115 protein-coding genes, 1 other RNA gene and 1 pseudogene (2 of these 117 running past the window's edge) are annotated in these 115,343 nt (G+C 45.3%); 35 read left to right on the top strand and 82 right to left on the bottom strand.

All coding sequences use genetic code 11. The features are described 5' to 3' along the window. From E5260_RS07745 to E5260_RS07735, 3 genes are all read right to left on the bottom strand, one after another. A protein-coding gene (locus E5260_RS07745) for a GNAT family N-acetyltransferase (protein ID WP_003640524.1) crosses the window boundary here: on the bottom strand, nt 1-117 show its beginning. Its footprint begins 318 nt before the window's first position; only the first 117 of its 435 coding nucleotides appear in the window; it begins with the start codon at nt 115-117; the stop codon falls past the left edge of the window. A gap of 1 nt (nt 118) precedes the next feature. Next, the gene (locus E5260_RS07740; RefSeq protein ID WP_003640523.1) at nt 119-988 is read right to left on the bottom strand and encodes a DegV family protein; all 870 of its coding nucleotides are present in this window, start codon (nt 986-988) and stop codon (nt 119-121) included. An 84-nt stretch (nt 989-1,072) separates the two neighbouring features. Next, nucleotides 1,073-1,495: a MarR family winged helix-turn-helix transcriptional regulator gene (locus tag E5260_RS07735; protein WP_003640522.1), complete on the bottom strand. Its 423-nt coding sequence runs from the start codon at nt 1,493-1,495 to the stop codon at nt 1,073-1,075. A gap of 484 nt (nt 1,496-1,979) precedes the next feature. Here E5260_RS07735 and E5260_RS07730 point away from each other — a divergent pair, with 484 nt between their 5' ends. After that, nucleotides 1,980-3,686, top strand: a complete 1,707-nt coding sequence (locus E5260_RS07730; RefSeq protein ID WP_003640521.1) for an NFACT RNA binding domain-containing protein — start codon at nt 1,980-1,982, stop codon at nt 3,684-3,686. Between the two features lie 117 nt (nt 3,687-3,803). On the opposite strand, the gene E5260_RS15500 is transcribed toward E5260_RS07730, so the two are convergent. Then, nucleotides 3,804-4,469, bottom strand: a complete 666-nt coding sequence (locus E5260_RS15500; RefSeq protein ID WP_003640520.1) for an ATP-binding cassette domain-containing protein — start codon at nt 4,467-4,469, stop codon at nt 3,804-3,806. A gap of 393 nt (nt 4,470-4,862) precedes the next feature. Further along, on the bottom strand, nt 4,863-5,357 hold the full coding sequence (locus E5260_RS07715) for an NUDIX hydrolase (protein ID WP_003640519.1): 495 nt from the start codon (nt 5,355-5,357) through the stop codon (nt 4,863-4,865). Nucleotides 5,358-5,559: 202 nt separating this feature from the next. Here E5260_RS07715 and E5260_RS07710 point away from each other — a divergent pair, with 202 nt between their 5' ends. From E5260_RS07710 to E5260_RS07695, 4 genes are all read left to right on the top strand, one after another. After that, nucleotides 5,560-6,285 (top strand): DUF2087 domain-containing protein, encoded by a 726-nt coding sequence (locus E5260_RS07710; RefSeq protein WP_003640518.1) that lies wholly within the window; start codon nt 5,560-5,562, stop codon nt 6,283-6,285. Between the two features lie 3 nt (nt 6,286-6,288). Beyond that, on the top strand, nt 6,289-6,660 hold the full coding sequence (locus E5260_RS07705) for a GIY-YIG nuclease family protein (RefSeq protein ID WP_003640517.1): 372 nt from the start codon (nt 6,289-6,291) through the stop codon (nt 6,658-6,660). Beyond that, a complete protein-coding gene (locus E5260_RS07700; RefSeq protein WP_003640516.1) occupies nt 6,661-7,329 on the top strand; it encodes a chloramphenicol acetyltransferase in 669 nt (222 codons plus the stop codon). A 579-nt stretch (nt 7,330-7,908) separates the two neighbouring features. Then, complete coding sequence (locus E5260_RS07695; protein ID WP_024002789.1) at nt 7,909-8,304, top strand: iron chaperone; 396 nt, start codon at nt 7,909-7,911, stop codon at nt 8,302-8,304. A 110-nt stretch (nt 8,305-8,414) separates the two neighbouring features. On the opposite strand, the gene E5260_RS07690 is transcribed toward E5260_RS07695, so the two are convergent. The 9 genes from E5260_RS07690 to E5260_RS07650 all read right to left on the bottom strand — a co-directional run bounded on the left by E5260_RS07690 (nt 8,415) and on the right by E5260_RS07650 (nt 19,454). Continuing rightward, complete coding sequence (locus E5260_RS07690; protein ID WP_025015631.1) at nt 8,415-9,014, bottom strand: histidine phosphatase family protein; 600 nt, start codon at nt 9,012-9,014, stop codon at nt 8,415-8,417. 151 nt (nt 9,015-9,165) lie between these two features. Next, entirely contained in the window at nt 9,166-10,911 is a 1,746-nt protein-coding gene (locus E5260_RS07685; RefSeq protein ID WP_003640513.1) for a hypothetical protein, read from the bottom strand. Between the two features lie 324 nt (nt 10,912-11,235). Beyond that, a complete protein-coding gene (locus E5260_RS07680) occupies nt 11,236-13,797 on the bottom strand; it encodes an ATP-binding protein (protein ID WP_003640512.1) in 2,562 nt (853 codons plus the stop codon). Then, on the bottom strand, nt 13,794-14,876 hold the full coding sequence (locus E5260_RS07675; protein ID WP_003640511.1) for a carbamoyl phosphate synthase small subunit: 1,083 nt from the start codon (nt 14,874-14,876) through the stop codon (nt 13,794-13,796). Before E5260_RS07675 ends, E5260_RS07680 begins: the two co-directional genes overlap by 4 nt. A gap of 34 nt (nt 14,877-14,910) precedes the next feature. Beyond that, on the bottom strand, nt 14,911-15,435 hold the full coding sequence (gene pyrR, locus E5260_RS07670; RefSeq protein ID WP_024971771.1) for a bifunctional pyr operon transcriptional regulator/uracil phosphoribosyltransferase PyrR: 525 nt from the start codon (nt 15,433-15,435) through the stop codon (nt 14,911-14,913). 158 nt (nt 15,436-15,593) lie between these two features. Beyond that, complete coding sequence (locus E5260_RS07665; protein WP_003640509.1) at nt 15,594-16,556, bottom strand: RluA family pseudouridine synthase; 963 nt, start codon at nt 16,554-16,556, stop codon at nt 15,594-15,596. After that, a complete protein-coding gene (lspA, locus tag E5260_RS07660; RefSeq protein ID WP_003640508.1) occupies nt 16,537-16,986 on the bottom strand; it encodes a signal peptidase II in 450 nt (149 codons plus the stop codon). Before lspA ends, E5260_RS07665 begins: the two co-directional genes overlap by 20 nt. Before the next feature lie 332 nt (nt 16,987-17,318). Next, complete coding sequence (locus E5260_RS07655) at nt 17,319-18,974, bottom strand: formate--tetrahydrofolate ligase (RefSeq protein ID WP_003640507.1); 1,656 nt, start codon at nt 18,972-18,974, stop codon at nt 17,319-17,321. A 93-nt stretch (nt 18,975-19,067) separates the two neighbouring features. Continuing rightward, a complete protein-coding gene (locus E5260_RS07650; protein WP_003640506.1) occupies nt 19,068-19,454 on the bottom strand; it encodes an EbsA family protein in 387 nt (128 codons plus the stop codon). Nucleotides 19,455-19,488: 34 nt separating this feature from the next. Here E5260_RS07650 and E5260_RS07645 point away from each other — a divergent pair, with 34 nt between their 5' ends. Next, entirely contained in the window at nt 19,489-19,875 is a 387-nt protein-coding gene (locus tag E5260_RS07645) for a ribonuclease HI family protein (RefSeq protein ID WP_003640505.1), read from the top strand. On the opposite strand, the gene E5260_RS07640 is transcribed toward E5260_RS07645, so the two are convergent. Together E5260_RS07640 and E5260_RS07635 are read right to left on the bottom strand one after the other, a co-directional pair. Continuing rightward, nucleotides 19,872-20,978 (bottom strand): NAD(P)/FAD-dependent oxidoreductase, encoded by a 1,107-nt coding sequence (locus E5260_RS07640; RefSeq protein ID WP_003645064.1) that lies wholly within the window; start codon nt 20,976-20,978, stop codon nt 19,872-19,874. The genes E5260_RS07645 and E5260_RS07640 overlap by 4 nt on opposite strands. A 157-nt stretch (nt 20,979-21,135) precedes the next feature. Further along, the gene (locus E5260_RS07635; RefSeq protein ID WP_003640503.1) at nt 21,136-21,930 is read right to left on the bottom strand and encodes an alpha/beta hydrolase; all 795 of its coding nucleotides are present in this window, start codon (nt 21,928-21,930) and stop codon (nt 21,136-21,138) included. A gap of 256 nt (nt 21,931-22,186) precedes the next feature. On the opposite strand from E5260_RS07635, the gene E5260_RS07630 reads away from it, so the two are divergent. Continuing rightward, on the top strand, nt 22,187-23,266 hold the full coding sequence (locus E5260_RS07630) for a hypothetical protein (protein ID WP_003640502.1): 1,080 nt from the start codon (nt 22,187-22,189) through the stop codon (nt 23,264-23,266). A 154-nt stretch (nt 23,267-23,420) separates the two neighbouring features. Here E5260_RS07630 and E5260_RS07625 read toward each other — a convergent pair whose 3' ends face one another. Together E5260_RS07625 and E5260_RS07620 are read right to left on the bottom strand one after the other, a co-directional pair. Continuing rightward, nucleotides 23,421-24,098, bottom strand: a complete 678-nt coding sequence (locus E5260_RS07625; RefSeq protein WP_003640500.1) for an ATP-binding cassette domain-containing protein — start codon at nt 24,096-24,098, stop codon at nt 23,421-23,423. Next, a complete protein-coding gene (locus E5260_RS07620) occupies nt 24,098-24,856 on the bottom strand; it encodes a hypothetical protein (protein ID WP_003640499.1) in 759 nt (252 codons plus the stop codon). The genes E5260_RS07625 and E5260_RS07620 overlap by 1 nt, the downstream gene beginning before the upstream one ends. A gap of 173 nt (nt 24,857-25,029) precedes the next feature. Between E5260_RS07620 and E5260_RS07615 the strand changes: the two genes are divergently transcribed. Continuing rightward, nucleotides 25,030-25,488, top strand: a complete 459-nt coding sequence (locus E5260_RS07615; RefSeq protein ID WP_003640498.1) for a GNAT family N-acetyltransferase — start codon at nt 25,030-25,032, stop codon at nt 25,486-25,488. A 118-nt stretch (nt 25,489-25,606) separates the two neighbouring features. Here E5260_RS07615 and E5260_RS07610 read toward each other — a convergent pair whose 3' ends face one another. The 6 genes and pseudogenes from E5260_RS07610 to E5260_RS07585 form a co-directional block, all read right to left on the bottom strand. Next, complete coding sequence (locus E5260_RS07610; protein ID WP_003640497.1) at nt 25,607-26,575, bottom strand: S66 family peptidase; 969 nt, start codon at nt 26,573-26,575, stop codon at nt 25,607-25,609. Between the two features lie 171 nt (nt 26,576-26,746). Beyond that, the gene (locus E5260_RS07605) at nt 26,747-28,090 is read right to left on the bottom strand and encodes a GH25 family lysozyme (RefSeq protein ID WP_024971773.1); all 1,344 of its coding nucleotides are present in this window, start codon (nt 28,088-28,090) and stop codon (nt 26,747-26,749) included. Between the two features lie 147 nt (nt 28,091-28,237). Then, a pseudogene (locus tag E5260_RS07600) lies at nt 28,238-28,724 on the bottom strand (GNAT family N-acetyltransferase). A gap of 97 nt (nt 28,725-28,821) precedes the next feature. Next, complete coding sequence (locus E5260_RS07595) at nt 28,822-29,901, bottom strand: S66 family peptidase (RefSeq protein ID WP_003640494.1); 1,080 nt, start codon at nt 29,899-29,901, stop codon at nt 28,822-28,824. A gap of 153 nt (nt 29,902-30,054) precedes the next feature. Then, on the bottom strand, nt 30,055-31,287 hold the full coding sequence (locus E5260_RS07590; RefSeq protein WP_024971898.1) for a glycosyltransferase family 2 protein: 1,233 nt from the start codon (nt 31,285-31,287) through the stop codon (nt 30,055-30,057). 168 nt (nt 31,288-31,455) lie between these two features. Further along, nucleotides 31,456-31,863: a nuclear transport factor 2 family protein gene (locus E5260_RS07585; protein ID WP_003640492.1), complete on the bottom strand. Its 408-nt coding sequence runs from the start codon at nt 31,861-31,863 to the stop codon at nt 31,456-31,458. A gap of 195 nt (nt 31,864-32,058) precedes the next feature. On the opposite strand from E5260_RS07585, the gene E5260_RS07580 reads away from it, so the two are divergent. Continuing rightward, the gene (locus tag E5260_RS07580) at nt 32,059-32,811 is read left to right on the top strand and encodes an alpha/beta fold hydrolase (RefSeq protein ID WP_003640491.1); all 753 of its coding nucleotides are present in this window, start codon (nt 32,059-32,061) and stop codon (nt 32,809-32,811) included. 128 nt (nt 32,812-32,939) lie between these two features. On the opposite strand, the gene E5260_RS07575 is transcribed toward E5260_RS07580, so the two are convergent. The 6 genes from E5260_RS07575 to E5260_RS07550 form a co-directional block, all read right to left on the bottom strand. Further along, the gene (locus tag E5260_RS07575) at nt 32,940-34,304 is read right to left on the bottom strand and encodes an MFS transporter (protein ID WP_003640490.1); all 1,365 of its coding nucleotides are present in this window, start codon (nt 34,302-34,304) and stop codon (nt 32,940-32,942) included. Nucleotides 34,305-34,566: 262 nt separating this feature from the next. Beyond that, nucleotides 34,567-34,863, bottom strand: a complete 297-nt coding sequence (locus E5260_RS07570; RefSeq protein ID WP_003640488.1) for an ArsR/SmtB family transcription factor — start codon at nt 34,861-34,863, stop codon at nt 34,567-34,569. Between the two features lie 37 nt (nt 34,864-34,900). Continuing rightward, a complete protein-coding gene (locus tag E5260_RS07565) occupies nt 34,901-36,046 on the bottom strand; it encodes a THUMP domain-containing class I SAM-dependent RNA methyltransferase (protein WP_003644375.1) in 1,146 nt (381 codons plus the stop codon). A 169-nt stretch (nt 36,047-36,215) separates the two neighbouring features. Next, nucleotides 36,216-36,590, bottom strand: an RNA gene (gene rnpB / locus E5260_RS07560) — RNase P RNA component class B. Between the two features lie 15 nt (nt 36,591-36,605). Then, nucleotides 36,606-36,947 (bottom strand): cell division regulator GpsB, encoded by a 342-nt coding sequence (gene gpsB, locus E5260_RS07555; RefSeq protein ID WP_003638751.1) that lies wholly within the window; start codon nt 36,945-36,947, stop codon nt 36,606-36,608. A gap of 74 nt (nt 36,948-37,021) precedes the next feature. Further along, nucleotides 37,022-37,591, bottom strand: coding sequence for a DUF1273 domain-containing protein (locus E5260_RS07550; RefSeq protein WP_003640485.1), 570 nt, complete (start codon nt 37,589-37,591; stop codon nt 37,022-37,024). 114 nt (nt 37,592-37,705) lie between these two features. On the opposite strand from E5260_RS07550, the gene recU reads away from it, so the two are divergent. The 5 genes from recU (at nt 37,706) to E5260_RS07525 (ending at nt 44,463) form a co-directional block, all read left to right on the top strand. After that, nucleotides 37,706-38,329, top strand: a complete 624-nt coding sequence (recU, locus tag E5260_RS07545) for a Holliday junction resolvase RecU (protein WP_003644374.1) — start codon at nt 37,706-37,708, stop codon at nt 38,327-38,329. 11 nt (nt 38,330-38,340) lie between these two features. After that, nucleotides 38,341-40,644 carry a transglycosylase domain-containing protein gene (locus E5260_RS07540; RefSeq protein WP_003640483.1) on the top strand — a complete coding sequence of 768 codons (2,304 nt, stop codon included), beginning with the start codon at nt 38,341-38,343 and terminating at the stop codon, nt 40,642-40,644. Between the two features lie 184 nt (nt 40,645-40,828). Then, nucleotides 40,829-41,782, top strand: a complete 954-nt coding sequence (locus E5260_RS07535) for an ABC transporter ATP-binding protein (RefSeq protein ID WP_003640482.1) — start codon at nt 40,829-40,831, stop codon at nt 41,780-41,782. A 12-nt stretch (nt 41,783-41,794) separates the two neighbouring features. Further along, on the top strand, nt 41,795-42,805 hold the full coding sequence (locus E5260_RS07530) for an extracellular solute-binding protein (RefSeq protein ID WP_003640481.1): 1,011 nt from the start codon (nt 41,795-41,797) through the stop codon (nt 42,803-42,805). Then, nucleotides 42,802-44,463, top strand: coding sequence for an ABC transporter permease (locus E5260_RS07525; RefSeq protein ID WP_003640480.1), 1,662 nt, complete (start codon nt 42,802-42,804; stop codon nt 44,461-44,463). Before E5260_RS07530 ends, E5260_RS07525 begins: the two co-directional genes overlap by 4 nt. Nucleotides 44,464-44,617: 154 nt before the next feature. Here the strand turns inward: E5260_RS07525 and E5260_RS07520 are convergent, their stop codons facing one another. From E5260_RS07520 to E5260_RS07480, 9 genes are all read right to left on the bottom strand, one after another. After that, nucleotides 44,618-45,118: a universal stress protein gene (locus E5260_RS07520; RefSeq protein ID WP_003640479.1), complete on the bottom strand. Its 501-nt coding sequence runs from the start codon at nt 45,116-45,118 to the stop codon at nt 44,618-44,620. A 90-nt stretch (nt 45,119-45,208) separates the two neighbouring features. Continuing rightward, nucleotides 45,209-46,066 (bottom strand): MetQ/NlpA family ABC transporter substrate-binding protein, encoded by an 858-nt coding sequence (locus E5260_RS07515; RefSeq protein ID WP_003640478.1) that lies wholly within the window; start codon nt 46,064-46,066, stop codon nt 45,209-45,211. 18 nt (nt 46,067-46,084) lie between these two features. Next, entirely contained in the window at nt 46,085-46,756 is a 672-nt protein-coding gene (locus E5260_RS07510; protein ID WP_003640477.1) for a methionine ABC transporter permease, read from the bottom strand. Further along, the gene (locus tag E5260_RS07505; protein WP_003640476.1) at nt 46,756-47,823 is read right to left on the bottom strand and encodes a methionine ABC transporter ATP-binding protein; all 1,068 of its coding nucleotides are present in this window, start codon (nt 47,821-47,823) and stop codon (nt 46,756-46,758) included. The genes E5260_RS07510 and E5260_RS07505 overlap by 1 nt, the downstream gene beginning before the upstream one ends. A 635-nt stretch (nt 47,824-48,458) precedes the next feature. Further along, complete coding sequence (locus E5260_RS07500; protein ID WP_003640474.1) at nt 48,459-49,184, bottom strand: DnaD domain-containing protein; 726 nt, start codon at nt 49,182-49,184, stop codon at nt 48,459-48,461. Between the two features lie 77 nt (nt 49,185-49,261). Next, the gene (gene asnS / locus E5260_RS07495) at nt 49,262-50,557 is read right to left on the bottom strand and encodes an asparagine--tRNA ligase (protein WP_015640374.1); all 1,296 of its coding nucleotides are present in this window, start codon (nt 50,555-50,557) and stop codon (nt 49,262-49,264) included. A 20-nt stretch (nt 50,558-50,577) separates the two neighbouring features. Continuing rightward, nucleotides 50,578-51,777, bottom strand: a complete 1,200-nt coding sequence (locus E5260_RS07490) for a pyridoxal phosphate-dependent aminotransferase (RefSeq protein WP_016511714.1) — start codon at nt 51,775-51,777, stop codon at nt 50,578-50,580. A gap of 22 nt (nt 51,778-51,799) precedes the next feature. Next, on the bottom strand, nt 51,800-52,300 hold the full coding sequence (locus E5260_RS07485) for a cell wall elongation regulator TseB-like domain-containing protein (RefSeq protein WP_003644363.1): 501 nt from the start codon (nt 52,298-52,300) through the stop codon (nt 51,800-51,802). Nucleotides 52,301-52,365: 65 nt separating this feature from the next. Next, nucleotides 52,366-55,170 (bottom strand): helicase C-terminal domain-containing protein, encoded by a 2,805-nt coding sequence (locus E5260_RS07480; RefSeq protein ID WP_003645087.1) that lies wholly within the window; start codon nt 55,168-55,170, stop codon nt 52,366-52,368. An 844-nt stretch (nt 55,171-56,014) separates the two neighbouring features. On the opposite strand from E5260_RS07480, the gene mvk reads away from it, so the two are divergent. The 4 genes from mvk (at nt 56,015) to fni (ending at nt 60,216) form a co-directional block, all read left to right on the top strand. Next, nucleotides 56,015-56,953, top strand: a complete 939-nt coding sequence (gene mvk, locus E5260_RS07475) for a mevalonate kinase (RefSeq protein WP_003640469.1) — start codon at nt 56,015-56,017, stop codon at nt 56,951-56,953. Between the two features lie 25 nt (nt 56,954-56,978). After that, nucleotides 56,979-57,956: a diphosphomevalonate decarboxylase gene (gene mvaD, locus E5260_RS07470; RefSeq protein WP_003644361.1), complete on the top strand. Its 978-nt coding sequence runs from the start codon at nt 56,979-56,981 to the stop codon at nt 57,954-57,956. A 50-nt stretch (nt 57,957-58,006) separates the two neighbouring features. Next, nucleotides 58,007-59,098 carry a phosphomevalonate kinase gene (locus E5260_RS07465; RefSeq protein ID WP_003644360.1) on the top strand — a complete coding sequence of 364 codons (1,092 nt, stop codon included), beginning with the start codon at nt 58,007-58,009 and terminating at the stop codon, nt 59,096-59,098. 71 nt (nt 59,099-59,169) lie between these two features. Beyond that, nucleotides 59,170-60,216 (top strand): type 2 isopentenyl-diphosphate Delta-isomerase, encoded by a 1,047-nt coding sequence (gene fni / locus E5260_RS07460; RefSeq protein ID WP_003644359.1) that lies wholly within the window; start codon nt 59,170-59,172, stop codon nt 60,214-60,216. 156 nt (nt 60,217-60,372) lie between these two features. Here fni and E5260_RS07455 read toward each other — a convergent pair whose 3' ends face one another. The 5 genes from E5260_RS07455 to E5260_RS07435 form a co-directional block, all read right to left on the bottom strand. Next, the gene (locus tag E5260_RS07455) at nt 60,373-61,386 is read right to left on the bottom strand and encodes an aldose epimerase family protein (RefSeq protein WP_003640465.1); all 1,014 of its coding nucleotides are present in this window, start codon (nt 61,384-61,386) and stop codon (nt 60,373-60,375) included. A 24-nt stretch (nt 61,387-61,410) separates the two neighbouring features. Then, a complete protein-coding gene (locus E5260_RS07450) occupies nt 61,411-63,657 on the bottom strand; it encodes a glycoside hydrolase family 65 protein (RefSeq protein ID WP_003640464.1) in 2,247 nt (748 codons plus the stop codon). A 13-nt stretch (nt 63,658-63,670) separates the two neighbouring features. Beyond that, nucleotides 63,671-65,017: an SLC45 family MFS transporter gene (locus tag E5260_RS07445; protein ID WP_003644357.1), complete on the bottom strand. Its 1,347-nt coding sequence runs from the start codon at nt 65,015-65,017 to the stop codon at nt 63,671-63,673. 494 nt (nt 65,018-65,511) lie between these two features. Then, the gene (locus tag E5260_RS07440; RefSeq protein ID WP_011101524.1) at nt 65,512-66,384 is read right to left on the bottom strand and encodes a zinc ribbon domain-containing protein; all 873 of its coding nucleotides are present in this window, start codon (nt 66,382-66,384) and stop codon (nt 65,512-65,514) included. Nucleotides 66,385-66,552: 168 nt separating this feature from the next. Then, entirely contained in the window at nt 66,553-67,920 is a 1,368-nt protein-coding gene (locus E5260_RS07435; protein ID WP_003640460.1) for an RsmB/NOP family class I SAM-dependent RNA methyltransferase, read from the bottom strand. A 147-nt stretch (nt 67,921-68,067) separates the two neighbouring features. Between E5260_RS07435 and E5260_RS07430 the strand changes: the two genes are divergently transcribed. Beyond that, nucleotides 68,068-68,877 carry a Cof-type HAD-IIB family hydrolase gene (locus E5260_RS07430; protein ID WP_003640459.1) on the top strand — a complete coding sequence of 270 codons (810 nt, stop codon included), beginning with the start codon at nt 68,068-68,070 and terminating at the stop codon, nt 68,875-68,877. A 179-nt stretch (nt 68,878-69,056) separates the two neighbouring features. Here the strand turns inward: E5260_RS07430 and E5260_RS07425 are convergent, their stop codons facing one another. The 8 genes from E5260_RS07425 to E5260_RS07390 form a co-directional block, all read right to left on the bottom strand. Continuing rightward, nucleotides 69,057-70,556: an APC family permease gene (locus tag E5260_RS07425; protein WP_003640458.1), complete on the bottom strand. Its 1,500-nt coding sequence runs from the start codon at nt 70,554-70,556 to the stop codon at nt 69,057-69,059. A gap of 16 nt (nt 70,557-70,572) precedes the next feature. Then, a complete protein-coding gene (locus E5260_RS07420) occupies nt 70,573-71,922 on the bottom strand; it encodes an aspartate aminotransferase family protein (RefSeq protein ID WP_003640457.1) in 1,350 nt (449 codons plus the stop codon). 427 nt (nt 71,923-72,349) lie between these two features. Next, the gene (locus tag E5260_RS07415) at nt 72,350-72,631 is read right to left on the bottom strand and encodes a hypothetical protein (RefSeq protein WP_003640455.1); all 282 of its coding nucleotides are present in this window, start codon (nt 72,629-72,631) and stop codon (nt 72,350-72,352) included. Nucleotides 72,632-72,770: 139 nt separating this feature from the next. Continuing rightward, nucleotides 72,771-73,070 carry a hypothetical protein gene (locus E5260_RS07410; RefSeq protein WP_003640454.1) on the bottom strand — a complete coding sequence of 100 codons (300 nt, stop codon included), beginning with the start codon at nt 73,068-73,070 and terminating at the stop codon, nt 72,771-72,773. A gap of 92 nt (nt 73,071-73,162) precedes the next feature. Continuing rightward, nucleotides 73,163-73,939: a potassium channel family protein gene (locus E5260_RS07405; protein ID WP_003640453.1), complete on the bottom strand. Its 777-nt coding sequence runs from the start codon at nt 73,937-73,939 to the stop codon at nt 73,163-73,165. Nucleotides 73,940-74,037: 98 nt separating this feature from the next. Then, nucleotides 74,038-74,955: a prenyltransferase gene (locus tag E5260_RS07400; protein WP_003640452.1), complete on the bottom strand. Its 918-nt coding sequence runs from the start codon at nt 74,953-74,955 to the stop codon at nt 74,038-74,040. Between the two features lie 405 nt (nt 74,956-75,360). Then, nucleotides 75,361-76,686, bottom strand: a complete 1,326-nt coding sequence (lysA, locus tag E5260_RS07395; protein WP_003640451.1) for a diaminopimelate decarboxylase — start codon at nt 76,684-76,686, stop codon at nt 75,361-75,363. Between the two features lie 72 nt (nt 76,687-76,758). Then, nucleotides 76,759-76,953 carry a 2-hydroxymuconate tautomerase gene (locus tag E5260_RS07390; RefSeq protein ID WP_003640450.1) on the bottom strand — a complete coding sequence of 65 codons (195 nt, stop codon included), beginning with the start codon at nt 76,951-76,953 and terminating at the stop codon, nt 76,759-76,761. 269 nt (nt 76,954-77,222) lie between these two features. Here E5260_RS07390 and E5260_RS07385 point away from each other — a divergent pair, with 269 nt between their 5' ends. The 3 genes from E5260_RS07385 to E5260_RS07375 all read left to right on the top strand — a co-directional run bounded on the left by E5260_RS07385 (nt 77,223) and on the right by E5260_RS07375 (nt 79,411). Continuing rightward, nucleotides 77,223-78,662: a C69 family dipeptidase gene (locus E5260_RS07385; protein ID WP_003640449.1), complete on the top strand. Its 1,440-nt coding sequence runs from the start codon at nt 77,223-77,225 to the stop codon at nt 78,660-78,662. Nucleotides 78,663-78,845: 183 nt separating this feature from the next. Further along, a complete protein-coding gene (locus E5260_RS07380) occupies nt 78,846-79,112 on the top strand; it encodes a hypothetical protein (protein ID WP_003640448.1) in 267 nt (88 codons plus the stop codon). A 77-nt stretch (nt 79,113-79,189) separates the two neighbouring features. Beyond that, nucleotides 79,190-79,411 (top strand): CsbD family protein, encoded by a 222-nt coding sequence (locus tag E5260_RS07375; protein ID WP_003640447.1) that lies wholly within the window; start codon nt 79,190-79,192, stop codon nt 79,409-79,411. Nucleotides 79,412-79,623: 212 nt separating this feature from the next. On the opposite strand, the gene E5260_RS07370 is transcribed toward E5260_RS07375, so the two are convergent. Next, entirely contained in the window at nt 79,624-79,890 is a 267-nt protein-coding gene (locus tag E5260_RS07370; protein ID WP_003640446.1) for a GlsB/YeaQ/YmgE family stress response membrane protein, read from the bottom strand. A gap of 206 nt (nt 79,891-80,096) precedes the next feature. Then, the gene (locus tag E5260_RS07365; protein WP_003644348.1) at nt 80,097-80,345 is read right to left on the bottom strand and encodes a hypothetical protein; all 249 of its coding nucleotides are present in this window, start codon (nt 80,343-80,345) and stop codon (nt 80,097-80,099) included. A gap of 211 nt (nt 80,346-80,556) precedes the next feature. Between E5260_RS07365 and E5260_RS07360 the strand changes: the two genes are divergently transcribed. The 4 genes from E5260_RS07360 to E5260_RS07345 all read left to right on the top strand — a co-directional run bounded on the left by E5260_RS07360 (nt 80,557) and on the right by E5260_RS07345 (nt 83,094). Continuing rightward, nucleotides 80,557-81,453 (top strand): diacylglycerol/lipid kinase family protein, encoded by an 897-nt coding sequence (locus tag E5260_RS07360; RefSeq protein ID WP_003640443.1) that lies wholly within the window; start codon nt 80,557-80,559, stop codon nt 81,451-81,453. A gap of 146 nt (nt 81,454-81,599) precedes the next feature. After that, entirely contained in the window at nt 81,600-81,965 is a 366-nt protein-coding gene (locus E5260_RS07355) for a DUF805 domain-containing protein (RefSeq protein WP_003640442.1), read from the top strand. A gap of 157 nt (nt 81,966-82,122) precedes the next feature. After that, entirely contained in the window at nt 82,123-82,581 is a 459-nt protein-coding gene (locus E5260_RS07350) for a universal stress protein (protein WP_003640441.1), read from the top strand. 27 nt (nt 82,582-82,608) lie between these two features. After that, on the top strand, nt 82,609-83,094 hold the full coding sequence (locus tag E5260_RS07345; protein ID WP_003640440.1) for a TspO/MBR family protein: 486 nt from the start codon (nt 82,609-82,611) through the stop codon (nt 83,092-83,094). A 144-nt stretch (nt 83,095-83,238) separates the two neighbouring features. Here the strand turns inward: E5260_RS07345 and E5260_RS07340 are convergent, their stop codons facing one another. Further along, entirely contained in the window at nt 83,239-83,487 is a 249-nt protein-coding gene (locus E5260_RS07340) for a hypothetical protein (protein ID WP_003640439.1), read from the bottom strand. A gap of 389 nt (nt 83,488-83,876) precedes the next feature. On the opposite strand from E5260_RS07340, the gene E5260_RS07335 reads away from it, so the two are divergent. Beyond that, nucleotides 83,877-84,158, top strand: coding sequence for a putative quinol monooxygenase (locus tag E5260_RS07335; RefSeq protein WP_003644343.1), 282 nt, complete (start codon nt 83,877-83,879; stop codon nt 84,156-84,158). A 374-nt stretch (nt 84,159-84,532) separates the two neighbouring features. Here the strand turns inward: E5260_RS07335 and E5260_RS07330 are convergent, their stop codons facing one another. Next, entirely contained in the window at nt 84,533-85,138 is a 606-nt protein-coding gene (locus E5260_RS07330; protein ID WP_003640437.1) for a lytic polysaccharide monooxygenase, read from the bottom strand. A gap of 247 nt (nt 85,139-85,385) precedes the next feature. Next, the gene (locus E5260_RS07325) at nt 85,386-86,558 is read right to left on the bottom strand and encodes an SAM-dependent methyltransferase (RefSeq protein ID WP_003640436.1); all 1,173 of its coding nucleotides are present in this window, start codon (nt 86,556-86,558) and stop codon (nt 85,386-85,388) included. Nucleotides 86,559-86,890: 332 nt separating this feature from the next. On the opposite strand from E5260_RS07325, the gene E5260_RS07320 reads away from it, so the two are divergent. The 4 genes from E5260_RS07320 (at nt 86,891) to E5260_RS07305 (ending at nt 88,653) form a co-directional block, all read left to right on the top strand. Next, nucleotides 86,891-87,091 (top strand): hypothetical protein, encoded by a 201-nt coding sequence (locus E5260_RS07320; RefSeq protein WP_022638002.1) that lies wholly within the window; start codon nt 86,891-86,893, stop codon nt 87,089-87,091. 128 nt (nt 87,092-87,219) lie between these two features. Then, nucleotides 87,220-87,558 carry a hypothetical protein gene (locus E5260_RS07315; protein ID WP_003640434.1) on the top strand — a complete coding sequence of 113 codons (339 nt, stop codon included), beginning with the start codon at nt 87,220-87,222 and terminating at the stop codon, nt 87,556-87,558. A gap of 748 nt (nt 87,559-88,306) precedes the next feature. Next, the gene (locus E5260_RS07310; RefSeq protein WP_003640433.1) at nt 88,307-88,444 is read left to right on the top strand and encodes a hypothetical protein; all 138 of its coding nucleotides are present in this window, start codon (nt 88,307-88,309) and stop codon (nt 88,442-88,444) included. Next, nucleotides 88,444-88,653, top strand: a complete 210-nt coding sequence (locus tag E5260_RS07305; RefSeq protein WP_003640432.1) for a hypothetical protein — start codon at nt 88,444-88,446, stop codon at nt 88,651-88,653. The genes E5260_RS07310 and E5260_RS07305 overlap by 1 nt, the downstream gene beginning before the upstream one ends. A gap of 950 nt (nt 88,654-89,603) precedes the next feature. On the opposite strand, the gene E5260_RS07300 is transcribed toward E5260_RS07305, so the two are convergent. Further along, complete coding sequence (locus tag E5260_RS07300) at nt 89,604-89,870, bottom strand: hypothetical protein (RefSeq protein ID WP_003640430.1); 267 nt, start codon at nt 89,868-89,870, stop codon at nt 89,604-89,606. 365 nt (nt 89,871-90,235) lie between these two features. On the opposite strand from E5260_RS07300, the gene E5260_RS07290 reads away from it, so the two are divergent. Together E5260_RS07290 and E5260_RS07285 are read left to right on the top strand one after the other, a co-directional pair. After that, nucleotides 90,236-90,661 (top strand): tyrosine-type recombinase/integrase, encoded by a 426-nt coding sequence (locus tag E5260_RS07290; RefSeq protein ID WP_022638004.1) that lies wholly within the window; start codon nt 90,236-90,238, stop codon nt 90,659-90,661. Nucleotides 90,662-90,709: 48 nt separating this feature from the next. Next, the gene (locus E5260_RS07285) at nt 90,710-91,282 is read left to right on the top strand and encodes a tyrosine-type recombinase/integrase (RefSeq protein ID WP_003640428.1); all 573 of its coding nucleotides are present in this window, start codon (nt 90,710-90,712) and stop codon (nt 91,280-91,282) included. Nucleotides 91,283-91,419: 137 nt separating this feature from the next. Here the strand turns inward: E5260_RS07285 and E5260_RS07280 are convergent, their stop codons facing one another. Both E5260_RS07280 and E5260_RS07275 read right to left on the bottom strand, forming a co-directional pair. Continuing rightward, entirely contained in the window at nt 91,420-92,286 is an 867-nt protein-coding gene (locus E5260_RS07280) for an SPFH domain-containing protein (protein ID WP_003640427.1), read from the bottom strand. Nucleotides 92,287-92,446: 160 nt separating this feature from the next. Beyond that, nucleotides 92,447-94,150: an MFS transporter gene (locus E5260_RS07275; RefSeq protein WP_003640426.1), complete on the bottom strand. Its 1,704-nt coding sequence runs from the start codon at nt 94,148-94,150 to the stop codon at nt 92,447-92,449. A gap of 89 nt (nt 94,151-94,239) precedes the next feature. Here E5260_RS07275 and E5260_RS07270 point away from each other — a divergent pair, with 89 nt between their 5' ends. Then, nucleotides 94,240-94,791, top strand: coding sequence for a TetR/AcrR family transcriptional regulator (locus E5260_RS07270; RefSeq protein WP_003640425.1), 552 nt, complete (start codon nt 94,240-94,242; stop codon nt 94,789-94,791). A 60-nt stretch (nt 94,792-94,851) separates the two neighbouring features. Here the strand turns inward: E5260_RS07270 and rsgA are convergent, their stop codons facing one another. From rsgA to E5260_RS07255, 3 genes are all read right to left on the bottom strand, one after another. Continuing rightward, nucleotides 94,852-95,910: a ribosome small subunit-dependent GTPase A gene (rsgA, locus tag E5260_RS07265; protein WP_003640424.1), complete on the bottom strand. Its 1,059-nt coding sequence runs from the start codon at nt 95,908-95,910 to the stop codon at nt 94,852-94,854. A gap of 264 nt (nt 95,911-96,174) precedes the next feature. Continuing rightward, complete coding sequence (locus tag E5260_RS07260; RefSeq protein WP_003640423.1) at nt 96,175-96,675, bottom strand: acyl-CoA thioesterase; 501 nt, start codon at nt 96,673-96,675, stop codon at nt 96,175-96,177. A 206-nt stretch (nt 96,676-96,881) separates the two neighbouring features. Beyond that, complete coding sequence (locus tag E5260_RS07255) at nt 96,882-97,769, bottom strand: LysR family transcriptional regulator (RefSeq protein ID WP_003644339.1); 888 nt, start codon at nt 97,767-97,769, stop codon at nt 96,882-96,884. Nucleotides 97,770-97,895: 126 nt separating this feature from the next. On the opposite strand from E5260_RS07255, the gene E5260_RS07250 reads away from it, so the two are divergent. Next, nucleotides 97,896-98,621 (top strand): DUF554 domain-containing protein, encoded by a 726-nt coding sequence (locus E5260_RS07250; RefSeq protein WP_003640421.1) that lies wholly within the window; start codon nt 97,896-97,898, stop codon nt 98,619-98,621. Between the two features lie 194 nt (nt 98,622-98,815). On the opposite strand, the gene E5260_RS07245 is transcribed toward E5260_RS07250, so the two are convergent. The 19 genes from E5260_RS07245 to E5260_RS07155 all read right to left on the bottom strand — a co-directional run. Then, nucleotides 98,816-99,367: a 4'-phosphopantetheinyl transferase family protein gene (locus tag E5260_RS07245; protein WP_003640420.1), complete on the bottom strand. Its 552-nt coding sequence runs from the start codon at nt 99,365-99,367 to the stop codon at nt 98,816-98,818. Beyond that, entirely contained in the window at nt 99,367-100,125 is a 759-nt protein-coding gene (fabI, locus tag E5260_RS07240) for an enoyl-ACP reductase FabI (RefSeq protein WP_003644338.1), read from the bottom strand. Before fabI ends, E5260_RS07245 begins: the two co-directional genes overlap by 1 nt. A gap of 20 nt (nt 100,126-100,145) precedes the next feature. Next, on the bottom strand, nt 100,146-100,916 hold the full coding sequence (accA, locus tag E5260_RS07235) for an acetyl-CoA carboxylase carboxyltransferase subunit alpha (protein WP_003640418.1): 771 nt from the start codon (nt 100,914-100,916) through the stop codon (nt 100,146-100,148). Next, nucleotides 100,909-101,751, bottom strand: a complete 843-nt coding sequence (locus E5260_RS07230; protein ID WP_003640417.1) for an acetyl-CoA carboxylase carboxyltransferase subunit beta — start codon at nt 101,749-101,751, stop codon at nt 100,909-100,911. The genes accA and E5260_RS07230 overlap by 8 nt, the downstream gene beginning before the upstream one ends. Beyond that, nucleotides 101,720-103,108, bottom strand: coding sequence for an acetyl-CoA carboxylase biotin carboxylase subunit (locus E5260_RS07225; RefSeq protein WP_003640416.1), 1,389 nt, complete (start codon nt 103,106-103,108; stop codon nt 101,720-101,722). Before E5260_RS07225 ends, E5260_RS07230 begins: the two co-directional genes overlap by 32 nt. A 14-nt stretch (nt 103,109-103,122) precedes the next feature. Further along, complete coding sequence (locus E5260_RS07220) at nt 103,123-103,536, bottom strand: 3-hydroxyacyl-ACP dehydratase FabZ family protein (RefSeq protein ID WP_003640415.1); 414 nt, start codon at nt 103,534-103,536, stop codon at nt 103,123-103,125. Next, nucleotides 103,536-103,997, bottom strand: a complete 462-nt coding sequence (locus E5260_RS07215; protein ID WP_003640414.1) for an acetyl-CoA carboxylase biotin carboxyl carrier protein — start codon at nt 103,995-103,997, stop codon at nt 103,536-103,538. Before E5260_RS07215 ends, E5260_RS07220 begins: the two co-directional genes overlap by 1 nt. After that, the gene (gene fabF / locus E5260_RS07210) at nt 103,994-105,226 is read right to left on the bottom strand and encodes a beta-ketoacyl-ACP synthase II (RefSeq protein WP_024971835.1); all 1,233 of its coding nucleotides are present in this window, start codon (nt 105,224-105,226) and stop codon (nt 103,994-103,996) included. Before fabF ends, E5260_RS07215 begins: the two co-directional genes overlap by 4 nt. An 18-nt stretch (nt 105,227-105,244) precedes the next feature. Further along, complete coding sequence (gene fabG / locus E5260_RS07205) at nt 105,245-105,973, bottom strand: 3-oxoacyl-ACP reductase FabG (RefSeq protein ID WP_003644334.1); 729 nt, start codon at nt 105,971-105,973, stop codon at nt 105,245-105,247. Continuing rightward, entirely contained in the window at nt 105,960-106,892 is a 933-nt protein-coding gene (locus tag E5260_RS07200) for an ACP S-malonyltransferase (RefSeq protein ID WP_003640411.1), read from the bottom strand. The genes fabG and E5260_RS07200 overlap by 14 nt, the downstream gene beginning before the upstream one ends. A gap of 3 nt (nt 106,893-106,895) precedes the next feature. Beyond that, the gene (gene acpP / locus E5260_RS07195) at nt 106,896-107,144 is read right to left on the bottom strand and encodes an acyl carrier protein (RefSeq protein ID WP_003640410.1); all 249 of its coding nucleotides are present in this window, start codon (nt 107,142-107,144) and stop codon (nt 106,896-106,898) included. A 56-nt stretch (nt 107,145-107,200) separates the two neighbouring features. Continuing rightward, a complete protein-coding gene (locus E5260_RS07190) occupies nt 107,201-108,187 on the bottom strand; it encodes a beta-ketoacyl-ACP synthase III (protein WP_003640409.1) in 987 nt (328 codons plus the stop codon). Nucleotides 108,188-108,261: 74 nt separating this feature from the next. After that, the gene (fabZ, locus tag E5260_RS07185; RefSeq protein WP_003640408.1) at nt 108,262-108,705 is read right to left on the bottom strand and encodes a 3-hydroxyacyl-ACP dehydratase FabZ; all 444 of its coding nucleotides are present in this window, start codon (nt 108,703-108,705) and stop codon (nt 108,262-108,264) included. A gap of 461 nt (nt 108,706-109,166) precedes the next feature. Further along, nucleotides 109,167-110,153, bottom strand: coding sequence for a helix-turn-helix domain-containing protein (locus E5260_RS07180; protein WP_003640407.1), 987 nt, complete (start codon nt 110,151-110,153; stop codon nt 109,167-109,169). A 14-nt stretch (nt 110,154-110,167) separates the two neighbouring features. Then, nucleotides 110,168-110,980: an oxidoreductase gene (locus E5260_RS07175; RefSeq protein ID WP_003640406.1), complete on the bottom strand. Its 813-nt coding sequence runs from the start codon at nt 110,978-110,980 to the stop codon at nt 110,168-110,170. 288 nt (nt 110,981-111,268) lie between these two features. Continuing rightward, complete coding sequence (locus E5260_RS07170) at nt 111,269-111,631, bottom strand: DUF1648 domain-containing protein (protein ID WP_003640405.1); 363 nt, start codon at nt 111,629-111,631, stop codon at nt 111,269-111,271. Between the two features lie 306 nt (nt 111,632-111,937). Further along, entirely contained in the window at nt 111,938-112,981 is a 1,044-nt protein-coding gene (locus E5260_RS07165) for a zinc-binding dehydrogenase (protein WP_003644331.1), read from the bottom strand. A 288-nt stretch (nt 112,982-113,269) separates the two neighbouring features. Beyond that, a complete protein-coding gene (locus tag E5260_RS07160; RefSeq protein WP_003640403.1) occupies nt 113,270-114,403 on the bottom strand; it encodes an amidohydrolase in 1,134 nt (377 codons plus the stop codon). 12 nt (nt 114,404-114,415) lie between these two features. Beyond that, nucleotides 114,416-115,343, bottom strand: partial view of a hypothetical protein gene (locus E5260_RS07155; protein ID WP_003644330.1) — the 3' portion only. It continues 311 nt past the right edge of the window; 928 of the gene's 1,239 nt are visible here — the last part of the coding sequence; its start codon lies beyond the right edge, outside the window — the gene reads right to left on this strand; its stop codon occupies nt 114,416-114,418.

Raw genomic sequence — 115,343 nt, 5'->3', positions numbered from 1 at the left:
ATCCTTGACGTCAAATTCAACGTCAGCACTGATTCCACGCTCTTCAACAAATACAGCCTGACGTAACGCGTAGGCCGCTGCCCGATTGGCTGGTGATGCTGAAAAAATAATTTTCATTTTAGTAGGCCTTATCAATGTCCTTCAACCAGGCTAACGCTAATGACTTGTCACCTAAATGGGCCCCAATCACTGGACCAAAGTACGTGATATCGATCGGCATGTCTGGATAAATTTGTTGTAACTTTTGTTTCCAATCTTCAGCGGCAGCCAAATTATTCCCCTGAACGATAATTGCTCGCAGCGGATAGTCGACTTTTGACTGTGCTTCAGCAAAGAGGTGCTCAACTCGCGCTAAAGCTTTCTTAGTTGAGCGAACTTTCTCAAAGGCGACGATTTCATGGTTCTGATCATCAAAAGTCAACAGTGGCTTGATCCGTAACACGCTTCCAATGAAGGCTGACGCATTCGATAACCGACCACCCCGGACCAGATTTTGCAAATCATCCACGATAAAGTATTCGCCCATCGAGGCCCGCAGATCATCTAGGCGTGCCAGGATTTCTTCAACACTGTGACCAGCTTTAGCCATCCGCGCGGCTTCAATTGCCAAATAGCCCATCAGACGGACCGTAATCTGGGAGTCATACGGATAAAGTTTGATATTATCGACCATATCTCGCATGTTCATCAAGCTATTATAAAAACCGGAAATCGTGCTAGCAAGATGAATACTGATGACTGCATCATAACCTTGTTCTCCCAAGCGGTTATAGAATGCCACCATTTCCCCCACGGGTGGTTGGGACGTACTTGGGAACGACTTAAATGATTTCATATTTGCGTAAAAGTCGGCCGTTTTAATGTCGACACCTTCTTGATACACTTTTCCATCTATAATAACCGGAATCGGCACGACATGAATATCGTTGTCCGCGACCTCTTGCGGTGTCAAATAGCTCGTGCTGTCAGTAACAACAGCAATCTTCATGACTTACACCTACTTCTCATTTAAATAATAACAAATATCATAGCATAAAACTAAGTTATACTCTACCTTCGACCGTTTGGAAAGTCATGGCTCGAGAATTCGGCTAACTGACTTGTTTAACCGATTGAGCAGAATCCGGAGAAGGTTTTGTTCATCTTGTGGCCATTTGTCAAAAACTTCTGCTTCAAACTGTTGATAATCCGCATTAATCTTGGTCAATGCCGCTGTTCCTGCCGGCGTGACCGTGTAAACGAGTTGGCGGCGGTCACGACCAATCGCTTCCTTACTCAAACGTTCTTTCTTGACTAGGCTAGCCAGTTGCCGACTTAATGTAGATGTATCAAGCTGCATAGCTGTCGCCAATTTTTCTTGCGTATTGGCCCCCGCCGCCAATTGGATCAGTAGTTGCCATTCCGCAACGGTGATTCCTTGGGCCTTAGTAATTTTTTTCAACATGGCAGTTTGCAACTTAGCGGTTTCCGCTAAGGCCGTTAAACTTGACTTCATGACAGTTCATTCCTCTCAACAATAATTCACATCGGTCCATTGTGACTTGATTTACCCCGCCTGATGATTAAAAACGTCCCAATTTTTAGAAGCAAAAAGACTCAACTGAGCTTCGCTGACGCAAGCACGTTTCAGCGTAAACTGGCTGATCCAGTGTGATTCCATCGTAATTAGCACGCTTTAACCATCACTTATGCGAATAGCAGCACACACAATGAATACATTTGTATTATACAATATAGAGTGTGTAATTACGACTACTTTTTATTTAAAATACCGTTAAAGTAGTTTTTGCATATAACATTTTTAGATTCAAAGCGGTCATCCGCTAATTGCTTGTTTGACAACTAGCAGCGGTGGCAACTAACTTTATGCGTCAGCGCGGGGCGCTAACTTGTTTTTAACCGTTCAAAAACGGTATACTAGTACCCGGTTAACTGTATTTTTACAGTGATAACGAATATCTTAGAAAGCGAGTGATCACATGTCCTTTGATGGTTTATTTACCCATGCCATGGTCACCGAATTACGCCAAACACTAGTTGGCGGTCGTATTTCAAAAATTAATCAGCCATACCAAAACGAGTTGATTCTGACCATTCGTGCCAACCGGAAGAATCACCCAGTTCTACTATCGGCTGACCCGACGTACCCGCGGATTCAGACAACACAAATCCCTTACGTTAATCCGGCCGTGCCGACGAACTTCGCAATGATGATGCGTAAATATTTACAAGGTGCCATCGTGACCGATGTGTCGCAGGTCGCCAACGACCGGGTTGTGCACCTGACCGTGACGACCCGTAACGAACTCGGTGATGCCGAGACATTGACGTTGATTATCGAAATCATGGCGCGACATAGTAACGTGATCCTAGTTGATAATCAGACTGGTAAGATCATTGACGTCATCAAGCATGTCGGTGCGGATCAGAATCGCTACCGATTACTTCTACCAGGCGCGACCTACATCGAGCCCCCCAAGCAAGACAAACAAGACCCATTTACACCGAATACTGATTTTCACACCTTAGTCACGGATTACCCCAACGAAGACGTGTTGGCAAAACAATTGCAGCAGCATTATCAAGGATTCGGCCGTGATAGCGCGCAACAGTTAGCTGCCGACTTGCATCAGCCTGGCGACCTTGATCACCATTATCTGGCCTTTTTGGCACAGTTTGATCAGCCGCAGGCGACGTTGATCACCTTACCAAATCATAAGACCATGTTTGCCGCGGGACCGTTTGACCATTTTGGCAAAGCCACGCGCCAATTCGACTCGTTGAGCAGTCTGCTTGATTTTTATTATGCAGACGCGGCCCAACGGGAACGGGTTCAACAACAAGCTGGTAATCTAATTCGGGTGGTCAAAAATAATCTGAAGAAGAATCGTAATAAGCTCAAAAAGTTAGAAAAGACCTTAGCTAACACCAAGCAGGCCGATGAGCTGCGGTTAAAAGGTGAAATCCTAACGACCTATCTACATGAAGTCAAACGTGGGATGACTGAGATTACTTTACCAGACTATTATCACGATAACGCGCCGTTAAAGATTCAACTATCTAATCAGCTCTCGCCTTCCCGGAACGCGCAGAAGTATTTTTCACGTTATCAGAAGCAAAAAAATGCCGTTGGCTTCGTTGGTGAGCAGATCAGCTTGACCCAAGCTGAAATTGATTATCTGGACAATATCCAGACCCAAATCGAGCTTGCTAGTCCCGCTGACATCACCGAAATTCGTGAAGAATTGACGCAACAAGGCTACTTAAAGCAACACAAGACTAAGAAAAAGCAACGCAGTTCACGTAAACCGAGTCAACCCCAGGAATTTACTGCGAGTGACGGGACGCCGATCTTTGTCGGTAAAAACAACCGGCAAAACGATCAGTTAACATTGAAAACGGCCCGTAAGAGTGACTATTGGCTGCATACACAAAAAATCCCAGGCTCACACGTCATCATTCATTCAGATGATCCTAGTGACCAAACGCTCACAGAAGCCGCGAATCTCGCCGCATACTTCTCAAAAGCCCGCGATTCAGCAACCGTTCCGGTCGATTACGTCCAAGTTCGCCGAATTCGCAAGCCCAATGGCGCCAAACCTGGCTTTGTGATCTATGAAGGTCAGAAAACATTGTACGTTTCTCCCAATGCTGAGCTTGTTGAACAACTGACACCGCACGCGTAAACTGGTTTTAAGAGTACGCAGTGATCAATCATTAACCAACAAAATCGCGCGTCCAAGATAAAATTTCTGGACGCGCGATTTTTAGTACTTACTGGCAGTGCTTCAAACGGTAACGGTTCAAACTTCCCGCCGCCGAAAGAATAGCAGGCCTAACACTAAGAATAAAATAATGTATGCAAGATTGCCCCAAAACAACTGGACATCCGTGAGCTTGGTAATTTTACTCAGCGTCGGTAATCCCAACTGGGCTGAAAAGTTGAACATGTTGAGTGGGTTCCATTTGAGCCACGTATACTTCCGAATGAGTGCGATCATGGGAATATTAACCATTCCCAGAACAAAGTATCCGATGATTCCGACCGCGACTGCCGCACCAGAACTCTTGAAAAGAGCAGCAATTAGCAGCACTAGACTTAGCAGTAACCACGTATTGAGAAATTCACCACCAACCAATTGCGCTTGGGCGTCGGGCCCGTCCGCAAACAAACGCAAGTTGTCCCAACCGCTCATATACGGATAAAGACTCGGATACTCGATTAGTGACCCCACCGTCGCCAAGATGGGATGATGATCGAATTGCATCGATTCACCTGCGATTTGAATCTCACCATCCGTGCTAAGTAGCCCTAAAATTGCTTTCATAATTGTCGTTTTTCCAGCGCCATTCGCGCCCACCAGGCCCACGATCCGTCCCTGGGTGCATTCAAAACTAACGTCACGCAAAACTGGCTGGTGGCCGTAACTTTTATTCAGATGTTTAACGGTTAAAATTGCATCGGCCATTTAAATCCCCTCTCTTTCAAGATGGCAAACGTTCTCATAAGCTGTCGACACGTTGCGTCCCTCCTTAAACGATAAGTAACCCTGCCTAGGAAAGATCACCATTCAGACGTTACTGAATTATAGCTCGCTATTCATTTAAATGTTGGTTTTCTCGGGCGCACACCAGTATTTTGGTACTTTTAACCCCCACCACGCGAAACGACGATTAACTAACCAATCAACGTCGTCATTTTTGTCACATTAGGACTAAGCCACACGCCCGCTTAAACGCATTAGTTGTGCGCATGAATCAAAAATAGGTGACCACTAGATCAGCCACATTGCCAACCTAGTGTTCACCTATTTTTCGCTTTTGAAATGAAATTTTTGGCGCCATTCCGGGATTAGCTCAGGTCAATAAACCGGATGATCCAGCACGGTCCAGTCCGGGTAGGTCTGATCGCTTGGGTCAAACCGCCCGGATAACAACACTGCCTTTGCTTTTAAAACCAACGGTGACGCATTAGCTTCAGTCAACGCATGCAACGGCACCCGTGATGCTCCATGCGAATCTTGACCATCAAAGTTAGCGACATGTTCAGCCAGTTGCCCAGTTGTCCGGGTCACTCGGTAAAAGACCGCCAGATGTTGGTTCATCCGCCACTGCTTGAACTGCCAGGGATACCGAAAACTCGTGATACCCAATTGCGTCAATTCAGTCGGGATTAACCCGGTTTCTTCTTGAATCTCACGGCGAATCGCGGCAAGTAAGGGCTCACCATCGGCCAAACTGCCACCTGGTAAGTCGTAGCGATTCGTATAGGGACCACCAAACTTTTTAGTAACGACCAACGCATGCTCATCGCCAATAATCCCATAAACACCAAATGCACGGTGATAAGTTTCCATTGTCCCACGTCCTTTCACGTTTAAACAGCGTTGTTAAGCGTAAGCGCTAGCTATCTTGGTGTCAAGGCAAACCTAAGCGTTTACTGTAACGGTAAACATATCAGATGATTGTAAGTTTACTATTTTAGTAAACATTAATTCATCGATTGTGTTTACAAATACAGTAAACAGTCTTATAATCAGTAACATTGGAGGTAGCCTCATGGACTTAACTAGTTTAACGATTGATGATTTAAAACGCGGCTGGCATCAAACAGCCACTGCCCGGTATTGTAATTACTGTGATGCTAGTTGGGAAACGACTGCAGCGGCGGCCACGATCGAACAACACTTAACGATCGTCCATGGTGGTATCCAGTCACCACTGATTCACTTAGCGAGTCGCTACAATACTTTAACCACTAAACAGCAAAATTTACTGACTGCTTTTGCGACTGGCATCAAGGATGCCGACTTGGCTAAACAATTTCAATTAGCGGCGGCCACGATTCGACATCAAAAATTTACATTTCGTGAAAAAGCCAAACAAGCTAAATTGTACCTGGCCATCTATCAATCCGTCTTTGAGAGTGGTCAGACGCCTAATGATTTGATTGTCCTGCCAGAACAACCCGGAATTATTGATGACCGCTTTGCGATTACTGAAGACGAAGTTACCCAAACATTGAAGCAGTACTTCAACTTTGATCATGACCCACTACAATTGAAGCGGTGGCCCAAAAAGCAAAAGACGATTGTCACCATTCTAACGCGGATTATTGATGAAATTCCGATGAACCGACCAATCAATGAAGACGAGCTCAACCACTATTTACGACCGATTTATTTTGACTACACCACGCTGCGCCGTTACCTGATCGACTACGGCTTCTTAAAGCGTACCGTCGATGGCCGGCAATACTGGCGCACAACTACTAAGGAGGACTGAACCATGCAACCAGTCGAAAAACATCGCTTACAGCAAAAATACAAACTTGCCCCAACTTATTACGGCGTCATTCAAATTACCAACGAACGCAATCATAAAATTTGGATTGACACAGTGCCCAATTTACACAACCGCTGGGCCTTTTATCAACTAAATCTCAATAAAAACTTTTACCGGTCCAACCCATTACAGGCTGATTGGAATCAACAAACTGCCGCTGACTTTTCATATCAAATTCTGTGGCAAAAGGAAACGACCGATGTCACTAATATGCGTGCCACGCTCAAAGCACTCAAAACCAAATGGCTGCACGATTTACAACCATTCGATGACCATGGCTATAATCAGCGCCCTAAAGATTGGAAGGAAAACTAAATGACCACCACTAAACCAAACATGCACGCCGTTGCTATTAATCCTGCGGCCTGGCCGCGCCAAACTTATTTTTACTATTTCACCAAGATAGCCCCCAGCGGTTTTAGTCTCACGGTAAATATGGATATTACCGCCACCCTAGCTTGGACTAAAGCCCACCACGTTAAATTCAACGCGGTATATCTATACCTAGTGAGTCGCTTGTTGACCACACATCCCGAAATGCGCATCGGCTATTTGAACGATCAACTGGTGACCTTTGACGTGTTACATCCATCTTATACGATCTTACACGCTGACCGGACAATGGCCAATTTATGGACGACTTACGACACCGATTTTGAAACGTTCTATCAACACTATTTAGCAGACCAAGCTGAATTTAGTGCACTTCCAGGGCCCATGTCGAAAACACCACAAACACCTAATCTGGTTAATATCGGCTGTCTTCCAGGAGTCCACTTTAGTAGCTACACGCCCCTCCCATTCAAACCACTAGATAGTTTCTTTCCAATTTTTCAGGCGGGCCAGTTTAAGAAGGACGCTGACAAAACAATCATGCCGCTAAGCATTACGGTCAATCATGCCACCATTGATGGCGATCATCTCAGTCATTTTTTTAATGAACTCCAGTCATGTTGGGAACAACCAACACAATACTTAGCCTAACCATATAGTCGAGGCCCGTTATGCGCATTTGTTATCCAGCTTAAACACCGCTCGTCAGGTCTTTTTTTGAAGCGAATGAGCCACTAGCTTAATCAGTGTTATTTACCGGTGCTTGTTCGCTCATCAGATTATGCCTTTCTTCAAGCAACCACACCGTAACCACTGTCCAAGTAGTGCCGGCCCTCGCCAGTACAATTCTAAGAAATTCTTATGCTAGCCTTATGAAAACGCAGTAGTTGAGTCTGCTTCAAATGGGTAAACTAAAGATATTAATTAAGAAAGGAACTGATGTCTATGCGTCATTCACAAGTCTTAACGATCACAGTGAAACAACCGCGGCCTCGGAGTGCTGATCCAGCTGTCATTTATAGAGTCGATCGCCATCCTTACTGGCATTGGAACCTAATGAACTAATAAAAACGAACCGTGCACTGAATCGTAGTGGGCTCAAATGCGCGGTATTAAAAATAATCCCGTTCGATCAGCCGTGTGGGCCACCTGATTGAACGGGATTATTTTTGGTTGCAAGCTCTGCGGGTATCCGGTACACTGAAGCCATCAATGAATGGAGGAATGCCAATGGCTGAGTACCTTGACGCTGACCTAGCTGTTTTGACACCATATCTGGAAAAGCTGGGTGCAACACCCCATCGCGCCCAACTGATTACCTTGCTCAACTGGGTACACACGACTTTTCCACAACTCAAGGCACGGGTCGCCTGGAATCAACCGATGTTTACTGACCACAACACATTTATCATTGGGTTCAGTACCGCCAAGGATCATCTGAACATTGCACTTGAATCACATACTTTGGATAGCTATCGGAACGCGATCACGGCTGCTGGTGATAAAACAACCAAGATGTTATGGCAAGTTGCTTTCGATGCGCCAATCAATCACAAGCTACTTGCAGAAATCATTCAATATAATATGACTACTAAACAAACCATGACGACCTTTTGGCGCCCTTGATGCGTCAGCGTTCACGACCTCGCTTTCATGCCTGAATCCGAGTCGTGAGCGCTTTTTAATGCTTAAACTCAGACTGATTGTCAACGCACTTAAATCTAGTTGACATAATTTTAATTTTTATCAGTTGCAGCCAAATTAATGATTTTTTCAAATGTGAAGCGGCCCGCGTCATACTGGTACTTGATGACTGCACAGTTATGTAACACGATGCCTTGCCACTCAATTTCGTCCATTGAAAGCCATTGCCGCAAAAACATGAAGCTAGCCCCACCGTGACTGACCGCCAACACCTGATGATGATCCGGACGTGCCATCACCGCCGTCAACGTTTTGACAACGCGGTCTTGTACCTGCAAATCACTTTCGCCACCGTACTGACAGAAAAAGTCACCATGACTGCGGCGCACGGGGTCCGGTTTTGGATTTAACACTTCCGACTCACCTTCGAAAACGCCAAAATTCCACTCTTTGATACCCTTTAAACGCTCATAAGGTTGCTTGGTCACTAATTCTAACGTGTCACTAGCTCGTTCCTGCGTTGAGCTGTACGCATGATCAAACGTAATCCCTTGCGCCTGAAAATACGCACCCACGCGTTGGGCATCCGCAATTCCTTTGGGGGTTAGCGGCGAGTCACACGCCCCCTGAATCTTCTTCAGCCGATTAAAAAGTGTTTCACCATGCCGCATCATATATAGTGTCTTTGCCAATTTAACTAACCTGCCTTTAATTTGTCTTTAGATAAGCATACCATAAATGAAAGCGCTATTTAAAGCCGAGCAACTAGGTTTCGTTACGATCTCAACAGCCAAAAAACACGGCCAGATTGGTATCCGGCCGTGCTTTAAACAAATATATTGATTAAGCCACTAAAAATCGACGTGCACGTTTGACAAGCAGTGGCCCAGCCACTAATACACCAACCCATGCGATCAAAGCAAGCTTCGTTCCTAATGTTGTGACGCGACTAGCTTCATATCTTACCGTTAGCACATTCTTACCACGTCGCTGTTTTAGACTCAAGTTACCTATCCAATGATGCTTAATTTGTTCAGAGGTAACCCGGTGACCGTTCAAAGTTAGCACCGTACGTCGATAAGCAACTACAGGCAAGGCACGCATTTTAGTGTGCTTCGCATTCCAAGTCAACTGAATGCCATTATGAATGACTTGATGTTTGAACTTGGACTGTTGCACTGAAAAGTTACGCCGGTATGCACGATAGACATTGCTATGGGTTTCAATTTTCTGCGTCACCGGAATGTAATCCGGCGTCGTGCGATCAACTTGCTCAATTAGCTGATTAATATGTCGTGTATGAAAGGCCGGTTGTAATTGCTTAATATACTTCAAATTAGAATGGACATTATCGTCTGCCGTCTGCAATCCTGCTGCTAACGGAGTTGTATCAATAATCGTATAATGAACATTCTGAGCAACCTTTTGCGTACATAAAAGTAACGACAAAAGGCTTAAAAAAGTTCCAGCAATCACAATTCCCTTATGCAGGGCTGCGCTTTTTTGACTAGCTGCAACATCCTGATAAATCATAACCGTTGCTAGCATCATGAATGGTGTCCCAACCAAAGAAATTCGTCGTGGCATTTGTAAAAACGATTGCAAGTAAGGCATCGACTTTTGAATCGAGTCCCACGGAAATAGCCCGGTTCCAATAAGAATATAAACTAGCGCGACACAAGAAAATAATTTGGTGAACGCACCTAACCGGGTCCAGAAAACAATCAATCCTGTGAGCATCGCATAAGCAATCATTGTTAAGACAATATCACTATTAGAAGCCACCCCATTGTAGATTGGCTGCAAAATCAAACTGGCATTCGGTACTAAATCCATCGCAACTGGTGAAATTAGCGTGTTGCCACGATAGACTTCCAGTAATGGCAACAGCGTATTAAGACTGAGCAACAAGGCTAATAAGACACCGGCAAAAAAGTTTAACAGCCCATTCAAATTAAACTTGGAATGCCATAAACCACGTATAAAAAATGGCACCAATAACGGTAATACTAACGCGACCGTTAAAATCTGAAATTGGGCCAGCAAACCAATGAATACACCCAATTTCAACATAGATAATAGTTGCCAATCACCGGCATATAAATCAAGAATTGGCCCCACCAATAAAGGTAGTAATCCAAAAGCAATTGAGCGCCATGTAACACCAAAAATGAATCCATAAACAACGTTAGAGCTCAAAAAGATGACGCCTAACGCGATTGACACCCGTTTTGAAAAACCTAACCGGCGACCAGCTGCATACATCACATAGCCACTGACAAAATAGACGATAAAAAGAGTTAAGATTTGAAATCTAAACCAGTTGCCGACCAGTAACAACAGCCCACCAGCTACATAGGTAATTAATGGACTATATAAACTATTCACAACTCGACCGGCCTGCTGGAATGAATAAAGATTAATAAAACTAAAATTATGATTTTTCAGTTGCAGGGCAGCTTCATAAATTCGGTTATATTGAAAGTACCCATCTACTCCCAGTAACGCATGATTATTTAATAACAATGGACTACACATTAACAACACGGCAAGTGCAATCACGATAATTGCCGCTTTGTTCTTACGCATAAACGCTTCCTCCCCAATGTCCCTTTTTCATCTCCGAGCAACTCTTATCAAGCGCTCTAAAATAACATTATATCCGTTTTGAAACACTGATACTAGTGACTATCAGTGTTAAAAGCTACTTTCACTTCACCAAGCCACTTGCTTATCAGCTTTAAATACCATATGCAATGGGCCACGTGACTAATAATTTAGCTTGACGACAAAATAAAAACTGGTTTTTCTTGAAATACTATCTCACACCAATCTCAAGAAAAAGCCAGCATCTTTATTATTAATGTTACTCATTATGATTCAACAAACATCAGAGTACGTACTGAATCACGCCTAAAAATCCGTATCTTCATTTCCCTGATTCAACGCTGTCAACGCCGCCTTTAACGTGTCGCCATGTGCAATCACCGTGCCGGTAGCGTGGCCCGGTTCACCGGTGGCTTCCACTTCATCATAAATTTGTAAATGATTGTAGGGAAATGTATTCGCCTGAACATAGACTGGCTTTAGCCGGTTAACATCCGGATAGTCGTACATCACCTTAGTCAGTGCTTCGCCTAATTTCACGTGAAGTAATAGTCGGGTCACGCTCGACCCACTGGCCTTACTGATTAACGCCATCGTAGCAATGCTCATCGGTTCAATCGTAGCAAGTTGCAAAGCTGTATCAGCAATCGCTAACCGAACTGTATAGAGCCCGGGCGCACCCATGGCGAGCACTCGTTGCTTGATTTCAGCGTGTAAAGCTGTAATTGCCTGATTTTCCGCCTTATCACGAATCGGAAATACTTGGACCGCACCACGGACATTGCCACGCAAATTATTTCCCGCAATAATTTCACTTACCCCGAAAATTGTCACATCGGTGCCGTCCGTAATCACCTCGACGGCGGGCGAATCGTTGGTCTTGATCTGCTCGCGCGGCAAGCTATTGTTGATTTGGATCACTTGGTAGCCATCCTGTACTAACTTCTGGCCCAGCCGGTAATCATGATAGGTGGTAAAAACAATCAACGGCTTTTCAATCGCTAAGACGTTTAAAATATCCGAATACTGTTTAGGTTCAACGTAACGTTTTTTGGCCAATCGTGGAGTCATCGCCACACTATTAGGGTTAGCGTTGATCAAAACAGGCTCATAATCAGCCTTTTTCAAGTAGAACAACAGTTGTGAGACCAAATAGTCGTTCCCATGGTTGGTTCCAATCCGGTTAGCACCCGTGCCAATGACAACGACTCGCCGACCAGTAGACGGTTGACTTTCGTTATCAAATTCGTACGTGGAGTAATAAGTACTCGTCTGCTCAGTAAATTCCCCGGCAGTCGGTTCGACCTCCTTAAAAGTCGGTTGAATTTCATTTTCCAACGCAAAGTTGCGAACCTTAGCCACATCCGTTTGCCAGGCAGCGGCCGCATCTTCATCGGTAAAGCCAAAATATTTGGCTCGGCCCAGCGCGTGGACGTCAAACGGCCGTTCACGCAAGGCTCGTTCAATTTCTAAAATATGACTCAGTTTATAAAAGTAAAAAGCATCAATCTTGGTTAGCTCGGCTAATTCATCGATTTGATAACCACGATTCAGGGCTTCAAGTAAAATCAGCATGCGCCCAGCTTGCGGATGAATCAACCGTTGGATCAGTTCACCCTCCGAATAGTTCTGGGGTCGATTAGCAATCACGTGATAGCGAGATTCGTCCGTAGACCGCAACCCCTTCAACAAGGCTTCTTCCGTTGAACGACCAATACCGATCACTGAGCCTGTCGATTCCGTCACGGTGTCTAGTTGATGACTAACTTTCTTCAACACATTAAACGGCCAAACTGGTATCCGGCAAACAATATGATCTAAAACGGGTTCAATTAAAGCTGTTTGTTTACGGTAGGCTCCGGGCAGTTTGACCTCTGCCAAACTTATCCCGACCATTAGATTACCAACAACTTGTGCTAACGGATACTCGGTTGCCCGCGCGGCTAACGCCATCGTCCGATCAAAGTACGGTGTCACTTTAATCACGTAATAGTTTTGCGTGGTCGGATCAAGTGCAAATTGAACGTGACAAGAGCCGGTCAAGTGTAACTTGCGCATGATCTTGAGTGTCGCTGAGCGAAACTGTTGGTATTCTTGATCCGTAATCGTTTGCGTTGGGGCAAAAACGATTGAATCAGCGGAGTGAATCCCAACTGGATCAAAATTTTCCATCCCACTGACTAGTAGCGCGGTGTCCTTCTGATCACGGACGGCTACAAATTCGAGTTCTTTATAGCCGACGATACTCTGTTCGACAATACATTGTTTGGTCCCTGAAACTTTGAATCCCATTGCTAGTGCCCGTTGCAGTTCGTCTTCATCTTCACATAGTTGGCGACTCGCTTCGATTCGGGGTGCGACCGACTTGACGATCACTGGAAAACCGACGTGGCGCACCACGGCCATCGCCTCAGTCGTGCTAGCCACAACTTGTGAGGCAATCACGGGTTCACCCATATCTTTCAACCGGTTGCTCATCAGCGCTGGGTTGACAATCATGTCGACCACGTCTTGATCCCACTGTAGCAACTTCACGTGATTATTTTTTAACACATTGTTGCGAATCAACCCTTGAATTAGGGTGACTGTTTGGACGCCACCAAGTGAAGGAATGAGGCCATCAGGCTGTTCAGTTTCAATAATTTTGGATAGTGCGGCGACGGTCAGTGGTTCTAAATAAACCTTGTCAGCAAACCGATTTTCAGCCGCCACGGAGTAAGCATTGTTATCGACGAGGACAACAGCAATGCCCAGACGCCGAATTGCCGCACCGATTTGGGTCACCGCCGCGTCGTGTTGTCCCTCTCGGCCAATGTCATTATGCCCAGCGCCGATAATCAACACTTTTTGTAAGGCTTGATTGTTCACCAGATTGGCCCCCTTGCTTGTTGCATCGACTCAACAAATTCATCAAAAATATCGCGCGTTTCAGTCGGACCAGGAGCGCCATCTGGGAAAAATTGCACTGAAAACGCTGGAAAGTCCCGTAGACGCAGTCCTTGAATCGTCCCATCGATCAAGTCAACAAATGTCGTGATTAACTTATTACGATCAACAGTATCCGCATCTACCGCGAACCCCTGGCCCTGAGCTGCATAAATAATTTGGTTCGTAATCACTTCGCGGATTGGGTGGTTAGCCCCATGATGTTCAGGTGATAATTTCATAATTTGGGCGCCATTGGCCATCGCAAATAGTTCGTGGCCCAGTCCGATGGCAAACAGTGGCACCCGATTTTGAATGTTCTTGATCATCTCAGTCACACTGGCTGGTAAGTCCTGAGGTTTGCCGGGCCCAGTCGATAGAATGACGCCGTCTGGATCTAAGTTTAAAATTTCCTCAGTCGTTGCCGTATAAGGTAAGACCGTGACGTTACAAGCACGCTTACTAAGTTCGCGCAAAATCCCGTGTTTGAGGCCAAAGTCGATGACCACGACATTGAGCCCCGTCCCCGGATTAGGAAATGGTTTCGGTGTTGCGACCGCTGCCACCTGTTGATTAGTCAGCACGGTCGCACCCAATTGATCAAAGGCATGGGCATCTGCAACGTCTACGATACTGGCTTTCATCGGGCCACTTGCTCGGAGTTGCTTCGCTAAGTGCCGTGTATCAATATGGCTGATGCCAGGAATATTTTGTTGCTTTAAATATTGATCCAGTGACCAGCGCCGCTGCCGGTTGGTCGAAATGCTAGCAACATCCCGAACAACGACCCCCTTAACGGTCGGTAAAATTGATTCGTAGCTATCGTGGTTGATCCCATAGCTCCCAATGGTTGGCTGCGTAAAAGCAACGATTTGATTATGATAAATTTGATTAGTAATAATTTCTTGATAGCCCGTCATACTCGTGTTGACGACGATTTCTCCGGTAGAAACCGCTGGCGAGCCAAAGCCTTCACCTAAATAGGCGCTGCCATCTTCAAGAATCAAATAGCGGTCTGCCATTGCGATCCCTTCTCATCTGTTTGACTTTGTCGTACTAGTTAATAATTTCAATACCATCGTGACCGTCGATTTCATTGACCGTCACTTTGATGCGTTCTTGACGCGCGGTGGGAATGTTGCGACCAATAAAATCAGCGCGAATCGGCAATTCGCGGTGACCACGATCGACTAGCACCGCCAAGGCAATGCTCTGGGGCCGACCGCCACCCATTAATGCGTCTAAAGCCGCGCGAATTGTTCGGCCGGTAAATAGAACATCATCGACTAAAATGACCCGCTTATTCGCCACCGAAAACGTTAACTGATAGTCCGTTGAAAGCCGTGCTTGATCCAGCGGCTGATCATCACGAAATGCCGTGATGTCTAACTCGCCAACTGGAATCGCAGTACCTTCAAGCTGTTGTAATTGGGCTGCAATCCGCTGCGCAATATAGACGCCGCGGGTTTTAACGCCCACTAAGACGACATTTTTAATGCCTTTGTTCTGTTCGATAATTTCATAGGTGATCCGGGTCAATGCCCGTTTCATCGCCATTGAATCAACAACTTCTTTTTGCATAATTGCCTCCCAATTTGTGGTTATCGCTTTTTTGAGCAACCCGTATGACAAAGAAAGACGGCCGGACAAGGTGTCACGGCCGTCGACGAAAAGTTATTGTTAACAGTTTGCCTTTCAGTCTCGCAGGGCCGGATTAAAGGACGCTCATTACTGTTAGATTAATGATTCCCATCGGTTTTGTCAAGCTTAGCCAAGGTTGTTGTAAAGATCGGTGGTAGTGGTGCCTCAAAGGTCAACAAGTCTCCCGTTACGGGGTGCTTGAATCCCAATAACTTGGCGTGTAAAAATTGACCGTGCCCCTTAATCGTCTTTTTGGGGCCGTACAGGGGATCGCCCACCAGCGGATGTCCAATAGATTGTAAATGAACGCGGATTTGATGCGTACGGCCAGTCTCCAGCCGGCAACTAATCAAAGTATAGTGCTGATAACGTTTCAGTACTTTAAAATGGGTGACTGCTGGTCGCCCGGTCTTAATGATGGCTTGCTTTTTGCGATCCTTCGGTGACCGACCAAGTGGCGCATTAATTGTCCCCGTATCCTCTTTAATCACTCCGTGAACGAGTGCGACGTATTCTCGCAAGTTAGTTTTCGCCTTCAGCTGGGCCGCCAACGATTGGTGAGCCCGGTCATTTTTTGCGACCATCAATAATCCGGATGTATCTTTATCGATGCGATGAACGATCCCTGGCCGAAATTCACCGTTGATCGTCGACAACGGACTATGATACAGCAAGGCATTCACCAAGGTATGGTTAGGGTGCCCAGGGGCTGGATGCACGACCATCCCCTGAGGTTTATTGACAACCAAGACGTCATCGTCTTCATAAACAATGTCTAATGGAATGTTTTCTGGCTCAATCGTTGTTTGTTGAACCGTCTGTGCGGCAACGACAATTTCGTCACCTGGTTTGACGTGATACTTGCTCGCCTCGAGCTGACCATTGACCGTCACCTGATCCGTTTTGATCAGCTTATCAACTTGCGACCGCGTCCAGACCGACTGTAGTGCCGCTAACACTTTATCCAAGCGCCCTGTTTGGTCAGTAATCATGAATTGTTGTTCCGTGGTCGCTCCTGCCACGTTATCAGCTCCCTGTAACTTATTTTTCAAAACTATCATCCCGCAGCACGCCGATCAAGATAAAAATGACGCCCACGGTTAAACATGAATCCGCAAAGTTAAAAATTGGAAAATTAATAAAATCAAGTTGGAACATATCGACGACGTACCCAATACGTAACCGGTCAATGAAATTCCCCAAAGTTCCCGCAATCATCAGTGAAATACCAACCTCATATAGCCATTTGCCACGTAAGCGCCACAGCAAGTAGCCCATCACGATCAAGGCAATCACTGAAATCAAGTAGAAGAACCACATCTTGCCTTCTAAGATACTCCAAGCAGCCCCGTTATTATGTAAATTTGTGAGTGATAATAACCCGGTAACAATACTCGTACTGGCACCCAACGCAATATGACTCACAATCGCTGCTTTGATAACTTGGTCAATAATGACCAGCGCTACCATTAAAATTAAATAGATCCACATATTCTGTCCTCACATTTCGCTAAGCTGTGTTTAATTATACCAAAAGACGTCGTCCTTGTACGAAACTCCGGCAGGAAAAGCGCGGTTTTTATTGCAGACTTAATAACTAAGCACCTTTCGAGTATCCTCCCAAAAGCATCGGCACCTGGTTAACCATCCCCCAGTTGAAGCAACGAGCCTGATGATTGGTTGCACCGCTCAACTGCTAAGCGAGTTAGTCATCATCGGTAGCTCACAAATTAAACGTGTGTGATTGATTCGCTGTCGCAGTCTTCCAAAAACAGCGCAAATAAAAAGCCGACCCCCACTGGCATCGACTTATCGGTCAAGCTTTAGAACAAACCTGAGATTTTTCCATCATCACTAATGTCCATATCGAGTGCGGCCGGATGTTTTGGCAGTCCTGGCATCGTCAACACGTTCCCGGTCAAAGCGACAATGAAACCCGCACCTAACTTCGGCACAAATTCACGAACATTAATTGTAAATCCGGTTGGTGCTCCGAGACGTTTGGGATCATCGCTCAATGAGTATTGCGTCTTCGCCATGCAGACTGGCAAATGATCCCACCCTTGCTTAGCAAACGTTCTCAATTGGCGCTGAGCTTTCGCTGAATATTCGACATTGGCTCCACCATACGTCTTAGTGACAATATCGTTGATTTTCGTCTTAAGATCCGCATCCGCTGGTGATAACGGTTGAAAATGACTTGGCTGAGCACATAAATCAACCACTGCGGCAGCTAAGTCGGTTGCCCCGTCACCCCCACGACCCCAGACATCAGCCAAGACTGCATCGACTCCAAGATCGGCACAATAGTCTTTGACGGCATGGATTTCGGCGTCAGTATCGGCCGTAAATTCGTTGATGGCCACCACGACTGGCACCCCATAACGTTGCATGGCATGGATATGATGTCCTAAATTAGCCGCACCGGCTTTCAAGGCCGCCACATTTTCGGTTGCCAAATCTTGCAAAGCCACGCCACCATGTAACTTTAAAGCCCGAATCGTCGCCACGATTACCACGGCATTGGGCGCTTGTCCGACCGCTGGCACATTAATATCCATGAATTTCTGACCACCCAAATCAGCACCGAAGCCCGCCTCGGTTACCGTATAGTCGGCTAGATTCAATCCAGCTTGCGTGGCAAGTACACTGTTACAACCATGCGCGATATTGGCGAACGGACCACCATGAACGAGTGCTGGGGTATGCGCCAGGGTTTGAACTAAATTTGGACGTAACGCGTCTTTCAAAAGTAACGTGATCGCGCCACCGACGTTCAAATCAGCAACTGTCACTGGTTGACGGTCATGTGTGTAGCCAATTACAATTCGATTAACACGTTGTTTCAAGTCCGCAATATTTTCTGAAAGACAGAGAATGGCCATCAGTTCACTCGCGACGGTAATGTCAAACCCATCTTCACGAGGTACACCCGACGTTGCACCACCAAGGCCAATCACCGTATGCCGGAGCGCCCGATCATTAATATCCAACGCGCGCTTCCATTGAATTCGACGCTGATCGATACCCAACTGGTTACCTTGTTGAATATGGTTGTCAATTAAGGCCGCGAGCGTGTTGTTCGCAGCCGTCAGGGCATGCATGTCGCCGGTGAAGTGCAAATTGATATCTTCCATTGGAATCACTTGTGAGTACCCGCCACCAGTGGCGCCACCCTTCATCCCCATAACTGGTCCTAATGAAGGTTCCCGCAATGCAATCATCGTTGACTTACCAATCTTAGTCAACGCGTCACCTAACCCAATAGTCACGGTTGACTTTCCCTCACCAGCAGGCGTCGGGTTAATCGACGTTACTAAAATAAGGTTGCGTTGAGTTTTCTTAACCGGTAACGGTAATTTAAGTTTAGCCTTCGTGCTCCCATATTGGTCGATCTGGTCAACCGTCAAGCCCGCTTTAGCCGCAATCGCCGTAATCGGTTCTGGTATCACTTGCTGTGCAATTTCAATATCCTTCATCAATTCTCCGCCCTTCTGTTTTTACTTACTCCATTATAACAATCTTCCTGAAATTATGAACATTATTTGTATATTCATTGTTTTTATTCGTATCTATCGACTAGTTGCTAGGCCAATCAACTGATTGCGCGCCTTTTTCAACATCAAAAACCGATATTGATTACCATCGATTTGAACTTTCAACCCACCGCGTATCGGGACGATCAATTCGAGTTGATCACGGGGAATCACAAGCCAAGAATGGTTCAAGACCGTGCTAAAAATAATGAGGTTATGATTGATTGTTACGCGCCGCAAGCTGATTTGAATCGCGACCAAGGCAATAAAGAGCGCCGCAATGACGAGTAACCACCACTTAAACTTCAAGATTTCTAGCCACAAAATAATCCCCGCCATCAATACTAGTGCCGTCCACGACCAGACGATAACACTTGACGCTAGCATTGGTTGGTATTTAAAGGTATGCTTATCGTTATTCACAGTACAAAATTCCTTTCACATTGGAGTGAGTTTGATGCAATTATATACGGATGCCGCGACCACACCCGATAATCAGCGCAGTGCCGCGGGAATCTTAATTATTGATCAGGGCCAACAACACCAATTCAAACAGGTCTTGCCAGACAGTGATAATCATACCGCAGAATTTCTTGCCGCCATTGCTGGCTTTAAAACTTTATTAGATTCTTATGGTCCGCAAGTCAGCGTCTTTTTCTATACGGATAGTCAAATCGTCGCCGAAAGTGTCGCCAAGGGTTACAGCAAAACTTTCAGTGTCGAGCTGGCGACTTTGCTGCACCTGCAAGACCAGTGCCAATTAGTAATCACCCAGTGGATTGCCGAAAGTGATAACCATGGCGCCCATCAATTAGCACAACAAGGCTTACATCTTAGTGACTAATCAGCCGGGGCCAAATAAGTTTCAATTGATCGTTGATACTGGTCCCAGTCATGAGCACCAGTTTGAACATAATCGGCTAACAGCTTACCAATCATGGGTCCTGTTGTTAAACCAGATGAACCTAACCCGCTAGCTACCAAAATATGTGGGTTATCCGGAATTGGACCGAAGAACGGCGCAAAGTCACGCGTGTAGGCACGCGTACCCACTTTTACCTGCGTAATTTGATCCTTAGTCAGGTTGGCATCAAGTTTGAGCCCGCTAGCAAAGAGATCATCTTCAACCAGACTTGAAACCTGCAAATCGTAGCCCTGATCATTTTCGTGCGTCGCCCCAACGACCAATTTGCTGCGCGTAAAGGGAATAAAGTCTCGTTCACCTTCAGGCATGAGCACTGGAACATCGTCAGCCCAAGTCTCAGGTAGCTGCATTTCAATCAACTGCCCTTTTTGTGGCCGAACATCCGCAACAATCTTCATTGGCAACAATAACGGCTTTAGCCACGCCCCGACTGCTAAAATCAACGTGTCATAGCTTTGCTGACCATTAACCGTCAATAGTTGGCCCTGGTCACCTAAACGTACCTTACCTTTATGACGGACCAGGTTCCGCTTTTCAGCGTATTTCAGTAAATTATGTGCAAACTTATCGCCATCGACCCGCGCACCACCACTCACAAACACACCGGGTTGGGGCGCCGTTAGCAGTGGGATCCGTTCTTGGACTTCTTCAGCAGTTAATTTCTCAATCGTTCCCATCTGGGGTGCCGCTTGCCGGCGCTTTAGAGCTAAATCGTATAGCGCCTGCAGATCATCTGGATCGGCACGAGTCACAATCGTTCCTGCTTGTTGATAAACAGAATAGCCCATTTGCGTGTCCGCAACAATTTCCGGATACAAAGCAGCCCCGGCCTTAGCGAGTTGATACCAACGCTGATTACGACGTTTGGATAACCAAGGTGAAATAATCCCTGCTGAATTCTTAGTCGCTTGACCAATACCTTCATCATAAATCGTGACGTTCAGGTCAGGGTTCTGGCTTAAATAGTACGCCGTGACCGCCCCAACAATGCCACTACCAATAATCGTTACTTGTTTTTGCATTTTCCAACGCCTCCACAACCAATCTGCTTTCATTTTAGCATACTCGAATTTGTTGCGGGTGGCTGATTCAGTTGGATTAAAGTCAGACCATTGGTAGATGTTGCTAGTACTAGCTTTGCAGCGATTAATTTAATACCGTGGACTGGCTCTTTGCCCCCTATGACTGGGACAGAGCAATCAATAGTTGTTGCCGGACAAAATTTTCGTTCGTCCAGTGTAAATAATGCTGACCTGGTGCATGAACTAGGTGACCAAGCTGGCACCACGGTGATTGTTGGTACGCCGTCAAGCGTTGGTCAGTGACTAAAACTTGGATTGGCAGCGTCAGTACCCGCTTTTCAGCGGTTCGAAGCGTCGTTACTAATTGTGGTAAGCATTGCGCTTCAGTCAGAATACTCGGGTTCGCGTAAGCTGCTAAATCAATACGGGCATTGGCGACACGTTCTGCCAGTAGGTTTAAAGGATTAACTTCTGCTAAGAGTTGCTGAAGTGTCAAAGTTTGTCGCTGTTGTACTAGTTGCGGATAGTTTTCAATAAAAGATTGGACGTTTGCAAGAAGTTGTGGTGCCATCGCGGCATAGGGTGGTTCAAGCAAAACTAAGCCACAAACATTATCTAAGTGCTGCTGGGCATATAAGAATGCGTAACTAGCGCCTAAACTGTGGCCCACCAATAATAAGTTGCTCACGTGTTCATGGTGAACCACATCCTCAAGATTGGCTAAAATATGCGGGACAGTGCGCACCATTTGACTATGAATGCTACGGCCCACGCCAATCGTGTCGATGGCAAGTAATCCCACCTGACTTGGCAATCGTGCCATTAAATGCTTAAAATTATAATCAGTGGCGTCCCAGCCAAACGCCGGTAAGCACATCAACGTCGGCTGTTGTGGTCCCGCCGGTCGGTACTGATAGTACACTTGTCCCAATTCCGTCATTAATTGATTCATGATTACTTGCCTCCCACAATGACAGACATCGTAAGTAGTTCCAAATGCTTTTTTATTACAGATAAAACACAGCTTTACAATCAGTCATGCATAGTCTAGTCCACAACTGATCAGTAGAAAATGGTTTTTAACCGCTTCGTTAAATCAACTGACCATTAAAAAAGTTACAAGATTTAAATAATCGTCACATTTTGACCATATTTTCGTTTTACACTTATTAATATGCACGACTATATTGTTTTAAAGGACTTTTGCCATGTTAGTTATTGTTTGGATTCTTTTAGTTTTATTGTTAGGACTCATGGGTTGGTTGGAATACCACAATCTTCAGCATCCGGTCATCCAGCCAGCTAAAACCCTGGCGCCGCGCGCACAGCTCCAATTGCAACATCAAGTGCGGCAACACGTGACCGATCAAGCACCACGATTGAAATGGTTATATTATGGAATGGCAGCTTGCTGGTGGCTCGGTGTTATCAGTTTACTAGTCAGTTGCTACTTGGTCAGCGCAAAATTAACCCTGTTGATTTTTCCGATTCGGAGTGTTGTCACAAGCATCGCCTTAATGATCGTTGGCATTATCTTGCTAATGATTCCCGCCTTAGTGTGGCCGACGCAAAGTTATGATTACTTGATTGGTCACTCAACTCAAGACCATCATTGGCAGCTAGCCGATACCGCCACGTTTGAACACTATCGTCGCTTTCAGATTTGGTTGGTTTTGGCATTAGACGTCTTCATCCTGATTGGTTGGATTAGTTGGGCCTACCGGGTCAGCACCGTTCCCATGGTCACTATTGAGTACCTACTAATGGTGGTGGCAATCGCCGTACCAGTTGTGGCATTGATCACGCTGTTAGCACAACTGCCATACTTACATCAAAACCGATACTTGATTCCGGTCAGCGGGCGCTTTGGCACCCAGCATTATCATGCGAATCAGGCACTCATGCAACAACAACCGGACTTAAAGTCACGGCTAATTATCGTTAATGTTGTTCGGATTATTGGTTACGCGTTGGGGTTGTATGCTTTATGGTTGTTATATGCCAACATTCTTGCACCGGCCTTTACGGTCGATACCAGTATCGTTTACCCCGCAGCGGCGTTTGCCATCATCGGATTGTTAATCGTGTTAACAGCGGGCGGTGTGTGGCTTCCCCGTTTCTATGATTACTTGCAATTATTAGATAACAAGACCTTGACGTTCAAATTGGCCGGTAGCGACCGCTTCCGTCGTTTTCGTTTTCATTTGTATTACTTCAAGTTGGCATTCAGTATTTTATGGATCGTTATCTGGGCATTGATCATCGGTTATATTTATTACTTTGGCTAGGTACGCTCACCAATAATACGCAAAACGGTACTCAAACTAATCTGAGTACCGTTTTTTAGTGTCATTTTATGAGACTTGCCAGCGAGGCCAACTTGAGCGCCAAAGGACTCAAAATAAGTGTCGCCATTGCGGCGCAAGAGCCATTACTGTTATATTACTGCGTTTTGAAGAGCGCAACAAAGTCAGCTTGCGCGCTCGCAGCTTCAAACGTTCGCTTGGACAGTGTCGTCACCTGCCGATCATTGAGCCACAGCACTTGGTAATCTGTAAAAGCATGAAGGTCGCGAACGTCATGTGTAATCATCAAGTAGGTTCGCTCAGGATGGGCTTGCATGACCTGAAACAACAACTGCACGTTTTCCCGATCGACCGCTGCTGTTGGTTCATCCAAAACAATCAATTCGCGATCAACTTGTAAGAACAGCAATAACTGAACTAATTTGCGTTGGCCCCCAGAAAGCTGACCATAATGCTGATCCCACAACGGGGCCAAGAATTGATAAGCTTGGGTATCAATAAGTTGTTGGAGCTGTTCAGTTGTCAATCGTAGTCGTCCGTGCTCGATGCCCAAAACCAGTTGGGCAACGTCCCGCACACGAATTGAAGACAGTAACGGGAGTTGTTGGTTCAAATAAATGGCTGCTTTAGGTAGGTCTAATTCACCTTGTGCCGGCCGCAAACCAGTGATGATATCAGCCAGCGTCGTTTTTCCAGCGCCATTTTGACCAATCAAAAAATTGACACCGGGACTTTTTAATTGAAAACTCACGTCCTTGAAGAACGGTTGCCCATTTCTTGAAAAGTAATATGCTAAGTGCTCAACACGCATCATTATAAGCCCTCCGTTGGCAGAATCTTAATGTGCCGATAGCTAAATCCGCCGATAACCAATAATACAATCAGACTCAGAAGATAAGTCGTCATAAAGTGGCTGACGGGGCCCACGCTGATCATCGCAAAAACATTGGTAACTAAGTAAATGGGACTAACCAGGTTGAGTAATGGGTTATTGGCAGACACTGTCAGCATGTTACTTAACATAAAGGTACCCACGACGATAATCATCGCCAGTGCATTTCCAATCATATCGACAGTTTTACGTCGGAGTGCCAAGGCAATCAAGGGTAAGCCAAAACAAGTGACTGGTAGATACGTAAGCAACACGGTCAACCATAAGCGACCTAGCAACGATAAAAAGGCCAACTTGAAAGTAATCGCGCTCAACAGGGCCACCAACAATAAAGTCATCAAAATTATACCCAAGCTGACCAGCGCTTGACTGACAAGAAAAACTGCGGGGCTAACCACCAAGGTTCGATATTGTTTGAGATAACCCTGCTCGCGAAGAATGGCTACATTACTGGCAGTCGTTAGACAATTTGAAAAAATCATCCAACCAATGTAGGGCATGACTTGAGCCGTATAAGTTGTCAGCGATAAAGGTTTAAAGAAAGCGCTACTGACATTCATGATTAAAAAGACAAGTGGCAAACAGATCGTGTAAATTAACACCCCGGGAGTATCCCGAATGACCTTAAAAAAATACTGCGTGTAGCCCCCCACTTGAATGCTATATTTGTGCATCACCATCACACTCCTTTTGTTAATCTAATTGTTTTATTATATGTTTATCATTTATCAAAAAGCAAGTATTCTTATATCAGGCATGTAAGTATGGCCGGTTTACAAAGTTTTCTGCGACTACCATTCTGAATAAGATAAGCGTACAATGAGAATAATTTTCACGAAAGAAGGTTTCATTTATGATTCGAGCTGTTCAAATTACTGATGCCCCTACGATTCAGAAATTAAACGCTGACCAACTAAACTATGACTATCCCTTAATAAATACGACTCAAAACTTAGCTCGCTTACTGTCACAACCAGAGCGGCATATCTTGCTAGCAGCGACCAGCGCCAATGATCAACAAGTTCTTGGCTATGTCCATGCTGAAGTTTATTTAGAAACATATGGTCCAGCACTATTCAATATATTGGCACTCGCCGTTAGCACTACCGTACAACATCGAGGCGTTGGTTGTTCCTTAATGACCGCATTGGCACAACAAGCGCGCCTTTATCACGTCGCTGGTATTCGATTGAATTCCGGTATCGAACGCCAAGGCGCGCACCAATTTTATCAGCAAATTGGTTACACCGCGACTAAGCTTCAAAAACGTTTTTTCTTGGACCTCGAGTCTGACCAATCACCGACTGAATGAGCTTACTCCCAACTCATTATGTTTTGATGCTCACCAACAACCTGGCAACATCAACTACAACCCCGTTGACTACCTGTTGTGGTTCGCGGTTTTGGACTAATTTATAACGATTATTAGTCTAAAAATGACTAAACGTCACCGTTCGAGCCTGCGCATCAATCCGGACATCCGCCCCCAATGGCGTACTGAGCATGGGGACTGTATGGCAGCTATCGTAGTCGTAAATAATTGGTAATTGGCGATCCCCCAGCACCTCCTGTAAGATATCGATTGGCAACCGCCCGCTGCCTTGATCATCGTACAACGCGTGTTTTCCCAAAATAATGCCAGAGATTTGATCAAAAACACCAGCCAACGCTAACATTACGAAATTTTTTTCCAGCGTTGCTGCAGTTTTCTCGGCATCTTCAATAAATAAAAGCTCGTTACCAGTTAATTTTGGAAAATAAGGTGAGTTAAAGAACCCGTACATGGTGTTCAAGTTCCCACCGATCAAACGGCCAGTCAAAATGGGGGTCGCCGTATAATGCCAAGTATTTGCGTGCATGTGTTTCGGATGTTCAAAGGTCTCCCAATTGACCGCTTCATCCGTCCACTGTGCCGGTGCCTGTTCGGTTACGGCCTGCCCCGGTGCTGCGCGGTAGACTGTCAGAAAATTCTGCCAAGTGGTTGTCACGATCTCTGACTCTAAGGCGCCAAGTGAGGCTACTAAGGCCGGTCCGTAAATCACACGACAATTAGGCGCGTGCGTTTGCACCGCCAATAACACGGCCGTCGCATCGGAGTAACCGACAATTGTTTTGGGATGCTGATTGAGATACTCGTAATCGAGCATTGCTAGCACCGAATTTGCGTTCGTCCCACCAATCGTTGCCATCAAGATGTCCAGCGAATCATCATGAATTAACGCGTTGATTTCGGCCGCCCGTTCTTTGATGGAACCAGCACGGTAACTATCCCGTCGTCCCGTCAAATTACCGGCAACTAAGGTCACTCCTTGGGTTGCCAAGAACCGTCGTGCGCGAGCATAACGGTTTGGCGATAATGCCGTAATCGGCGTTGATGCAGAAAATGTCCCAATTTTCATTGTATTCCCACCCCCACAAGATTAAAATATAATTAAAATAAGTGTAGCACTTTTTAATCTTAACGTACTTCCAATCGACGTATTTCCTCAAAAAACGACTTTCAGCTAATAACTTGCTGAAAGTCGTTTAGTAATCAACTGGCTATGCTCGTTTTGAGCGACTTAATTGACTTATTGTGTGACCACGTTTGAGCGGTTGGCTGAAACGTAATTCCCTTTATTCGTTAAATAATAGCGTGAGCCACCCGACCGTGGGTAAACCTTCGTTACTTTAATTCGATCACCAGCGGCGTGGTAAGCGTGTCGATTAGACTTAACAAAGTTTGAAGATTTATAGGTGTAGAGTCCCACTTTAGTCTTGATCCAGCCACTGGAAGGTACTGATTCATAGTACCAATGATCAGATTTGGAGACCTTCGCCGTGATATAACCACCACTCACCTTAATTCGATAGAAATTCCCACTTTTAACCAATTTACCACTGTAGATGCCACCCTTTTTCAAGGTTTTACCCGTCGAGGTTGTCAAATTAACATCTTTGAACAAAGTGCTCTTTTCACGAAGTTGATATAATCCGTGTTGGCCGACCCAATAGCCGGTGACGTCCTGTGATAAGACCCATTTATTTAGACCACTTAAGTAAACCAGCTGCTTGGAACGACTCTTAGTGACTGACTTGGTTGCTGTGACCTTGTAGTATTTTTTCTTAGCGCTACTGGGCACTTTTGTGCCGTCATAATAGCTCGACGCCCCATTATTGAGGTACACATGTTGCCCTTTCGTATAACTGCTGTAGGCATACGTCGTGCTAGTTGAACTGGTCGACGATGATGCCGAAGTCCCGGAAGTCCACCAGCTTAACGGGTGGTATGTCGTCACGGAAGCACTGTCATACAAACTGTTATCAACATATTGTCCTAGCGAAGATAAATAATAGCTACTGGAATATTGCCACAATGAGAACGAAATCGTCGGCTTCGAGGAGTAATTTGCAATCCACTGGGCATCAAAACTTTGCCGTGCCGTGTTGGCGTATGTGGTTGCAAATGACTGGTACGAATAAAAAATCAACTTCTTGCTCGTTAACGACCGCATCTCAGTATACCAAGCCTTGACAGCCGCGTTGGCCGCCGTGCTACTCATGGAAGTCGTTTCAAAATCCAAGACGTAGAACTTCGTGTTCTTATTTGCGCGTTGATAGAACTTATCTGCCTCGGCTTTGGCAGTCGCGGTACTCGTAAAGGTCGCATAGTCATAGGACCCGAACGGAACACCATATTTCACATAGAGACTCTCATTAGAGGTGTGGTAGAGATCCTCATAACTGCTCCCATATTGCACCCGGTTGATGACAAAATCAGCCTGACTCTTCAAACTTTGAACCTCGGTACTCGTTAACTGACCTTGCCACTCTGAGATATCCGGCACCGCCGCGTGTGCCTGAACGACTCCGATACCACCTAAAAAACAACCCACGAGCAGCAGTATCAACCGCCACTTTTTCTGCATGACCAAATTACTCGCCTTCCCATCATTAGTTTGATATGTACGTTTACTGCACACCTTATCCTACCGATAAAATGTGCAGATAAGTTCTCAAACTGATTGCAGTCACTTTACAATTTGTTTACATTATAAACCAATGCAGGAAAGTGTGATTTACTAGTGAAATGATTCATGTGGAAACTTTTCTAATCGATACAGGCCTTCATCATCCGGGTAGATTCCTCCAGGCTTAGGTCGATACCCGAAGTGTTGGTAAAATAAGTGCGCAGTCACGGACGCTGGAATTTCTACACGGTGGGCATGACTGAAATAGACATCCTGTTCAAGGGTATGCAGAATTTGACGCCCCCCCCATGCCTTGAACCTCCGGATCAACAAAAATCGTGAACAGACTGTACTCACCTGGGCGCCCCCAGTATGACCCAATCGCCCCGGTCGCAACGAGTTGCTGCTGAAAATAACCGACATAAAAGTGCGTCGCAGCAGCTTTTTGGCATAGCCAAGCCGGTGTCATCTGGGTAATGAGCCGATCCAAGTATGCTTTGGGATAGTCACCCTGATTACTCGTCAGTAATGTGCGCGCAATCAGTGCCGCCGCTGCTGGCGCATCCGTAGTTTTAAAACGTCGAATTTGTAATTTCATATGACAACTCCTCTCGTATTGCACTATTCTTTGCTCGTTGCAATGAACAAAGAATATCTTTTTGATCGTCTGCCGATACCAATTTAACAATGACTACTTAAGCTTCCACAAACCAAGGTTCTAAAATTTTTAACGTGGCTTGCTCAAAATCGATACACACTTGCGCCCCATATGGAAGTGCCGTTCGCGGAAAAGCGTGACCAAAATTAATATTGTACAGAATTGGCAATTTCAAATCGGCTGTCTCATCGATCAAAATTTGGCGGTATTCCTGATAATAATGCTCATTCTGCGGCTTACCTACAATCACGGCGGCTACGTTTGTCAAAATCTCAGCTTGTCGCATTCGCTGCAGCATCCGCTTGAACAAATCTGGCTGCGGCTGCGCGTCACTCGTTTCGATAAACAGAATTTTTCCGCGCCATTCGGCTGCACATGGAATCAGTCTGAACTGTTCCGCAACTTGCCGTTCGTCTGGATAACGGGTCGTGGTCAATAAATCATAAAAGCTGTCCAGGCAACCACCAAGTAGCGTCCCACTGATTGTCCCGTGACCACGTAACACTTCGTAATGGTGCATTTCGGTGTGGGTCATGCGCCGTGTTCCCTGCGCCGATTCACTGAAATTTGTTCGTTCGTCATACCACACGGGACTGCTAATAATGCTTGTCTGCTGAGGATTTTCAAAGTAACGCTGCCAAGTCTTCGTGGTATACGGCAACATCGTCGGCCCTAATTCGGCCAAGTCGCTTAAAAAATTGGGGCCATAAAAAGTTTGCAGTCCAAGCTGATAAAACATCAAATGATTGATCGTCGTATCTGAAAAGCCTGTAAACAGTTTAGGCGACCGCCGAACCGCCGTCTTAAACTGCTCATCAGCCATCAAAAATGGCACGGTTCGATACGTATCATCACCGCCAATTGCCGCCACAACTCCACGGATACTTGGGTCTAAGAAAGCCGCCTTCAAATCGGCGGCTCTTAATTCAGGGCGTTGCTGTAAAATCAGTCGCCCTTTCAAAGCATTCGGCATCATGACTGGGACGAGCCCTAATTGGCGCATCCGTTTTAGCCCCCGATTCAATTGATGCTGCTGCGTGAGTTCTCCGAGCGTGCCGCTCGAAAGACTGACGACGGCCACGTGGTCACCAACGTGCAATGGTGCTGGTTTTAACATATTTTCACCCTTTCTTAATTTAATCTAAAATTAATTTTATCATCATTATATAATATTTTAAATTGCTATTTAGTTTTTATTCATTTTCAATGTAACCAATGACTAAATAGGTCACTGAGTCCGCTGCTCTGCATGACTCAGTGACCCGTCGCCCTATTGTAGCCAATCTTTTATGTCAACCAAGCGAATCTTATGCGTACCCGCTGACCATCGTTCTGGCTGTGCCTTAACCATTGTCAGCAACTCTGTTAGTGACTCGGAACCAACAATCAACTGTTGCAGTAATTCAGAAATCAGTGGAGAACGTGGTTGCGCACCAACTAATAAACAATGTTCACCTTCAAAGGCTAACACGTCACCTCCCGCCCGTAAACGCCCAAACGGTCGGTGCAACTTGACGGTACCCAAAATCAGCAAGCCACCTTGTTCAAATAACGTTTTCAACAACCAATAATCGAGTTTAAAGTGGTTAGACCGTTGTCGTAAATCGGCCGGCAATGCTTTAGCTACCGGTATAATCGTTTTGAAATTCCGACTATACTGATGCCACGATTGAGCCCAGTCCTCACGCTCACAGATAAATCGCCGGGGTAATGTCAATTGACCTACATAATCACAAATTTTTTTAATAGCCGGATCACTCATTATTGACGGACTGGCTTCAAAAGTAGGACGCAATTGTCGTATCAGTTCAATAAACTCCGCTAGATAATCGGCAAAGCCTGGCGTTGCTAAATTAATCAAAATTCGCTTAGCGACGCAATAAGTCACCGCATCCTGATACGTCACCTTGGCGTGCTCAATGGCATCTTGATAGGCTGTCATAATATCAAACAGTCGTGGGTTGGTATAATCTAAAGTTGTCGAACCAGCATGTTTATAATAATTATAAAATGGTTGTTGCACATATGCGACTCGCTCACAGCAACTCAACATGTCCAGCAAAATATCTAAATCCTCGTAGACCATCCGCTGGTAACGATATTTCTGCCAACACGAACGTGCATATAATTTATTTCCGGAATAAGCATTATTTAGACCGTATTTAAGATAAGCCGCAATTGCCACGTGATCAGTCGCATCTGGCAAGCTCAGCAGACTAGTTGTGCGGTGAGTCGCCGCGTAGATTTTACGAACATCACAAACGACGATTTGGGCATGACTACGCTCAGCCGTTGCTACTAAGGTCGCATACATCGTCGGTTCGACCCAATCATCAGCATCGACAAAACCTAAATAGCGACCATGCGCGGCGGTAATCCCCGCATTACGTGCAGGTCCCTGTCCTTGGTTACGTTGATGGATAACCCGAAATAGGTGCGGCCAGCGCTCACAATATTGGTCACAAATTGCAGCCGTGCCGTCCGTACTACCATCATCAACAATAATGACTTCTAAGGCCGCTAATGTCTGTTTTTTTTATGAGGTCAAACAACGCCTTAACCAGTGCTCCTCATTACATGCAGCCACAATAACAGAAACTTGAACTTGCATACTGATTCCCCCAACGCTCAAAATGATTTCGCTTACATTATGACACACATGCTTCGCATATCACAGCACGGATCCATGATAAGGATAATCATGCGCAGTCGTGGTCTGATACTCTCGTAAATCGTCGATACGTCCTGCTAAATTAAAATGAACTGCCGAAAGCCCATCAAACTGAGTCATCCGGTCAGTAACAGCGGTGAAGGACCACTGGGCAAAGATCATGTTGTCAGTTACTGACCACAACCGCTGAATCGACCACGCCGTTACCCGTTGAACTCTTAATTGATGTTCAATCCAGGCTTGAACTTCCGCTAATGATAGATATGCTGGTCCATAGCATTCTTGATAATAACAATCGACCGCAAATATTCTTGGTAACGCTTCAAAATCACGAGTGACCCACATCGCAAAATATTGCTGGACTTTTGCTTTTCGGTCCCGAAGTAGTGCCGTTTCGATTTCGGTCATTTATAACACCTTCCGTTTTAAGATTACTTTTTAGAGGCCGTAATTCTAGTTAATAAACAGGCGATTACCATTATTTTAACATCACTAACAATTAACAAGACCAAATATTGACTAAACAAGTCTATCAGTTGTATTCAGCAGTCATTTCTGGCACAGTTAACTTAATCATAATATTAATAAAGTGAGCCGATAAATATGATCAAAGTTACTAACCGACACTTTCAAGATGTGCCTGCGCTGGAAGTTGTTACTACAACCCATTTAGACCAACCGCTGCCACTAGTGATTTTTTACCACGGTTGGCAGTCCAATAAAGAACTCGTCTTGACCCAAGCACGTAAACTGGCTCGCAAGAATTTACGAGTCGTCTTGCCCGATGCCATGAATCACGGTGAACGACACCAAATCGTTAGCCAGATTCCTTCATTTACTTTTTGGAACAGTATCCAAGGTAATCTTGGCGAATTCGAGCTAATTGTGAATTACTACCGGGAGCGTAAACTCATTTTGAATGAGCAGATTGGTGTCGGCGGTTATTCAATGGGTGGCATGACGACCGGGGCTTTATTGACCCATCATCCTGAAATTAAAGCAGCCACAATCATTATGGGGACCCCTAACCTGAACGCGTACGCCCAATTAGTCCGCAAACATACGCAGGCCCATGCTTATTACATTCCCAGTGATTTAGCCCTATTGACGAGTTGGCTAGATCACTATGATCTTAACCTGCAACCGGAAACCATCAATCATCGGCCACTTTTATTTTGGCATGGTACTGAGGATGAACGGATTCCTTATTCACAGTCTCGTAATTTCTTTGACCGCGTGCATACCGCCCCGTATGCTGAACAAGTGGCATTTATCACGGGTTATCAAGCCAAACATCTGGTCAAAGTGCCTCTGATGAACAAAGTTGCTAATTTCTTCGATTATTATTTAAATTAATTATCAAAGGCTCAACCATGGTTAACGTTAGCCTTAAAAGAGCGTGCTTAGTCGGTCACCCGATTAAACACGCTCTTTTAAGGCTACTCAAACTATCTGTCACACATTGTAATGATCGTTATTGTCAGCTACAAGTTCTTTGAATTTCTTATTTGCCAAGCACAACCGGCGCCTATAGCTGAAATCAATGCTGTACTAAACATGACTGTTTGAAAGCCAATTGCATTCATCGCAGGTACCCGACTACTCACTGTAAACACCACCACAGCAATTGCCGTGCCAGCCGCACCTCCAAGTAACCGAAAAACGTTGTAAATTCCGGCTGCCTTACCGATAACTGCCGGTGACACTCCCCCCAAAACTGCATGCTGTAACGCGGGGCCCGCCATTGACAATCCCATCCCAGCAATTGCCAGCGGAGCAATCATCATAACATAAGCAACATGGTTGGCAACTAGGTAACCAAGCATGAAATACCCAAATGTTTGAGATAATAGCCCGATAACTGCCACAATCGCTTCCCCGTAGAGGTCCACAGCTTTGCCAGCAAATGGCGCAACTAATACTAGTGTCCCAGTCCAAGGTAATAAGGACAATCCTGCCTCCCACGCATTATCATGCTGAACAACTTGTAAGAATTGGGGTAAAAAGAAAACGACTCCGTACATCGCGGCATATAATAAAAAAGTCGCCACATTTCCCATCGTAAAAATACGCTTTTTAAAAAGCGTTAACGGCATTAACGGTGCAACGACATGTTGCTGTCGCTTGATAAACCAAGTGCCTGCAACTAAGCCAATTATCAGGCCAACGAACGGACCAAGTCCATTAATACTAGTCGAACTGGCAGCTAAGGCCCAAATGATTGCGGTCATCGCTAACATTGAAAGACCTGCGTCCGTTAAATTAATTGGTGTTGCTACCCCGGTACTTTCTGGTAAATAGAACCGGGATAATCCTATGACAATCAGGCCAAGTGGCACATTGATCCAAAAAATCCACTGCCAGGTTAATTTAGCTACAATTAGACCACCCAGAGCCGGCCCGACAATCAGTGCCAGTCCACCGATACCGCTCCAGATTCCTAAAGCTTTCCCACGCTTCGCAACTGGAACTGCAGCCGTTAAAATAGCCATTGACATCGGTGTCATGACGGAGGCCCCAATACCTGCAATGACACGTGCCACTATCAATAATGGCATTCGATTGGCTAATGCACAAAACACTGAACCCAGCGTAAAAACTAAAATGCCGAGATTATAAACCCGGCGGCGTCCAAAGCGATCACCTAATGCAACGCCCACAAGTAACGTTGCTGCAATCGCGACATTGTAAGCGTTGAGGGCCCACTGTAAACTGGCCTCCGAGATGTCGAAATCAATTTTAATTGCTGTTGACGCCGTTGTCACAATCATTGAGTCCATCATTGCCATAAAAAAGCCTAATGAAGTTAACGCTAATAACCAGCCAAACTGTCGCTGTCGATTTTCCATGTTTTCCGCCCCATTATCATTTATTCAGACTTACCAATGCTGAATAAGCCTACTCACAAAGTTTAAATCTACTATGTCAATCTTTTTCTTAGATTTAGTTGGGTGGCCACCCACAATAGTTCAAATATTTTTGAACTATTACAGCGTACCATCCCACTAACGATTCGGCAACAAAAAAATACCAGTTCAAAAGACCAATCGGCACTTAAGAACTGGTATTAGTCAGAATCACAGTTGAAGACCGCCCAAAATACTCAGCAATTTAAAGGCTTTGATAAAAATGGGTAACATAGTGATCAAAAGTTTTGGGGTTCAACATGACGTATTTTTCACGTGCAACTTTTTTGACGGTTATTAATCCTGCTTTTTCCAGCAATTTAAAATGATATGAACCAGCGGTTTTACTAATCCCCATTGCTTGTCCGACTTGCCCACAAGTAACGGCCTGATCCTGCAGCTTCAAATACTTAACAATGTTCAGTCTAACCACGTCAGCCAGCACTTTAAATACTAATAGCTGCTGGGAATCAACTTCAGACCGCGGTATTTCATTTGCCAATATTTTTCACCTACTTTTACCAACAAAGGTCGCTTGCTTATTCCGTCCGTGCTGGCCGAATTCGTTTACCCCAATATTGGAAATAATCTGTCCGTAACGCACCGTTATAGAGTTTCCGGCGTTTCGTGGCTTTTTGTCCATAGAAGTCTTCAAATTCTAAGTCACTGGTCAAGATATACTTGCTCCAACTTGGCAATTTACTGTAAACTTGGCCCATTTGCCGATAGAGAATCCGGACACTATCCCGATCGCTTAGCCGCTCCCCATATGGTGGGTTCGCAATTAGGACCCCGTTGATCTTGTCAGTCGTAAAGTCTTTGACGGCCAGTTGTTTGAAATGAATGTCATGCAACAACCCGGCTTCCCGCGCATTCAGCTTGGCGATATCAATCATTTTACCGTCAATATCGTACCCACTAATATCCAGCTCAGTGTCGTAATCGGCTAAACTATCAGCTTCGTCTCTCAATTGTTGACTCAGGCCAGCGGGAACCCAGTCCCACTTTTCGCACGCAAATGCGCGGTTGAACCCCGGGGCAATGTTGCGCGCCAGTAAAGCGGCTTCGATTGGAATCGTCCCCGAACCACAAACTGGATCAACAAATGGATTATCCGGATACCACTTAGCTAACATCACTAAGGCAGCGGCCATGTTTTCTTTTAAGGGTGCGCCCCCCTTTTCGACTCGGTAACCCCGTTTGAATAAACTAGAGCCAGTTGTATCCAGCGTTAACAACACGTGATCCTTATTAATAGCCACTTCTAATGGGAACAAAGCGCCTGTCTCCGGAAGGTGCCCGCTCCGATGATAAGTATCGGCTAACTGATTAACGATCGCCTTTTTGACGATAGACTGCACGTCGGGAACACTGTGGAGTTTAGAGTTGCGCGATTTACCTTCAACTGGAAATTCAGCGTCCATCGGCAATAACTGGTCCCATGGCAATGCGAGAGTCTTTTCAAACAACTCATCGAACGTATAAGCATCAAATTCACCAACGATGATCTTGATTCGATCAGCCGTTCGTAACCACAAGTTGGTCCGCAAAATATCTTTGATCGTTCCGTTAAATCGAACCCGGCCATTTTCAGTTTGAACTTGATACCCTAAATCTCGTAATTCACGCCCCACTAATGCTTCAATTCCGCTAGCGGCGGTGGCAATTAATCTAAATTCTTGCATAGTTTCCTCCTGCGACGCCTGTTCTGTAGGCGCATCTTGTTGAGTAAATATTTCCACTAAATTGGTTTCCTCACCTAGTTTAGCATAAGTTGCTAGTTTGCTAACTGATCGAATAAAAAAACTGGGACAAAAGCGAACTTTTGTCCCAGTCTCCTGTCTAAATGTAAATTCCTGTAGGCCATGTTTTGTACCTAGTTAAAGTACAGGGTCTGTTAACTAGGCGGTAATCATCTATCTCGAGATTACTAATCTCCCCCCACATTTAGTTCAGTTCCTTATGTGAAGCGCCCCTACCGTAGTTTGGGTTGCCCGCTCGTGGGGTTTACCGCGTTCCAACTCAACCGTTTCCAATTGAGTATCGTCACTGTGGCACTTTTCAGGAATACTCGGGCATAGCCGAAGCCTTAGCCGTTTTTTCCGCCGTTACCGATAAATCGGTACCCCGGCTTATTTTTTCACCGAGCACGAACACTACAAGCATCGCAGCTTGTGCGAGCATGGACCTTCCTCAGCCGACATAAGCCGACCGCGATTACCCAGAATTTACATCGAATCACAATTATAGACGGTGTGATTCATTTTGATTATTATCTAATTGGGCACCAAAGACATGACGTTCCAAGTTAGACAAACGTTTCAGAATATCCATATTCGTCACCGTACTAGTCGGTTGAGAAGATGGACTGGTTGCACCGACAGCGACTTGCTTGGTAAGCTCGTCAACCTTGGCCCGTAACCGTTCATTTTCATCTGAAAGTTGTTGGTTATCTTTAGTAAATGACTCATAGTCCTTAATGACATTATCTAAGAAGCCGTCCACGTCGGCAGGATCATAACCCCGCATCTTTGGCTTAAACTCTTTTTGAAGGATGTCTTTGGGAGTAAAATTACGTTTAGCCATATTTAAAAACACCTCATTGTTATTCGCGCGATACCCATTCGGCATCCGCATTACTTAAAACATTGTAGCAGACTTTATTCAAAATTAAAACCATTATTCTGTTTTTCTGCATATTCATTGGCACTTTCCTGTAACCAGTCGAAGTCGATCAGGGTCAATGGGTACGGATGAGTGTCACTAAAGTTCCGAATCAAATCATAGTCATACGTGGGTTTCCCGGGGTTATCTGGATCATATACCAGAGTGGCCGCATCCGTATGGGTAACCATAAATTCTTGGTAATTTTTTAATTGTTGCGGATTTTCATACGGTTGTTTACTGACTGGTGCATGAAAATCGACTTGGGCCAGCAAAGTCTGTAATTTAGCTTGGTTATTTTCATTCCAGCGCCCACCAAATTCACCATATGGTAACATCATTGCCACTTTCAATTCTGGATATGTCTTTTTGAGCGTTAACCCTACTTCCGCTGTCCACTGTTCAATACCGAGCTGACCACCCGTTATCAGCCAATCCATACCATCCTCGATCTGCGTCGTTAAGTAATTAGTTAACGCAAACTTAATAACTTTTAGTTTATCATCCTGATCACCAAAGACATTCAACTCGTAACTCCGGTAACCACTAAGCCACAACCGGCTCATAAAAAAGTCTCCTTTCTGTCACTAAATCGGTCTAAATCAGTTAAAAACTCACAGATATTTCACATTCCCTATTAGTTAATGGTAAAATGTAACATTATTAGGAGGTTGATTAATGTGACGATTCGCTATCCAAACGGTCAAGTTTATCGCCAACCCGGCCCAACTAAATCGAAATCTTCCAAATTTGCCAACGTCAATTTTGGCGATCGTGGAATGAGCTTGGAACAAGAAATCAATGATAGTAACGCCTATTATCTTGAAAATAATATCGCAGTTATTCATAAAAAGCCAACGCCCATTCAAATCGTTAAAGTCGATTATCCCAAACGCAGCGCCGCTGTAATCCGCGAAGCTTATTTTAAACAAGCTTCTACTACTGATTATAACGGTGTCTATCGGGGGAAGTATTTAGATTTTGAGGCCAAGGAGACCAAGAACAAAACGGCTTTTCCGCTAAAAAACTTTCATGAGCATCAAATTAAGCACATGCGCCAGTGCTTAGCTCAAAGCGGAATCTGTTTTGTTATCATTCGGTTTGCGAGTTTGGGGCGCCTATTTTTGTTAACAGCCAGCGACTTATTTACTTATTGGGATCATCAAGGAGATGGTGGTCGCAAGTCAATTCCACTGACGGATATTGAACATTTAGCCGCGGAGCTACATTATCAAATCAATCCACGCATTCCCTATTTGGATGCGCTTGATCATATTATTGATGAGACCTCATCAATTCATTAAAGGAGAACATCATGGCAGGTAACAATGAACAGAACTCACGGGTTGCTCGCAGAAAAAGCCAACCTAAACCACCTAAGAAACACTGGTTTCGGCGGATTATTTTATCCTTAGCTGCACTGTTTGTCATCGGGGTACTCGCTGGTCTAGCACTTTTCTTCTACTATGCGCAGACGGCACCAACAGTCAAACAGAGTGACCTTGTCAATACGGGGACCGCTAAGATTTATGACCAGAACGACAAGTATTTGACCTCTTTGGGAACTAACGACCACGAATACGTTAAGTCTAGTAATATCCCATCCACACTTAAGAATGCCGTCGTCTCAATCGAAGATCGCCGTTTTTACAAGCATAAGGGGGTCGATTATTACCGGATTCTTGGGGCTGCAGTCGGCAACTTAAAAGGTAGCTCACTCGGGATGCAAGGTGGGAGTACCTTGACCATGCAACTCGTTAAACTTGCGGTCTTTTCCACCAGTACTTCGGATCGAAATTTGAAAGTCAAAGCGCAGGAAGCCTGGATTGCGCTTAATCTTGAAAAACATTACAGTAAATCTCAGATTCTGGAATTTTACATCAATAAGGTCTATATGGGTAACGGGATTTATGGTATGGGGACTGCCGCCAAGTATTATTACGGTAAGTCATTAAAAGATCTGAGCCTTAGTCAACTCGCACTGCTCGCAGGTATGCCGCAATCACCAACCTACTACGACCCGACGACTTATCCATCATACGCAACTAGCCGCCGTAATCTGGTGCTGGAAGCGATGTACGATAACAAGGTCATCTCCAAGAGTCAGGAAACTGCTGCTGAAAAAGTCAGTGTCAAGACGGGCTTAACTAGTTCGGGACGTTCAAGCCTAGCGAAGCATGAAAAGACAAATAAAATCTTGGATGCTTACCTGAACGAAGTCCGTCAAGACCTCCTCAAAAAAGGTTATAATTTAACCGATGGCGAGAAAGTTTATACGAACATTGACATGGATGCCCAGAAACGGCTTTATGACATTGCCAACACGTCTCAATACGTCAACTATCCTAATAATGGAAAACAGACTTTCCAATTAGGGGTATCGGTTGTTGACTCATACACTGGCAAGGTCTCAGCTATGATTGGTGGTCGGAAAACCGGTAATGTCACGTACGGAACCAACCGAGCTGTCTGGACATCACGCTCAAACGCTTCGACGATGAAACCGATTCTCGATTATGGACCAGCCATTGAATATTTGAATTGGCCAACTTACAAGTCGTTGTCTGATACGAAATACAAATATCCCGGGACTAACATTTCCGTGCATGACTTTGACAATAATTACTTGGGCAATATGACGATGCGTGAAGCACTGGTTCAATCACGGAACATCCCAGCAATTCGGGCCTTACAAGCCGTTGGTAAAAGCCGAGCCAAAACCTTTGCCAATAACCTTGGGATGAACCTCAAAACCGTTAACTATGCCAACGGGATCGGTGCTGGTGTTTCCACCTTACAAGTTGCCGGTGCCTACGCTGCGTTCGCCAACGGTGGTGTTTATCATAAGCCATACTACATCCGTAAAGTGACTACTTCTGATGGCGTTACGACATCGTATACTAGCACTGGTAAGCGCGCCATGAAGAAATCAACGGCATACATGATTACTGATATGCTGAAAGGGGTCATCAATAGTTCTACTGGGACGGCGACAACCGCTAAGATCAGCGGCGTTTACCAAGCTGGTAAGACTGGTACTGACAACTATGCTTCTCAGTATAAAAACAAAGTACCATCCGATGCCGTCGTTGACTCATGGATGGCCGGTTACACGAAGAATTATTCGGTCGCCGTTTGGACTGGCTATGATAAGTCCACCGAAGCTGGTGGTTATCTAGATACCTCAAACGAAAAGATTTCACAACAAATTTATCGCGCCATGATGAATTACCTTCAACAGTATTCACCAAACTCTGATTGGACCAAACCAAGCTCAGTTGGCACGACTAAGAAGAACGGTATCGAAGAACTTTACGTTGTTGGTCACCTCTTCTCCAGTAGTGAAGCCTCGTCAGGAACCGCTAGTTCAGCTAGCTCTAGTTCAACAACAACGGGTAGTTCAAGCACCAGCACAGAAGCAAGTAGTCGTAGTTCGGAAAGTAGCAGTAGTAGTTCCGAAGCTGCTTCTTCCTCAAGTAGCGCCGAAAGTTCATCTTCTGAATCTAGTTCAGAAAGTAGCAGCAGTTCGGAAGCAAGTTCAAGCTCCGAAGCAAGTTCCGAAGCGACTTCATCGGAAACACCGACCGCTGATACCAATAACACGACTGAAGGACAATAAGAATCACCCAAGACCACTGAATTCGATTCAGTGGTCTTTTTTTATGTGCACTGTTTTACCGAAATAACACACAAAGTTTACATAAACTAAACTCAAAATCAACGTTAACACGGCGAATTACCACTACAATACAAAGTAACTTAATAAACTGAGCAAACCAATTAAGACAAAGGAGTTGCATATCGTGGTTGCCATTAAGCTACACGAATTATCCAAAAGTTTTCAAGGTCCGGTAATCAATCAACTCAGTCTGACGATTCCTGATCAACAAATCACGGCATTAATTGGCCCGTCCGGTTCCGGCAAATCAACGCTCTTAAACATGATTGCGGGTCTCACGACACCTGACAGTGGTCAAATTTCATTTGATAATCAGCCCATTTTTGACGCCGCGACTCATTGGAATCAGCCCCCTGCCCAGCGGCACTTGGCGATGGTTTTTCAAGACTTTGCCCTGTGGCCGCACATGACGGTCCAAGAAAATGTCGCTTTCGCTTTAGAAAAGCATCTGACCAAGCCGGAATTGACTGCTCAAGTCAACTGGGCCCTCGAACAAGTTAGTCTGATTGACTTCCGACATCGTTATCCACGTGAACTTTCGGGCGGGCAACAGCAACGGGTCGCCCTTGCACGGGCACTAGCGACCCAACCGGATTTGATTTTATTCGACGAAGCTTTAAGTGCGCTTGACCCCGAACTGCGCACACGGCTTCAATTAGAAATTCGCGCCCTGATTCACGACCAGCATCTGACGGCCATCTTTGTAACTCACGACCGTCCAGAAGCCTTGCAAGTTGCCGACCACCTCGTATTACTGCAAGGGGGCAACGTGGTGCAAACGGGCACACCAGCACAGCTGTACCAACAGCCAAAATCTCAATTTGTCGCCAATTTTATGGGCACCCTTAATCAGATCAACGCGCACCAGGCCATTCGCCCGGAATATGTCGCAGTCAGTCAAACGGGTACTCAGCAGCCCACTTACCAAGGCTTGGTGCAGCGTTCAACCTTTATGGGCGATCATTTTGATACTTGCGTTCAAGTCGGCGCCTATGATTGGCACGTCAAGACCCAGCTACCCTATACCACTGCACCGATCACATTAAGCATCGATCCACATCAAATACTAACTTTTTAGGAGTTGACTCACATGTCTAAAGCAGCAATTATCACATTATCCACGCTCGGCGTGCTCGCAATTGGCACGTCGCTTTATGTTAATCAACATCAGAAAAAAACGTTAACCGCCAACGCGCAAACCAGTCAACAAGTCTTAACAGTATACGCTGCTGGACCTAAACCCCTTTCTGATCAAATCATCCACGGTTTTGAAGCCAAAACTGGCATTAAAGTCAAAAGTTTTGACGGCACGACCGGGAAAATTTTAAGTAAGGTCAAGGCCGAGCAAGGCAATCCCCAAGCTGATGTGCTGATTTTAGCTTCAATGGCCGCTGGCGTCGATTTACAAAAGAATGGCCAGCTATTAACCTATCAGCCTTCTCAAGCTAAACACCTGAATAAACAATTTAAAGATACTAGCCACCAGTTGATCAATTACAGTGCTTCGGCAGTCGGCATCACCTACAATACGCGGCACATCAAATCGGCACCGACAGACTGGTCTGACTTGACAACCACTCCGTATCGCAATCAAGTGACCATTCCGGACCCCCAAACCTCTGGTTCTAGCTTGGACTTCATTAACGCTTATCAAATGAAACACGGTACGCAACTACTTAAAGCCCTTCAAGAAAACGGTGCCGATATCGGGGGTGCTAACAAGGAAGTACTCGATGCAGTCATCACTGGCCAAAAAATCGCCGTCTTTGGTGGGGTCGATTACATGAGTCTAACAGCTATTAAAAAAGGCGAAAAAATTGGTTTCGTTTATCCTAAGAGTGGGACTTTGGTCAATCCACGACCGGCGATGATTTTGAAGGCTAGTCGTCATCAAGCCGCCGCCAAACAATTTATTGACTATCTCTTATCAGCTAAAGTTCAAAGACAGATTCAAAAAAGTAACTTAATTCCAGGTACCACGAGCACTTTGACCGATCCACGCAATGGCGAAGCCATCAAAGCCTACACGGTCAATTGGACCAGTGCCAACGCGGCCCTGACCAAAAACGTTGTCGCATTCAATCAGGTCTTTAGCCAATGAGTAATCATCAAATCCGCTTGTCCTTATCAATCATCACCAGTTGCTTGTTGGCAACTCTGATTATCGGCCCGTTAGTCGCCCTGATTGGTCAAACACTAGTCGGGCAATCGCCAAGCCAGCTATGGTCACAACTGACGCAGCCAACCAACCGTGTGAGCATTCAACACAGTCTGTTCCTCAGTGGGGGCACGGTCGTCGGGACAACCCTGCTAGCCACCCCTTTGGCATGGATCATGACGCACACCCGTTTAACAAAGCTCGCCTGGTTGCATTGGCTCTTGTTAGTGCCATTCATGACACCACCATATATTAACGCGATGGGCTGGTTATATTTCTTTCAACCACACGGATTACTGGCTCAGCTTAATCCGAGTTGGCACCACCAATTTCAGTGGCTATTTTCACCGTTCGGGATGGTCATTATCATGAGTCTGCATTTGTATCCCGTGGCATACTTAGGCTTACGCGCAGCCCTCATGCAATTCAACCAGCGCTGGCTTCAAGCGGCCGAAGTTCATGGGGTCAACACCTGGCAACGACTAGTGCGAATCACATTACCAATCATGTTAGTCCCATACTTAGCTGTATGGATTTTAGTCTTTACCAAAACCTTGGCTGAATTTGGAACGCCAGCCACCTTTGGTCGGAGCATCCACTTCGAAGTTCTGACGACTACGATTCAAAGGGACCTCAGTCAGTGGCCCTTAGATTTCCAAAACGGGGTACTCACCGGCACCCTCCTACTGACCATTGCCCTGATTGCCTGGGGTATCCAGCAATGGTTGTTACGCCGGCCAGCTGTTAAGTTCACCGGACAACGGTCAGCGTCACAATATCGGCAGCTTGGAGTGACAACATTAGCAGGCACTTTCGTCACCCTAGTCATCAGTATTGCTATTGTCCTGCCATTCAGTGCCATCGTGCTCCAATCGCTACTCAAACAACGCAGTCTTGGTTGGAGTCCGTCTAATTTGACACTTGTACACTATATAGACCTCTTACGCTTTGATAGTCCTGCCTGGCAGGCCATTGTTACGACCGTCGGATTGGCATTACTGATTAGCAGTCTCAATGTGATCGTTGGTTTATTCTTGAGCGTTGGGAGTTTAACAAAACGTTTTCCCAAGTGGCTGCGACAGTTATGTCATACCTTGGGCGCATTGCCACTCGCAATTCCAAACGTCGTCTTAGCATTGAGCTTAATGATGCTCTTTTCACAGGTGCTGGCGTTCACCAAATTATACGGCACCCTAACCATCCTCCTGATCGCGGATGTCACCTTATTTCTACCAACAACGGTGCAATACTTGACGACCGCCCTCAAGGCCTTTGACTCGGAATTGCTGGCTAGCGCGCGCATCTTCGAACCTAGTTTCGGCCGCATTATCCTAAAAATTGCACTTCCGATTCTATGGCCCGCGCTACTCAACAGCTTTGTGATGGCTTTCATTGCCACGAGTCGTGAATTAGTCGTTGCCCTATTGTTACTGCCTTCCGGTATGACGACCGTTTCAACATTTATCTATCAATCGTTCGAACAAGGTGAAGCGGCCGCCGGTATGGCCCTAGCGGTATTGACGGTAGCATTGACATTCATTGGACTGATTGCAGCTAATCACCTGCAATCAGCTACCAAGCCAGTACGCCAACCAAACTAGCGCCCAAACGGCATCAGTTGGCACTCAAATCGGTAATCGTCAGTAGCGAAAGACGACTTTGTTTTTTCGTCATCGCCTGTCCCAAACTAAAAAGGCTGGCCGCACGAGCATCAATGTTGACGTCGTGTGACCAGCTTTAATCATCTCTGACAAGTTATTTAGAATCGTCGGCCGAAACATCACCGGTTTGTTCAACCTCTTCAGCTTCATCGCTCGGCATGTTAACAACGGTGACGTTAGCCTCCGTATTACGAACAACATACGCTGTCGTTGAACCTAAGAACAGGCGAGAAATCGCATTAGTTCCAGAGCGACCAATCACGATCAAATCAATATTTTGGGCCTTGGGAACATCGACCGCAATTGTCACTTTGGGTACCCCAGTTTGCCGAATTGTTTCGGCGTGCAACTGGTGGGCTGCAACTTGATCCTGGGCCCGCTCCAACAGTTTCTTACTCTGGGCTTGATCAAAACTCATCATATCTGGCGCCGCACTCGTAAAAACATCTGGACTGTAGACGCCAAATCGATTAACATCGATGACATTCAATAAAAATAACTGGGAGTCAAAAACCTTCGCTAAGGCAATCGCATGTTCAAGTGCATAATAAGCATTATCGGAACCATCTAATGGGACTAGGATTCGTTTATACATGGTTGAGACCTCCTGATAAGTTCAATGAGTTACAACATTTATTATCATAATCATAACTTATCTATAATCATCCAGCACCCAATATGCTTATTAATTGTCAAAATAAGATAGCGGTTTATTGATGTTAATCTTAGTACCGTAATATTTTTGCTTGATATACTTTTGAATATCCGCCCGATGGTAAAGTTTAACTAGTTTAAGATAACTAGCACGATGCTCGTTCTTAGCGGCCGTTGCTAAGATATTAACATTATCCCTAGTACTCTTATTCAGACTTTCGTGGAAAATCGAATCCCGTAAAACGTGTAAATGTCCTTCCAAAGCAACCGTATTCGAAATCAAAACTGCATCGACACTTTTAATGATCCGGGGACCAGTAGTATCATCGATCTGTTTGAATTTCAGATGACGGGGATTGCTTGTAATATCCTTCACTGAACCTAAGACACCAAAATTAGCTGCCAGTTTGATCAGGCCCGCTTTTTGGAGCAGTAACAAGCCTCGCGAAGCTTGTGAGGGATTGTCAGCAATTGCAATCGTAGCGCCATCCGGAATTTCATCAACGCTTTGATATTTTTTGGAGTAGATTCCCATTGGTTCCAAATAAGTCGTTCCTAACGCCGCCAACTTGGCCTTGGGATTCTGCTGATTATAAGTTTGGTAATATGACCAGGACTGAAAGGCGTTCACATCAACGTTACCGTCCGCCGTGGCCTTGTTCAGCTGAACACCATCCGTGATTTGTTTAACCTTAATCGTTAAGCCCATCTTTTTGGCATCTTGGCTTTTAGCAATGTGCTGCCAGACTTCATAGTCCGATCCCATTGATCCGACCGTAATCGTGGCACTCTGTTGTGTACGGGCCGAATAACTCGTTATTTCATGTAATCCCACACAAATACCAACAATTGCAGCAATACCAATCAACCACCATGCTAATCGTTTCATCGGCTAATTCCCCCTTTATTAATGATGTGTGACGCTCTTAACGAGCCAATCACCAAACAGCTGTACAGCAAAGACTAAGATCAAAATGATGATCATTGCGACAAACGTCACGTCGTTTTCAAAGCGAGCGTAACCAATACTGATTGCAATATCACCCAAGCCGCCCGCGCCGATCGCACCAGCCATCGTCGTCAGACCAATCAGGCTAATCACCGTCACGATTGAGACGCGAATCAAATCAGGTAGTCCCTCTTTCAAATAAACCCGAAAAATAATTGCAATGGGACTAGATCCCATGGACTGAGCAGCCTCAACGATTCCTTGGTCAACATCGAGTAACGCATTTTGCACTTGCCGGGCATAAAAAGGAAAAATACCAAAAACTAGTGGGACTAACGATGCCGTGGTCCCCACCGTTGTTCCGATTAAATAGCTGGTCAACGGCGAAATTACGGCTAACAGAATAATAAATGGCACCGAACGGAGTAAGTTGGTTAGCTTGTCTAACACTTGATACGAGGGGCCATCAGCTAAAATGCCATGGGGCTGTGTCACCACTAACAGTACCCCCAAACCCAACCCCAGTATTCCTGCAACCAGCGCGGAAACTGCGGTCATATAGAGGGTCTCTAACGTTGCTTGAATAAATTCAGCTTTCATTTGTAAGACATTCGGAATTAATGCTGTCATTAGTCCACCATTCCCTTCACAACTTCTTCATTGATAATGCGAGTGTGGACACCTTGAGCCGACATATTAGTGACCGCCGCATTGAAGGCCGTTAAATCCCCCGTAATAATCGCAATCATGTCACCAACATTTTGACCATCGATCTGGTCGATATTGGCAAACAAAATGTTAACGTCGACCCCCAGCGTCTGCGATAACTGCGAGACAATTCCCTGCTTTGTTGATTGACCAACGAATTTGAACGCAATCAGCTCTTGGTCCGCTGCTAATTCACTCAATTTAATCGTTTTCGTGATTCGCTGAATGGCGGCCCGAACATTGGTAGATGTTTCCACAAAATCAACGGTCAGAGGTGCTTTGGGGGCTGTAAAAACCTCAGCAACGGGGCCCCGCTCAATAATCCGCCCATCAGCCATAACGGCGACATGATGACAAATACTCTTGATGACTTGCATTTCATGCGTAATGAGGACAATGGTAATCCCTAGCTCGCGATTGACCCGTTGTAGCAACTCAAGAATTGCCGCCGTGGTCTTTGGATCAAGCGCACTAGTTGCTTCATCAGAAATCAAGATTTGCGGGTCAGTGACTAGTGCCCGTGCGATTGCCACCCGTTGTTTCTGCCCACCAGATAATTTATCTGGGTAGGTCTGCGCATAGTCCGTTAACCCAACGAGCTTCAGTAGCCGTAATGCTTTGGCGCGTCGGTCCTGTTTACTAATTTTTTGACCCAATAATGGATAAATAACGTTTCCCAACACGGTCCGTGATTGCATCAAGTTGAAGTGTTGAAAAATCATCCCAACGTGTTTCCTGGCTTGACGTAATGCAGCTGGCGATAGCGTTTGTAAGGCCTGGCCATTGACGACTACCTGGCCCGTTGTCGGTGACTGTAATAAATTGATCACCCGTACCAAGGTACTTTTGCCAGCGCCGGAATATCCAATAATGCCATAAATATCACCCGTCTGGATCTGTAGATTGACATCTTGAACCGCGTGAACGACTTGGTGCCCGTCGTCAAAAGTCACTGCGATGTCTTTTAAATCAATGATTGCCTCTGTCATAGTCTGCTTCCTCCCATTAAAAAACGCCCATCGTCTCTAATCTGATTATCAGATTAAGGACGAATGGACGTTTTTCCGTGTTACCACCTTACTTCAAATGACCCTCACAGGCCACCGCACTTCAAGTACCGCCACTGAAAATTCTTAGCGAGACTCTAACCGCATAACGGGCGTAGCCGTCAACGCTTAACCCCGTCAGCTCAGCGTTGAAACTTGCATTATAAGACCATCTTCAACGTTGCGAAATGGCTACCTCGCACCAACCGGCAGTTCTCTAAGGCATTCCAACAACGGCTACTCATCTTAGACGTATTTATTAATATATTTACTTGGTTGTTTACAGTATTGCGCTATTTTAATGAGAAGTCAACATTTAATTATAACCATTTTTTAATTTATAGTGGTGCCCACTGATTTTGGTCCAATGATGTGCATCCCACCGGCTTACCAGGACAGGAAATCCTGGTGGTCCTGTTTTAACCTCAGTACGCTGCGCCAATGACGTGGGCAAACGCCATTGATATGAAACAACGACTAACCCATCCCGAAAAAAAGTGGTAACGACGCCTCGCACAGGCAATCGCCACCACTTTATTTAAAATCAGTTTTCCCCGATAAGCTTTTCAGCACAGTGTTTAAGACTGGTCTTCACCTAATTTGAATAACGGAATCTTCGGACCAGCATTTGTGCCCGTCTGGCGTTGTGGTTGCGGAGCGGAATTCAAGCGTTGCTCAATACTGCGTTGGCGCTCTGCTTCCACCTGGGCAGCCGTTTTTAAGTTACGCTTCTGCCAGTTCAACAGAATTCGGTCCATATACGTCAAGTTATAGACTTGACGCAGAACTGCTTCCCGCAATGCCAATTCGATAACTTCCGGTTCATAATGGTCTTCGTCGAACCACTTACTAATACTTTCCATTTCGATCGGTGATAAGTCACGGCCAAATTCCGTCTGAATTGCCCGAAAAACCTTTTGCCGACTGTTTTCACTCGTGGCTTGTTCCGAAGCTTGAGTGCTAACGGGCTGCTTTTTGAGCGCAACTGCTAACTTATCATACAGGCCGTCAAAATTATAACGGTCATGAATTTTTTGGTCATCAGCCGTGATCGATTCAATCGTCAGCAATTTTTTGGCTAACATTTCATGTAGCCGCTGAAAAACAGCATTTGTCGATTCACCTAAACTCTTGGCAATTACCGCAGCATCTGGGAATTGATTACCCTGATCAATTAACCGTTTGAACTGCAAATAAACCAATAATTCATCGTTTGTGACCCCAATTTCACGATAGTGGGCCAATAATGCGTTCGCAATGGTCGTTTGACCATCATTCACTAACGCGGCAGCTAAGGACTCCATCTCGTTATCATCCTTTCACTATTAAGAGCGTGAGACTAGGTCCCACGCTCTTAATAAAACTAACCTTCAATTAAAGTTTACGGGTAAATCCGGTTCAACAACCGTGGGAACGGAATTGTCTCCCGCACGTGATCTTCGGCCGTAATCCAAGTCAAGAATCGCTCGAGTCCCAAACCAAAACCAGCATGAGGAACACTACCATACTTACGTAAATCTAAGTACCAAGCATAGTCGTCTGGATTTAAGCCGGCTTGTTTGATCTGGTCAAGTAAGTAATTGTAATCAGTTGCTCGTTCTGACCCGCCAATAATCTCACCATAGCCTTCTGGGGCTAATAAATCCGCACAAATCACCACGTCGTCCCGGGTTGGATGCGGCTTCATATAAAATGGCTTGATGGCTTTCGGGTAATTCAAAACGAAGACGGGTTGATCGAAGTGATCAGCCAAGAAGGTTTCTTCTGGTGAACCAAAATCAACACCCCAATCCACGTCAAAGTCATTTTCTTTTAACAATTCAATGGCTTCATCGTAACTGATTCGTGGATAAGGTAACTTGGTGTACTTCTTCAACGTTTCAACATCACGACCTAAAATGTCGAGTGCGTATTGACAATGATCAATCACACCTTGAACAAGAAAGGCAATATAACGTTCTTGAACTTCCAAACTTTGTTCTTGATGCATGAAGGCCATTTCTGGTTCAATCATCCAGAACTCAATTAAATGCCGCCGAGTCTTGGACTTTTCAGCCCGGAATGTTGGGCCAAAAGTAAAGACCTTTCCGTAGGCCAAAGCTCCGGCTTCGGCGTATAACTGACCACTCTGTGATAAGTAGGCATCCCGATCAAAATATTCAGTATGGAACAATTCAGTTGTCCCTTCAGGTGCACTCCCAGTCAAAATTGGTGAGTCCATCTTAATGAAACCTTCTTGATTAAAAAATTCATACGTTCCGCGAATGACTTCATTACGAATGTTCATGATTGCCCATGGCCGCTTAGAACGTAACCATAGATGCCGGTGATCTAGTAAGAAGTCCACCCCATGTTCCTTAGGCGTAATTGGGTATTCTTCACTTTCACCAACGACTACAATGTCTTCAACTTCGATTTCATAACCGAACTTTGAACGACTGTCTTCATGAATCACACCCGTAATCCACATACTGGCTTCTTGCTTAACTTCCTTAGCGAGTTCAAAAACTTCTTCGCTAACTTGGCTCTTAACAACGACACCTTGGAAAAAGGCGGAGCCATCACGTAATTGTAGGAAGGCAATCTTACCACTTGAACGTTTATTAGTGAGCCAAGCCCCAATCTTTACTTTTTCGTCGACATGGTCCTTAGCATCGATAATGTTGATCTGTTGCACCATTTACTTACATCCTCCAATTACTTTGCTTGTTCAGCAATTTTTTCTGTCATAAATTTTTGTAACCGTCGATGGGCCTCTCGCAAGGAATCGATATCAGTTGCATAGCTTAACCGTAAACAACCGGGCATGCCAAACGCCTCTCCAGGCACTAAACCGACATGGGCTTCTAATAACACTGCCGTCACAAAGGCCGGTGCATCTGCATAGCCTGTTAAACGCAATGCTTCCGTAATATCTGGGAACAAGTAAAAGGCTCCCGCTGGTTTGCCAGCAGGCATCTTAAACCCAGGTAAACGCTCGATCAGTGGGTATAGTTCGTTTAACCGCGCTTCAAAGCCCTGACGCATCGTTTCAACAGATGATTGGTCACCACTAAAAGCTTCAATCGCAGCATATTGTGATACGGCGGCTGGGTTGCTAGCAGCGTGACCTAACACGACCCCCATCTTAGCCATGATGGTTTGTGGCCCGGCAGCATATCCGATACGCCAACCAGTCATGGAATAGGCTTTTGAAACCCCATTGATCAAAACCACGTGATCCATATTAGCATCATCTAATTCTAACACGGATGTAAATTCATTACCGTTATATAATAACTTTTCATAAATTTCATCCGCAATTACCAAAACGTCGTGTTCAACGGCCCAATTCACGATCGCCGTCAATTCTGCACGGCTGAAAACCAGACCGGATGGATTCTGTGGCGAATTCAAGACTAAGGCCTTCGTCTTAGGCGTCCGCTGCGCTTCCAAATCAGCAGTGGTAAACCGCAACTGTTCATCGGTGCTAACTTCGACTGGCACACCACCAGCTAATTTAACTTGCTCCGAATAGCTGACCCAGTATGGGACTGGTAATAACACTTCATCGTCGGGATTCAGAATAACTTGGAATAACGTAAACAACGCCATTTTTGCGCCATCCGTTACGACGATCTGATTAGGATCAAAATGGTAGTGATGGTCAGCCTCAATTCGCTGACTGATGGCTTGTTTTAAAGCTGGTAATCCAGTTGCCGGTGTGTAGAAACTCGCTTGACCATTTTGAATACTATCAATGGCTGCTTGCTTAATGTTATCCGGGGTCTGAAAATCCGGTTCACCGATTCCTAAATTGATAACGTCAACGCCGTCCGCCATCATTTGCTTGGCAGTCGCACTGATCTTCAATGTCGCTGACGGTTGAACCTGCATTACTTTACGCGATAATTCCATGTACATCCGCACTCCTTTAACCTTAAATGTTAATAATTGATTTCAGCTGGTTTCCATTAGAATACTGCAAAATTTCATAACATAAATTCTTTTTCTGGTTCAAGTACGTAATTTCCCACACGACCGTCCCATCATACTTCCCAAGCGTCGCTTTGATAACCTTGCTAGGATTGCGTTTAGACCAGACCTTTTTCAAGGCTTTCGTACGTGAAATCCCAGCGGACTGTTTGATAACGGTCGTTTTATGATGTTTATTCGCGTTAATTAACGCGTATACCGGAACATTTTTACTCGACGTTCCCGTAACGACGTAATAACTACTGGTGCCATTGTACTGTGAAAAGGCCGTCGTGGTCTTTAGCTTGCCCTTGCTGACGGCCAGACTATACGCCGTCTTCTGGGCTTGGTGCATTGGCCGTTGTGCGGCCCATAACGTGCCATAGACCGCCACGATAATAGCTAAAATGACGACCAGAATAATCATAATGAGTCGCTCAGGGCGCCTTCTACGTTGAACTCGCATATGCTCTTCCTTTCAAAAACAGATAAATTAATTATAGCAAATTTAACTGATTGCGGAATGGTTTCTTACTTAGTTTTGAAAAAACTTTGAAGTTCCTGCGTAATCATCGTCAATGAACCGGTTGCGGGCGGCAACGTTTTCGGTAAAGCTTTAAGAATCGTCTGCCCGTATCGTTTCGTCATCAAACGGTCATCGAGAATCACCGCTGCCCCTCGGTCTTCATCCGTCCGAATCAACCGGCCGATTCCCTGACGTAACTTCAATGCCGCTTTCGGTAACGCTTCGTTATAGAACGGATTGAGTTGTGCTTGCCTTAGTTGTTGATAACGGGCCTTGGTTGTCGTCTGGTCGGGCGATTCAAACGGTAATTGCGTGACGATCAACAATTCCAACTGTTCTTGTGGCAAGTCGATCCCCTCCCAGAAACTACCGGCACCCAGGAGAATGGCATCGTCCCCCTGCATAAAGCGCCGAAGCAGCTTTTCACGACTACCATTGACGCCTTGAGCCAAAATTTCGCGATCACCAGGTAGATCCGTTTGATGCAAACTGTAAAAGACTGCTTCAATCATATTCAGTGAATTGAACAAGACCAACGTTTGCTTAGGCGCTGCCATCACGATGTCGTGAATCGCATGCGTCAAGTATGCCACGCGCTGCTTGCCACTGGGTGCTTCCGCCGCAGTAGCATCCGTAGCGACGAATAGCCGTGCCTGGTGTTCTAAATCAAACGGTGTTGATAATCGGTGATGCTTAGCCGTTGCTTGGTCAATATCCAATTGCGAATAAACGTACTGAGATTTCCCAGTGGCAAATAGCGTGGCACCAGTTAATAGTGGCGCACTGAAGTAAGGATATAGTTGCGTCTTAAAATACCCTTGCGTATCGATCAAGCTACCCGCGAGCGTGAGACTGCCGCGATCATGCCATTGATTAAGGCTCACCCAGAAGACCCGTTGTTCCCGCGAAGCTGGCACTAACCACGTTTGTAATAACTCATAGCCCTGACGAAGATGTTGAAGACGATTGTCAAAGTCGTCGAGGACGTGTTGTTCACTAGGCAAGATTTGCGATTGATCATGTTGATACTGCTCATTTAATTGTTGAAACTGTAAAAAACAGTTTTCAATGGCCGTTTGTAATTGTTTGATCAGCGGATTGTGGGCCGCAAAGAAATCAGTCAACTGATCCGTGGTGATTCCTAATTCAGCAGGCTGATTGCCGCCCTTTTGTGCTGGTACAAACGTTCTGGCTAGCGCCGCCTGCAGTTGTTGCAGGTGTAGGTCAGTATCATTCAATGAATTATCTAATAATTTCAGACGATAATCGGCCTGTGGTTGTTCCGCGAACAGTGCCCGTAAATTTAGACTATGTTCCGTGTCAATGCGACTGATCAAGCTGTGGCAGGTCGCCATGTAGCCATTGAAATCAAACGTCTGCCGTGAGTCACGAACGACGCCATCTGCCAGATGCTGGGCCTCATCAAGAACCAGCAGTGGCCGCTCTTGACGGCTACCCAGTTGGGCCACGTGGCGCATCAGGTAGGCATGATTGGTAATGATAAAAGTCGCTTGCGCGGTCAATTGATCCCGAAAGCGTAAGAAATCTTCTTTAAAAAACGGGTCATCAGCTTTCAACGAGGCCACGCCATGATGGGCGATTTCGCTAAAGTATGGCGCTTGATACGTGCTCAAGTGCAATTCATCCAGATCACCAGTCGTTGTCATCGTCAACCACACTAGCACGCGCAACTTCAATAATTGCGTTTGCTTCGAATGTTCATGCAACGCCAAGCCACGGGCAAACCGGTTTAAATCAACGTAATGCTGATTACCCTTAATCACAACCGCCGTCACAGGATTAGGCAACAACTGATTCAACAACGCCACGCCCTGATCACGTAACTGCGTCTGTAAGACCGTCGTCGCCGTGCTAACGACCACCTGTTGACCATCCTGTGCCAAGTAGGCAAGTGGCAGCAAATACCCGAGTGTTTTACCCGTTCCGGTCGGTGCTTCAATCAACAATGGTACTTGTTCAGCAGACTGTTTTGAGTAGTGCCGATAAATCTGGTTCATCATCCGGGCCTGTTGTGGCCGATAAGTCAAGCGATCACCAAAGATATGCTGCTTTTGTGCTTTTGTCAACGGATAGCGTGCCGCTTTACGACCCGCGGCTTGCTGTGGCAATCGCTGTTTACGCAGAGCGAGCCCGTTTTTGATCACTAAGTCAGTTGGTAACTGCTGTGGATGTTGTTTGCCCTGTTGAAAGGCGTATGCAAACAAGTCAGCCGTTTCACGTGGTAACTCCGGTGCTAATTGCACCATTTGTTGTAACGTGATCAATGGTAAGTGTGCGAGCCGCTGTTGTAACGTGATAAACAAGTGGGCCGTAGCAATTGCATCACTATCCGCAGAATGCGGATGATTATGGTCAATCGCAAGCAAGTGACTCAAGTCCCGCAACCGAAAACTCGAAGCAGTCGGTAACAGAATTTGGCTAAGAGACACAGTGTCAACGGCCTGAATTGGTAGTTCTGGATAACCGACACGCTGCAATTCTGAATTGATAAATGGCAGGTCAAAGTTCACGTTGTGGGCGACAAAAACAGTCCCTTGTAATAAGCTGTATACCGTACCAGCCAGATCATCAAAGGGTGGTGCTTTGCGCACCCGTGCATTGCTGATCCCCGTTAAATTCTCGATAACGGCCGGAACCGTTGTTAACGGATTAACGTCCGTGGCAAATGTATTAATTATTTTATTATTCTTAACAAACGCGCAACCGATTTGAATAATCCGGTCGCCGTCCTTCACACTAGTTCCAGTAGTTTCAATATCAACTACCGCATAAGTTGTGTTTGGTTTCATGGTCATTTCCCCAAGTTATGGATTGTAAAGATGTTCATTAGATTGGTTACCGCTTGAATCCGTCATCAACACTAACGCTGATGTTCGACCAACTAATCGATCTTTATGGCATATCACGTGCGATGTGTTTGTAATCAGACTGAAGGCTGGTCCAAGTAGCGCTACACTTGGTCTCGACCACTAACTTTAACGGTTCGTCGGTCAGCCCAACTTAGCTGAGTTCAACCTACTAAACTGTGCCAGTGACACAAGTCGTCCTGATGACGCAAGCCGCTTGGCTCATCCTCCACACCGATCGTCACACATACGTCACGTCGATCATTGTAAATTATAGCATATTCGGCGTAGGGAACTCAGCCCGACCAACTCTTAAGCCAAATTCGTCAGTCTGAGGACAACGGGCAGAGACTGGTCAAGAGTATGATTGAGCAACGATAAAGTTCATGAAAGTGTCTCGGCGTACATCTGCCATAACACAGTCAGCTGAGTACGCGCGCTTGAATAGCCGGCACTGCTACCCAAAATTTACTTTCCTAATTAGTGAATTCTGGGCCACGTAGTCCGTCACAAGCAGCTCAACTTCTTTTTCATCATTATCGGACTGATTTCTAATCATTTACTAATTTTAACATAGTAATCGATCTTCGTCTGCCGTTGATAACCAGTCTGTCCATACGCCCCTCACGTGAATGATTTAATTTAATTAAATTGTTACTTTCCAAACCAGTTTAACTTACATTTCAACTGAATTCAGCGCGTTCGCCGGGGTTAGCATGGCAAAAGAAGTGCTAATAAGGTATTATGAAGCTATTATTAATCTACTTACAGAAAGGCAGCGACACGATTGAAAGATCTAGCTACCGGTACTAGTCATGCCAAAATTATTTTAATTGGCGAGCATGGTGTGGTTTACGGACAACCCGCCATTGCCTTACCGATTTCGACCATCCAAATGCAGGCCATTATTCACCGCCGTGATGCAGCGCAGACGGTCAAAAGCCGTTACTTCAACGGCGACTTTAAGATGATGTCTGCCAACTTAGGCGGTATTCAGACGCTCATTAGAACCTTGCTTGCACGTTTTGATGCCCCCGAGCAGGGCTTCGATATTCACATCACGAGCGATATTCCCTCTGAACGCGGAATGGGGTCCTCAGCCGCAGCGGCCGTGGCCGTAACGCGGGCTTTTTATGATTTCTTCGACCGACCACTCTCCCACCAAGAATTATTGGCCACTGCCAATGTGGCGGAAAGTTACACGCATGGTCAACCCAGCGGCCTAGACGTTGCGACGGCCAGTGCCAAAAGTCCCGTCTGGTTTGTCAAGGGTCGTGAGAACTTTCCGATTCCGGTAAAGCTTCCCGGCTATTTAGTCATCGCGGACACGGGTATTAAAAGTCAGACCAAAGTTGCAGTGGCGACCGTTCGCAACTTACTAATGGTTGAGGGCGCGACGATTCAAGCACGCATTGATGACTTGGGCCGATTGACTCGTCAGACCCGAACCGCGCTTGAAGATGGTGACATGGGGGCCCTGGCAACAGCCCTGAATGGTGCGCAAGATGACTTACGTTCCATGGGTGTCAGTCATCCTGCCCTTGAACAACTACTCGCAGTGGCTCGCCAAAATGGTGCACTCGCTGCCAAATTAACCGGTAGTGGTCAGGGCGGTTGCTTGATCGCGCTCGCTCCGGAAGCCAGCATCGCCAACCAATTATCACAAAAATTGGCCGCAGCCGGTGCGACTGCGACTTGGGTCGAACCACTTTTGTGCGATGACTAATTTTAATTTTGGAGGAAAAGACATAGTGAAAACCGTTACGGCAAAGGCCCATACTAACATTGCGTTAGTTAAATATTGGGGAAAAAAAGATGCGGCGCTGATGCTACCACAAAATGGGAGTATTTCGCTGACCCTTGATCACTTCTATACCCAGACCAGTGTGACCTTCGATGAGCATCTCGATACTGACCAAATTTACTTTAACCATCAACACTTACCCACGGGCAAATCAGCACGAATCAGCCAGTTCCTCGACCTTATTCGCCAGCGCAGTGGTCAAACCAACTATGCAACGGTCAAAACTGAAAATCATGTGCCGACCTCAGCTGGCTTAGCCTCTTCCGCCTCCGGATTCGCGGCCTTAGCAGGGGCTGCTAGTCGTGCGGCTGGCTTACAACTAGATGCGGCTGATCTATCACGACTAGCACGCCGTGGCTCAGGTTCTGCGACCCGCTCAATTTTTGGCGGTTTTGTCGAATGGCATGCCGGCCATGATGATCAGAGTTCTTACGCGGAAGTCTTACAAGACCCGGTCGATTGGGACATTCAAATGATCGCCGTTGTTTTGAAGGCCACCAAAAAGCCAATCAGCTCAACGGACGGCATGGCACGGGTCGTCGCGACATCCCCCTACTATCCAGCTTGGATCACCACGGCTGAGACGGACTTGAAGCGAATGCGCCAAGCCATTGCCGATCGTGATCTCACTACTGTTGGCCAAATTGCTGAAACGAACGCAATGCGAATGCACGCGCTTAATTTGAGCGCTGAACCCGCCTTTAACTACTTCACCGCGGATACACTGACGGCTATTCAAGCAGTCAACGACTTGCGTTCACACGGGATAAACTGTTATTATACTTTGGACGCTGGCCCAAACGTCAAAATCATTTGTGCGGGTCAAGATACCGACACCATTATGACCGGGTTACAACAACATTTTGACGCTGATCAATTAATCGTCGCTAAACCAGGTCCAGGTATCACGATAACGGAAAAATAATTCAGTTTAATTTAAAATGATCAGCGATGGTCATGAAAGGATATGATGGCATGATAACGGTGAAAGCCCCTGGAAAACTCTACATTGCCGGTGAATACGCCGTAGTGGAAAGTGGTTATCCAGCAATTATTGTTGCACTAGATCAATTTGTAACGGCAACGATTTCACCTAGCGAAACGATTGGGAGCATCGTTTCTGAGCAGTATCAAGAAAACTCAATCGTCTGGCGACGTCAGGGAGACGCGATGGTTTTTGATAATCGTGACAATCCCTTCCATTATATTTTAGCAGCGATCAATCTCACTGAAAGTTATGCCCATGAATTAGGGCGTGAACTTGGTGTTTATCATCTCGGTATCAATAGCGAACTCGATAGTGCTGATGGTAAAAAATACGGTCTCGGCTCTTCAGCAGCAGTGACCGTGGCAACCGTCAAAGCACTATGTCAGTTTTACCATTTACCGATGGATAAAAATAAACTGTTCAAATTAGCCGCGATTGCCCATCTATCCGTGCAAGGCAATGGTTCGCTTGGTGACATTGCTGCCAGCGTCTATGGTGGCTGGATCGCCTACCATTCATTCGATCGGCAATGGTTACACCTACAACAAGCTCAGTCAAGCTTAAGTGATTTGTTGACAATGCCGTGGCCCGACCTAAAAATCGAGTTACTGACCCCTCCAGCAGCCTTACGTTTGATGATTGGTTGGACGGGTTCACCGGCCTCCACATCACACTTAGTCGATAAAGTGGCTTTAGTCAAGGCGAAGCAACGCAGCGAATACCAGACCTTTCTAAAAGCCAGCAAAGCTTGTCTAAAACGTATGATCACTGGTTTTCATCACAGTGACTTGCACGTGATTCAAACCGAGTTGCGAACGAATCGTCAACTACTTCAGAAATTGGGCGATTTCAGTCACGTGACGATTGAAACACCCCTGCTGCAGCGTATGATTCAACTCGCCGAAAGTGCTGGCGCGGCCGCAAAGACTTCGGGCGCTGGTGGTGGTGACTGTGGGATCGTTTTGATTGATCAAACCATCGACCCACGACCATTATTAACTGCGTGGGCTCACGATGGTATCGAACAACTTAACTTAAACGTGCATACGGTTCAGGATACCGTTTTACCAAATTCTTAAGCAGTTTATTGACGAGCCTGGCAGCCTTGCCGGACTCGTTTTCAGATTCTAAATTAATTGGAGGTGGCACCGTGCCACAAAGTCAACAATCTCATCGGAAAGATGAACATGTTTCGTTAGCTGAAAAGTATTTTCATGGCGAACAAGCCAATGCCTTTGACCAGGTCCGGATTCGCCACGACGCGTTGCCGGAAACTGCCGTGGCCGACGTCGATTTAGCCACCACCGTTGGCCAGTGGCATTGGGACAGCCCCCTCTACATTGAAGCGATGACTGGGGGCTCACAGCGAACGGGCGAAATCAACGCTCGTTTAGGCCGCATCGCTGCAGCTTGTGGCTTACCGATTGCGACCGGCTCTCAAAGTGTCGCCATCAAAGATCCCCAAGTAGCCCCCACTTTTGCCACGATGCGTGACCACAATCCGAACGGGCTGATCTTTGGCAATCTTGGTGCCGGCCACCCGTTATCTGCGGCCCAAACAGCGATTGCAATGCTCCAGGCCGATGCGCTCGAGCTCCATCTCAATGTCGTTCAAGAAATCGTCATGCCAGAAGGCGATCGTGACTTTCATTGGCTAACTAACATTTCGGACTTAGTCCAAGCCTTAACGGTACCAGTGATCGTCAAAGAAGTGGGCTTTGGTATTTCCCGCCCCACGATGCAACAGCTCTACGCTGCCGGCGTACGCTACCTAGATTTAGGCGGTCACGGTGGGACTAACTTTGTCGACATTGAGAATCGCCGACGTGCTAACCGCGATATGGCCTACCTTCACGACTTTGGCCTCACCACGGTTGAGTCCTTGCTAGGCGTTCAGAACCGACCGGATGATCTCACGGTCTTAGCTGCTGGTGGCGTTCGACAGCCACTCGACATCTTAAAAGCGTTGATGTTAGGCGCTGACGCGGTCGGCATGGCTGGCACCGTGCTACACGCTTTACTCCATCATACGGACGACGAAGTCATTGCGATGCTGACGGATTGGCAGTCGCAATTAAAACGCCTATTTGCACTCGTCGGCGTAACGCGTGTTGATCAATTCAAAAGTAGCCGTATTCAGGACAAGATTCTGTTATCACCTGAACTTGTTAACTACAAGCAATCGATTAAAGATTAAAACAAAGCGTGTCATCACAAACTACGGAATGTCATTCTATACTTGTGATGACGCGTTTTTGTTATAACCAAGTACACCAAAAAAGCAGTGTGCCCCTATGGCAAGCACTGCTTTTTGATCGTGGTAAAGAAAATAATTTCCATCATCTATTGATTGCTATTTTGACACGTATTGGTAGCGGTTCACGTACGTCCGTGGCTGACCAGCCCGTAGAACAACATCGCCAAAGCCATGATGATTAATAGCATCCGGCAAGGTTTGCAATTCCACGGCCAGCGCATGGTAGTCCCCTAAACGATACGACTGCGTTCGTTCGGGATTAGCGGTAAAGACAACTAAACCATTGCGATCCGTGTTGATGAGCAGTCGCCCGTGAGTCGTTGCCAACACGCCAGCGGGTTCATCCTGGTGGTCAAGCACATAGCAATCATCGTATTCCGTCCTGCCAGTTTCTTGGATCAATCGATCGAGCTGCGATTGAATCGTTGGCTGCTCACGAAAGTCATACGCTGGTGACAGGACGTAGAAGACGCCGGTCGGAACCTTCTCGTGATTCGTATGAACTAGCTTGGTCGAGTTGATACGTAATTGCTGGGGATTAATCAGTGCGGCCTGACCATCAAGATTAAAGTAAACGTGACAGGTCGGATTGAATAACGTATCAGCAGTGGTCACCCCGTGATAGCTGATTTGAACCTCATCATCGGCCGTTAACGTATAGCTTACAGTTACCGTCAAGTCGCCTGGAAAACCATCGTCAGCGCTCGCTAGCGTTGTCGTCAATGTGACAGTGTCGCCATCAGGATCAAAACGAGCTCGAAAATTATGCGTTTGTAAGCCATGATTGCCACCGTGTAGCAAATGCCGGCCGTTATTTGGTTGTAAGTGATACGTCTGCCCATTCAAGGAAAACGTCGCGTTACCGATTCGGCCAGCAACTCGACCCACTGTTTTGCCGACTTGATAAGGCGTCTCGATATAATCCGCCAAGTTATCAAAGTGAAGCACTAATGAGTGTGGCTGGCGGTCGACCTGCACTTCGAAGTCATACCACGTTGCCGCATAACTCAACACTTTTAGTTTGCTATGATGGATATTTTCAATCGTGTATAAATAGACTGACTCGCCTTGATACACACCAAATGGTACTGCAGAAATCGTACGCCTCATTCCCTTCGATCAGTGCGGATTGAACTAGTTCTGTGTCAATGTTTGCGTGGTACCATCCACTTGAACATCAATCGGTTCCCCAGCAATCAACTTCAAAGTCGTCCCATCGTGATCAACCGTGACTTCAATAATCCGATCACGGAAGACCTGACGGAAAGAATACTTCGTCCATTGTTTTGGTAAGAACGGCCGGTAACTCAGTTGTCCATCATGAACACGCATGCCAGCAAATCCTTGGACCATCGCAATCCAACCACCAGTCATTGAGGTGATGTGAAGACCGTCGACCGTATCATTATTGTAATTGTCAAGATCAAGCCGTGCCGTCCGGTTATAGAAAGCCACAGCCTTGTCTTCATAGTGTAAGTCAGCAGCTAACACGGCATGGATGGCTGGTGACAAGCTTGATTCGTGAACCGTCATCGGTTCGTAGAAATCAAAATTGTGTTTCAATTGTGTCTTTGAGAAATCATCAATAAAGTCATACATCACTTGTAACACATCACCTTGCTTGATATAAGGTGACCGTAAGATGTGGTCCCATGACCAATGCTGATTAATTGGTAACTGGTCAGCTGGAATTGCGGAAACGGGCGCTAAATCCTTATCCAGATAACCATCATGTTGAACAAAGATATCCAGATCCTTGTCATATGGTAAATACATCCGATCAACGATATCTTGCCAGTGGGCACGTTCTTCAGCAGTCACGTTTAAGGCCGCTGCTTGGTCGTCACTAACCTGATCTAAAATTTCAAGCGTGTACTTCAACGTCCATTGCGCCAAATAATTGGTATTAAAGTTATTATCAACGTTGTTTTCATATTCATCTGGGCCAGTGACCCCATGAATCATGTACTGCTGATTACGTTTGCTGAAGTGCACCCGGTCTGCCCAGAAACGAGAAATCTCCGTCAACACTTTACTGCCTTCATGTAAGACGTATGATGTATCACCGGTATAACGCGTGTAGTTATAAATAGCAAAGGCAATGTCGCCGTTACGATGGATTTCCTCGAAAGTGATTTCCCACTCGTTGTGGCATTCAATCCCATTGAAGGTCACCATTGGGAACAATGCCCCATCAAGCCCTTGTTGACGAGCATTATGATAGGCACCATCCAACTGCTTATAACGATACATCAGTAAGTTGCGGGTAACTTCTGGTTTGGTAATCCCCAGGTAAACTGGAACGGCAAATGCTTCCGTATCCCAATAAGTCGCACCACCATACTTTTCACCAGTAAAGCCCTTTGGTCCAATATTCAACCGTGGATCATCACCATAATAAGTACTAAAGAGTTCAAACAAATTGAAACGCATGCCTTGTTGGGCCTCGGTATCGCCTTCAATTTGAATATCTGATTGTTGCCACCGATCGGCCCAGCCCGCTTCATGGGCCGCCAATAAATCATCGAAAGATTGGGCGCTGACCGTATCTGTCAGACGTTGAAGTGCAGTCATAATGGCATCATCAGTCGGATAATCCCGCGACGTAACCACGACGACCCGCTTTTCAAAACTAACGCTGGCCCCAGCTTCTAACGTACCGAAGTAGCGATCAACCGTGGCTGTATCAGTCACTTCGGCCGCTTTATGGGTTAAACTCGTTACATAACTAACTTGCATCCCAGAGGTAAACTGTGGGGTCCCAAAATCATTTGGTACCGTCTGAGCAATTAACCGATCATCCGTAACTTCGTGGACGTTCCAGAAATGTTCATCGTAGTTCGCATCTTCGTTCTTAACGTCAGCATCCAGTGCGGAAGCAACTTTTAATTCCACCGCTTGATCGCTCAAGTTTTCAAACGTCACCTTCTGAACAGAAAGTTCTTTTTGCGCAACACTCAAGAAACGCTCAAAGGTCACGCGAACCCGTTGACCATCTTGATCAACGATAAATGATCGTGTCAAAGTCCCGTGTTGCATATCCAAATCAAGTTTAAAATCGCTGAAGTTGGCAGTTGCCAAGTCGATCTTAGTCCCATTGAGTTTGAAATTGATTTTGATGAAATTGACGGCGTTGATAACCTTGCCAAAGTATTCTGGATAGCCATTCTTCCACCAGCCAACCCGGGTCTTGTCTGGATACCAGACACCGCCAAGATAAATACCGGGAAGCGTATCCCCAGTATAATCTTCTTCAAAGAAGCCGCGCATGCCCATGTAACCATTTCCTAGACTAGTCATTGATTCTTGCAGCCGTTTGTTTTCTGGTTTGAAATCAGTCGTCAAGACATGCCATGGATTAACATCAAAAATTCGTTTCATAAGTTAATTCCTCCTAGTTTTTGTACGTTTCTTTGATCAAACCAACTGTGCCCGCACCTACTGCAAGGACGATCCCAGCAAAGATGAACATGTTGGCTTGTGAATTGCCAAATAATGGATATAATGCAAAGCTCAATAAGGACGCAACAATTTGTGGCAGGCAGATTGAGCCGTTAAAGAGACCCAAGTAAGTCCCCATGTGTTCGCCAGATAAGGCGTTGGTTACCATCGTCAATGGATACGTATTCATTGCGGCCCAGGCCATCCCAACCAGAATAAATGAGACGACAAGTGCTGATTGACTGTGAATGAAGAAAATTGAGAAGAAGCCAATTGCACCAAGTAATAAACTCAAAGCATAACCAAGTTTATGCCGATTATTCGGAACCTTGGCTAAAACATATGACCAAACAACCGCGGCAACGGACTGAACAGCAGATAAGATCCCGTACCAGTTACCAGCGGCTTGGTAGCCTGCAGAACTGGCATTAGTGGTGTGCCAAACGTTGGCAGCCATTGCACCGGTTGAGTATGTCCATAAGTATTGAAATGCCATCCAGCAGAAGAATTGAACTAAGGCTACTAACCAGAAAACCTTTGGTGCTTTCTTCAAGAGTGCCAACCAGTTACCACCAGATTTATTAGCGCTTTCATCAATGCCGTGATACTTCGCGTAAGTTACGGGATCATATTCCCGCACCCGGGCAATCGTGATAATCGTTGAAACCACTAAGATTGCTGCTCCAATATAAAATGACCAGATCACTGAATTGGGAATAACACCTTTACTAGCCGTATTGGCGACCCCGAACAAGGTCAACAGGAATGGGAAGATTGCCGCAATGACGGCACCAGTATTCAACAAGAAGCTTTGAATCCCATAGGCGTAACTCTTTTGGTCATCGTTGACCATATCCCCGACCATCATCTTGAATGGTTGCATTGCGACGTTAGACGATAAATCAAGAAATGCCACGGTAATCGCACCAAAAACTAAGGCCGCCATGGAAGCGTAACCAAATCCAAACGAGCCAGAATTGGGTAGTAGTAACATCACGATTGCCGCAACGACTGTTCCCAGAATCAAGTAAGGTAACCGTCGCCCGCCTAAACGTGGGGCCCATGTTCGGTCGGATAAACTCCCAATGATCGGTTGAACGATCAAACCAGCAAGGGGTGGCAAGATGAAAAACCAGCCAAGGTTATTTGGATCCGCGCCTAAAGTTTGGAAGATCCGGCTCATCTGTGAGCTCTGAAGTGTAAATGCCATTTGAACACCGAGAAAACCTAGACTCATCATCCAAATCTTATTGGATGACAGTTTCGGTAATCCGGCCGTTGTTTTAGATGTTTCTTTCACAATAAAGCCTCCCAAAAATAATATCAATCGCTTGAGTACAAGTTAGATTATAAAACCGCTTTCAAAATTATGCAAGCGTTTGCGTGAAATTGCATGAAGGCGTTTTACTTATTGACATCCGTTCCTATTTGGCATGAAATCGGCTAACATCAAGGGCTCAGATAGTATTAGCGGATACATTGATTCATATAAAGTTCACATATAATTCATAAAAAAGTCATTATATTGCATGCTGTTGCATAAACAAATAGATGCAGTCGCTGAAACGTTGCGTGCCGTTGCACTAATAAACCGCTTCAGCCGACGGATATCATTTTGTAAATAAATAATAATTTTCAATAATCGATTGTAAATCAGTATCGCTTTCCATTACCCGACACTAATTATTCAGTTTTAAAGCGCCAATACGCCATTTTCTGGTCGAATATTGGCGCAAAAAAATCGTGTGTTCAGGCCGACTTAGCATAAACACACGATTTCGAATAATTCAGTTATTAATCCGCATTGGCAATCTTTGCAAAGCCATCTTGTAAATCCGTATTTTGTGAACTAGTGAAGTTAAACGTTGTGGCAGTGGCACTGTCTTGCGAGACCAGAACGTCTGGCGAACCATTATGGAAAACATACAGATACGTAATCACGCCACTAGACGCGTTCGGATCAGTGGCCGCGGCAACGACCTGGTACTTCGCATCGGTATCAGCAGCCGTCGTCCACTTGAGCTTGACTGTGTCACCATTGACCGTAATCTTATCTTGGTACTGATTGTTTTTGATGTCTGAAGGTAAATTCAACTCACCAATAGTTACCGACTGACCATCATAAGTCCCCTCGTACGATTGGTTCATGGTATCTTGCCATGACGACATAAACGAGGCTAACTCGCTCGACTTGGTTGTCGACCACAATGCCGTCTGAGTTGCCGTACTAGCAGATGCCTTGGACGATGATGACGACTCGGCTTTTTCCGATGTAGCAGTGCGCGACGAAGATTTGGCCGTCGTTGTTGCCGTCGAATTACTCTGACGCTGATGTTCCAGCCAGTAATAGCCACCACCAAGTGCCACGGCTAATACCACGATCAAAATAACCCAAGACAGTTTTGACGTTGAACGTGGTTGCGCATTTTGACGCGCATGTTGCGCTGAACGGGTGCCAGGTTCAGGTGCAGTCGGTGCAGCCGAAATCGATGTACTGGCGCTCGGTGCTTCTGAAGCAGCCGTTGACGACGTGGATTGAGCAGCAGAACTTACAGCTGACGCCGGTGTTGGTTGCGCTGAACTGGCTGGGATAATCAGCCGCGCACCACAATTTTCACAAAATAACGCGTCAATATCATTCTTTTTCCCACAATTTGGGCAATACATAAACTCTTCCTCCAATATTACGATTGATTGGGTCCATTTGACCATCAACTTGCGTAGATCGTTCCCCCGATTTTACCACGGATCGAATGATTCATGACGGCCGCTGCTCATCACCTGTTCAGCGTCAATCGCACGCGGACGTTATGACTTAGTCAATATCATGTCAGGTTAGAGCGTCGCGTTTTCAGAGGTCGCCAAGAACCGTAAGCCCTTAGGAAAGAAATTTTTAACCGTCTTGGCGACGATTTTTCCAAACCCAACTGGCAACCCATCACAAGTTAAGACCCGAAAACCAGCTACAGGCGCACTTGTCAATTCAAATGTCTCACCATGGACATACAATGCCCACTGTTCACGCGTTATTTCAGTTTTGGGTAAGGACAAATCATCACTCGCTAAGGCTAACGCGTAACTTGGTTCAAACCGTTTCTTCTTAAACGTTCCCAATAAAATCCCGGGGCGAAAGACCTTGAGCTTTCGCGTAACGGGCATCATCGCTGGCACGCCGTATAACTGATCACCATGTGCCTGTAACACGAGCTGTGGTAAACCGGCCATTGCTTGTTTTTTTAAAAAGTCCGTCCATAGCTGCCGTTGCGTGGCGTTTAACTGTTCGCGAACCACTTTTTTGTCCTTGCCCACCGTCGTGCCATGATAGACCAATTTGGCAATAAAGTGACCCTCACCGCGCATCAAGTGCGGAAATAACCGGGCCGCTTTAGCCAGTTCAGGATTGCCATCCGCCCATTCCGGCTTTGCATCGACCATCCCAGCCGTCTTGGCCAGTGGCTCCAGCTCAAACTCAGGATAAGTTTTTAACAGCCAGGCCATCATCTGTTCGTCCTCTTCCGGTGCAAAGGTACAGGTCGAATAAATCAAATGTCCACCCGGACGCAACATCTTGACCGCTTCCGTCAAAATCTCCCGTTGGCGTTCAGCACACGCCGCTGGATAGTCGGGCGTCCAATACTGAACTGCGTCATGATCCTTACGAAACATCCCTTCACCCGAACACGGCGCATCCACCAAGATCCGGTCAAAAAAGCCTGGCAATTCCTTGGCAAGGGCGGCGGGTGTATCGTTGGTAATCACTGTATTGCGGGCGCCGTAGCGTTCCACATTATCGCCAAGGGCGGTCACCCGTTGCCGATTGATCTCATTTGTCACGAGTAGACCGGTCTGATGCAAGTAGCTTAACAGATGCGTCGTTTTGCCACCCGGTGCCGCACATAAGTCTAACACTCGTTCACCAGGTTCTGGTTTTGCAAACTCGCCAACGGTCATGGCACTTGGTTCTTGACTGTAGACGGCACCAGCCAAGTGTTCCAGCGCATTGCCGTTCACCTTGCCATAATACCCAATTGGGCTATACGGAACGGGTGCTGTCATCTTGGCGCGCATCGTGGCCGTCACAGTCTTGTTCGGATTAATCCGAAACCCTTTTTCAACAGGGCCATCGAAAGCTGCCAAAAAAGCGGGCGCTTGATCGCCTAGTAGTCGTTGATATTTTTGAATAAATTCTGCTGGTAATTGCACCCAAATTTCCTCCTCAATTAAAAAGCATCCTCAATTAGATTACCACATTTTGCCCCGACTGTAAGGTAGCAAAGATTCGCAATTAGGTGAGATTTATGCTAAATTAAATTAATTAACTGCCGGAAATATGGGAGATGTTTGTTGAATATGGAAAGAAAACTAATTGCGTTAGACTTAGACGGAACCACTTTGAATGCTGAATCCAAACTCAATTCAGCGACGATCCAAACGATGCAACGACTACAAGCAGCGGGTCACATTGTTAGCATTATTACTGGTCGCTCATATCAGGGTTCACAAGCGATCTATGACCAGCTGCGTCTCAAAAGCCCAATGATCAACTTTAACGGTTCTCTGGGCCATTTACCTCACCAAACATGGGCCTCAGAATATCAGTTCACGATCAACAAAGCGATTGTCTTAGCACTCGTTAAATATCGCGAACAATTGGGGATCAATGAAATTATTGCAGAAAATAAAAACAGTACCATGACAGCGGGTCAAGATTTGATTGCTGGTCAATTCTTCCCAGAGATTGCTGACAGCCCCCGACTTACACCAGATACGTTGACTCGTAATCCGAATTCCCTCGTCTTGCTAGTCCAGCTTGATCGGCAGGCTGCCATCATTGACTGGATCACTGAACGCTTTGGCGATCAAGTTGACGTTGGTGTTTGGGGCGGCCCGAATGCCATCCTCGAGATTACCTCCAAAGGCGTCCACAAAGCCAAGGGTGTCGCCTACTTAGCGGATTACTTTCAAATTTCACGGCGCAATATCATCGCCTTTGGTGACGAACATAACGACCTCGAGATGTTAGCATACGCGGGTCTCGGTGTGGCAATGGCCAATGGTACTGACAAGATCAAAGCAACGGCTGACGATGTAACGGCCTATAATAATGATCAAAACGGTGTTGCTCGTTACTTGAACGATTATTTTGCAATTGCGGAATAAGTTCGGATGCAAGTAGTCGTCAGTTGTATCTTAAGTTGCTGACTGCGCATCACTATTAATTTTCGGACTTTACACTAGCTCGTAATCACCACTCAAAAATGGCACTTCCAGATAAAATTCAATTCTGGAAGTGCCATTTTAGTTGTTGTTCAACTATCAAGGGCTTGCGTTAGCTAAGTTCAGTCACGCTCTTCAACGGTCGAATCAGCCACCTTCGAAGCTGATTTAGCCGCAGTATCAGTCTTAGACAGACGTTTTTCAGCCAAATATGAGTGACGCATACCATAGCTAAAGTAGATCACTAAGCCGACGATGAACCACACGCCCGCGTATAATTTTGCCTGGATATCTAAGCCCATAAAAACGAACAGTGCGCCTAGAAAGGCAATAGCTGGTAAAACTGGATAGAACGGCATCTTAAAGGCTGGTACCGCAATATCAACACCTTCACGACGCCGCAAAGCATAGATTCCCAGCGAGACAAACATGAAGGCAATCAGGGTTCCCGCTGAAATCAATTGGGCCAGAAAAGCAAACGGGCAAAACGCCCCAATGATAATAGCAACGATTGTTAACACAAGTAGCGCGTTATTAGGTTGATTATGATGTAACTTGCCAAGCCACTTAGGTAACATACCATCACGCCCAAAGGAATAAATTAGCCGTGACCCTGCTAAAGTCATCCCAATCAGCGCAGTAAACATTCCCAGCACGGCAATGGCCTGAATAACACTGGCAACAATCGGATGGCCAGCTTGTCGTAATGCCCAGCCGACTGGTTCGGCGTTATTAGCATATGATGAATATTTGAACATACCGACTAAGACCAAAGCAACAGCCACAAAGAGCACCACCGCAATGACGAGTGAACCAAGAATTCCTCGTGGCATTGTTTTGCCAGGATTCTTAGCTTCTGCTGAATTAGCGGCAATCGAATCAAACCCAATATAAGCTAAGAAAATCATCGATACCCCGGCATAAATTCCTTGCCAGCCCCCAAAAGCACTACCATCAGCGTTTAAATGGTACTTGGGGATAAACGGGACGTAGTTTTGCACGTGGATCGCCGTCGCACCCACGACGATAAACGTGAGTACGGCTAACACTTTCAACACCACTAACACGTTTTCGACCCGGGAGGCCTTACTGATTCCACGTGAGAGCAGTAACGAGACCAGCGCAATCACCAAGACGGCAATCAGGTCGACCACGCCACCATCAGTCCCAAACGTATTTGACAAAGCCTTCGGTAGAGTTAGTCCTAATGGTGACAAGAGCCCCCGCAGATTGGCGGACAGTCCTGAACCGACGAATGCCAACGCAATAAAGTACTCCGCAAGCAACGCCCAACCAGCGATCCAACCAAAGAATTCACCGAACATTACGTTGATCCACGAATAAGCGGAACCGGCAAACGGCATCGCCGCCGCCATTTCAGCATAAGCAAATGCAACCAGGCCGGCAACGATGGCTGCGACGATGAATGAGAAGACTACCGCAGGGCCCGCATGGTTCGCAGCCACCACTCCGGGTAATGTAAAAATTGACGTTGAAACAATCGTCCCCACCCCTAAAGCCAAGAAGTCCTTGACCGTCAATACTCGAGCTAGGTGAGAATCTTTGTCTTCATATATGCTTGGATCTTCCTTTAAAGTTAACCGTTTTAATAACCGTTGCATCAAAATCCTCCTTATTTTACCAACCAATCTTGCCTCGGGGCCGTTTAACCAGACCCTGTTCAGCAGCAGCCATTGCCTCATCTAATACGGTTAACGCAGTATCTAATTGCGTCTTCGTGATGACTAGTGGTGGTTGGAACCGCAAAATATTTCCTTTGAGCGTTATCATGACGACACCCCGTTCAAAAGCGGCATAAATGACGTCACTGGCAAAATCAGGATCAGGTTGCTGACTCTGCCGGTCTGTCACCAATTCAATGCCCCCGTTCAGCCCGTACATCCGTACCTGCCCAATTTTAGGATGGCGTTGTTGAAGCGCTAAAAACTGTTCCTTGGCATAGCGGCCATAATTGGCGGAACGGGCAACCAACTGTTCATCTGCTAGAACGTCGATTGTCGCCAGCGCCGCCGCACAACAAACCGGATTGGCCGCCGTCGTAAAGGTGTGCGCCGGCGCTGCTAGACTCTCCATCACTTCACGGCGACCGATCACTGCACTAAGTGGTAATCCCGAAGCCAGTGATTTGCCAACGGACATTAAGTCCGGTCGGATTCCCGGGAAGTTTTGAATGCTCCACATCTTCCCGGTTCGTCCCATCCCTTGATTGACCTCGTCGACGGCAAATAAGATACCGTGCTGGTGACAAAAGTCATAGACTAATTGGACATACTCTGCTGGTGCCTTGCGGATACCGCCATCACCTTGAATCGGTTCAATAATGACGCACGCGGTTTCCTCCGCTGGTAAGTATGAGTCAAATGGTGCCTTGAACGCTTCAAAATAGCGTAATGCAAGTTCATGTTCCGTCTCATGCGGCAACGTACGATAACAATCAGGATACGGGACGTGCACGATCCCAGGTAGCAACGGTCCCATCTTACGGACCATATTCAGGCTAACTCCTGAGAGTGACATTGAGCCATACGTTGAACCATGATAGGCATCCGTATAGGCGACTATGTATTGTCGGTTAGTATAGGCCCGTGCAAATTTAATAATGGCATCATTGGCATCCGAACCAGAGTTACCAAAAACCACCTCATTATCAGTGCCGGGAGCTGATTTTGCCAGTCGCTCAGCCAATCGTTGTTCCGGTTGATGATGAAAATATGCTGGCGTGTAATGAATCAACTTGGCTGCCTGTTCCTGAATGGCCTTAACAACGCGAGGGTGCGTATGGCCCACGTTAATGGCCGAAGCACTGGCTAACAAATCGATGTATTGGTTGCCATCAACATCGGTAAGCAGGGCCCCGTGAGCATGGTCAATAACTAAATCATAGTAATTGATTCGTGCCGCCGTCGCCATATAATGGTCTTCACGTTCAATAAGTTGCTGATCCAAACGATGGTTTTGACTAATCATTCGCAAGCCTCCATTAATTTAATAAGACTTATTTTAATCATATTTTAATTTCTATGCAAGTCCTTGCGCCCATATTTTTGTTTACAACTACCCGTCTTTACCAGCATAGCCCTAGCTTTAGCGCTAATCAATTTTTTAATTAATAAGATGTAAATTAAAAAAATCACCGGTTCATTCAACCAATTGCTAACAGCGAATCAACAAGCTGGGATCATTTTAAATTGTGAACGCGACCACCAAACTTGCCTTGCTGGTCGCCATCATTTTCCTCAGCTCACCTGCTGCGCGCGAGGTCCGTGGCGTGCTAGTGCACGTTGGGAATGGATACGCGCTCCCACATTGAACGACACCGCTCAGTGCCACATAAGTGGTACGAAAAAAAGATTATCATCCGCCCCCTATCAAGGGTCAGACAACAATCGTTTGTTTACTCAGTCTCACTGGCCTTAGGTTTTAAGTAAGCGGCTAGGCCCCAACAGACTAGCCCTAAGACGGTCGTTGCCACCAGCAAACGCAAGCTTTCTAGATTCAGCCCCCGTACGGACCAAGGATGGTAAGTTTGCATCATAGTCGGCACCGTGGCGGCCTGCGCTAACTCGCACCCGGTCAGCCAACCCGTAAAACTCGCAATGATGATTGCCAACACGCGGCAACGTGTTAACGATCTGATTCCGTCGTACTTGACTTGTAACTGATAGCGTGTTTTCATCGAAAAATCACTTCCTCGTGAATTCGCGACCTCGCGGCAATTTGATTAGCCTGAATATAACACGTGAGCATCGTGCCCCCCAACCGTCAAGTACCATTCACAAAGTATCTTTACAGTAAGTAACTGTCATCACGCCGCTTTACATTGTGAATGTAATCGTCGTCCCCCGGGTCATCACGGGCTGCTCGGGTGCTGGTAACATTCCCGCTTGACCAGCTTTAAGCCGCTGAGCTGCTAAGTGCGTAACGGCCGCATACTGAGTCGTTGTGATTGGCACCGAGCAGATTAGCTTTGTTCGTGACTGCTCAAATTGATACCACTGTGCGGCACGTAATGGCACTGGATGCCGCTGTAAATCCCCCACATGAATTTTAAACGTTGATTGACGGGTCACAATTGGGGCTGGTAGCCAGACCCACCGTGTTATTGCTTGTCCCATCTCACCACCACCGTTTCGAATTTGTTACCGTTATTATAGCATAGCAAAACGGACCGCTGCGCCCCATTAAGGGCATCCAACGGTCCGAAAATTCAATGTTGTTTTTTGTAGCCTGATTTTTCTAAACGTTTAACTTGATTTTGTAAATGATCGACCTTCGTCGTCAACGTGTCAATTTTAATCAGTAGTTGTCGCAGCTCGTCATCATGCTGTGGTTCCTCGATCGTGACATTCTGACTGGCTTGCGTTGTGAAGAAGTCAGTAATCGTACTCGTTAACAAACCAATAAAACCAATCCCACCGAACATCAGCCCGACCGCGATCACTTTGCCAACGGCAGTATGGGGCGTATCGTCACCATAACCCACGGTAGTCGCCGTTGTGATGGCCCACCACAGTGAATCTGACAGGCTTTGATGCTCGAAAACGGAAAAGAGCAACGCACTAAGAACAATAATCGCAATACTAATTGAAAACAGGTAGATAAACCCGGTGCTATAGATAAAGCGGTGAAAATCGTGCGTCCACTTACCATCCAGTCCGAGCTTCCAGAACAAATGGTGATATTGGACCATCCGTGCCAAACGCCCAAGTCGAAAGAGTGCAAACACCGGGTGCATGGGAATAATCCCCATCAAATCGAACGCTGAATGAATGAGAAAAGTCTTCCGATCTCGAGAACGAATTAGGCGCACAAAGTAGTCCACCGCAAACATGACTAATAAGCCGTTACTGATGCGGGTTTCAACGTGCCAATCACCGATATGAAACGATAATAGGATCACGTTAACTGCTGACCAGAGTGTCAAAAGTGTGACAATTAAGTGATACACCGCAATTCTTCGTTGCTGTCGCTGTTCTGTTTCCATCCTGCTTACCCCTATTTTATAAACTGGTAATAATATAGTCCACTTTCATAAAAATAACCACGATAAGTGCGAAAAATTAAGTGAGCTTTACTAATTCGTTACAACCAAGTCCCTAAAACAAATAGCACTGGGTATAGAATGAAGAACAGCGAGGCACTCTTGACCGTCGTAATAAACGTCTTCTTTTTATCTTGCACCTCAAAGAACGGGCGCATACCTTGCCACATAATTGGTAGTAAGAGTACGACCCAAATCGTAACAATGGGTGCTAGTCCCAGTAAGACGTTCACGAGCGGCCAAATGCCACCAATAACTAAAAACGCTTGAATCAGCCGTACCGAACCTGGTTTACCAAGGTAGTAGGCCAAGGTGTAGCGATGATTCAAAATATCTTCATCACGGTCCGCTGTGTTATTAGCCAGTTGTAGGCAAAAGAAAATCAGGGTCAGTGGTAAACATAGTAAGAAAGTCGTTCCAACGATCGACCAAGTCAACGGATGCTGTCCATACGTCGATACGACCACACAGGTCAATTCAATTAAAAATGCAATTGCTAACGCCACGACCGTCTCACACAGCGGGGTCGCGTTGATTGGATAGGGCCCAGCTGTGTAAAAAATACCAATCACATAGCCAACTAATCCAAGGACGAGCACTAACCACCCAGTCCGCATGACAAGCCAGATTCCGGGAATCAATGAAATCAGGTACAATCCCAATGCTAAGCGGCCGACACCCGCTACGGGTAACTGCAAGCGACCAATCGGATTCGTCTTCTGCGCATAGCCTTCCCGATCACGAGCATGCCGATAATCATAATAATTATCAGAAACATTGACGGCTAAATCAAAAATAAATACGCTAACTAAACACAGCGTCACGTTAAGCCAATTCACCGTACCTAAGTGATACTGCGCAATGGCGCTTCCGAGAACAAACCACATGATATTAAGTGGTGCCGTATAAATTTCTGTCAGCTCATAGAATACTGGCCAAGTTAGCCATTTTTTAAACATTTTAACAACTCCCCCACCGGTTATTTAAATCGTTAATTATCTATTGGGACCTTATTGACCATCGTCACCGTCGAAGACTTTAACTATCAAATTTTAACAAACTTCACGCCTAACGCAAGCAAAGCGGATAGATTTAACAAAAAAATTAGGGCCAGTATGCAACCGGTCACTTGGAAATCCCACGCCACATGCTGGCACCCCTGCTAGCCATCTTCAGACCAGCGTAATGACTTCATAGCAGCCATTAACATCCTTCAATGATAAGTATACCGTAACTAATAAATTCATACTGCCCATTTTAGCACTGATCCTAGTCAAACGTTGCCACAAGCCCTTCGACGACAGCAGCAGACCTAAAAAAGCATTTCAAGAGCCTAACTCTTGAAATGCTTTTGGGTGACTAATCTACTTGGTTTTCTCCGGCACTGAGAGTGGGAGGTCCAGCCGTGTTAAGTCAGCATAGCTTTCACGCTGCACAACAAGTTGACTATGTCCCTGTTCACAAAAAACAACGGCAGGTCGTGGATTCCGATTGTAGTTGCTAGCCATCGAATAACCGTATGCACCGGTATCTAGGACCGCTAACACGTCGCCTGGTGCAGTGGCCGGTAATTGCTGATTCCAGATCAACATATCACCTGACTCACAGTATTTACCAGCAATCGAGGCTACCTGTTCAGCTGGTAAGGCCGGATTCTTGGCTAATACCGCTTCATACTTGGCCTGATATAAAGCTGGCCGAATATTATCACCCATACCTCCGTCAACAGACAAATACTTCCGAATGCCCGGAATATCCTTCTCATCGCCAATCGTATACAGGGTCATCCCAGCGGTAGCGACTAACGAGCGTCCAGGCTCGATCCAGATTTCTAACATTGGAACTTGTTGGGCTGCAGTTTGCGCGCGCGTTTCCTTAATAATTGCATCGACAAAATCGGTTGGCTGCAGCGGATGATCTTCGGCAGTGTACTTCACGCCAAACCCCCCCCCCACATTCATGATCTGTGGGTAAAAATCAAGTTCGCGTTGCCAGCGAGCAAACTCACTAACGAGCTTATCAACAATCATCTCAAAACCATTCACTTCAAAAATCTGTGACCCAATGTGACAATGAATCCCAACCAGTTTCAAATATGGTGCGGCTTGCGCGGCTTTGATAGCCTGGTCTGCTTGCCCACTGTCCAAATCAAATCCAAACTTAGAATCGGCCTGACCAGTTGAAATGTAATCATGCGTATGCGCTGAGATCCCTGGGGCAATCCGCAACATAATCGTGGTCGGCTGTTGCCGTTGCGTCGTCAACGTCGTCAGTTGTCGTAGTTCACCGAAATTATCGACCACGATGGTACCAACACCGGCATCTAAGGCCATGGTTAGCTCGGCCAGTGACTTGTTATTACCGTGAAACGAGACGGCGGCCATTGGGAAATCTGCTTGTTGGGCGGTATACAATTCACCACCAGAAACCACATCACAATGAATGTGTTCTTGGGCGATCAATTGATACATCGCGACCGTTGCAAACGCCTTACTAGCATAACTGATTTGATAGTCCACGTGGTTTTCTTCAAAAACTTGCTTGAATGCTGCGATTTCGGCACGAATTGCACCGGTATCATAGACATACAGCGGTGTTTGATATTTTTTTGCAAGGGTCAATGTATCGACGCCCCCGACCATTAAATGGTGCGCCGAATTTAATGCATCCGTCTTAATTTGTTCGTTCACAGTTTAACCTACCTTCTAAACTTTTAAAAAAAGCCGGCCACGTCATATTCGACCGGTCCGGCAATGAACAACCTATTCTGCTTCTTCGTCGCTCTTTAAGACACCACCAACACTATAGCGATTTTTCTGCATCTCACTTAAAATCACGTGAATGTGTTCTGCTGGTGCACCGGTATTCTTGCTGACCACGTCAGTAACATCTTTCACCAAGTTTTTAAGTTGTTCTTGTGAACGACCAGCAATTAGATCAATGTGTACGATTGGCATGAGGCCACGCTCCTATCTTAATTCACTATTTTCGAATGTTTTAATCTTACTTTAATCTTTTCTATTTTGCAAGCCACGACGTTGTTGATTTAACGGTTCTTTTCTAATGCCCAGCACGCTGACCAATTAAGGCTACCTTGCAAAACTAATCAGAAGCACAAACCGAAAACCCCCATTGATGACTAAACATGCTAAAATTAATTTAACAAAAATGATTATGCCACGATACCGCCATTGACTGCTCGTACCGTGGAGAAAGAAGGCCCCATATGTTGACTCATCAGTTTAATCCTTATTCCGCCTGCACTAGTATCCTAGTGGGTAAAAATGCCAGCGCGGATGGTTCGACCATGATTGGCCGTAATGAAGATTCACGCGCCGCTTGGGCGAAAAAAATGATTATCCACGCGCACCGCGAATTCGAAGAACCACAGACCTTCAAGTCTCAGGATCAAACTCATCCCTTTACCATGACCCTGCCAAAGATTCGTGCGAAATACACAGCCACCCCTGAATGGACTGCCGAATATGGCCTGTTCGAGGAGGATGGCATTAACGAGTACGGCGTGGCAATGAGTGCTACTGAAAGTGCTTACTGTAATACACGCGTACTGGCTGCTGACCCGTATGTTAAGGACGGCATCGGTGAAGAAGCAATGGTCACTGTCACCTTACCGTACATTCATTCTGCTCGTGAAGGCGTTGAACGTCTCGGGCATATTATTGAAGAACACGGCACCTACGAAACTAACGGGATTCTCTTTAGTGATGTCAACGAAGTTTGGTACATGGAAACTGGTGCTGGTCATTACTGGGTCGCACAACGAATCCCGGATGATGCCTATGCAGTCGTTGCTAACCAGCTTGCAATCCAAGAAATCGACTTTAGTGACCATGACAATTATCTTTATGCTAAAGACATTCGTAATTTTGTATTAGACAATCAGTTAGCTTCAATGGACAATGGACTGAATTTCCGGGAAGTCTTCGGTACGGCCGACCTTTCTGATCGATATTACAACACGCCTCGCGTTTGGTATGGTCAAAGATGCTTTACACCAAGTGTCACCCAGACGCCTGAGTCGTTTGACTTACCGTTCATTCAACGGGCGGATGGCTTAATTCATATTGACCAAGTCCAAGGCTACTTAGCGTCCCATTATCAAGGCACACCGTTTGATCCCGTCGGCCAGGGCACTGCTACGGAGAAACATCAGTATCGGCCCATCAGTCTCGCCAAGACGCAAGAATCACACGTCTTACAATTGCGACCGGACCTTCCCGTCACGCTGAGTGGGATTCACTGGCTGGCGATGGGTGTAGCCGCTGAAAGTGTCTACGTTCCATTCTATGCCGGTGCTACGACCACTCCAGCAGCTTATCAAGTTGCTACAGAAAAATACGATGCTACCTCAGCATACTGGATTTTCAAGCACGTCGGTATCCTAGTCGACGCCCACTACCATGAACTACACGGGGAATTACAAACAGTACAAAAGGAATTGGCGATTCAACTTGGTCACCACATTATTGTCACGGATCAGCAAGTTGCCGCTTTGACTGGCGACGAACTCGCTATGGCACTGACCAAAGCCAATCAAAAAGCCGCTGACCAGGCCTTGAACACAATGCAAGCTCTCGCCGCTGACCTGATAACTAAAAGCACCGATATGTCACCGTTGAATTACGATACTGATTTAAACCTATAAATCACACCCCCTATCCGTTTTTGAGGGTAACCATTATTAATGTGCCACGGCTTTCGGACTGGTCAAAATGCGCTTAGTTCCGTTACTATCCAAATAAAACTCGGTGCACGCCGTTAGCCTGGCAATGGTGTATTTTTTCTTAGAAACCATCAGCATGATTATTTCTAAGGGAGGTTACCATTGATGACCACGTTAAAGTATCTACGCCATAGTATCTTAATTGCGTGTTTTTTAAACTTGATTTTTGCCCTGACTCATTGGGCCGGCATTGCCAGCGACCATCTGTTGATCGCTACAAATTACGGGCTCAGCGCCCTGATTATTTTAATGGTTTTGTTGAACACGATCGTTTTGACACATCATCCGACAATCATGCTCCCCCAGCGACAACAAATTTGGCTGATCAACTTTGCTGCCCTACTGATTGCCTTTCTGACCGAGTGGTTATGAGCATTGTGCATATTGGTTGCGTTTTGTCATCACTTATCGCAAACTAAGGTTAATTCTTATATTAGGAGGCGCTTTTTATGAGTGATGTTAACAAGAAGTTCGATAGCAAGAAGGACCAGTTGAGCGGCAAGGCCAAAGAAGTCGAAGGTAAAGTAACCGGGGACCGTGCACGTGAAGCCCAGGGCAAAACACAATCCTTAATGGGCAAAGCTAAGGACAAATTAGCTGACGCAGAAGAAACTGTTAAGGGCGTCGTGGATGAAGCTAAGGATAAAATGAAGAAGAAATCTGACGATTAAAATTTGTCGTGGGCACGGCGCAAACGGATGGTGATCAAAATCACCATCCGTTTTTTTATGATTACGCCACTTCAAATGAGAGCCCCCATCGGCGCACACAAAAACAACTTCGAGTAAGCTAGTACCTCGAAGTCACCTGTGGGGCTTGTTTAGGGTGATGTTTAACATTTTTTGATGCCGAGCGTAACAGCCAGGCTGTCAATTGGCACTGTTCAATTGTGTTTTGACCGTCGAACCCGTGCCCACTGAACCACGAACATCATTATCAGAACGACGGCAATTGCACCGATTGCGGCTGGTATCACAGTCATTCCGGCTAACTCAGGCCCCATCGGCCCCAGCACACCTTCACCAATGAGTGCCCCAAGAACGCCAGCAATAATGTGACCGATCCAACCCCGCGATTGACTGGGGCTCATGATAGCACCTGCAAAAGCACCAACCGCCGCGCCAACAATCATTACCCATAACCAATGCATGCTGTCATCCCCTTTTTAGCGGCGGTGTTTGAACTGCCGCACTTCTCGAAACACAGTCAATCCTAATTGCCCAATTGCAATCAATAGTGACAATTTACCCCAAAAACCAGGGGTCTGTCGTTTAATTTTAGCCATTACGGACACCTCCATCTTTTGATAACGCTAACAAGTGCTACTTCAACAAATCCTTTTATGCCTAATCACAATTACTGCGGCTGAAGCGCCTGGGCAGCAACGGTTCCGATCACAATAAGTATCATCGCCCCGCTCACGACTGGCAACAACGTCATTCCAGCAACTGTTGGCCCGAACCATCCAAAAGACAGCTGGCCACCAAGTGCACCGAATAAGCCTGCGATTAAATTAATTGTCGTTTGACGCCGACCATGTGCGCCTACCGCATTTGCAACGATACCTATTGTTAGTCCTAATATCGCAACACCTATCCATCCCATTGTGAACACGCTCCATCCCGATATTGTGTGATTAAAATTATCATAACTATAATATTTATATTGAGCAATCAAAATGCTCATTGACCCGACTAATTCAGTAATGATGCATATCATTTCCAGTCAAACTAGTGTTCAAGCTATACTGAGACTATCAAAAGCTTACTAAATAAGCGATGAATAAACTTAATTTTTTAATCAAGAGGTGATTGTCATGGCAACAACTTACGGCATTTTCTATAACGGACAAGCGGGTAATGGGCAAGCGGCAACCGTCGCCCATCAAACCGCGCAAGCGCTATCGAACCACGGCATTGAGTCTCAATTACTGACAACACCAGGAATCCCCCGGGCAATTGCGTTAATTAAGCAAACGCTTCCTCAACTGTCAGCACTAATTGTTATTGGTGGAGATGGCACACTGAACGTTGCAATGACAGCCCTAATCCAAGCTGAAGCACATATTCGTATCGGCGTTATTCCCATGGGAACGGTTAATAATTTTGCCACCCGCTACCAGTTACCAACTGACCCCCAAGCGGCCATCGAACTAATTTGTACTCAGCCGGCGACCCAAGCAGTCGGCATGCTAGTTTGTAATCAACGCCGGGCAGTCGTGAGTTCACTGACATTCGGTAATTTGGCTGACATTTCCAATGAAGTTCGACAATCTGAGAAGCAGCGATTCGGTAAATTAAGCTATCTTTACCGTGCTATTCGCCATATTGGTCACAATAAGTCACTGCCAATTCGATATCAATTCAAACACGAAGGAAGCCACACCTTAAAAACATGGTTCTGTTTGATTACAACGACCAAATCAGTCGGTGGACACGTCTATAGCGCGTCTGCTCCAGGAAAAATGCATATTAGTCTACTTAACAACATTGGCTGGCGGCAAGTAATTCCATATTTTTGGTTCGCACTAACGGGGAACTTGCAAAACTCCAAGGCCATTACACAGCTAACGGCAACCAGTGCACGAATTACGAGTGCAACTGGTCAAGCCGTGACGACACGTATTGACGGCGACCCAGCGGTTAAACTACCAATTGAATTGACCTATTTGACGGACCGCTTCGAATTGATCGTACCAGCAGTCATCGAATAACGACGTATTTTTTATTAATATAATCAACATATTGATTGCGTACTATTAACTTTTTGATTATAGTTAAACATAGTTATTAATTAATCCCAATTAACACAGGGAAAAAATAATAATGTTCACATCATAACTTTATTGGGGGGATTACGATGGCATCTGCTTATCGCAAATTTTGGGACAATCTTTTAAACTTTTCGGGTACAGCAACACGCTCTGAGTACTGGTGGCCCGTTATCATTAACTACATTCTTGGTGGTATTATCATTGCAATTATTCAGATGATTATGGGACACCCCATCGAGGATATTTACAATTGGAGCGATCTGAGTGTTAATACGATGAGTAAACTCATCGCATTAATCGTTTGGTTAGGAACACTCTCGTTGAAGTTTCGGCGATTGCATGACAGTGATCACACTGCATGGTGGATTTTAATTGACTTAGTTCCAATAATTGGGACCATTTGGTTCTTCATCTTAATGGTGTTGCCGTCACGCTCAAATCGTTGGCAATAATTTAACTAGGCGCAACTTTTATTGGCTAAGCGGCCCATAATGGTTGCGCCTTTTGTGACTGAGCGCTGGCAGTTAATCATATTAATAGACGCACTAATTATGTGAATGTTATCATTAATATAATAAATAACATCATTTCATTTAGGAGGTCCTGAGGATGTATCAAAATATTCTAGTCCCGCTTGATGGCTCTGATAATGCCTACATGGCTTTAAAACACGCGGTCAAACTAGCCCAGACGTTTAAATCTAAATTATTTCTGGTCAATGTTATTGATATTACACGCCTGAATGCGTATAGTCCTGCAGCTTACGGGGGAACGCTATATACAAACCTTCTAAAAGTCGCAAAAGATAATAGTCAGGACATTCTGGATCGTGGTCAGCAAATGGCTTCGGCAGCACAAGTCGAATCCCTACCAATTCAAGTTAATAGTTCACCAAAAGCTAGCATTGCAACTGATATTCCCCAAAAATATGCAATTGATCTAATCGTCATGGGCAAATCCGGCACCAACGCGGTTTCTCGAATTTTGCTAGGCTCAACAACCGCGTACGTCGTACAAAAAGCGGAAGTCAACGTGACAGTCATTAACACAATTGACGACCCTGATTAGACGACTAATAGAAGGAAGGAAAAATCAATGATCAAAGAACGCCCTAAATTCAATTGGCTTCATCTGCTCATTTTCATTGTGGTCGTCGAAGCAATCGGTGGTCTGTCGGCATGGCTCGCGGGAGACATTAAGGCCGTTTACAATGGGCTCAACTTGCCAGTACTATCACCACCAGATGGCCTCTTTGGCATCGTTTGGCCGATCCTATATGCGCTGATTGCGATTGCTGGTTACTTAGTTTTCCAGCAGGCTACGACACACCGTGACCGCCTCATGGATGCCACCCTGTTTGGTATCCAGCTGTTACTAAACTTTATTTGGAGCATCATCTTTTTCAACCAGTCGGCTTATTGGTGGGGCTTAGTCATTATCATTGTACTTGATTTAGTCGTCTTACTTTGCATATTACAGTTCTATCGCAGTAGTCGGCTAGCCGCAATTTTGATGGTCCCCTACTTGGTCTGGATCTGTTTTGCAACTTATTTGACATTAGGCGTCGCATTATTAAATTAAATATAATCGCAAATCAAATAACGGTCCCATCAGTCATTGTTACTGATGGGACCGTTATCTTATTGTATTAAAGTTTTAACGCGGCTTAACTGGTGTTGTCACCGCCAGGGCCCCGTGTATCGGCACTGATTACCAATCAACTATTTAAAGCGTTCTACGTTGCCGTTTTCTTGAACGATACGGCACAGCGTAATCTTGTGGCGCATCTTCCGGACTGGCACTCGTCCAATGGCCACTACCCTTTTTAGCTGGGCGGGCATCATCTTTGAGACACGTAAACCGTGAGCCGTGTTTATCCTGGATAATAAAAATTCGACTAAATTCGTTGATGGTATCGACTACCGTACAATCCGTATGCTTGATGTTGAACACATCCGTATAAACTTTACTCATTATTGTCCACCCCCTAGGAATTAGTATTTAACATTGTTAATATACCGCGTCTTGAATGACAAATCCATAAATATACATCTGCTGGTTATTATTACTAAAAAATGATAATCGTACAGGTCACTGATACCCCGATATACCGCCTAATTCGTTTAAATTTTCGCCCGCATCAATCGGCCTTGATAAATGAGTAATTAATCAGATGCAGTTGCATAATTGATACCTGTTTTCATTGTAAAATCCTGGTCTCGTACGATATAATCAGAATATTCTTTTTGTAAGATTATTACAGTAAGATGGTGACGACTAGTCGCTTCAATGCTTTGGCGGCTTTATCGGCATCACCGAGTAGGTTATCAGTCCGCAAGCACGAACAACAGGGGGAGTATTCAATGAAAGTCATTAATGTCGCACTACACGTCAAGCCTGAGTTAACCACTCAGTATGAAGCCTTTATTCATGAGCTAGTGGTCAATTCATCACAAGAACCCGGCAACGGTTTCTACGGCCACTTCAAACAACTAGGTCATGACCATGACTACGAGATTATTGAGCACTGGCAAGACCAAGCCGCCGTGGATTTCCATAATAAAACACCGCACTTCCAGAACTTTCTCGCTCATATCAACGAGTATCTAATAACTGAGCCTGAAATTACCCGGATGGATCACTAACGACTTGGTACTGTAGTCACATGAGCGCAACTGACAGTCACCTATTGAATCACAAATTTGAGCCACCTTGGTTCAACTAACTTGCATTGAGGGGATGCTCCTGCGCGTACTCCTTAATGCTAAAATGCCAGCTGCCAAGCTGTAATCGCAAATCTGATTCCCGGCATCCGCTTAATTATTACCACTAATTTACAATAGCAACCTGTTCTTCACTAATCAGTAAAGACCGGTCATCGCCATTCGCTTCTATGAATCCTTAAAGCACATTTAAAAAGGTCTTACTAGCCAATAAACGCCAGTAAGACCTTTACGATATCTCAAAGACAACTTTTATAGTCTAAAATCACCTCAAAGTAAATTTAGGCCTCATCTAATTACTGTACGTCAATATCTGAGACTTGATAGAACGCATTACCAGTATCCGCTATATTCCAAACACTGAGTAACACTTGATAGCCTTTTTCATTAGCAGAAATATTGACTTGATGGGTTACAAATTCACTAGGGATGGCACCATTGTCATTATAACTAGCTATCTTCTTGAAATCACTAAACTTAAGTGGTGCGTTTGGATTCCAGCCAGGCTTGGTAATATAGTAATCCCAAGTACTAGTTTTATGACGAGCAGTTAACTGCCAAGTCACACTAAGATTGCCGGCCTTCACAGGTGTCTTATACCACCGTTTGGCATTTTGCTCGTCCAGTGGTGCAAAGTTAGCAATACCGGCACTGGCAATTTTGCCATCAATAAATGTATTTTGGGGCGCTTCAATACTCTGTGGTTCATACATAACCGAACCAATATTGGTATTCAAAGGCCCACCTGGATACCAAGTACTCCCCAGATAAGCTCTGCCACCCGGGTTCGTCACAAAGCCATGTGCTGAAACTTGAATCACGCCACAACCTAAAAACGCGATCATCATACCAACTATAATAAATAAGTACCGTAATACATGATTCTTCTTGGTGCTCAACATAAGATCCCCTCCTCAATTGTCACTATAACGCCCTGACAACATGATAGCCACCAAGATGCACAGAGGCCCGAAATCTTTTCTATGCCTATCGATTCCAGCCTAATACTGAACAAGTCTGGAATGGTTGCCCTTGTCTATCATTCCAGATCCATAATAAAAAATCCCTCATGTTTTTATGAGGGATCAATGAAACTACATGTTTATTGTGGAGCTATATTTCGATACGACTACCGCAGAACCGACAAGATCAATCATAAATATAATGGCGAGTCATCGGAAGGCCAGTTCCACTCGGCGCTTTCACTAATAGATATTGAATAACATCGATATTTCCGGCCTCAAAAGCAGCTGCACATGCCTGTAAATATAATTGCCACATGCGGTCAAATCGTTCCCCATAATTCTTGACGACCTGTTGTTCGACCTGCTGATAATTGTGATACCAGATTTCTAACGTCTTTTGGTAATGGCGCCGCAAGGGTTCAATGTCTGAAAATTGTAACTTAGCAGCCATAATATGTTTGAGATTCTCAGCAACATTTGGGATATAGCCCCCTGGGAAAATATATTGGTTAATAAATGGATCAACGCCGGCACCTTCATGTTGACCTGTAATGCCATGAATTAAAGCTCGACCTCCTGGAACTAAGAACGCTTGAATTTTATTAAAGTACAACCCTAGATTTTCTTTACCAACATGTTCAAACATACCTACCGAGGTGACATAATCAAATTGGCCAGTGACTTCTCGATAGTCCTTTAACTGCACATGCACTTTTTCCTCCAAATGACGTTGCTTGATTTGCGCTTGTGTATAATCATACTGTTCTTGACTTAAAGTAATACCCGTTGCATCTAACCCAAACTCATCCGCGGCCATAAATAATAATGTTCCCCAACCACTCCCAACATCCAATAATCTTTTACCAGGCTGGGTTGCCAGCTTATTTAAAATATGTCTCACTTTATTGAGTTGTGCCTGTTTTAAAGTATCATCGTCATGTTCAAAGTACGCACAAGAGTAGGTCATGGTATCATCTAACCATAGTTTATAAAAATCATTGCCGATATCATAATGACTTTGAATATCTTTTGTACTGCTTTTTTCGGAATGTGATATTTTGGGCAAGTGTTTCAAAAATGAATTATGTGTCAAAAAACTGTCTTTTTGGCGGTAAGCAGAGGCAATTAATTCCTGAATGCTCCCGTCTACTTCAATATCCCCATTCATGTATGCTTCACCTAAAACCAATGTTGGCTGATTAGTTAATAGCTTAATTGGGATTTCTTTATTTAATCGAACTTTAACAGCTGGCATGCCGGTACCATACCGTTCAATTTGCCCATCCCAATAAGTGACTTCAATAGTAATATCGAACGCTTTACTAAATAAGTTTTTATAAATGATTTTGTCTAGCATAACAGTCTCCTATATAATGTTTTGTGTATGAAACATTATATACCTGAATTTGATTTTCTGGAAGATTGATTGTCTTTATTTCACTGAACCTGTATTGAACCGCAAACGGTATTTCTAATAATAGCAATGATTGTCAGTTTTATTTATACTGAAAATTATGCTGTTCATAATATTTATATTGATAATCTTAAACTACTAATGTTAAATTCAGAATGACCTATTTTTTAAATACCAAGAACTAAGGTCTGTTGCCAAACATCGAGATTGTTCAGCATCAATATTTACTGCAGTCATTACATCTAAATTGCTTAAACTAAATGGAGGGATTACAAATGGATTTCATTATCGCAATTGGCGGCCTCGTCACTGGCATTGGCCTCATCATCAATGTCTTTAACACCCGGATCAAGTATGGCTGGTTCACTCACTATCAGAGCAAAAGTCGGCCACTTAATTATGTTAGTTTATTATTAATCATAATAGGGTTAATTATTATTATTGGCAAAGCCTATCTAAACGGACAACTAAATTAACATAAAAACTAAATTGCTGATGCAGTACAGTATTCATTTGTATGTTAGCCTATATAGTAGTAACGTGAAGTCTATATCATTTATAACTAATTCATTTATTCAAACTAAACACTACACTGGGGGATTCAATGATGAAACAGCAACAGAAATTAGCGCGTTTAACAACTGTTAATCAGCTTTTAGAACAGCTAAACACTTCAGTTCCAATTGAAAAAGTTGAAATCAGAAAATTAATTAGCCAAGCCTACGCAACTATCAACCAACCAGATTCAGTTACTAAGCGTTATCAACAAATACCCGACGCAATCAATGAATTAATCGGTCAACTTCAAGTGATGGCTGTCGCTAAAAAATACCATTTCTCAACTGAACAAGATCAGTTAATTGCCAACTTAACAACTTCTACAAATAAAATGTTTGCCCACGGTTGGTATGGCCTAATTGCCATGAGCGGTGTTGGAAAGTAACCCTAGCAATTCATAAAGAGTGTTCCAGCTACGATTTGACCCATTGAAGGCATCCCCAAAAGGAGCATCTTTTTAAAAGATTAGCGGGTCATGATGTCAATTTTTGTTACTGTTTGAACTTAACTGTAGTATAAAAGGCGCTCATTTGCTGAGCGCCTTTTATGTTACTGCTACAACTTTGATTGTTGTTGTATCAACGTTCCTACTTGACTTCCGAAGTATTCACAATTGGCTGAGTACCTGCCCAGAAATAATGGTGACCATCTAGCCTTTTTCTATTACTAGGTTTTACTGCCTTTACAAGGCACCCTAAACAGGCTCTTTTTACAATTTTGGATTGATTGTTTTTCTATTTCAACATGATTTCTTCACCACAAAATAAAAATGAAATACGAGTCAACTTGCATAACTGATAGATGTCGGACCTCACCCGGCAGAAATTTCTCTTTTTTCTTGATTTTCTACTACCCGAGAACTATCCGTCTATGCCCACATCTAAACCGCGTGGATATTTTGAAATTATTCATCGACTTTACACGTCATAACGTGTAAAGTGATTGATGTACTAAAGAGGAGGTGATTAAATTTCCCCGTCATATGAAAAAGAAGCCCATTCATATCAAGTTAGAATTTGCGGTTCACTTGATAATCATAGACTTCAAAATTTCGATTGATTGGTAATTCTTTCACGGAGGGCGCTCGCCCGCCCTCTTTATTACACTTTTATTATAGCAAAGGAGTGAGCAAAATGAAACTCATCAACATCCATCGCAAACATATTAATGTGGAACTTGAACTGAATTTGCGTGACTGGAAAGATGCAATACTTTGGGGATTGTTGGCTGTAATCGTGATTGTTACTATCTATTGGGTGGTGAAATTATAATGGGTGAAAAACTAAGTGAGGCACGCATTAAGGCTAATAAAAAATGGGACGAGAAAAATAAGGAAAGAAAAAAATACATTGTCAAACGTTCTACGGCTAAAGGCTTCATTCGAGACTATGCTACTGATGATGATCTGACAGAATTACTTACGCTTATCTCGGATAGACATAATTTTTTACATAAAAAAATTAAAGATAACAACAAATAGCTACACATTGATTAAATGGAGAAATTAATGGTTCTTGATTAATAGGTTCAAGTGCTGCTATGATCTCATTAATTGTTACCTAGTTAAAGTTGGCCTCTTTGAGAAAACCAACATAACCATCAATTAAAAGAGTCATTAGCAACCTACATACATAAATGGCATGATACCATGTCATTTATACATGTAGGCAGTTATCGTGGCCGAATACAATAAACACCACGTTGGCTTAACTGTTAAGGTTTCAGCGTCTAAAATCAGCGATAGTATATCTCTAACACTCATGATAAGTCACTATCAGAGATGAGATAAGAGTAGCTCTTTAAGGAGGGAGAAATTTGCTATTATTGGGATTGGCAGTGTTAGTTGAGTTTATCTTACTCACATATGTCATTAAGATTCAAAAAAGAATTATGAACTATACCAGATCGGACGAGCTATATTTTTGGGGACTTTTTCTAAGAAAGAACGACTCCCGTCGCAAAATTAGGCAGCTCAAGAAAAAAGTTCTTCAAACGTATCGTAGAAGTTCCCTAAAAAACGAACTACTCTTCTGGTTAGAATTTACAGTTGCTAAATGTTGTTTTTATGGTTCACTTATATGGAGCTTTTACGTAATTGCTTTCGGAAATAGCAGAACCCCATTCTGGCCAGCCATTATAGGCTTTATAATGGCAATTCCACCTGCAATAGCACTTCCCCAACAACTGTATGATTTTTGGAGACAACAACCTATTTGGCATGAGCATCCCATTGAAAAACAAGCTTTTCTACTACCAAACGAACAGGACCACAAAGATTTAGTTAGGTACCATTTGAAATCCTATTCCGCATTGTTCGTAATGGCAATTATAGGATTTCTAGTATAGGAATCTGAGCGTTAAAAAAGACAAGGTGAGAAACTAATTTTGGTTTCTCATCTTGTTCATTTTTCATCTAAATTTTTCTTTAACCTATACTTTATTATTTGTTAAGAAATTTGTAGCAAGCGCTAAAAATGTTGCGGCAACACCCGTAACAGGCGATGAACTAGCAACTACAACTCCGATTGAAATAACTGCGGCCATCACAAACATAGCTCTTACTGTTTTCTCAAGTGATTCTGCAGGATCATAGGTAGGCCAGTTTTCAAAGTCGCTTTTATTGAAAGTAACATTAATTTCAATTGTTATGGTCTCACTTAATGAGCCTTTTTCGACTTGATAGACATAATATTTCAACTTAAAGTTAAACTCACCGTTCTTGATATCACCAATTTCTAACTCAAAATTTTCTTTTTTTCAGTGAAGTTGAAAGCAAAATAAATAGTTTGTCAAAAAAGGCGACAGCATGAAATGTTGAAAACTGAAGAAGCCTCCAAAAATGCGATAGTAATGCCATTCTTTGCCGCTCTAAATTACAATGTCTTTGATCCTATTTAATTCGTTCCTGAATACACAACAGATTTTGGTAGTAAAAAGCGTTGGCAATTTATGGCTTATCAAGGCATGGATACTGGAACCGGTAAGCAAAAACCAGTACACCGGCAAGGATTTAAACCAAGCGAGCAGCCCAAGATGCTGCTAAGCTAATTGAGGCCGAAGCTGTGGCTAACAACCGATTATCGAATAGCAAGGCCAACATGACACTGGGCGAGTATCTGATGTACTGGATCGATAACTTAAAAGTAAATGTAAAGGTGGATACCATTCAAATCCATCGTCGGAATATCAGATTCTACATCAATCCCCGAATTGGTGATTACCAGCTTAAAGATTATTCGTTTAATGTTCATCAGAAATTTATCAATAACCTTTTCATGGAAGAAGGAGCTGGACGTTCTAAACATGGATATGGTTGGAACACAGTCCAGTCCATCAATCAGACGCTCTCAAACGCCCTAGAGAAAGCTGTACGCTTAGATTACATCAAAGTTAACCCTACTCGACATGTAGAATTCAATCGCAAGTATCGTCACGAGGTTAGAAAAATGCGCTATTTCACTAAGGAACAAACCGATAAATTTTTATAGGCCGCTCAGTTGGAACATCTATCATTGTGGTACCCCTTTTTCCTACTCATGTTCGACTGTGGCTTACGAGTTGGAGAAGATCTGGCTCTTAGATGGTCACGAGTAGACTTCAAGCATTGCATAATCAGTATCGACACCATTCGCATTTATAACTCTGAAGTTAAGGTAAATGACATTGGATTAAAAGATATGATGCTAGACACGCCCAAAACGACAAAAAGTATTCGGAAGATTCCTTTAACAGATTGCGCCTATGATGCACTACCGGATCTATTTAAACAAACTCATCCAAATGAAATAATTAAGCTCAATCGGTCTGATATTGACTTGAATGACTTCATCTTTATCAAGCCCACGGGAAAGTTTCACGGTTACCCTCTGGCCATTACTTCTGCACAAGTTGCCATGCCCAGAATCTGTGATCGTGCGGGTATTCCTCGTTTAAACGTTCATGGGTGTCGTCACACTTATGGTGTACGATTACGCGAAACTGGCGTAGATATTAACGACATTCAAGACTTAATGGGACACGTTGATTCAGAGACCACCAAATTGTACGCGGAAATCACGCCAAAAATTAAGGAAGACACAGTAAAAAAACTGAATACATTTTTAAACTAAATTTACTGAAATTCATCGTTTTTAACAAAAAGATTGCCAAAACATTACGGCACTCGTTACGGAAAAAAAGGCAAGCCTTAAAAAATAAGGCTCGCCTTGATTGTTATTATCTTATAGATGTTGTTATATCAACGTTCCTACTTAACTTCCGAAGTATTCACAATCGGCTGCGTACCCCGCTCCGAAATAATGGTGACCATCATGTTATTGATCAGTTGCAGTTTCTTATCGTCTGATAGCTGCATCCCCGTATCTTTCTCTAAACGGGCGATCGTGTCTTCCGTGATTGAAACGGCCCCTTCCACGATGACCTTGCGAGCAGATAGAATTGCCGAAGATTGTTGGCGTTGTAACATCGCACTGGCGATTTCAGTCGCGTATGCGAGATGCGTTAAGCGCGTCTCAACGATCTCGACCCCCGCAACATTTAGCCGTTCTTGAAGTTCTTCCATTAACCGGTCAGAAACTTCGGTTGGATTGCTCCGCAGCGTAATCTTCTTGTCGTCATCAAACGTATCATATGGATATTCAGAGGCCACGTGCCGCACCGCTGATTCACTTTGAATCTCAACAAATTGTTCATAATCATCCACTGCAAAGAGTGCCATACTGGTATCAACAACTTTAAACACGATAACGGCCGCAATTTCCACGGGATTTCCCCGGAGGTCATTAACTTTTAAAATGGCACTGTTAAAGTTGCGGACCCGCAGTGAAATGGAAAACTTACTGGTTAACGGAACGGTCATAAACAGCCCTGAATCACGAATTGTCCCGATATACTTACCAAAAAATGTTAACACGCGCGCCTCGTTGGGGCCCACAATTGTTAGCGAACTAGCCCCAAAGGCCGCAATAATAATTAGCAATGCGCCCAAAAAGATACTCGCAAAATGATCGCCAGTCGCACCGGCCCAAACCAGCCAACCGCCAACTAACACAAATGCGATCGCTAACACTAGACCAATATAGCCATTGATATGAAACACTTGTTTTTCTTTCATCAAGACTACCCCCTTTGGCCCTTATTATAGCATAAGCGCCTCACATGCTCGCAAATCTAAGTTCGATGGCAAGTTCCAAAGTCAGTGGTGGCAATCACCTTCGCGGCCCTCCCGGCTCAGCTATTCAAAAGTGCCTGAAGTCCATCCCCATCAACGTGACTTAACTCGGCTTGCCACTTTTCCGCTCCCGTCCCGCAAAACACCAGGTCGTCATCACTAGCAATAGTGTGAATGGCCAAGCGACTTGGTAGGGGCGCATAAACGCAGCAGTTAACTCAATTTTGGTTTTGGCCTTAATCGCTGATGCAGCAGTCCTTATTCGCTGATTAGTGTGTTTAACTTGACTGTGAACCTTTTGGGCCACCTGCTGATGAATTTGAGCTTTGATACGCACTGGAGCGGACTGCAATGACCGTGCTTTTAACACTTGCATATAATTGGCAGCAACCAACCGGCGGGCCTTAGCCGCCGTGATTGGCTCGTGGACCGTTTGCGCGGTTTGCTCAGTTGCTAATTGGTGGTCAACCACGCGTAACGTATCACGTTTGGCTTGCTTAGGAATTGATAAAGTAGTGACCGTCGTCGTTGCATACGTTCGTATCTGTGTCTTAGCCGTTGTCAAATTAGCGGCTAAAGCTGACACAAAAATGGCTACGGCCAACGATGTGCCAATTTGCCGAAACACGCCAATCACACTTTGTGACGCTGTCAGTAACTCACCGGTAAAATCACCGGCCGCTAATACCGTAATTGGCCCAATAATCGTGCCGTAGCCCGCACCAACCAGTAACGCCGCCAATGCAAACTGCCAGTACTGACTAGGACTCATCAAGCTAAGTACCCCATAACCCGTAGCTATTGCGAGACTACCACTAAAGATCACGCGCCGCGCACCAAGCTTTGCTAACAAGAAACCACTGATTGGTGAAAAAATAAAAATCATCATTGAAGCGGGCGTAATCATAATCGCCGCCATCAATTCCGTCTTACTTTGAACTTTCGTGAAGAAACTCGGCATCAAGACTAATAGTCCCACCATAAAGACCCCTGATAACACGGTCGCTAACGCCGCACCGTTAAACTGTCGGTCTTTAAATAGGGCTAATGGGACCATCGGCGCTGAGACGTGGGCCTCCATCCAGACAAAGGCAATCAATGTTAGCGCACTAGTGACGCCCAGGCTCAGGACTACGCGACTCGTCCATCCCCAGTCATTACCTTTAACCAGGACCAACGTCAATGCCAATAAGGTCGTCATCACTAAGGCACTCCCACCGAGGTCTAGTTTTACTTGACCATGACTAGGGTGCCGCCATGATAGCCAGGCGATGCAACCACACAACGCGACGGCAACTAAAGGCACGTTAATCAGGAAAATTCCCCGCCACCCCCAAAATTGAGTGACCGCACCACCAATGGTTGGTCCTAACGCTGCGGCTAGCCCTTGCATCACGCCCAAGCTTGCAATGACCCCCGTACGCCTGCTGAGTGCAACACTCTGAATACCAATCGTCATACTAGCCGGGAAGACGATGGCCGCACCAATACTTTGAATCGCTCGGCCAGTAATCAGCAGCCCGACACTGAGACTCAATCCAGAAGTTAGTGAACCAATACCAAAGAGCCCGAGTCCAATCAAGTACATCCGCCCACGTCCCCAGACATCCGCTAACCGACCGAGTGGAATCGCCAGACTAGCAAACAGGACGGTGTAAATATTCAGTGCCCACGACAGGTGCGTCAAATCAGTATTTAGTCCCGTCTGAATTGCTGGCAACGCAATATTCATAACCGTCGTATCAAGCATACATAGAAAAATGCCAATCATCATCATTGCAATTACTTTCGTCGATTTTTTCATCATAATCGCCTCCCGTTAAGTTAATGGGAGTATATCTGGTAAAATGGTCATAAATAAATACTTACGTTACAAAAAAGGAGATGTTGTAACCAATGGACCCACAAACACGAAAACGCCAAAATTTAACTGCGGTTTATGCGGCCTTACTACAGCTTATGTCGCAAAAACCACTCAGTCGTATTTCAATCACAGAACTTTGTCAGCACGCTCAGGTTTCTCGCACCTATTTTTACCGTAATTTCGCCAACTTCGATCAGATTATTTTGGCCTATCAAAAACAGACTATCCTTCAATATCTGCGCCAATTACCGCGACAATCAAAGGTTAAATTGCAGGTATTGATGACTCAATATTTCACTCTCATGCAACAAATGGCAGCGACAAATGCGTTATTGATCAAAAACGAAAAAGCCCAGATTTTTATTCAAAGTTTCGAAGCCGTCTTTGCATTACTCATTAAACAAGACCGTATTATCGGTTCAAGCAATACCGCGCTTCGCCAACCGTACTACACGGCTTATTTTTCTGGTGCGGTCATCAATATGCTCGTTCATTGGCAACAGAATGGGATGGTTGAAACACCGGCCTATCTCGCTCAACAGGTCACTCGGTTCACTCTACGCGATAACGAAAGTAGGTCCTAAATAAAACGGGGTGCCGTTGCCGACATCCCGTTTAGTAGCTTCTTTAATTTACTTATCAACTCAGTCGCGATGGTAACGTTGTTTAACACGCTTCATCGCTTGTTTGCCACCGAACATCCGCTGAATTTTAGCCTGCTCCAACTGGCGTGAATTGAGTCCTTGATAGCTCATTTCACGTTGTAATTTTTGATAGCTTTGTAACCGTTCAGACGTTACCGTGCCCACCTCAACTGCTGCCCGTACCGCACAACCAGGCTCGCTAGTATGGGTACAATCATTAAACTTACACTGTGTCGCCAATGCGGCAATTTCCGCGAAAGTTTGATTTAAATCACCCATGAAGATTTGTAACTCACGCATTCCTGGTGTATCAATGACACAGGCGCCCGTTGGTAGCGGTATTAATTGCCGACTCGTCGTTGTGTGCCGCCCTTTGTCATCATCTGTACGAATCGATTTCGTCGCCAAGATATCCTGGCCCAACAATCGGTTAATCAAAGTCGACTTACCGACACCCGAAGAGCCCACGAAGGCCACCGTTTGACCAGTCGTTAGGTATGGTTGCAATTCATCCAAACCCTGACCCGTTTCGACCGAACAAGTGATCGTTGGTACGCCGACACTGACATCCGCCACAGCCCGTAACTTAGTGGCTAGATCCGTGCAGAGATCCGCCTTGGTTAAGACAATGACCGGAAGTGCACCGCTATCCCACGCAATCGTCAGGTAACGTTCTAACCGCCGCACATTAAAATCCGCGTTCAATGACATGCAGATAAAGATGGTATTAATATTTGTCGCAATGATTTGGCCGTCTTGGCGGTTCACGGCACCGCGCGCCAAGACACTCTGCCGTGGCGCGATTGCTTCAATCTGCGCCTGATTATCAGCGGATGAAGATAGGCACACCCAATCCCCAACCGCCGGAAATGCCGCGGGACTGGCCGCTTCATAAGCCAGTTTTCCCGTAACTTGTGCTGAACGTTCCCCAGCCGTCGTGATGACTTGGTACCAATCACGATGTTGGCCGATAATCCGGCCAAGTATTTGACCGTTTTCCTTAGTCAAGTCGGCTTGAACCGCCGTCGTCAATCCATATTTAATTAAATTAATTGTCAATTTTTATAATCCTTTCGCAAAGTGACTTACCCTAACGCTCTGCGAATTAAAAATGCGCACAGTCTTATCCCAACTGTGCGCAAAAACCGTCCGGCATGTCTATCTGCCAGGCCATTCGTCACATTAGGGTACACGAAACTAAGCGGGTCCAACCCACTTTTTTCGCTCAACAACACCCTAACGAATGCCCGACATAAAACACCCCTCCTATATTTGATAATTACAATTTAACAAGTCTCACCAAAATTGTCAATTTAAATCGATTCACCACGGCAATTCAACGCTAATGTGCGCATTAAAGTCTTGCTGGCGCTTTAGTTTGGCTAACCGGGCGGCCTGCCGCTCTTGATAGCCCTGAGCAACAAACGTGTATTCTGGTTTATCAGCGACTAACAGTGGTAATTCAATATTACGGTCCGTCACCACGAACGTTGAAAAGCAAGTCAATCCCAAAAACCGTTCGCCGGTCTTCAAGTGTTCACCAATGATTTTAGTAAATACCTCGATTGAGCGGTGACCAACGCCCGAAACGTAAGATTCCGCACACATTGAGTCTTGTAACCGAAACGGCAATAAAAAATTGACCTGATCGACTGACACGGTCACCGTCTCAATTCGAGCCACTCGCGATGCGGCAATCGATGAATTATCATCGATAGTCGCCAAGATTTTTCCGCCAAAAACCGTGTCGTGCTCATTCAAATCAGCTGAAAACACACGGTGATTGGTAATTGATAAAGTCTGTGAAATATGAATTGGTTCCATGTCTGCACCCCGTCATCTTTAATTATTTTTATTTATATCACTGCAAACGACCTACAATGTGATTAAAACAGACTAACTAGCTCGGTTGTTGTTCGGACACGTCCTTCCTGCTACGACCACCGAAACCGACTGCTTTTATCCTTATGTCATCGTCGGCTTTGATTCCGATTCAAGACACATCGTTAGAATGTGATCAGCCGCCACAATTAATCTGAAAGTGATTGGCTATACTTCGTCGCAAACGCCCAAAATTTAGCAACCACGGCAGCGTGATTATCTGGACGTTTCATGAAAGCCATCTGACTGCGAATAGTAGGCGTCAGTGGAATTGCTTTAATGTTGTCAAAACCAGTGAGATCAAATGACCGCGCCATGACAACCGAGACACCATCACCCTGATTCAGCATTTCTAAAATGAGATCAATTCGTTGACCATCATAGACCATCTGTGGCGTATGCATTTTTTGAAATGCCGAAAACAACGGGTTATCTTCACCGATGGTATCTTTCAATAATAAAATTGATTCATGTGCCAGCATCGACAGACTAATCTCAGCTTGTTGCGCCAACGGATCGTCTTTCGGAACAAGGACCACAAACTGATCGGTCTCATTCAATAAAACGTCATAATTATTGGGTTGATCCCCGAAAATCCGTGTAAATACAATGTCGACATTCGTATGATCCAGTGCATGCGCTAACTGATCGACACTCGCCTCACTAAATTGTAATTTCACTTCCGGATACCGCTTCGTAAATGCCGTGATAATATGAAAAGCCTGGTATTGTGCTAAAGATGGTAGTCCCTGAACAACCAGCGACTGCGCATTATGAGCGGTATTAGCGGCCAGAACTTGTTGTAACTGACGCTCTTCGCGCAGAATTGCTTGGGCCCGTGGCAATAATTGTTGCCCAATCCGTGTTAACGTGACTTGCCGATGCGCACGTTCAAATAATTGGACCTGCCAATCGCGCTCTAAAGCCATAATGTACTTTGAAATGGTCGACTGTGACAAAAACATGCGTTCAGCACTGCGACTATAGTTCTGGGTCGTGGCAAGGTCAACAAACACTGCCAATTTCCGTGTTTCCATAATTAACCCTCTTCTAACTATTCCCATTTAGAATAGTTTACCACATATTCAGAATTGTTCTTATCCGAAACAAGCTCTAAACTAATAGCTGTTGTTTTTATCAATTAAATATTGAGGAGGGCTTGCGTGCCAATTGGAATTATTACTAACGTGTGTGCAATCTTTTTCGGGGGTATTGTCGGCGCATTGACCGGCAAACGAATGTCACAACGTTTAAAAGATGGGCTGAATATGTCCTTTGGGATCTGTTCCATGTGTATGGGGATTTACGCGATTGCACCACTAAAAAATCTAGCGGCGGTCATCTTTGCCGTTATTATCGGAACAGGTATTGGATTACTTTGTCATTTGGGAACTGCAATCAATCACGGCGCTGCCGCGATGCAACGTTTCATTTCACGGTTTGTCAAAGCACCAGCAACTTTTGAGAAACAGGCTTTTGAACAGACAATGGTCACGGTAATCGTACTATTTTGTGCCAGTGGAACTGGTATTTACGGGACTTTAACTGAAGGGATGAACGGCGACGCCACAATTTTGATTTCCAAATCGATTCTGGACTTCTTTGCTGCGGTAATTTTCGGTGCTAACTTAGGGTTAGTTGTTTCCTTAATTGCTGTTCCCCAACTAATCATCCTGACTGCTTTATTCTTAATCGCTCACCTAGTCTTTCCCTTGACCACTCCTGACATGATTCTAGATTTCAAAGCGGTCGGTGGTATTTTAATGGTTGCCAGCGGCTTTCGCATTATTGCCGTCAAGATGTTTCCGACCGCCGATATGATTCCGATGATGGTCGTTATCATGCCGATTTCATGGTTATGGATGAATTTTGTATTGCCATTATTATAGATAAATTATTGAAGGACAAATTAAAAAGCAGTTCTGAGCCCACAATTATGGCTTGCTCAGAACTGCTTTTAGTCAGCACGTAGAAGGCTTGCAATAGCAGGTCAACCCAGTCGGCCGATAATAAAATCCAGTGGCCATTGTTCACTAAACTTAAAAAAGAACGCACTAAAGTTAATACCAACAACACGCTCCAATCAGCCAACCGACAAGGGACGAGCCAAAAATCCCTCGTGAGTCGCAGGCAATTCTAACGGCGTCAACTGGTATAACTGTGTTTGATAGCACGCTAGTCCACGTTCTAAATCAAGAACCTCAACACGGCTGGGCGCATGGGTCAAACCACAGCCCACTAACTTTAATACCGCTTCTTTAGCCGTCCAAAGTTGCCACCCTAACCGATAACGATCTTGCACCGATAAAGCCTGTAATAGCTGCCATTCCGCCGATGTAAAGGCTCGCCGAATGGCAGTCACATCATATGGACGGACCTGTTCAACATCAATCCCCAGAGGTCCCGGACCAACCGCTACCATCACTAACTGGTGCGTGTGACTAACACTAACACCTAATCGAGGATGACTTGGAAAATAGGGCTGGCCCAATCGATGATAAGCTAATGGTACCGATAACACTTGCTGAATTAATTGGCGACTCACGGTTCGCTGAGTGACCCGTCGCATTTTTTTAGAAACATCGACCGGCATCTGAAGCCACTGCCGTTTAAAGACAACTTGAGTGATTGGCATTAACTTAAGTGGACCCCTTTATCCACGTATACCACGTCCCCGGTCATTCCAGTCGAGAGATCGCTTAATAAAAAGGCAGCCACGTTGCCGATCTCACGCGTTTTTACCGGTTCTCCATCAACTGTCATACTGCGAGATAATTTTAATAATTGCTGATGCTCATGAATACCCGTTACCGCCAACGTTTTGACTGCTCCGGCTGAAATTGCATTCACGCGGACTTGTTGTGGTCCAAGGTCACGTGCCAAGTAACGCACATTTGCTTCCAACGCGGCCTTAGCAACCCCCATCATATTGTAATTTGGTACGGCTCGCTCTGATCCAAAATACGTCAACGTTACGAGACTGGCTCCTGGTTTCAGCATTGGCCGAGCTGCTCGGGCAACTGCAATCAGCGAATACGCACTAATATTTTGTGCCAAATCATATCCAGCTTTCGTGGTATTCACAAAATCACCTTCTAACGTTGCTTTATCCGCATAAGCAATCGCATGGATAATCCCATCGATGGCACCATACTGTTGTTTAATGCTTGCAAATGCCCGATCAACATTGTCATCATCAGCAACATCACAGGCAATTAACGGCACATCTGGCGCAACAAACCGCTGTAAACTTTGCTTCAAACGGTCATTTTGGTAAGTCAAGATAACCTGGGCCCCCTGTGCAATTAATGCCTCGGTACACCCCCAGGCAATACTGCGCTGATTGGCCACACCCATGACCACAATAGTCTTACCCGATAAAATTCCATCCATACTTATCATTCCTCACTTATTTAAAATTGCCGATAACGGGCTTGGCGTTGCGTAACCAGTTCCGTCACCGACTTTGCTGTTAAAGCAGTTAATGTCTCGTCAATGGCCGTTTTCAGCGGTTGACAATCTGCTGCGGTTGCTACTTCAGGAATAATCCGATCAATAATTCCATCTGCCAATAATTCTGTCGGCGTCAAGCGCATTTTTTCCGCAGCTTCAGCAGCACGTTGCGATTCTTTCCATAAAATAGTGGCATAGCCTTCAGGCGATAACACCGAGTAAGTACTATTCGCCAACATCCAGACTTGATCACCACATGCTAAGGCTAATGCACCACCACTGCCACCTTCACCAACAATCAAACTCAAAAATGGTACTCGCAATTGTAATCCTGCTAACAAACAGTCAGCAATTGCTCGTCCTTGTCCCTCATATTCCGCATCGACACCCGGATAGGCACCCGGCGTGTTGATTAAGGTCACGACCGGCTGCCGTAATTGTTCTGCTTGCCGCATTAACCGCAATGCTTTTCGATAACCGCTAGGCGTCGCACAGCCAAAATGCCGAGCTTGATTCTCGGCCAAATTTTGACCCTTCTGAATACCAATAATGGTGACGGGCCGTTGAGCAATTGTTGCTAAGCCGGCGATTACAGCTGGATCATCCGCCCGTTGACGATCACCATGACAATCAAAAAAATCCTCTGTCAAGCCATCAATCAACGTTTGAATGCTAATCTTACTAGCATCCCGGGCTGCTTGAACTTGTTCGTAGGCCGTTACTTTAGACATCCTGATGACCTCCCTGAGTGATTGTTAATAATCGTTGTAGTGTTTTCCGTAAGGCTGGTCGGGGCACAATTTGATCTAACCATCCATTGGCCAATAAGGTTTCCGCCCGTTGGAAATCCGCAGGTGGTGTCTGTTGAATGGTTTGTTCAATGACTCGCCGACCCGCGAATCCAATGAGCGCTCGTGGCTCGCTCAACATAATGTCACCCTGCATCGCAAAACTAGCCGTGACACCACCAGTGGTTGGATCAGTTAAAATTGTAATATACAATAGTCCAGCTTTTCGGTGATTTGCAACCGCCGTGGACACCTTAGCCATTTGCATCAATGCACGAGCGCCTTCTTGCATACGCGCCCCGCCAGAAGCAGTAACCATCACAACGGGAAGTTTTTGGGTCGTACAAGTTTCAAATAATCGCGTAATTTTCTCACCGGTTGCCGCCCCCAAACTCCCCATCATAAATTTAGTTTCCATGACACCTAACCCAAATTGATAAGTCGCTAACGTCCCAATACCAGTCAATACGCTCTCATTCAAGTGTGAGGCTGCTTTGGCACGCTGCAACTTTTTTAAATATGCAGGGTCATCAAAACTGACGGGCGCACTTAGGTCCGCATCCCGCTCTTCAAAACTCGCCGTCAATTGTTGAACACGTTGCCAAGCAGGCAAGCGAAACCCATAATCACAATGGGGACATACCTTGAATTCACCGAGATCTTGGGTATAACAATCTTCATGACAAACTGGACAGCGCGTCAATAACGCGTCTGGAATATTATCCCGTCGAACAGCTAACTGCCGTTCAGTGGGTGCTTGAAACTTGCGCTTGGGCATCACTTAACCATCCTTTCAAAAAGTCTTGTTCGATATAAGCTGTGGTATAGGTACCACGGCCAACAGTCGAATCTGCAACTAATCCTGCTAAGAAGATCCGGTTCGTTTGAACCCCATCGATGGTCAATTCCAATAAACAACGATGCATCTTGCGACTGACCATCTTCCGATTAATACCGTGAACAATGATTTTGGCAATCATCGAGTCGTAAAACGGTGCAATCATGCTACCAGTCACCACACCAGCATCAATCCGGACTCCCAGTGTCCCCATTGGGTAGATCAACCGGGTGATTTTTCCAGGTTGCGGTCGAAAATCGTGGTATGGATCCTCCGCATTCAAGCGACACTCCATGGCAACACCATGAATTTTCACATCCGCTTGTTTAATTTTTAAAGGCATACCAGCTGCAATTTGTACTTGCGCTTTAATCAATTCAATACCCGTTACCATTTCAGTAACCGTATGTTCAACTTGCAACCGCGTATTCATTTCCAAAAAATAAAAATGATGCTGCTGATCCATTAAAAACTCATAGGTACCCGTATTTGTATAACCCAACTTTTTGGTTGCGTCAGCCACTAATTGTCCCAATTCGGTCCGTTCAGCAGTCGTGATGACCGCACATGGACTTTCCTCTAACACTTTTTGATGATTCCGTTGTAGCGAACAATCGCGCTCTGGTAGATAAATAACATGCCCCTGTTGATCGGCTAAGACCTGCACTTCGATATGCTTCGCCGGGGCAATGATTTTTTCTAAGTACAACCGATGATCATCGTATGAAGCTTGAGCTTCCTGCTGAGCGGTTCGAAAAGCCTTCGCTAAATCTTGATCATTACTAACCGCGCGAATCCCCTTACCGCCACCCCCAGCAGCGGCTTTGATCATAACTGGGTAACCTAAGGTATGGGCAGCTTGCATAGCCGCCTCAACATCCTTAAGCACCGATGGACTGCCGGGAATCACGGGTACGCCTAATCGTTGCATGGTCTGCCGGGCATTTTCTTTGTCACCCATCTGGTCAATCACCTCAGGACGCGGTCCAATAAACGTTAACTGACAATCCGCACACATTTTGGCAAATTCCGCATTCTCAGATAAAAAGCCGTAGCCTGGATGAATCGCCTGACACCCGGTCAAATTAGCAGCGCTAATAATTGCTTGCATATTCAAATATGACTGGTTGACGGGACTCGCCCCAATACAGACCGCCTCATCAGCCAGATGTACAAATAAGCTCTCCTGATCAGCCACTGAATAGACAGCGACCGCTTTAATCCCCATCTCATGAAGCGCGCGAATAACTTGGACCGCAATTTCACCACGGTTCGCGACTAAGACTTTTTTAAACAATCGCCATACCTCCTTCAGGCTTGCATTACAAAGGTTAAATCAGCACTAACAACCTCACGACCAGCACAGGTAATCACGCCATGGCCTGTTCCGATTTGACGACGCAACTTAGTTAACGTTACCATCGCTTCTAACCGGTCACCTGGGCGCACATCCGTCTTAAAATCAGCCTGCCGAATTCCGCCAAAAAAGACGTTATTACCATGATGTTCTGGCATCGATAGTAAAGCCACAACTCCCGTTTGAGCCAAAATTTCTAATAATACTGGCCGAATCATCGTTCTTCCGGTCAGTGTCTGACTCTGAAAAAACCATTCATTAATCGTGACTAATTTTTCCGCTGTTGCGCTGACACCTGGTTGGACCGCTACGATACGGTCTAATAATTGCAGCGGAAACCGTTGGGGAATTAAATCCGTAACTTCCATTAAACGGTCGTCTCCTCAATTGCAAACAATGGTTCATCAAATTCAACCATAGTTGCATTCTTAATTAAAACTTCTTTAACGATCCCACTAACTGGGCTAGGGACTTCGTTGATCATTTTCATCGCTTCGATTACACACAAGGTTTCCCCTGACTTGACACGATCACCCACCTGAACAAACGGCGCCTGTTTCGGGTCGGCAGCTAAGTAAGCCACCCCAACTAGGGGCGCCGTGACCATCGTTGTTCCCGATTGAGTCGCCACTTCAGTCGTCGGTTTGACCACTGGTACCGCGGAGTCGGTCACTGCCGGCTGTGAACGCGCTGAATTTGTCTCAGCAGTTTCAGCTTGTTTATTCAAATGCAGTTCAAAGGTTGTCGTCTTGACGTCCATGACTTGAGCGCTGGATTGATTAAACTGATTGATCAGGGCGGTCATCGCTTCCGTATCCGTCATACTCATACATTCACCCACTTCTTAAAGGCAACCACGGCATTATGGCCCCCAAAACCAAATGAATTACTCAAAGCATAGGTTGCGGCTTGATGTTGAGTTGCTGGCGTTACTAAATTGACTGGACACTCAGGATCTTGGTCCGTACAACCAATATTCGCAGGTAACTGACCCGCTTGCAGAGCACCAATCGTTGCAACAGCTTCAATTGCACCCGCAGCGCCTAATAAGTGCCCCGTCATTCCTTTAGTACTGCTGACTTGTACATCTTGACCAAACAACGCGCTAATTGCTTGAGCTTCGGCACTATCATTCGCATGTGTGGCTGTTCCATGAGCATTGATGTAATCCACATCACGCGGTTGAATGCCGGCTTCCGCAACGGCTTGTTGCATTGCACGTTTGGCACCAGCACCATCCGGTCGGGGGGCTGTCATATGATAAGCATCGCTAGTCGTTCCGTAACCCACGACTTCACCAAGAATCTGGGCGCCTCGGGCTTGGGCATGGGCCAACGTTTCTAAGACTAACGTCGCACCCCCTTCACCCATCACAAACCCATTGCGTTGACGATCAAACGGTAACGAAGCCAACGTTGGGTCAGTGGCTTTCGACAACGCAGTCAGGGACGCAAACCCTGCAATACCGATTTCGTTGACGGAAGCTTCTGAACCACCCGTGATGATCACATCTGCCTTTCCTTGACGCAAATATTCAAACGCATCGCCGATGGCATTCGTCGCCGACGCACACGCGGTCACAATCGCTTGACTGGTATTCTGTGCGTTAAATTGCATCGCGATATTACCAACAACCATGTTAATGATTGAATTAGGGACGAATAACGGTGAAACTCGTTTGGGACTCTTGTCGTGCATCTTGATCACTTGCGCTTCAATCGTCGTTAAACCACCGATACCCGAACCATAAATAACGCCTAATCGTTCTGGGTCAATATTTTCTTCATTTAGTCCGGCTTGCGCCATCGCTTCACTTGCACTGTATAGACCATAAACGGAAAATAAATCCAATCTTTTCGCTAATTTCTTTTCAATTCGTTCTTCTGGCTGAAAATCCTTAACCTCACCGGCAACTGTAATCCCAGTGGGCGTCGCGTCAAACTTCGTGATGGGCTTAATCCCAACTTGTCCCGCGAATAACCCCGTTAAAAATTCATCAACACTATTACCGAGGGGCGTCACCGCACCCATTCCAGTCACAACTACTCGTTCTGTCATTGGATAACCTCCCATATCTTATATCGTCATGCCACCGTCAACTGTTAGCACTTGTCCCGTTAAGTACGGTTGGTGCAATAAAAAGTCAATTGCTTGGGCAATTTCGTCGGGCGTCCCAAAGCGTTTGAGTGGAATATCACTTAAGGCAGCCGCCGTTACACGGTCATTCAATTGTGCCGTCATGGCCGTCGTAATCATTCCTGGGGCCACCGCATTACACCGCACTTGGCGCCGAGCCGCTTCCTTTGCCGTCGTTTTAGTTAAACCAATAATTCCAGCCTTACTAGCCGCATAGTTCGCCTGGCCGATATTGCCATGTAACCCGACCACACTAGCAACATTAACGATGGCGCCTTGTCGCTGTCGCTGCATGACTTTTAAAGCGTATTTGGTCATATTAAATGTGCCCAATAAATTTGTTTGAATCACACTCATGAAATCTTCCGCGTGTAGCCGCGTTAATAACTGATCATGGGTCACACCAGCGTTATTCACGAGTCCATCTAAGCGACCAAAATTTGTCATCACGGTCTCAATTAAATCAGCCGCCGTTTGATCATCGCTCACATCACCAACTAATTGCGTCAACCGTGGATATTCAGCCGTTAATGCTTGCCAATCGGCCGCTTCAATTTCATGATGAACGTTTAAAATAACGCTGGCCCCCTGAGCTGCCAGCCGTTTGACTGTTGCCAAACCAATACCCTTAGCAGCTCCAGTGACTAAAATCACTTCATCCACGCTCACGTACCTCCTCAGTATCCTGACAATAATTCTGCCAATCTGTCACATCTTCAATTGACCAAACCCTTACCCCCGGCAATGTTTGTTTGGCAAAAGTTGCTAAACTATGCCCCGGTCCAACTTGAATAATCTCATCGACCTCATATGTCGCAATTCGTTGTAAGCAGGCCGCAAAGTGCGTTGGCGATACTAACTGTTTTACCAACGTTTCCTTGACAGTTGCCTGGCTAAAGGGGGTCACGGTCGTATTACTGATGACCGGAATTTGGGGTGCTGCAATATTAACAAATCGTAATCGTTGCGCCAACGCCTCACTCGCTGCTGCCATTAACGGCGTGTGTGAAGCCACCGCAACGTCTAATGGGACCACCCGTTTAACGCCGTGTGTTTTTAAATAGGTTCGCGCAGCTTGAATACCAGCTGCATCGCCACCAATAACAATTTGATCAGCTAGATTGTAATTAGCGGGATACGCAACCCCCACTGCTTGGGCACTTTGACAAGCGGCTGCAACCAGTGCCGGCGTTACCTTCAACGCCGCGACCATCTCCCCGGGATGCTGTAATCCCGCTCGTTGCATATATCTAGCCCGATCGGCAACTAACTTCAAGCCATCAGCAAATGGCAGGACGCCAGCTGCAATCAATGCGGCATACTCGCCAAGGCTCAATCCTGCTAACACGGTCGGACACTCATTAAGCAACGCTGTTAAAGCACGATATAACCCCATATTCATCGCTGTAATTGCAACCGGCATCCGTTGAGCATCATCGATCCAATCAGCAGTTACCCGCAGATCCCAGTCCAACACTTGATTAGCTTCGTCAATCGTGGCTTGGTACGCTGGTAACGTTTGATAAAGATCGGCCCCCATATCGGCAAACTGTTGTCCTTGACCACTGAATAAGATTGCCGTTTTCATAACTTAGTCCTCGCTATTTTCCTGATGAGTCGCCACATAATCAACTAAATCACCAACCGTGGCTAAAGCGTCATCCGTTTCGATTTCGATATCATATTCGTCTTCGATCTTATCGATCACTTCAAAAACGTCCAGACTATCAAGTGCTAAGTCTTCGGTAAAGTTCGTTGTCATCGTAATCTTGTCAGCATCCACGTCTAATTGTTCCACGATCATCTTTTTAATTTGGTCAAAAATTTCAGTTTTAGTCATTGTTGATTCCTCCAGAATTTTTAAATTAATTTTAAATGCTTGATTTCAGTTATCAATTAATACTCAATTACGACACTACCGACGGATAACCCGCCGCCAAAACCGGTAAACACCAGCTTGTCACCACGTTGAACTTGCTTTTGGGCAACCATTTCGGCAAATAGAATCGGTTCACTGGCTGCCGCAGTATTGCCATACTGTGCAATGTTCATCGGTAATTGTTCCGTAGCTAAGTTTAATTTTTGACCAACGCTCTTAACAATACGTGCGTTGGCCTGATGAAGCACAAATGCTTTAATATCACTCGACTCGAGCCGTGCCTGCATCAACGCCTGCTCAATTGAGTGCGGCACTTGCTTAGTGGCAAAGTCATAAACCCGCCGACCATTCATCTGAAAGGCCCAGCGGTTAGAATCTGCACCATCAGTCCGTGTCGACCACGGATTCACCTGAGGTTGCTGTCCCGCCGTTAAATAATGCCCGTCAGCGCCAAACGTCGCGTAATGACCGCCCAGCCAGTGCCCAGTGGTCGTATTAGGCTTAGCAGTAATCAATAGACCACCCGCACCATCACCAAATAAAACGGCAGTGCTACGATCATGCCAGTCTACTAACCGACTCAAGGTCTCGCTACCGATTAACAAAGCGGTCTGGCCCGGTTGTAAGTATTGGTGAACCAACTGCATCCCATAAACAAAGCCCGCACAGGCAACATTGATGTCAAAGGCAATTGCTTTTTCAGCCCCAATTGCTGCCTGTACTTGAGGAGCCGTCGCCGGTGTCAAATAATCCGGTGACATGGTTGCCACGATGATCAAATCAATCGCCGTCGCCGCTAGCCGACTTTGCTGCAACAACTGCTGGGCAACTGAAACAGCTAAACTCGTCGTTGTCTCATCGGTCGCGACGTGGCGAGAACGAATTCCCGTTCGCTGCTTGATCCAATCATCAGAAGTCGCCATCAGTTGCGTTAGTTCTTGATTCGTGACTTTGGTCGTCGGCAGTGCCTTAGCACTCGCTAAAATCGAAAAATTAGTTGTCATGGTTGGTTACAATTCGGCAATGCTTTTAAAAAACTTTCCCAAACGACAATCGCCGAATTGCCATTACCACCTTTCTATTTTGAATCAGTTGCACCAACGATAAAGGTTAAATCAGTTGTGCAGGCTGCCTTGTCACCGACCATCGCCTGACAACTCACCGTTCCCATGTTGGACCGTTGCTTGACCATTTGGACATGCAACTTCAAGACATCACCGGGACGGACAATTTTGCGGAACTTGGCATCCTTAATGGCGCCAAGATAAGCCGTCTTACCAGCAAACTTTTCAGATTTCAAAATCAGAATCGACGCGGCTTGCGCCAAAGCTTCAATAATCAACACGCCCGGCATGACCGGGTTACCGGGAAAGTGCCCTTGGAAAAATGACTCATTAATCGTGACATTTTTCGTCACCACGATCGATTCACCCGGATTTAATTCATCCACCCGGTCCATGAATAAAATTGGGTACCGGTTGGGGATTAATTGCATAATTTCACTTGCTTCTAACACACTCATAGTTAGTCGCTCCTTTCACGGCGTTTGGGAATGGCATTAAGTTAATCGTCCGGCCAAATCTTGTCAATTGATTTCAGCAGATTAATTTACAGTATGTTACATTTTTTAGTAGCCAAATCCCGGTAAGCTGGGCTCTAATCGAGCTTTATTTTTTTGCGAAAATTTCTTGACGAGCCATTTTTTGCGGTCATAATCCGTCAACGAACTGGCACAGTTTAGCAATTTGACTATAAAGTTTATAATCAAATTGCTAACAAGTTTTGACTTCAGCAAGCAATGATACAATCTGTTCAACTGTCACTAGCTTAGATGCACGCAAAAAAAATTGCATCTAAGAACTAGCATTCTTAAACACAATTGTTGTGACGATCTATTAATTTAAAGGATTACTCATCAGTCTAAAGCCATCACATCCATAAGATTTTAACGCCCATAACTTTTAACCTAAACGGCAACGCTTGTTAATTTTTGAACATCCCCAGAGATTGTTGGCGGTAAACGGATGGACTCTGATGAAACCATTTTTTAAAAGCTCTCGAAAAAGACTCTGGGTCTGAATACCCTAACAAATAGCTGATTTCAATCAAGTTTAGCGATTGATCTTTCATCAAGGGTACCACTAGGGTTCGACGCGCAATTTGGACTTCATCATTAAATGTGGTGCTTAAAGTACTAAGATGACGCTGCAAGGTTCGTTTACTGAGATTCAAACTTGTTGCAATCTCGTCAATTGAGAAGGAACCACTAGGAATTTTCTTCAACAATAGTGCTTGAACAGTCGCGAGCAATGATTGGTTGTGTTCAATAGCCAGTTTTTGTTGGTCTAACCCTGGTTGCAAAAATGCCCACATTGAATTATTGGCCGAAATAAACGCCCGCTGTAAGTCCGTGACTTGAAACTGAATGCAATTATCAGCCAATTGTTGAGGTCGAATGCCCATCACGGCATCAATCTGATCACCATACGGATACTTACTACCAACTGAAATTGGCTTGATGAGTTTTCCCGTACCTACTCGTAACAAGCTGATTAACAACAATTGTTCCGTCATAATCGTGAAACGCGGCAACTCGACGCCAAGACTATTTCCCAAAATATGAATATTGACAATATCTGGCTTGGTCACTATCTCTAAATGAACCGGACCTGCCAATGATTTATAGGTTGCCATGCGTGCAATCGCTTGTTCACCATTTTTAGCAGCTAATGCTGCAAAAAAGGACGGCATAAACGTATTAATGTTAGTAATATTCCCTAAACTAAGAATCATTTCATCCGTCAATTGGTTGTCGAATTCGTTCATTAACTGCCAATACTCCACATCAGAAAGCATTAATTGTTCTTGCCAAACCACTTTATTAATACCGGCAGCTTCAAGCAGGCTATTTAAATCAACGCCAAGGCTTGCCATAAAACACTGAAACTGTTCAGAAACCATAATCTTCACACTAATCACTCCTACTAACTGGCATGCATCATGATAAAATCAAAAACACGAGTCGGTAAAATCGCCTTAGCAAGTACCAGCGGTTTAGCCCCAAATCCAATTAAATAACGCACCCGTGGTCGTTTCTGATTGACCGCCTTCGAAATAGCTTTAGAAATAATTTTTGGATCAGACATCATTCGCGACGAGTATTGTCGGCGCATACCCGCGGCAGCATTGGTCGCTTGTGTTTGATATGCACTGTGACGTGCTGAGGCTTCTAAATGATCCGCAGCAATGAATCCCCAGTTGGTTTTAATCCCACCAGGTTCAATAATTGCAACTTTAATGCCAAAGTCTTTAGTCTCCATTCGTAATGCGTCACTAAACGCTTCGACAGCGTACTTGGTTGCGTGATACCATGCGCCCATATAACTCACCAACCGTCCACCCATGGAAGAGGTATTGATAATGCGTCCTTCACGTTGCGCGCGCATATACGGTAAAACTAATTGTGTCAGCCGAGCCATCCCAAATAAATTAACCTCGAACTGTTGCCTGGCTTCATCAATGGAAACATCCTCCACAGCGCCATATGAGCCATACCCCGCATTGTTGATCAAAACATCAATGCGTCCTTCACTGGCAATTAAAGTTGCTACGGCCTGACTAAGCGACTGCTCATTGGTTATATCTAGTGACAAGGGCTTAACGCCGTATGGGGCTAGTGCTTCAAGTTTATTCAACCGCCGCGCCGCACCGTAAACAACGTGACCTTGCTGTGCTAAGTCTTTCGCTGTCTGAAACCCAATACCGCTGCTTGCACCCGTAATTAAAATAACTGCCATCTCAATGACCTCCTATGTTTTTCAATAACAATAGTTTACATAGAAAATCGCAACGGCTTAATGATTTATCACGTCATCATCATAACATAATATGCCATTTTTTGGCGCAGGCCATTAACAGCTGATATTAATCAACTCAAACAACTGCAAAATCACACTCATTACGCCTGGCGCTGTTGATTAAGCCATGATGGTCTAAGTATTTAAAATAGCTACACCACCCAAAATTCGCTTGAAATTAATTTCAGGCGAATTCATAAACATCCTGCTGCCAATTTCTCATCCTAATCACCATCCGCCAATGCCCCCGCTAACTAGCCGGCCCTGCACTTCCGATTGCAATATAACCCACAACAGGACGCTGAAACCCACCATGACACCTAAACACTGCCCTTCAAAGCCTGTTAGCGTCGGCAGTTGCAAGAGTCCGAGCTTGCGCCGTTTTTGACGGGCTAACTTAATCATGACTTCACCCGTGACCACAACTAATAGTGGTAACATCACTAGCCAGCAACGGCTGCCGAATGAATCAGCCAAGCCGGCACTATTAAAATGTGTAACAACTGTTTGCGGTGCCAAACCAATCATAATGACACACATCAAAACGGCACCAGCCACAATTGTTCGCACGATCCAAGTAAAGACTCGCATTACGCTCACCTCATTTTTGACCCAGTATAGCAAGCGGGCGACAGCACGGACAGCAAAATGCGTTCTTTTAAACGGTTAATTATCGAAGCCAACTACAATCGTGCGACCAGCTAGCTTTAATGACACGGTTCAACTGGTTGCATGTCTTTTTTCTAATACCAACGCAAAGACTAGTCTAAATCAACTAAGCTTGATTGATTTTTACCATTAAATTATCGCCATCGAAAAAGTCGTTTCAGCACGATGAATCAGTACTGAAACGACTTTTAATCGATTGCTTTTAAGCGACTAGTTACCTAGTCGAGATTAATCAATGGTAATCATAGCCTTAATTGTCTTTCGATTTTGCATGTCTTGATAAGCCTGATTAATGTCGGCTAATGGATACGTTTGCGTAAATACCCGGCCCGGATTAATATTACCGTCCAAAACTGCTTTGAGTAAGAACTGTTTGTCATAAGTCGTAACGGAGGCGGAACCACCAGCAACCACAATATTTTGAGCAAAGGTTGACCCAAGTGGCCGGTTATTATAATGTGGTACACCCACATAGCCTACGCGACCCCCATTATGCAAAACACCTAAAGCTTGGTCAATGGCCGCTTCGGTGCCGACACATTCCAACGCCGCATCCGCGCCGCCACCAAGGATTTCACGTACCTTCGCAATGCCTTCGTCACCACGTTCAGCGACAACCGCGGTCGCGCCAGATGCCAGTGCCATTTGCTGCCGATCTTCGTGGCGACTCATCAAGACGATTTGCGCGGCACCCCGCAACTTAGCTGCAATCACAGCACATTGCCCAACGGCACCGTCACCAATAACCACGACTTTATCGCCCTTTTGAACGTTTGCACACCGTGCCGCATGATAACCAGTCGGCATCACGTCTGCCAGCGTCAACAATGACTTGAGCATCCCTTCCGTATAGTCACTAGGTTGACCAGGAATCTTAACTAACGCCCAATTACCATAAGTGAAGCGAATGTATTCTGCTTGAAAGCCATTAGACCAATTTGTGTGGCCCAGATGCCGATCACAAGTACCATCGAAACCAGCCAAACAAGCCGCGCACTCACCACAGCCATGGGTAAATGGGGTGATGACAAAGTCGCCTGGCTTGACCGTCGTAATGGCCGAGCCAATTGCCTCAACGATTCCGATAGCTTCATGTCCTTCGTTGATCGAATGGGCAGCCTTGTCATCACCATGCGCATATGACCACAAATCGGAACCACAAACACAAGTCCGCACGATACGCACAATGACATCATCATCAGATTGTAATGTTGGTTTGTCAACTTCCTGAACAGATACTAGTCCAGCTTTTTCGAAAATTGTTGATTTCATCCTAATCACCTTTGGCCGCCTCAACCAAAATTCAATCAGCGGTCGTTCCCTTCATCATTAAAATAATAATATTAAAAATAATACACATATATTATAACAATAATCTGCACGCACCAGTTACTGATTGCACCAAGTCGGGTATCAACAAATACTTTAGTTACTCAGATAATTGTGACCAAACTCGCTTGTTACTTATCATTCAGAAGCTTTCCATAAAAAATGCGCCCGACCATGTTAGTTTCCTAGCAAGGTCGGGCGTCTTCCCTTTGTCGATTGACCACTTTCAATTCAAGCTCGAACCCACTTTAATAGTGCCGTAGCTGCCAATTCATGGAAGCGAGCGCCATAGGTTAGGCCTGCGTCATCACAGCGGTAATTTGATTGATGTAAGGTCCCATTGCCGCCTGAACCTAAGAATCCATAGAATCCTGGAATACATTCTTGATATAACGCAAAATCATCGTCGGCATTGCATAGCTGGGCAGGCACAATATCAAAATCATCTTTCAGAACACGTGATAGTACAGCGGTAAGTGCCGCGTTATTGTTGACACAGCTTGGTCCTCGGTCCCAATCAATTGTAGCGGTTTGCTGATTCATCTTGGCAGTTGCACGCACAATATCGTAAAAACGTACTTTAGCTAGATCCCGGTTAGCCGTGTTGAAGGTCCGAATCGTGCCTCGTAAATTCGCCGTATTTGGAATCACGTTAAAAGTCGTTCCCGCTTGGACGGCAGCAATCGTTAGCACCAGTGCTGCGTCTGGCGCAATATTTCGGCTACGAATGGTCTGTAAATTACTGATCAATTCACCAAGCGTCACGATGGGATCATGACTTGCTTCGGGCATCGCTGCATGGGCGCCCTGGCCCAAAATTGTGACGTCAAAATTATCATTACTAGCCATGAGTGGTCCAGACTTCATCGCTAAAGTGCCGACTGGTAAATTCGGCATATTATGGAATCCCGCAATCGCACGAACACCTGCTAGAACACCATTATCAATCATCATTTTGGCACCGCGGTGTCCTTCCTCCGCAGGCTGAAAGATCAGTCGCACCGTACCATTGAGATCTACCTCATGCACTTTCAATAATCGCGCTCCCCCTAATAAGGCGGCCGTGTGAAAATCATGCCCACAAGCATGCATCCGACCAGGAATCGTTGATCTAAAGGATAACTCATTGTCTTCTTGGATTGGGAGTGCATCAATATCCGCGCGCAACGCGATGATTGGCGCACCATGCCCAATCTCGGCCACCACCCCAGTTTCTCCCGGATAGTCTACCAACCGAATGTTCAACTCAGTCAATGTTTGCTTAATTAAAGCGGTCGTCGCGACTTCCTGCAGTGCTAACTCTGGGTGTGCGTGTAATTGATGGCGCAAGGTTGTCATCCAAGCTGCTAAAGTTGTTGTCATCATCTGAAAAGCCCCCTATAAAATTTTCAAGAAGATCGACGCAATAATCACTGACGCCACTGAGACGGTTGCAAAACCGCCCACTAACATTTTAGGTAACATCTGGTCTAGTAAATATTGCTTTTCCTCCGCAGTCGATCCCATAATTTCGGTCACTTCATGGGTGACGATATAGTCCGCGGGGAAACCAAATAAGGCAGTCAATGCACTTGCAAAAGCCATTTCGCGGCTAAATCCCAACGGTCGCGCCAATAAGCTAGATGCAATCCACATCCCTAAAACACCAAGAACGATCAACGTTACAATCGGGATCAAAATACCACTTAACATGCTGATTTTAACAATGTTTAGATTGGCAAAAATATAAGCTAGCAGACCATACATCAGCCAGTGAAAGACGCCCGCTTTCTCCAACACCGCATCTTCTAAAAAGCCCAACTGATGCGCGATAACACCAAACACTAAACAAATGATGTACTGATTAACCGTGCCATGGGCTAACTGGGCAGTCCATTCAGCCAACCCAGTCACAGCAGCGACTTTAAATAACATAAAAGCTGAAGTATCATAAGCGGCCGGTAGTTGCCAATGCCGTAATTGAGGTTGAACTGATTTCACCTTCGCTGGTACGGTTGGTAGCGGGCACACTGGTAATTGCGCCGTTGTTTGAACTGTCGCACTGGTGGCAGAATCAGCGGTCGCGACCGTGACGTCTACATGTCGGACTTGCAATAGTCGGCGACTCTCCCGTTTTAGCATCCACGCGGTTAGCGGATAACCGAGCATGCTGTGCATGACAAACATTGCCACCGGAAACGCCACAAGTGCGGTAATATGTTGGGCCTTGAGTCCAGCTGTCATCAGAAAGGCAGCCACTAACCCACCCGTCAACGGGGGCACACTGGCAACGATCGTGTGCCAATCAAATAAAAGACGGCCAATT

This window comes from Lactiplantibacillus plantarum (assembly GCF_014131735.1).
GTDB lineage: Bacteria > Bacillota > Bacilli > Lactobacillales > Lactobacillaceae > Lactiplantibacillus > Lactiplantibacillus plantarum.
Note: the sequence above shows the minus strand (reverse complement) of the source record. Positions and strands in the feature narration are given on the sequence as shown.

Bases quoted from the DNA above. Each gene is read 5' to 3' on its own strand.
- E5260_RS07440 (WP_011101524.1), bottom strand. From the start codon at position 66,384: ATGTATTGCCCAAATTGTGGGAAAAAGAATGATATTGACGCGTTATTT.
- E5260_RS07220 (WP_003640415.1), bottom strand. From the start codon at position 103,536: ATGGAAGTTACGGATTTAATTCCCCAACGGTTTCCGCTGCAATTATTA.
- E5260_RS07540 (WP_003640483.1), top strand. From the start codon at position 38,341: ATGGCAGGTAACAATGAACAGAACTCACGGGTTGCTCGCAGAAAAAGC.
- E5260_RS07685 (WP_003640513.1), bottom strand. From the start codon at position 10,911: ATGCGTAAGAACAAAGCGGCAATTATCGTGATTGCACTTGCCGTGTTG.
- accA (WP_003640418.1), bottom strand. From the start codon at position 100,916: ATGTCTAAAGTAACGGCCTACGAACAAGTTCAAGCAGCCCGGGATGCT.
- E5260_RS07515 (WP_003640478.1), bottom strand. From the start codon at position 46,066: ATGAAACGATTAGCATGGTGGTTGATTGGTATTGCTGCAATTGTTGGT.
- E5260_RS07610 (WP_003640497.1), bottom strand. From the start codon at position 26,575: ATGAAAATTGGGACATTTTCTGCATCAACGCCGATTACGGCATTATCG.
- E5260_RS07380 (WP_003640448.1), top strand. From the start codon at position 78,846: ATGACCACGTTAAAGTATCTACGCCATAGTATCTTAATTGCGTGTTTT.
- E5260_RS07520 (WP_003640479.1), bottom strand. From the start codon at position 45,118: ATGTATAAACGAATCCTAGTCCCATTAGATGGTTCCGATAATGCTTAT.
- E5260_RS07280 (WP_003640427.1), bottom strand. From the start codon at position 92,286: ATGAAAGAAAAACAAGTGTTTCATATCAATGGCTATATTGGTCTAGTG.
- E5260_RS07695 (WP_024002789.1), top strand. From the start codon at position 7,909: ATGGCTGAGTACCTTGACGCTGACCTAGCTGTTTTGACACCATATCTG.
- E5260_RS07500 (WP_003640474.1), bottom strand. From the start codon at position 49,184: ATGGAGTCCTTAGCTGCCGCGTTAGTGAATGATGGTCAAACGACCATT.
- E5260_RS07190 (WP_003640409.1), bottom strand. From the start codon at position 108,187: ATGACAACTAATTTTTCGATTTTAGCGAGTGCTAAGGCACTGCCGACG.
- E5260_RS07315 (WP_003640434.1), top strand. From the start codon at position 87,220: ATGATGAAACAGCAACAGAAATTAGCGCGTTTAACAACTGTTAATCAG.
- E5260_RS07270 (WP_003640425.1), top strand. From the start codon at position 94,240: ATGGACCCACAAACACGAAAACGCCAAAATTTAACTGCGGTTTATGCG.
- E5260_RS07640 (WP_003645064.1), bottom strand. From the start codon at position 20,978: ATGCAAAAACAAGTAACGATTATTGGTAGTGGCATTGTTGGGGCGGTC.
- E5260_RS07200 (WP_003640411.1), bottom strand. From the start codon at position 106,892: ATGAAAACGGCAATCTTATTCAGTGGTCAAGGACAACAGTTTGCCGAT.
- E5260_RS15500 (WP_003640520.1), bottom strand. From the start codon at position 4,469: ATGGCCGATGCAATTTTAACCGTTAAACATCTGAATAAAAGTTACGGC.
- E5260_RS07275 (WP_003640426.1), bottom strand. From the start codon at position 94,150: ATGATGAAAAAATCGACGAAAGTAATTGCAATGATGATGATTGGCATT.
- E5260_RS07550 (WP_003640485.1), bottom strand. From the start codon at position 37,591: ATGAGCCGGTTGTGGCTTAGTGGTTACCGGAGTTACGAGTTGAATGTC.
- E5260_RS07310 (WP_003640433.1), top strand. From the start codon at position 88,307: ATGAAACTCATCAACATCCATCGCAAACATATTAATGTGGAACTTGAA.
- pyrR (WP_024971771.1), bottom strand. From the start codon at position 15,435: ATGCAAAAAGAAGTTGTTGATTCAATGGCGATGAAACGGGCATTGACC.
- E5260_RS07325 (WP_003640436.1), bottom strand. From the start codon at position 86,558: ATGCTAGACAAAATCATTTATAAAAACTTATTTAGTAAAGCGTTCGAT.
- E5260_RS07425 (WP_003640458.1), bottom strand. From the start codon at position 70,556: ATGCAACGGTTATTAAAACGGTTAACTTTAAAGGAAGATCCAAGCATA.
- E5260_RS07410 (WP_003640454.1), bottom strand. From the start codon at position 73,070: ATGGGACAAGCAATAACACGGTGGGTCTGGCTACCAGCCCCAATTGTG.
- E5260_RS07170 (WP_003640405.1), bottom strand. From the start codon at position 111,631: ATGCGAGTCTTTACTTGGATCGTGCGAACAATTGTGGCTGGTGCCGTT.
- E5260_RS07465 (WP_003644360.1), top strand. From the start codon at position 58,007: ATGATAACGGTGAAAGCCCCTGGAAAACTCTACATTGCCGGTGAATAC.
- E5260_RS07340 (WP_003640439.1), bottom strand. From the start codon at position 83,487: ATGAGTAAAGTTTATACGGATGTGTTCAACATCAAGCATACGGATTGT.
- E5260_RS07430 (WP_003640459.1), top strand. From the start codon at position 68,068: ATGGAAAGAAAACTAATTGCGTTAGACTTAGACGGAACCACTTTGAAT.
- E5260_RS07230 (WP_003640417.1), bottom strand. From the start codon at position 101,751: ATGCCCAAGCGCAAGTTTCAAGCACCCACTGAACGGCAGTTAGCTGTT.
- E5260_RS07735 (WP_003640522.1), bottom strand. From the start codon at position 1,495: ATGAAGTCAAGTTTAACGGCCTTAGCGGAAACCGCTAAGTTGCAAACT.
- E5260_RS07490 (WP_016511714.1), bottom strand. From the start codon at position 51,777: ATGGAATTATCGCGTAAAGTAATGCAGGTTCAACCGTCAGCGACATTG.
- fabI (WP_003644338.1), bottom strand. From the start codon at position 100,125: ATGGATGGAATTTTATCGGGTAAGACTATTGTGGTCATGGGTGTGGCC.
- E5260_RS07175 (WP_003640406.1), bottom strand. From the start codon at position 110,980: ATGGCAGTTATTTTAATTACGGGTGCAAGCAGCGGTATTGGGTTTCAG.
- E5260_RS07245 (WP_003640420.1), bottom strand. From the start codon at position 99,367: ATGCCAATCACTCAAGTTGTCTTTAAACGGCAGTGGCTTCAGATGCCG.
- E5260_RS07615 (WP_003640498.1), top strand. From the start codon at position 25,030: ATGATTCGAGCTGTTCAAATTACTGATGCCCCTACGATTCAGAAATTA.
- E5260_RS07400 (WP_003640452.1), bottom strand. From the start codon at position 74,955: ATGTTTAAAAAATGGCTAACTTGGCCAGTATTCTATGAGCTGACAGAA.
- acpP (WP_003640410.1), bottom strand. From the start codon at position 107,144: ATGACTAAAACTGAAATTTTTGACCAAATTAAAAAGATGATCGTGGAA.
- E5260_RS07565 (WP_003644375.1), bottom strand. From the start codon at position 36,046: ATGCAAGAATTTAGATTAATTGCCACCGCCGCTAGCGGAATTGAAGCA.
- E5260_RS07740 (WP_003640523.1), bottom strand. From the start codon at position 988: ATGAAGATTGCTGTTGTTACTGACAGCACGAGCTATTTGACACCGCAA.
- E5260_RS07635 (WP_003640503.1), bottom strand. From the start codon at position 21,930: ATGAATCAATTAATGACGGAATTGGGACAAGTGTACTATCAGTACCGA.
- E5260_RS07625 (WP_003640500.1), bottom strand. From the start codon at position 24,098: ATGATGCGTGTTGAGCACTTAGCATATTACTTTTCAAGAAATGGGCAA.
- E5260_RS07675 (WP_003640511.1), bottom strand. From the start codon at position 14,876: ATGGCAGACCGCTATTTGATTCTTGAAGATGGCAGCGCCTATTTAGGT.
- E5260_RS07630 (WP_003640502.1), top strand. From the start codon at position 22,187: ATGTTAGTTATTGTTTGGATTCTTTTAGTTTTATTGTTAGGACTCATG.
- E5260_RS07255 (WP_003644339.1), bottom strand. From the start codon at position 97,769: ATGGAAACACGGAAATTGGCAGTGTTTGTTGACCTTGCCACGACCCAG.
- E5260_RS07575 (WP_003640490.1), bottom strand. From the start codon at position 34,304: ATGGAAAATCGACAGCGACAGTTTGGCTGGTTATTAGCGTTAACTTCA.
- E5260_RS07530 (WP_003640481.1), top strand. From the start codon at position 41,795: ATGTCTAAAGCAGCAATTATCACATTATCCACGCTCGGCGTGCTCGCA.
- E5260_RS07215 (WP_003640414.1), bottom strand. From the start codon at position 103,997: ATGAGTATGACGGATACGGAAGCGATGACCGCCCTGATCAATCAGTTT.
- E5260_RS07350 (WP_003640441.1), top strand. From the start codon at position 82,123: ATGTATCAAAATATTCTAGTCCCGCTTGATGGCTCTGATAATGCCTAC.
- E5260_RS07355 (WP_003640442.1), top strand. From the start codon at position 81,600: ATGGCATCTGCTTATCGCAAATTTTGGGACAATCTTTTAAACTTTTCG.
- E5260_RS07595 (WP_003640494.1), bottom strand. From the start codon at position 29,901: ATGTTAAAACCAGCACCATTGCACGTTGGTGACCACGTGGCCGTCGTC.
- E5260_RS07510 (WP_003640477.1), bottom strand. From the start codon at position 46,756: ATGACAGCATTAATTCCGAATGTCTTACAAATGAAAGCTGAATTTATT.
- E5260_RS07390 (WP_003640450.1), bottom strand. From the start codon at position 76,953: ATGCCAATCGTACACATTGATCTAATTGCTGGTCGTTCACAAGAACAA.
- E5260_RS07480 (WP_003645087.1), bottom strand. From the start codon at position 55,170: ATGAAACCAAACACAACTTATGCGGTAGTTGATATTGAAACTACTGGA.
- E5260_RS07335 (WP_003644343.1), top strand. From the start codon at position 83,877: ATGAAAGTCATTAATGTCGCACTACACGTCAAGCCTGAGTTAACCACT.
- E5260_RS07450 (WP_003640464.1), bottom strand. From the start codon at position 63,657: ATGAAACGAATTTTTGATGTTAATCCATGGCATGTCTTGACGACTGAT.
- E5260_RS07580 (WP_003640491.1), top strand. From the start codon at position 32,059: ATGATCAAAGTTACTAACCGACACTTTCAAGATGTGCCTGCGCTGGAA.
- fabF (WP_024971835.1), bottom strand. From the start codon at position 105,226: ATGACAGAACGAGTAGTTGTGACTGGAATGGGTGCGGTGACGCCCCTC.
- E5260_RS07420 (WP_003640457.1), bottom strand. From the start codon at position 71,922: ATGATTAGTCAAAACCATCGTTTGGATCAGCAACTTATTGAACGTGAA.
- E5260_RS07525 (WP_003640480.1), top strand. From the start codon at position 42,802: ATGAGTAATCATCAAATCCGCTTGTCCTTATCAATCATCACCAGTTGC.
- E5260_RS07165 (WP_003644331.1), bottom strand. From the start codon at position 112,981: ATGAAATCAACAATTTTCGAAAAAGCTGGACTAGTATCTGTTCAGGAA.
- fabZ (WP_003640408.1), bottom strand. From the start codon at position 108,705: ATGAGTGTGTTAGAAGCAAGTGAAATTATGCAATTAATCCCCAACCGG.
- E5260_RS07645 (WP_003640505.1), top strand. From the start codon at position 19,489: ATGCAATTATATACGGATGCCGCGACCACACCCGATAATCAGCGCAGT.
- gpsB (WP_003638751.1), bottom strand. From the start codon at position 36,947: ATGGCTAAACGTAATTTTACTCCCAAAGACATCCTTCAAAAAGAGTTT.
- E5260_RS07320 (WP_022638002.1), top strand. From the start codon at position 86,891: ATGGATTTCATTATCGCAATTGGCGGCCTCGTCACTGGCATTGGCCTC.
- E5260_RS07710 (WP_003640518.1), top strand. From the start codon at position 5,560: ATGGACTTAACTAGTTTAACGATTGATGATTTAAAACGCGGCTGGCAT.
- lspA (WP_003640508.1), bottom strand. From the start codon at position 16,986: ATGTGGATCTATTTAATTTTAATGGTAGCGCTGGTCATTATTGACCAA.
- E5260_RS07285 (WP_003640428.1), top strand. From the start codon at position 90,710: ATGTTCGACTGTGGCTTACGAGTTGGAGAAGATCTGGCTCTTAGATGG.
- E5260_RS07160 (WP_003640403.1), bottom strand. From the start codon at position 114,403: ATGATGACAACAACTTTAGCAGCTTGGATGACAACCTTGCGCCATCAA.
- E5260_RS07330 (WP_003640437.1), bottom strand. From the start codon at position 85,138: ATGTTGAGCACCAAGAAGAATCATGTATTACGGTACTTATTTATTATA.
- E5260_RS07260 (WP_003640423.1), bottom strand. From the start codon at position 96,675: ATGGAACCAATTCATATTTCACAGACTTTATCAATTACCAATCACCGT.
- E5260_RS07730 (WP_003640521.1), top strand. From the start codon at position 1,980: ATGTCCTTTGATGGTTTATTTACCCATGCCATGGTCACCGAATTACGC.
- E5260_RS07305 (WP_003640432.1), top strand. From the start codon at position 88,444: ATGGGTGAAAAACTAAGTGAGGCACGCATTAAGGCTAATAAAAAATGG.
- E5260_RS07700 (WP_003640516.1), top strand. From the start codon at position 6,661: ATGACCACCACTAAACCAAACATGCACGCCGTTGCTATTAATCCTGCG.
- E5260_RS07415 (WP_003640455.1), bottom strand. From the start codon at position 72,631: ATGAAAACACGCTATCAGTTACAAGTCAAGTACGACGGAATCAGATCG.
- E5260_RS07365 (WP_003644348.1), bottom strand. From the start codon at position 80,345: ATGGGATGGATAGGTGTTGCGATATTAGGACTAACAATAGGTATCGTT.
- E5260_RS07715 (WP_003640519.1), bottom strand. From the start codon at position 5,357: ATGGAAACTTATCACCGTGCATTTGGTGTTTATGGGATTATTGGCGAT.
- E5260_RS07655 (WP_003640507.1), bottom strand. From the start codon at position 18,974: ATGAAGGATATTGAAATTGCACAGCAAGTGATACCAGAACCGATTACG.
- E5260_RS07665 (WP_003640509.1), bottom strand. From the start codon at position 16,556: ATGATAGTTTTGAAAAATAAGTTACAGGGAGCTGATAACGTGGCAGGA.
- E5260_RS07405 (WP_003640453.1), bottom strand. From the start codon at position 73,939: ATGGAAACAGAACAGCGACAGCAACGAAGAATTGCGGTGTATCACTTA.
- E5260_RS07455 (WP_003640465.1), bottom strand. From the start codon at position 61,386: ATGAGGCGTACGATTTCTGCAGTACCATTTGGTGTGTATCAAGGCGAG.
- E5260_RS07385 (WP_003640449.1), top strand. From the start codon at position 77,223: ATGTTGACTCATCAGTTTAATCCTTATTCCGCCTGCACTAGTATCCTA.
- E5260_RS07370 (WP_003640446.1), bottom strand. From the start codon at position 79,890: ATGCATTGGTTATGGGTAATGATTGTTGGCGCGGCGGTTGGTGCTTTT.
- E5260_RS07620 (WP_003640499.1), bottom strand. From the start codon at position 24,856: ATGGTGATGCACAAATATAGCATTCAAGTGGGGGGCTACACGCAGTAT.
- E5260_RS07375 (WP_003640447.1), top strand. From the start codon at position 79,190: ATGAGTGATGTTAACAAGAAGTTCGATAGCAAGAAGGACCAGTTGAGC.
- E5260_RS07705 (WP_003640517.1), top strand. From the start codon at position 6,289: ATGCAACCAGTCGAAAAACATCGCTTACAGCAAAAATACAAACTTGCC.
- E5260_RS07345 (WP_003640440.1), top strand. From the start codon at position 82,609: ATGATCAAAGAACGCCCTAAATTCAATTGGCTTCATCTGCTCATTTTC.
- E5260_RS07585 (WP_003640492.1), bottom strand. From the start codon at position 31,863: ATGACCGAAATCGAAACGGCACTACTTCGGGACCGAAAAGCAAAAGTC.
- E5260_RS07485 (WP_003644363.1), bottom strand. From the start codon at position 52,300: ATGCGAGTTCAACGTAGAAGGCGCCCTGAGCGACTCATTATGATTATT.
- E5260_RS07360 (WP_003640443.1), top strand. From the start codon at position 80,557: ATGGCAACAACTTACGGCATTTTCTATAACGGACAAGCGGGTAATGGG.
- E5260_RS07505 (WP_003640476.1), bottom strand. From the start codon at position 47,823: ATGACAGAGGCAATCATTGATTTAAAAGACATCGCAGTGACTTTTGAC.